General features: G+C 72.7%; 98 protein-coding genes (2 of these 98 only partly in view). 34 read left to right on the top strand and 64 right to left on the bottom strand.

Annotation, left to right across the window (positions count from 1 at the left end; genetic code table 11):
* Positions 1-545, top strand: the 3' portion of a protein-coding gene (locus OOJ98_RS18010) for a hypothetical protein (protein ID WP_267057010.1). 343 nt of this gene lie to the left of the window's left edge; only the last 545 of its 888 coding nucleotides appear in the window; its start codon lies off the left edge, out of view; its stop codon occupies positions 543-545.
* Positions 546-578: 33 nt separating this feature from the next.
* Positions 579-947, top strand: coding sequence for a VOC family protein (locus OOJ98_RS18005; RefSeq protein ID WP_267055912.1), 369 nt, complete (start codon positions 579-581; stop codon positions 945-947).
* Positions 948-954: 7 nt separating this feature from the next.
* Here the strand turns inward: OOJ98_RS18005 and OOJ98_RS18000 are convergent, their stop codons facing one another.
* Positions 955-2,370 carry a PLP-dependent aminotransferase family protein gene (locus OOJ98_RS18000; RefSeq protein ID WP_267055911.1) on the bottom strand — a complete coding sequence of 472 codons (1,416 nt, stop codon included), beginning with the start codon at positions 2,368-2,370 and terminating at the stop codon, positions 955-957.
* Positions 2,371-2,416: 46 nt separating this feature from the next.
* Here OOJ98_RS18000 and OOJ98_RS17995 point away from each other — a divergent pair, with 46 nt between their 5' ends.
* From OOJ98_RS17995 to OOJ98_RS17985, 3 genes are read left to right on the top strand one after another with little or no spacing between them, the layout of a single operon-like run.
* Entirely contained in the window at positions 2,417-2,914 is a 498-nt protein-coding gene (locus OOJ98_RS17995) for a carboxymuconolactone decarboxylase family protein (protein ID WP_267055910.1), read from the top strand.
* Positions 2,911-3,369 carry a carboxymuconolactone decarboxylase family protein gene (locus OOJ98_RS17990; RefSeq protein ID WP_267055909.1) on the top strand — a complete coding sequence of 153 codons (459 nt, stop codon included), beginning with the start codon at positions 2,911-2,913 and terminating at the stop codon, positions 3,367-3,369. The genes OOJ98_RS17995 and OOJ98_RS17990 overlap by 4 nt, the downstream gene beginning before the upstream one ends.
* On the top strand, positions 3,357-4,085 hold the full coding sequence (locus tag OOJ98_RS17985; RefSeq protein ID WP_267055908.1) for an isocitrate lyase/phosphoenolpyruvate mutase family protein: 729 nt from the start codon (positions 3,357-3,359) through the stop codon (positions 4,083-4,085). The genes OOJ98_RS17990 and OOJ98_RS17985 overlap by 13 nt, the downstream gene beginning before the upstream one ends.
* Positions 4,086-4,115: 30 nt before the next feature.
* Here OOJ98_RS17985 and OOJ98_RS17980 read toward each other — a convergent pair whose 3' ends face one another.
* Positions 4,116-4,622 (bottom strand): hypothetical protein, encoded by a 507-nt coding sequence (locus OOJ98_RS17980; RefSeq protein WP_267055907.1) that lies wholly within the window; start codon positions 4,620-4,622, stop codon positions 4,116-4,118.
* Positions 4,619-4,864: a helix-turn-helix transcriptional regulator gene (locus tag OOJ98_RS17975; protein ID WP_267055906.1), complete on the bottom strand. Its 246-nt coding sequence runs from the start codon at positions 4,862-4,864 to the stop codon at positions 4,619-4,621. Before OOJ98_RS17975 ends, OOJ98_RS17980 begins: the two co-directional genes overlap by 4 nt.
* A gap of 20 nt (positions 4,865-4,884) precedes the next feature.
* Here OOJ98_RS17975 and OOJ98_RS17970 point away from each other — a divergent pair, with 20 nt between their 5' ends.
* Positions 4,885-5,253: a hypothetical protein gene (locus OOJ98_RS17970; RefSeq protein WP_267055905.1), complete on the top strand. Its 369-nt coding sequence runs from the start codon at positions 4,885-4,887 to the stop codon at positions 5,251-5,253.
* Positions 5,254-5,336: 83 nt separating this feature from the next.
* Here OOJ98_RS17970 and OOJ98_RS17965 read toward each other — a convergent pair whose 3' ends face one another.
* The 4 genes from OOJ98_RS17965 to OOJ98_RS17950 form a co-directional block, all read right to left on the bottom strand.
* Positions 5,337-6,326: a malate dehydrogenase gene (locus OOJ98_RS17965; RefSeq protein WP_267055904.1), complete on the bottom strand. Its 990-nt coding sequence runs from the start codon at positions 6,324-6,326 to the stop codon at positions 5,337-5,339.
* Between the two features lie 185 nt (positions 6,327-6,511).
* A complete protein-coding gene (locus OOJ98_RS17960; protein ID WP_267055903.1) occupies positions 6,512-7,561 on the bottom strand; it encodes a DUF2690 domain-containing protein in 1,050 nt (349 codons plus the stop codon).
* Between the two features lie 154 nt (positions 7,562-7,715).
* Positions 7,716-8,201, bottom strand: coding sequence for a DUF3017 domain-containing protein (locus OOJ98_RS17955; protein ID WP_267055902.1), 486 nt, complete (start codon positions 8,199-8,201; stop codon positions 7,716-7,718).
* 19 nt (positions 8,202-8,220) lie between these two features.
* The gene (locus OOJ98_RS17950; RefSeq protein ID WP_267055901.1) at positions 8,221-9,078 is read right to left on the bottom strand and encodes a bifunctional methylenetetrahydrofolate dehydrogenase/methenyltetrahydrofolate cyclohydrolase; all 858 of its coding nucleotides are present in this window, start codon (positions 9,076-9,078) and stop codon (positions 8,221-8,223) included.
* Between the two features lie 206 nt (positions 9,079-9,284).
* Here OOJ98_RS17950 and OOJ98_RS17945 point away from each other — a divergent pair, with 206 nt between their 5' ends.
* Complete coding sequence (locus OOJ98_RS17945) at positions 9,285-10,025, top strand: RDD family protein (protein WP_267055900.1); 741 nt, start codon at positions 9,285-9,287, stop codon at positions 10,023-10,025.
* An 80-nt stretch (positions 10,026-10,105) separates the two neighbouring features.
* On the opposite strand, the gene purH is transcribed toward OOJ98_RS17945, so the two are convergent.
* Complete coding sequence (gene purH, locus OOJ98_RS17940; RefSeq protein ID WP_267055899.1) at positions 10,106-11,740, bottom strand: bifunctional phosphoribosylaminoimidazolecarboxamide formyltransferase/IMP cyclohydrolase; 1,635 nt, start codon at positions 11,738-11,740, stop codon at positions 10,106-10,108.
* Positions 11,667-12,308 (bottom strand): phosphoribosylglycinamide formyltransferase, encoded by a 642-nt coding sequence (gene purN / locus OOJ98_RS17935; protein ID WP_267057009.1) that lies wholly within the window; start codon positions 12,306-12,308, stop codon positions 11,667-11,669. Before purN ends, purH begins: the two co-directional genes overlap by 74 nt.
* Before the next feature lie 394 nt (positions 12,309-12,702).
* Here purN and OOJ98_RS17930 point away from each other — a divergent pair, with 394 nt between their 5' ends.
* Entirely contained in the window at positions 12,703-13,590 is an 888-nt protein-coding gene (locus OOJ98_RS17930) for a hypothetical protein (RefSeq protein WP_267055898.1), read from the top strand.
* 74 nt (positions 13,591-13,664) lie between these two features.
* Here OOJ98_RS17930 and OOJ98_RS17925 read toward each other — a convergent pair whose 3' ends face one another.
* The gene (locus OOJ98_RS17925) at positions 13,665-15,587 is read right to left on the bottom strand and encodes a DUF6350 family protein (RefSeq protein ID WP_267055897.1); all 1,923 of its coding nucleotides are present in this window, start codon (positions 15,585-15,587) and stop codon (positions 13,665-13,667) included.
* Positions 15,588-15,751: 164 nt separating this feature from the next.
* Between OOJ98_RS17925 and OOJ98_RS17920 the strand changes: the two genes are divergently transcribed.
* Positions 15,752-17,431 carry a sigma factor-like helix-turn-helix DNA-binding protein gene (locus tag OOJ98_RS17920; RefSeq protein ID WP_267055896.1) on the top strand — a complete coding sequence of 560 codons (1,680 nt, stop codon included), beginning with the start codon at positions 15,752-15,754 and terminating at the stop codon, positions 17,429-17,431.
* A 115-nt stretch (positions 17,432-17,546) separates the two neighbouring features.
* Here OOJ98_RS17920 and sucD read toward each other — a convergent pair whose 3' ends face one another.
* The 5 genes from sucD to OOJ98_RS17895 all read right to left on the bottom strand — a co-directional run bounded on the left by sucD (position 17,547) and on the right by OOJ98_RS17895 (position 24,821).
* Positions 17,547-18,431 carry a succinate--CoA ligase subunit alpha gene (sucD, locus tag OOJ98_RS17915; protein ID WP_267055895.1) on the bottom strand — a complete coding sequence of 295 codons (885 nt, stop codon included), beginning with the start codon at positions 18,429-18,431 and terminating at the stop codon, positions 17,547-17,549.
* Positions 18,432-18,453: 22 nt separating this feature from the next.
* Complete coding sequence (gene sucC / locus OOJ98_RS17910; protein WP_267055894.1) at positions 18,454-19,632, bottom strand: ADP-forming succinate--CoA ligase subunit beta; 1,179 nt, start codon at positions 19,630-19,632, stop codon at positions 18,454-18,456.
* A gap of 232 nt (positions 19,633-19,864) precedes the next feature.
* Complete coding sequence (locus tag OOJ98_RS17905) at positions 19,865-21,046, bottom strand: VWA domain-containing protein (RefSeq protein WP_267055893.1); 1,182 nt, start codon at positions 21,044-21,046, stop codon at positions 19,865-19,867.
* Entirely contained in the window at positions 21,043-23,595 is a 2,553-nt protein-coding gene (locus OOJ98_RS17900) for a DUF5682 family protein (RefSeq protein ID WP_267055892.1), read from the bottom strand. Before OOJ98_RS17900 ends, OOJ98_RS17905 begins: the two co-directional genes overlap by 4 nt.
* Entirely contained in the window at positions 23,592-24,821 is a 1,230-nt protein-coding gene (locus tag OOJ98_RS17895; RefSeq protein ID WP_267055891.1) for an AAA family ATPase, read from the bottom strand. The genes OOJ98_RS17900 and OOJ98_RS17895 overlap by 4 nt, the downstream gene beginning before the upstream one ends.
* 138 nt (positions 24,822-24,959) lie before the next feature.
* On the opposite strand from OOJ98_RS17895, the gene OOJ98_RS17890 reads away from it, so the two are divergent.
* Entirely contained in the window at positions 24,960-26,309 is a 1,350-nt protein-coding gene (locus tag OOJ98_RS17890; RefSeq protein ID WP_267055890.1) for an SWIM zinc finger family protein, read from the top strand.
* 65 nt (positions 26,310-26,374) lie between these two features.
* Positions 26,375-28,015 carry a DUF5691 domain-containing protein gene (locus tag OOJ98_RS17885; protein ID WP_267055889.1) on the top strand — a complete coding sequence of 547 codons (1,641 nt, stop codon included), beginning with the start codon at positions 26,375-26,377 and terminating at the stop codon, positions 28,013-28,015.
* Positions 28,016-28,246: 231 nt separating this feature from the next.
* On the opposite strand, the gene OOJ98_RS17880 is transcribed toward OOJ98_RS17885, so the two are convergent.
* Positions 28,247-28,660, bottom strand: a complete 414-nt coding sequence (locus tag OOJ98_RS17880) for a cobalamin B12-binding domain-containing protein (protein ID WP_267055888.1) — start codon at positions 28,658-28,660, stop codon at positions 28,247-28,249.
* A gap of 381 nt (positions 28,661-29,041) precedes the next feature.
* Here OOJ98_RS17880 and OOJ98_RS17875 point away from each other — a divergent pair, with 381 nt between their 5' ends.
* Entirely contained in the window at positions 29,042-29,878 is an 837-nt protein-coding gene (locus OOJ98_RS17875) for an alpha/beta fold hydrolase (RefSeq protein WP_267055887.1), read from the top strand.
* 300 nt (positions 29,879-30,178) lie between these two features.
* A complete protein-coding gene (locus tag OOJ98_RS17870; RefSeq protein ID WP_267055886.1) occupies positions 30,179-31,792 on the top strand; it encodes a M23 family metallopeptidase in 1,614 nt (537 codons plus the stop codon).
* A gap of 20 nt (positions 31,793-31,812) precedes the next feature.
* Here OOJ98_RS17870 and pcrA read toward each other — a convergent pair whose 3' ends face one another.
* Together pcrA and OOJ98_RS17860 are read right to left on the bottom strand one after the other, a co-directional pair.
* The gene (gene pcrA, locus OOJ98_RS17865; protein ID WP_267055885.1) at positions 31,813-34,269 is read right to left on the bottom strand and encodes a DNA helicase PcrA; all 2,457 of its coding nucleotides are present in this window, start codon (positions 34,267-34,269) and stop codon (positions 31,813-31,815) included.
* 128 nt (positions 34,270-34,397) lie between these two features.
* Positions 34,398-34,751, bottom strand: coding sequence for a hypothetical protein (locus OOJ98_RS17860; RefSeq protein WP_267055884.1), 354 nt, complete (start codon positions 34,749-34,751; stop codon positions 34,398-34,400).
* Positions 34,752-35,114: 363 nt separating this feature from the next.
* Between OOJ98_RS17860 and OOJ98_RS17855 the strand changes: the two genes are divergently transcribed.
* Positions 35,115-36,170, top strand: a complete 1,056-nt coding sequence (locus tag OOJ98_RS17855; RefSeq protein ID WP_267055883.1) for an NlpC/P60 family protein — start codon at positions 35,115-35,117, stop codon at positions 36,168-36,170.
* A gap of 54 nt (positions 36,171-36,224) precedes the next feature.
* Here the strand turns inward: OOJ98_RS17855 and OOJ98_RS17850 are convergent, their stop codons facing one another.
* The 4 genes from OOJ98_RS17850 to OOJ98_RS17835 all read right to left on the bottom strand — a co-directional run bounded on the left by OOJ98_RS17850 (position 36,225) and on the right by OOJ98_RS17835 (position 40,763).
* Positions 36,225-37,361, bottom strand: a complete 1,137-nt coding sequence (locus OOJ98_RS17850) for an esterase family protein (RefSeq protein WP_267055882.1) — start codon at positions 37,359-37,361, stop codon at positions 36,225-36,227.
* Positions 37,362-37,449: 88 nt separating this feature from the next.
* A complete protein-coding gene (locus OOJ98_RS17845) occupies positions 37,450-38,664 on the bottom strand; it encodes an esterase family protein (RefSeq protein ID WP_267057008.1) in 1,215 nt (404 codons plus the stop codon).
* Between the two features lie 138 nt (positions 38,665-38,802).
* Positions 38,803-39,483 carry a response regulator transcription factor gene (locus OOJ98_RS17840; protein ID WP_267055881.1) on the bottom strand — a complete coding sequence of 227 codons (681 nt, stop codon included), beginning with the start codon at positions 39,481-39,483 and terminating at the stop codon, positions 38,803-38,805.
* Entirely contained in the window at positions 39,480-40,763 is a 1,284-nt protein-coding gene (locus OOJ98_RS17835; protein ID WP_267055880.1) for a PspC domain-containing protein, read from the bottom strand. Before OOJ98_RS17835 ends, OOJ98_RS17840 begins: the two co-directional genes overlap by 4 nt.
* Positions 40,764-41,021: 258 nt before the next feature.
* Here OOJ98_RS17835 and OOJ98_RS17830 point away from each other — a divergent pair, with 258 nt between their 5' ends.
* Together OOJ98_RS17830 and OOJ98_RS17825 are read left to right on the top strand one after the other, a co-directional pair.
* On the top strand, positions 41,022-42,311 hold the full coding sequence (locus OOJ98_RS17830; RefSeq protein ID WP_267055879.1) for a PspC domain-containing protein: 1,290 nt from the start codon (positions 41,022-41,024) through the stop codon (positions 42,309-42,311).
* Positions 42,298-42,561 (top strand): hypothetical protein, encoded by a 264-nt coding sequence (locus tag OOJ98_RS17825; protein WP_267055878.1) that lies wholly within the window; start codon positions 42,298-42,300, stop codon positions 42,559-42,561. Before OOJ98_RS17830 ends, OOJ98_RS17825 begins: the two co-directional genes overlap by 14 nt.
* Here the strand turns inward: OOJ98_RS17825 and OOJ98_RS17820 are convergent.
* Both OOJ98_RS17820 and OOJ98_RS17815 read right to left on the bottom strand, forming a co-directional pair.
* Entirely contained in the window at positions 42,468-42,983 is a 516-nt protein-coding gene (locus tag OOJ98_RS17820; protein WP_267055877.1) for a DoxX family protein, read from the bottom strand. The genes OOJ98_RS17825 and OOJ98_RS17820 overlap by 94 nt on opposite strands.
* 97 nt (positions 42,984-43,080) lie before the next feature.
* On the bottom strand, positions 43,081-44,325 hold the full coding sequence (locus OOJ98_RS17815) for a hypothetical protein (protein WP_267055876.1): 1,245 nt from the start codon (positions 44,323-44,325) through the stop codon (positions 43,081-43,083).
* A 333-nt stretch (positions 44,326-44,658) separates the two neighbouring features.
* On the opposite strand from OOJ98_RS17815, the gene OOJ98_RS17810 reads away from it, so the two are divergent.
* Both OOJ98_RS17810 and OOJ98_RS17805 read left to right on the top strand, forming a co-directional pair.
* Complete coding sequence (locus OOJ98_RS17810; RefSeq protein ID WP_267055875.1) at positions 44,659-45,267, top strand: TerD family protein; 609 nt, start codon at positions 44,659-44,661, stop codon at positions 45,265-45,267.
* A gap of 55 nt (positions 45,268-45,322) precedes the next feature.
* A complete protein-coding gene (locus tag OOJ98_RS17805) occupies positions 45,323-45,709 on the top strand; it encodes a hypothetical protein (RefSeq protein ID WP_267055874.1) in 387 nt (128 codons plus the stop codon).
* Positions 45,710-45,791: 82 nt separating this feature from the next.
* Here the strand turns inward: OOJ98_RS17805 and guaA are convergent, their stop codons facing one another.
* Positions 45,792-47,381: a glutamine-hydrolyzing GMP synthase gene (gene guaA, locus OOJ98_RS17800; RefSeq protein ID WP_267055873.1), complete on the bottom strand. Its 1,590-nt coding sequence runs from the start codon at positions 47,379-47,381 to the stop codon at positions 45,792-45,794.
* Between the two features lie 321 nt (positions 47,382-47,702).
* On the opposite strand from guaA, the gene OOJ98_RS17795 reads away from it, so the two are divergent.
* The gene (locus tag OOJ98_RS17795) at positions 47,703-48,035 is read left to right on the top strand and encodes a chorismate mutase (protein ID WP_267055872.1); all 333 of its coding nucleotides are present in this window, start codon (positions 47,703-47,705) and stop codon (positions 48,033-48,035) included.
* Positions 48,036-48,365: 330 nt separating this feature from the next.
* Here OOJ98_RS17795 and OOJ98_RS17790 read toward each other — a convergent pair whose 3' ends face one another.
* The 9 genes from OOJ98_RS17790 to OOJ98_RS17750 all read right to left on the bottom strand — a co-directional run bounded on the left by OOJ98_RS17790 (position 48,366) and on the right by OOJ98_RS17750 (position 67,383).
* On the bottom strand, positions 48,366-49,559 hold the full coding sequence (locus tag OOJ98_RS17790; protein WP_267055871.1) for a hypothetical protein: 1,194 nt from the start codon (positions 49,557-49,559) through the stop codon (positions 48,366-48,368).
* Between the two features lie 315 nt (positions 49,560-49,874).
* On the bottom strand, positions 49,875-51,728 hold the full coding sequence (locus tag OOJ98_RS17785; protein ID WP_267055870.1) for a GMC family oxidoreductase: 1,854 nt from the start codon (positions 51,726-51,728) through the stop codon (positions 49,875-49,877).
* 62 nt (positions 51,729-51,790) lie between these two features.
* Entirely contained in the window at positions 51,791-53,419 is a 1,629-nt protein-coding gene (locus tag OOJ98_RS17780; protein WP_267055869.1) for a succinic semialdehyde dehydrogenase, read from the bottom strand.
* Between the two features lie 164 nt (positions 53,420-53,583).
* A complete protein-coding gene (locus tag OOJ98_RS17775) occupies positions 53,584-55,278 on the bottom strand; it encodes a serine/threonine-protein kinase (protein WP_267055868.1) in 1,695 nt (564 codons plus the stop codon).
* A gap of 101 nt (positions 55,279-55,379) precedes the next feature.
* The gene (locus OOJ98_RS17770) at positions 55,380-57,149 is read right to left on the bottom strand and encodes a serine/threonine-protein kinase (RefSeq protein ID WP_267055867.1); all 1,770 of its coding nucleotides are present in this window, start codon (positions 57,147-57,149) and stop codon (positions 55,380-55,382) included.
* 120 nt (positions 57,150-57,269) lie between these two features.
* Entirely contained in the window at positions 57,270-58,982 is a 1,713-nt protein-coding gene (locus tag OOJ98_RS17765; protein ID WP_267055866.1) for a serine/threonine-protein kinase, read from the bottom strand.
* Between the two features lie 202 nt (positions 58,983-59,184).
* Positions 59,185-62,019, bottom strand: a complete 2,835-nt coding sequence (locus tag OOJ98_RS17760) for a protein kinase (protein WP_267055865.1) — start codon at positions 62,017-62,019, stop codon at positions 59,185-59,187.
* 207 nt (positions 62,020-62,226) lie between these two features.
* Positions 62,227-64,104 (bottom strand): serine/threonine-protein kinase, encoded by a 1,878-nt coding sequence (locus tag OOJ98_RS17755; RefSeq protein WP_267057007.1) that lies wholly within the window; start codon positions 64,102-64,104, stop codon positions 62,227-62,229.
* 1,572 nt (positions 64,105-65,676) lie between these two features.
* Positions 65,677-67,383 (bottom strand): glycerol-3-phosphate dehydrogenase/oxidase, encoded by a 1,707-nt coding sequence (locus OOJ98_RS17750; protein ID WP_267055864.1) that lies wholly within the window; start codon positions 67,381-67,383, stop codon positions 65,677-65,679.
* 233 nt (positions 67,384-67,616) lie between these two features.
* On the opposite strand from OOJ98_RS17750, the gene OOJ98_RS17745 reads away from it, so the two are divergent.
* The gene (locus OOJ98_RS17745; RefSeq protein WP_267055863.1) at positions 67,617-68,861 is read left to right on the top strand and encodes a nucleotide sugar dehydrogenase; all 1,245 of its coding nucleotides are present in this window, start codon (positions 67,617-67,619) and stop codon (positions 68,859-68,861) included.
* A gap of 113 nt (positions 68,862-68,974) precedes the next feature.
* Complete coding sequence (locus OOJ98_RS17740; protein WP_267055862.1) at positions 68,975-69,493, top strand: hypothetical protein; 519 nt, start codon at positions 68,975-68,977, stop codon at positions 69,491-69,493.
* An 85-nt stretch (positions 69,494-69,578) separates the two neighbouring features.
* Here OOJ98_RS17740 and OOJ98_RS17735 read toward each other — a convergent pair whose 3' ends face one another.
* The 4 genes from OOJ98_RS17735 to OOJ98_RS17720 all read right to left on the bottom strand — a co-directional run bounded on the left by OOJ98_RS17735 (position 69,579) and on the right by OOJ98_RS17720 (position 73,940).
* Entirely contained in the window at positions 69,579-70,703 is a 1,125-nt protein-coding gene (locus OOJ98_RS17735; protein WP_267055861.1) for a GuaB3 family IMP dehydrogenase-related protein, read from the bottom strand.
* Positions 70,704-70,810: 107 nt separating this feature from the next.
* Positions 70,811-72,316, bottom strand: a complete 1,506-nt coding sequence (gene guaB, locus OOJ98_RS17730; RefSeq protein WP_267055860.1) for an IMP dehydrogenase — start codon at positions 72,314-72,316, stop codon at positions 70,811-70,813.
* Positions 72,317-72,489: 173 nt separating this feature from the next.
* A complete protein-coding gene (locus OOJ98_RS17725; protein ID WP_267055859.1) occupies positions 72,490-73,074 on the bottom strand; it encodes a sigma-70 family RNA polymerase sigma factor in 585 nt (194 codons plus the stop codon).
* A gap of 254 nt (positions 73,075-73,328) precedes the next feature.
* Positions 73,329-73,940, bottom strand: coding sequence for a response regulator transcription factor (locus OOJ98_RS17720; RefSeq protein WP_003948568.1), 612 nt, complete (start codon positions 73,938-73,940; stop codon positions 73,329-73,331).
* A 427-nt stretch (positions 73,941-74,367) separates the two neighbouring features.
* Between OOJ98_RS17720 and OOJ98_RS17715 the strand changes: the two genes are divergently transcribed.
* Positions 74,368-74,697: a WhiB family transcriptional regulator gene (locus tag OOJ98_RS17715; protein ID WP_267055858.1), complete on the top strand. Its 330-nt coding sequence runs from the start codon at positions 74,368-74,370 to the stop codon at positions 74,695-74,697.
* Positions 74,698-74,803: 106 nt separating this feature from the next.
* On the opposite strand, the gene OOJ98_RS17710 is transcribed toward OOJ98_RS17715, so the two are convergent.
* On the bottom strand, positions 74,804-75,697 hold the full coding sequence (locus OOJ98_RS17710) for a LysR family transcriptional regulator (protein ID WP_267055857.1): 894 nt from the start codon (positions 75,695-75,697) through the stop codon (positions 74,804-74,806).
* Between the two features lie 80 nt (positions 75,698-75,777).
* Here OOJ98_RS17710 and OOJ98_RS17705 point away from each other — a divergent pair, with 80 nt between their 5' ends.
* The gene (locus OOJ98_RS17705; protein ID WP_267055856.1) at positions 75,778-76,446 is read left to right on the top strand and encodes an MOSC domain-containing protein; all 669 of its coding nucleotides are present in this window, start codon (positions 75,778-75,780) and stop codon (positions 76,444-76,446) included.
* A gap of 267 nt (positions 76,447-76,713) precedes the next feature.
* Positions 76,714-77,487, top strand: coding sequence for an SDR family oxidoreductase (locus OOJ98_RS17700; RefSeq protein WP_267055855.1), 774 nt, complete (start codon positions 76,714-76,716; stop codon positions 77,485-77,487).
* A gap of 55 nt (positions 77,488-77,542) precedes the next feature.
* On the opposite strand, the gene OOJ98_RS17695 is transcribed toward OOJ98_RS17700, so the two are convergent.
* A complete protein-coding gene (locus OOJ98_RS17695; protein WP_267055854.1) occupies positions 77,543-79,405 on the bottom strand; it encodes a DUF2264 domain-containing protein in 1,863 nt (620 codons plus the stop codon).
* A 248-nt stretch (positions 79,406-79,653) separates the two neighbouring features.
* Between OOJ98_RS17695 and OOJ98_RS17690 the strand changes: the two genes are divergently transcribed.
* The 6 genes from OOJ98_RS17690 to OOJ98_RS17665 all read left to right on the top strand — a co-directional run bounded on the left by OOJ98_RS17690 (position 79,654) and on the right by OOJ98_RS17665 (position 86,387).
* Positions 79,654-80,838, top strand: a complete 1,185-nt coding sequence (locus OOJ98_RS17690; RefSeq protein WP_267055853.1) for a substrate-binding domain-containing protein — start codon at positions 79,654-79,656, stop codon at positions 80,836-80,838.
* A 287-nt stretch (positions 80,839-81,125) separates the two neighbouring features.
* Positions 81,126-82,454, top strand: coding sequence for an ABC transporter substrate-binding protein (locus tag OOJ98_RS17685; protein ID WP_267055852.1), 1,329 nt, complete (start codon positions 81,126-81,128; stop codon positions 82,452-82,454).
* A 343-nt stretch (positions 82,455-82,797) separates the two neighbouring features.
* Positions 82,798-83,658: a carbohydrate ABC transporter permease gene (locus OOJ98_RS17680; protein WP_267057006.1), complete on the top strand. Its 861-nt coding sequence runs from the start codon at positions 82,798-82,800 to the stop codon at positions 83,656-83,658.
* Positions 83,655-84,527: a carbohydrate ABC transporter permease gene (locus OOJ98_RS17675; protein WP_267055851.1), complete on the top strand. Its 873-nt coding sequence runs from the start codon at positions 83,655-83,657 to the stop codon at positions 84,525-84,527. Before OOJ98_RS17680 ends, OOJ98_RS17675 begins: the two co-directional genes overlap by 4 nt.
* A gap of 59 nt (positions 84,528-84,586) precedes the next feature.
* A complete protein-coding gene (locus OOJ98_RS17670; RefSeq protein ID WP_267055850.1) occupies positions 84,587-85,615 on the top strand; it encodes a hydroxyacid dehydrogenase in 1,029 nt (342 codons plus the stop codon).
* Positions 85,616-85,691: 76 nt separating this feature from the next.
* The gene (locus OOJ98_RS17665) at positions 85,692-86,387 is read left to right on the top strand and encodes an ester cyclase (protein ID WP_267055849.1); all 696 of its coding nucleotides are present in this window, start codon (positions 85,692-85,694) and stop codon (positions 86,385-86,387) included.
* 93 nt (positions 86,388-86,480) lie between these two features.
* Here OOJ98_RS17665 and groL read toward each other — a convergent pair whose 3' ends face one another.
* The 4 genes from groL to OOJ98_RS17645 all read right to left on the bottom strand — a co-directional run bounded on the left by groL (position 86,481) and on the right by OOJ98_RS17645 (position 90,721).
* A complete protein-coding gene (gene groL, locus OOJ98_RS17660; RefSeq protein ID WP_267055848.1) occupies positions 86,481-88,109 on the bottom strand; it encodes a chaperonin GroEL in 1,629 nt (542 codons plus the stop codon).
* 138 nt (positions 88,110-88,247) lie between these two features.
* Complete coding sequence (gene groES / locus OOJ98_RS17655; RefSeq protein WP_004955293.1) at positions 88,248-88,556, bottom strand: co-chaperone GroES; 309 nt, start codon at positions 88,554-88,556, stop codon at positions 88,248-88,250.
* Between the two features lie 331 nt (positions 88,557-88,887).
* Positions 88,888-89,808, bottom strand: coding sequence for a polysaccharide deacetylase family protein (locus OOJ98_RS17650; protein ID WP_267055847.1), 921 nt, complete (start codon positions 89,806-89,808; stop codon positions 88,888-88,890).
* Between the two features lie 19 nt (positions 89,809-89,827).
* Positions 89,828-90,721 carry a polysaccharide deacetylase family protein gene (locus OOJ98_RS17645; protein WP_267055846.1) on the bottom strand — a complete coding sequence of 298 codons (894 nt, stop codon included), beginning with the start codon at positions 90,719-90,721 and terminating at the stop codon, positions 89,828-89,830.
* Positions 90,722-90,833: 112 nt separating this feature from the next.
* Between OOJ98_RS17645 and OOJ98_RS17640 the strand changes: the two genes are divergently transcribed.
* Positions 90,834-92,015 carry a class I SAM-dependent methyltransferase gene (locus OOJ98_RS17640; protein ID WP_267055845.1) on the top strand — a complete coding sequence of 394 codons (1,182 nt, stop codon included), beginning with the start codon at positions 90,834-90,836 and terminating at the stop codon, positions 92,013-92,015.
* 411 nt (positions 92,016-92,426) lie between these two features.
* On the opposite strand, the gene OOJ98_RS17635 is transcribed toward OOJ98_RS17640, so the two are convergent.
* From OOJ98_RS17635 to tsaB, 10 genes are all read right to left on the bottom strand, one after another.
* Positions 92,427-92,792, bottom strand: coding sequence for a hypothetical protein (locus tag OOJ98_RS17635; protein ID WP_267055844.1), 366 nt, complete (start codon positions 92,790-92,792; stop codon positions 92,427-92,429).
* Positions 92,793-92,861: 69 nt separating this feature from the next.
* The gene (locus OOJ98_RS17630) at positions 92,862-93,482 is read right to left on the bottom strand and encodes a hypothetical protein (RefSeq protein WP_267055843.1); all 621 of its coding nucleotides are present in this window, start codon (positions 93,480-93,482) and stop codon (positions 92,862-92,864) included.
* Positions 93,483-93,562: 80 nt separating this feature from the next.
* The gene (locus tag OOJ98_RS17625) at positions 93,563-94,039 is read right to left on the bottom strand and encodes a VOC family protein (protein ID WP_267055842.1); all 477 of its coding nucleotides are present in this window, start codon (positions 94,037-94,039) and stop codon (positions 93,563-93,565) included.
* Positions 94,040-94,229: 190 nt separating this feature from the next.
* A complete protein-coding gene (locus OOJ98_RS17620) occupies positions 94,230-94,586 on the bottom strand; it encodes a YciI family protein (RefSeq protein WP_267055841.1) in 357 nt (118 codons plus the stop codon).
* Between the two features lie 153 nt (positions 94,587-94,739).
* The gene (gene helR, locus OOJ98_RS17615; protein ID WP_267055840.1) at positions 94,740-96,908 is read right to left on the bottom strand and encodes an RNA polymerase recycling motor ATPase HelR; all 2,169 of its coding nucleotides are present in this window, start codon (positions 96,906-96,908) and stop codon (positions 94,740-94,742) included.
* A gap of 210 nt (positions 96,909-97,118) precedes the next feature.
* The gene (locus OOJ98_RS17610) at positions 97,119-97,958 is read right to left on the bottom strand and encodes a polysaccharide deacetylase family protein (RefSeq protein WP_267055839.1); all 840 of its coding nucleotides are present in this window, start codon (positions 97,956-97,958) and stop codon (positions 97,119-97,121) included.
* A gap of 122 nt (positions 97,959-98,080) precedes the next feature.
* Positions 98,081-98,332 (bottom strand): hypothetical protein, encoded by a 252-nt coding sequence (locus tag OOJ98_RS17605; RefSeq protein ID WP_267055838.1) that lies wholly within the window; start codon positions 98,330-98,332, stop codon positions 98,081-98,083.
* Positions 98,329-99,444 carry a tRNA (adenosine(37)-N6)-threonylcarbamoyltransferase complex transferase subunit TsaD gene (gene tsaD, locus OOJ98_RS17600; RefSeq protein WP_267055837.1) on the bottom strand — a complete coding sequence of 372 codons (1,116 nt, stop codon included), beginning with the start codon at positions 99,442-99,444 and terminating at the stop codon, positions 98,329-98,331. Before tsaD ends, OOJ98_RS17605 begins: the two co-directional genes overlap by 4 nt.
* Positions 99,444-99,926 (bottom strand): ribosomal protein S18-alanine N-acetyltransferase, encoded by a 483-nt coding sequence (gene rimI, locus OOJ98_RS17595; protein ID WP_267057005.1) that lies wholly within the window; start codon positions 99,924-99,926, stop codon positions 99,444-99,446. Before rimI ends, tsaD begins: the two co-directional genes overlap by 1 nt.
* A gap of 20 nt (positions 99,927-99,946) precedes the next feature.
* Complete coding sequence (gene tsaB, locus OOJ98_RS17590) at positions 99,947-100,600, bottom strand: tRNA (adenosine(37)-N6)-threonylcarbamoyltransferase complex dimerization subunit type 1 TsaB (protein ID WP_267055836.1); 654 nt, start codon at positions 100,598-100,600, stop codon at positions 99,947-99,949.
* A gap of 91 nt (positions 100,601-100,691) precedes the next feature.
* Here tsaB and OOJ98_RS17585 point away from each other — a divergent pair, with 91 nt between their 5' ends.
* The gene (locus tag OOJ98_RS17585) at positions 100,692-101,288 is read left to right on the top strand and encodes a hypothetical protein (RefSeq protein ID WP_267055835.1); all 597 of its coding nucleotides are present in this window, start codon (positions 100,692-100,694) and stop codon (positions 101,286-101,288) included.
* A 69-nt stretch (positions 101,289-101,357) separates the two neighbouring features.
* Here OOJ98_RS17585 and OOJ98_RS17580 read toward each other — a convergent pair whose 3' ends face one another.
* The 8 genes from OOJ98_RS17580 to glmS all read right to left on the bottom strand — a co-directional run bounded on the left by OOJ98_RS17580 (position 101,358) and on the right by glmS (position 110,278).
* Complete coding sequence (locus tag OOJ98_RS17580; protein ID WP_267055834.1) at positions 101,358-101,534, bottom strand: hypothetical protein; 177 nt, start codon at positions 101,532-101,534, stop codon at positions 101,358-101,360.
* A gap of 152 nt (positions 101,535-101,686) precedes the next feature.
* Positions 101,687-102,196 (bottom strand): tRNA (adenosine(37)-N6)-threonylcarbamoyltransferase complex ATPase subunit type 1 TsaE, encoded by a 510-nt coding sequence (gene tsaE, locus OOJ98_RS17575; protein ID WP_267055833.1) that lies wholly within the window; start codon positions 102,194-102,196, stop codon positions 101,687-101,689.
* A complete protein-coding gene (locus OOJ98_RS17570) occupies positions 102,165-103,400 on the bottom strand; it encodes an alpha/beta fold hydrolase (protein WP_267055832.1) in 1,236 nt (411 codons plus the stop codon). Before OOJ98_RS17570 ends, tsaE begins: the two co-directional genes overlap by 32 nt.
* A gap of 31 nt (positions 103,401-103,431) precedes the next feature.
* Positions 103,432-104,580, bottom strand: a complete 1,149-nt coding sequence (alr, locus tag OOJ98_RS17565; protein WP_267057004.1) for an alanine racemase — start codon at positions 104,578-104,580, stop codon at positions 103,432-103,434.
* Between the two features lie 77 nt (positions 104,581-104,657).
* A complete protein-coding gene (locus OOJ98_RS17560) occupies positions 104,658-105,665 on the bottom strand; it encodes a L,D-transpeptidase family protein (RefSeq protein WP_267055831.1) in 1,008 nt (335 codons plus the stop codon).
* Between the two features lie 210 nt (positions 105,666-105,875).
* Positions 105,876-107,309, bottom strand: a complete 1,434-nt coding sequence (locus OOJ98_RS17555) for an NAD(P)H-hydrate dehydratase (protein WP_267055830.1) — start codon at positions 107,307-107,309, stop codon at positions 105,876-105,878.
* A 728-nt stretch (positions 107,310-108,037) separates the two neighbouring features.
* Entirely contained in the window at positions 108,038-108,406 is a 369-nt protein-coding gene (locus tag OOJ98_RS17550) for a holo-ACP synthase (protein WP_267055829.1), read from the bottom strand.
* A gap of 24 nt (positions 108,407-108,430) precedes the next feature.
* The gene (gene glmS, locus OOJ98_RS17545; protein WP_267055828.1) at positions 108,431-110,278 is read right to left on the bottom strand and encodes a glutamine--fructose-6-phosphate transaminase (isomerizing); all 1,848 of its coding nucleotides are present in this window, start codon (positions 110,276-110,278) and stop codon (positions 108,431-108,433) included.
* 137 nt (positions 110,279-110,415) lie between these two features.
* Here glmS and coaA point away from each other — a divergent pair, with 137 nt between their 5' ends.
* Together coaA and OOJ98_RS17535 are read left to right on the top strand one after the other, a co-directional pair.
* Positions 110,416-111,405, top strand: a complete 990-nt coding sequence (gene coaA, locus OOJ98_RS17540; protein WP_267055827.1) for a type I pantothenate kinase — start codon at positions 110,416-110,418, stop codon at positions 111,403-111,405.
* A 31-nt stretch (positions 111,406-111,436) separates the two neighbouring features.
* Entirely contained in the window at positions 111,437-112,372 is a 936-nt protein-coding gene (locus OOJ98_RS17535; RefSeq protein WP_267055826.1) for a DUF389 domain-containing protein, read from the top strand.
* Here the strand turns inward: OOJ98_RS17535 and glmM are convergent.
* Positions 112,369-113,727 carry a phosphoglucosamine mutase gene (glmM, locus tag OOJ98_RS17530; RefSeq protein WP_267055825.1) on the bottom strand — a complete coding sequence of 453 codons (1,359 nt, stop codon included), beginning with the start codon at positions 113,725-113,727 and terminating at the stop codon, positions 112,369-112,371. The two genes, OOJ98_RS17535 and glmM, sit on opposite strands and share 4 nt — an antisense overlap.
* A 121-nt stretch (positions 113,728-113,848) precedes the next feature.
* On the bottom strand, positions 113,849-113,911 hold the end of the coding sequence (gene rpsI, locus OOJ98_RS17525) for a 30S ribosomal protein S9 (RefSeq protein ID WP_161245589.1). The gene runs 456 nt beyond the window's last position; the window shows 63 of its 519 coding nt (coding positions 457-519); its start codon lies beyond the right edge, outside the window; the stop codon is at positions 113,849-113,851.

Raw genomic sequence — 113,911 nt, 5'->3', positions numbered from 1 at the left:
TCGCGATGCTCGCCCTGTCGTCCGGCGCCGAGGGCGACGAGGGCGGCCCGGACTCGCTGCGCTGGTGGCTGCTGGGGGTCGCGGCGGCGGTGCTCGCCGCGGGGGCGCTCGGCGGCCGGCTGCCGGGGCGGGCCCGCTCCCTGGTCCTCGGGCTGGGCGCGGGGTGCGGGTTCGGCGTGGTCGAGGTGGCGGTGCGCCTCATCGACGACCCCTTCGACCTGACCAACCCGGCGCTGTACGCGCTGCTGCTCGGCGGGGGCGCCGCGTTCCTGCTGCTCACGTCCGCCCTGTCGCACGGCTCGGTCACCACGGCCACGGCGGGCATGGTGCTCGGCGAGACCATCGGCCCGGCGGTGGTGGGCGTCGCCTGGCTCGGCGACCAGACCCGCGCGGGCCTCGGCTGGCTGACGATCGCGGGCTTCGCGGTGGCGGTGGCGGGCGCCCTCGCCCTGGCCCGCTTCGGCGAGGCCCCGGAGACGGAGCCGGGGGCGGCAGCGGGTCGCGAGGGGCAGGGTGCCCGCCACGGCGACGGTGCCGGCCCTTGATCGGATGCCCGGCCCTCGGGCAGGCTCGGGCCCATGGTCTCTGTGGTGCGGAACGTGTCGGTGGACTGTGCGGACGCCTATGAACTGGGCCGGTTCTGGAGCGAGGTGACGGGCTGCCCGCTGCACCCGGACGACCGGCCCGGGGACCCGGAGATCGACGTGATGCTCCCGGAAGGCCCCTGGCTCCACTTCCATGAGGTGCCCGAGCCGAAGACCGTCAAGAACCGGATCCACCTGTGCCTGCGCCCGGACGTCTCGCGCGAGGAGGAAGTCACGCGGCTCCTGCGTCTCGGCGCCACGCTCGTGGCCGACCGCCGGGAGCCGGACGGCACGGGCTGGGCGGTCCTCGCGGATCCGGAGGGCAACGAGTTCTGCGTCCTGCGCGGCGACTCCCCGACCTGAGGCCGTCCTACGGCAGCACCCGCATCAACGCGTCCAGCGCCCCCGTCCACTCGCTGTCCGACGGTGTGCCGTAGCCGATGACCAGGGCGTCCCGGCGGGGGCCCGGGGTGGACGGGTGGCGGTAGCGGGAGAGGCCCTCCAGGGCCAGGCCCTGCCAGGCGGCGCCCTGGACCACGGAGCGTTCGGTGCCGGGCGGGAGTTCGAGGAGGACGTGCAGGCCTGCTGCGACGCCGGAGACGTGGAGGTGGGGGGCCTGCTCGGCGAGGGCGGTCACCAACTGGTCGCGGCGGCGCCGGTAGTGCAGGCGCATGCCGCGTACATGGCGGTCGTACGCGCCGGAGGAGATGAACTCGGCGAGGGTGAGCTGGTCGAGGACGCCGCACGACCAGTCGGCCAGGCCCTTCCCCTCGACGACCTCGTCCACCAGGTGCTCGGGCAGCACCATCCAGCCCAGGCGGAGGCCGGGCGCGAGGGACTTGCTCGCGGTGCCCAGGTAGACGACGTGCTCGGGGTCGAGGCCCTGGAGCGCGCCGACCGGCTGGCGGTCGAAGCGGAACTCGCCGTCGTAGTCGTCCTCCAGGATCAGGCCGCCCCTGGCGCGCGCCCAGTCGACCGCCGCCGCCCGCCGGTCGGGCAGCAGCGGAAACCCGATGGGGAACTGGTGCGCGGGCGTCATCAGCACCGCCCCCGCACCACGCAGCTCCCCCAACTCCTCCGTGCGCGTGCCCTGTTCGTCCAGCGGCAGCGCCGGGGTGCGCAGTCCCGCCTCCGTCAGGAGCTTCCAGTGGAAGTCGAGTCCGTACGCCTCGACCGCCACCTCCCGCACCCGCCGCGCCCGCAGCGCCCGGCCCATCAGCGTGAGCCCGTGCACGAAGCCGGAGCAGATGACGATGCGGTCCGGCGAGGCGTACACGCCGCGCGCGCGGGCCAGGTAGTCGGCGAGGACCGTGCGCAGCTCGATACGGCCGCGCGGATCGCCGAGGCCGAACGCCTCGTGCGGGGCCGCGGTCAGGGCCCGGCGGGCCGCCCTGAGCCATTCGGCGCGCGGGAAGGAGGCCAGGTCGGGCGCGCCCGCCAGCAGGTTGTACGTGGGCTTGCGGCGGGTGGGCAGGCGGTGGGTGTGGCCGCGGTCCTGGCGGGCCTCGGCGCGCCGGGCCACCTGTGTGCCGGAGCCCTGGCGCGCGGTGAGCCAGCCCTCCGCCACCAGCTCGGCGTAGGCGTCGGCGACGGTGTTGCGGGCGATGCCCAGGTCGGCGGCGAGCGTGCGCGAGGACGGCAGCCGGGCGCCGGGCGCGAGCCGTCCGCCGCGGACGGCCTCGCGCAGGGCGCTCATGAGGCCGGCGCGCAGGCCGCCCGCGCCGCTCACGTCGATGTGCAGGTCGACGCCGAGTGTCTCCGGGGAAGTGGCCCAAGATTTCACCATGGAAATGGACCATACCCGTGTGCCACACGCGACGTACCTTCGTTCCATGACCACGAACGAGAACACGAACTACGCGCCCGAGCACACCCCCCGCCTCGCCTGGGCCAAGGCCGCGCCCGAGGTCTACAAGGCCATGATCAAGCTGAACGCCGCCGCCGAGCAGGGCCTGGACCCGACCATCGCCGAGCTGGTCAAGATCCGCGCCTCGCAGCTCAACCACTGCGCGCTCTGCCTGGACATGCACACCAAGGACGCGCTGGCCGCCGGCGAGTCGGTGGAGCGGATCATCCAGCTCAGCGCCTGGGAGGAGTCCCGGCACTTCTACACCGAGAAGGAGCTCGCGGCCCTGGAGCTGACCGAGGCGATCACCGTCCTGACCGACGGCTTCGTACCGGACGAGGCGTACGAGAAGGCCGCCAAGCAGTTCGACGAGGCCGAGCTGGCCCACCTCATCGCGGCGATCACCGTCATCAACGCCTGGAACCGCTTCGGCGTGACCACCCGCGGCGTCCCGGGCCACTACACCGCCGGGATGTACAAGTGAGCCTCGCGGCACGGGAGTTCCGGATCCCGAAGCAGGTGTACCTGAGCCTCGCGGGGCTCGGCGCCGCCGCCAAGCGGGGCCTGGGCGACCCGGTCCTCGCGGAGCTGGTGATGGTCCGGGCCTCGCAGCTCAACCACTGCGCGTTCTGCCTGGACATGCACCTGGCCGCCGCGCGCGAGGGCGGCGAGTCCGAGGAGCGGCTCGGCCTCCTCGCCGCATGGGAGGAGGCCGGTGAGGCCTTCACCGGGCGGGAGCGCGCCGCGCTCGCCCTCACCGAGGCGGTCACGGTCCTCACCGAGGGCTTCGTACCGGACGCGGTGTACGAGAGCGCCGCCGCGCACTTCACCGAGGCCCAACTCGCCCATCTCATCGCGGCGATCACCGTCATCAACAGCTGGAACCGGCTGATGGTGACCCGCCGCACAGCACCTGGAGAGACGGAATGGCACAGCTGAACCCCGCCGCCACCTTTCGCGCCCTGCACCAGGGACGCGCCGCCGGCGATCCGCTGATCCTGCCGGGCCCGTGGGACGCGGCCAGCGCCCGCGTCTTCGAGGAGGCCGGCTTCCCGGCCCTGGCCACGCCGAGCGCGGGGGTCTCGGCGTCGCTGGGGTACGAGGACGGGTCGGCCCCGGCGGACGAGATGTTCGCCGCGGTGGCCCGGATCGTCCGGTCGGTGTCGGTCCCGGTGTCGGCGGACATCGAGGGCGGTTACGGGCTCGCCGCCAAGGAGCTGGTGGACCGGCTCCTGGAGACCGGCGCGGTCGGCTGCAACCTGGAGGACACCGCCGACGGCGCCCTGAAGGACCCGGCCCGGCACGCCGACTACCTGGCCGAGGTACGGGCCGAGGCGGGCGACCGGATCTTCATCAACGCCCGCGTCGACACCTATCTGCGCGGCCGTCCCGAGCTGGACGAGACCATCGCCCGCGCCCGCGCCTATGTCGCGGCCGGCGCGGACGGCGTCTATCCGTTCGCGGCGCTGCCGGAGCACCTCCCGGAGATCGCCGCGGCCGTGCCGGTCCCGGTCAACATGGTGGCCCGGCCCGTCGACCCGACACCGCGCCGCCTGGGCGAACTGGGCGCGGGGCGCGTCACGTTCGGCCCCGGTCTCCACATCCGCGCGACACACGCGCTGCGGGACATCGCCCGCCAGGTGCGCGAGCTGTAACCACGCTCCCCCGCTGCTCGCCGTCCGGCGCTACTCGTCGTCCGGCTCGTCCCGGACGCGCAGGGCCGCCACCCACATCGGCATCAGCCAGTGCGTGACCAGGGCGCCGACGAGCACCGGGAGCGTCACGGGCGCCAGGTCCCGGCCGGCGTACCCGTACGCGCCGACGGCCACCGCGGTGGCGAGCAGGAGGGCGGTGGTGATGCGCTGGGCGCGGGCCAGGACCTCGCTGCGCTCCGCGCGCTGGCGCTCGTCGAGGGCGCGGCGGCGCAGTTCGAGCAGGCCGCGGGTCGAGGCGTTGATGGCGCCGGTGGCGACGCACCACGGCAGCACCAGGGCGAGCATCACCCAGACCGCGGCCGTCGAGGCGCCGGCGGCCGCGGCGAGCCAGGCCGTCACGGACGCGGCGGTCAGCGCGAGGTGCGCGCCGAACAGCACCCGCCTGCGGGCCGCGGTCGCGTACAGCGCGGCCGACTCGCGCCGGTTCATGGTCCGGTGCATCCACCGGTCGTAACGCGTCAGCGGCGCGTCGCTCACTGGTGCCTCCCGTAGGCCTCGTCGGTGAGCGGGCGGAACGGTGTCAGGGAGAACAGCGCCTCGACCGGGAGCCCGAAGTGCTCCGCGATCTTCAGCGCCAGGTCGAGGCTCGGGTTGTACTGGCCCCGCTCGATGTAGCCGACGGTCTGGTAGTGGACCCCCACCGCCTCGGCGAGGGCCTGCCGGGACACCTTCCGCTCGGCACGCACCATCGCCAGCCTGTTGTGCACCTGCTCACTCATGTATAAGAAGTACTACATTGATGCGCAGGAACACAACGAGCGGGGAGATCGTCATGGGGAGCTTTTTCGGCTCATTCGGCCGCAAGGAACTGTCGGTCCTGATCGTGCGCGACGCCGACGACATCGTGCGGGCGCTGCGGGAGGCACTGGCGGATGCCGGGGAGGCCGAGCGGCCCGGCCTGGAAGTGGCGCTGCGGGTGGCCGAGGAGGCGGCGGCCGTGCCGGAGCGGGAGCTGCGCGGGCGCTGGGTGCGCGAACAGCGGGCCGCGGTCGGCTACACGGGCCCTGACGACGAGTCGGTGCACGCGGTCAAGGCGCTGCGCACGGCCCAGCCGGAGCTGAGCCTGCTCGCCGCGGTCCAGCTGACCCGGGACGCGGTGCGCGCGTAGCGGCGCGGGGCGGGAACGGGCGAAGCCCCGGCAGTGGCTGCCGGGGCTTCGTCACGGATACGTCAACCGACGCGCGGGCGGGCTCAGATGAGGCCGAGCTCGCGGACCGCGTCGCGCTCCTCGGTGAGCTCCTTGACGGAGGCGTCGATGCGCTTGCGCGAGAACTCGTTGATGTCCAGGCCCTGGACGATCGAGTAGACGCCGTCCTTCACGGTGACCGGGAAGGAGGAGATGATGCCCTCGGGGACGCCGTAGGAGCCGTCGGAGGGAATGCCCATCGAGGTCCAGTCGCCCTCGGCGGTGCCGTTGACCCAGGTGTGCACGTGGTCGATGGCGGCGTTGGCGGCCGAGGCGGCCGAGGACGCGCCACGGGCCTCGATGATCGCCGCGCCGCGCTTGGCGACGGTCGGGATGAACTCGTCGGCCAGCCACTGCTCGTCGTTGACGACCTCGGCGGCGTTCTTGCCGGCGATCTCCGCGTGGAAGATGTCGGGGTACTGGGTGGCCGAGTGGTTGCCCCAGATGGTCAGGCGCTTGATGTCGGAGACCGTGGTGCCGGTCTTCTTCGCCAGCTGCGAGATCGCCCGGTTGTGGTCGAGGCGGGTCATCGCGGTGAAGCGCTCGGCCGGAACGTCCGGGGCCGAGGCCTGTGCGATGAGCGCGTTGGTGTTGGCCGGGTTGCCGACGACGAGGACCTTGATGTCGTCCGCGGCGTTGTCGTTGATGGCCTTGCCCTGCGGCTTGAAGATGCCGCCGTTGGCGGAGAGCAGGTCGCCGCGCTCCATGCCCTTGGTGCGCGGGCGGGCGCCGACGAGCAGGGCCACGTTGGCGCCGTCGAAGGCGACGTTGGCGTCGTCGGTGATGGTGATGCCGCGCAGCAGCGGGAAGGCGCAGTCGTCGAGCTCCATGGCGGTGCCCTCGGCAGCCTTCAGGGCCGGGGTGATCTCCAGGAGGCGCAGGTTGACCGGCACGTCCGGGCCGAGCAGGTGACCGGAGGCGATGCGGAAGAGCAGCGCGTAGCCGATCTGGCCGGCCGCGCCGGTCACGGTGACATTCACGGGAGTGCGGGTCATGGCGATCTCCGTTGGAAACAGCGGGTGGTGGGGGGTTGCCCCTCGGCTCCGGGCACCCCGTAAACGCCGGGAGCCTGACGAGCGACCGTCTGAATCTTGACGTGAAGAGATGTCCAGCGGTCAGGCTATCCGACCCGGGGGGTTCTACACCCCCGCCGCCCTGTGGGACGGCTCACGCTGATCGATCATCGGCCGGCGGCGGCCGTCGCGGCCTTCCCCGCGGCACAGCCGCTCCGGCCGTTCTTCAGCGTGGCGCACGCCTTGGCCGCGGCGGGCCCGTCGACGGCGATCATCTTCGTGTAGACGTCGCGGCGGGCCACGGCGACCACCGCTTCCTGCGCCGCGGCGGTGGAGGCGATCTCCACCCGGTCGCCGGGGGCGACGCCCCGGAGCCGGGCCCAGGCGGCCCCGCAGGTCGTGCTGTAGCGCACCTCGACGACGGCGGCCCCGATCGTGGCGCTGCTCACGGTGCGCACCAACCGGTCGGAGCAGTGCGTCAGTTCGGGGTCCTGGCCGGCGCACGAGGCGGCGACGCACGTCACGCCGGCGGGCGTCACGGCCACCGGGGCCGAGCGGCTCGGGGACGCCGACGGCGACGGCGACGGGCCCGCCGCCGCGGGCGCCTTGCCGCTCCTGCCGAGGTCGGTCAGGAGGACGGCCGACGTGATGACCAGGAGCGCGCCGACGACCCCGGCCAGGAACATGACGATCCGGCGGCGGCGCCCCGGCCCCGCGGGCGCCCGGCTCGGCGCGGGCCGGGCGGGGCCCCGCCCGGCGCCCCTCTGCTGCGGCGGCCGGTCGGCGGGCCCGGCGCCCGCGCCGCGCGGCGGCCGGTCGGCGAGCCCCGTGCCCGGCGTCCCGGCGCGCGCCCCGCGCGGCGGCTCCGGCGGTCCGGACGCGCCCGGCGCCGTGCCGCGCGCCCGGTCGGCCCGCATCGCCTCCACCGTGCGCTCGTGCCGCTGCTCCGAACGGCTCCAGGCCCGCTCGGCCAGCTCCCACATGGTCGCCAGATGGACGGGGTTCGTGCCGGTCACCTCGGCGAGCGCGACGACGGCCGCCCTGGGCGCGAGGAGGCGCCCGCCGAGGTACCGCTCCCACGACGTCCTGCCGTACCCGGTGCGATCGGCTATGGCCGCGACGCTGAGCCCGCTGCGGTCCACCAGCCTGCGGAGCTGGCTCGCGAACTCCCGTACCTGCGGGTCGAGTTCGTCCGGCAGCGCCTTCCAGCGAGGCATCGCTTCCCCCAGAGTCGTCGCATCCCCCGGCGCGCACGGCACGCACCGGTCCAGGATGGCAGCTCCGGGGGTGGTGCGCACCGGCGCGCGACATGGGGGCGGCCCGCACTCGCCCGGGGGGGTGAGTGCGGGCCGCCCGCCGCTCCGGCGGGGACTAGCGCACGGTGAAGTGGACCGCGTCCTCCAGGAACGGCACGTTCAGCCAGGGGCGCGGCTGGGCCATGAGCGCGAGCAGCACGATGGCCACGCCGAGCACCCCGTACGTGGAGATGTCGGTGAAGCGGGACCTGACGGCGAGCATGCCGACCGACGGCAGCGTCCAGCGCAGCGCCGCGCCCGTCATGAGGGCGGCGCCGATGATGACGAGCCCGATCCGGAACGCGCTGTCGAACGGCTCGACCGCCACCATCAGCAGCCCGAGCCCCACCGCGAGCAGCACGGAGAGCAGCGGCCACTGGCGGGCGGGCGCGGGTGCGTCGCCCGCCGCGGCCCGGCCGCCGCCCTCGGGACGCGCGGTGTCCCGGGTGACGGAGGGGGGCCGTCGCGAACCGCCCGCCCGTGCGGGCGCGCCGGGTTCGCCCTCCTCGGGCACGGAACGCTCCGCGTCTCCGGACGGCTCGTGACTCCTACCAGCACCCATGGGGTCAGGCCCTTTCGTGTCAGCCCGCCGCGGCGAGCTCGGCCGCTTCGACGACGTTGACGAGCAGTTGGGCGCGGGTCATCGGACCGACGCCGCCCGGGTTGGGCGAGAGCCAGCCCGCGACCTCGGCGACGCCGGGGTGCACATCGCCGACGATCTTCCCGGTCTCGTCGCGGCTGACGCCGACGTCGAGCACGGCCGCGCCCGGCTTCACGTCCTCGGGCTTGATGAGGTGCGGGACACCGGCCGCCGCGATGATGATGTCGGCCTGCTTCAGGTGCTTCGACAGGTCGCGGGTGCCGGTGTGGCACTGGGTGACCGTCGCGTTCTCGGAGCGGCGGGTCAGCAGCAGCGGCATGGAGCGGCCGATGGTGACGCCGCGTCCGACCACGACGACCTCGGCGCCGTTGATCTCCACGCCGTGCTTGCGGAGCAGCTGGATGATGCCGTACGGGGTGCAGGGCAGCGGGCCCGGCTCGTTGAGGACGAGACGGCCCAGGCTCATCGGGTGCAGCCCGTCCGCGTCCTTCGCCGGGTCCATGAGCTCCAGGACGCGGTTCTCGTCGATGCCCTTGGGCAGCGGCAACTGGACGATGTAGCCGGTGCACTCGGGGTTGTCGTTCAGCTCCCGCACCACCGCCTCGATCTCGTCCTGCGTCGCGGTCGCGGGCAGCTCGCGCTGGATGGAGGCGATGCCGACCTGGGCGCAGTCGCGGTGCTTGCCCGCGACGTACTTCTGGCTGCCGGGGTCCTCCCCGACGAGCACCGTCCCCAGACCGGGGGTGATGCCCCGCTCCTTCAGGGCCGCCACACGGACGGCCAGTTCGGACTTGATCGCTGCGGCGGTGGCCTTGCCATCGAGAATCTGGGCGGTCATGTTTCCCATTCTTTCAGGGCGACGCTTGATCGCCCAAGTTGCACTTGCACAACACATCCAGCGTTCGGCTGGACAAACTTATGTCTTATTTAGAACGATGATCCGCGCAGTGCCGCGGGCAGTGTCGGGGGGGGCATCCGCTCAGAACAGCAATTCCTCCGCTCGGGCCGCGTCGTCCCCGCACCACCCAACGGAGGAAATCCGCCATGAGCTTCGGCGACCCGAACAACCCCTACGGGCAGCAGCCCCAGCAGCCGCCGCAGGGTGGCCAGTACGGCCAGCCGCAGGGCCAGCCCGGCTACGGCTACCCGCAGGGCCAGCAGGCCCCGCAGGGAGTGCCGCAGCAGGGCTACGGTTACCCGCAGCAGCCGGGCCAGGCTCCCGGCTACGGCTACCCGCAGGCGCCGGGCACCCTCCAGGCCAACAACGGCTACATCAACGTGCCGGTGCTCGGCACCGTCGAGGTCGCCTCGATGGGCCGCCGCCTCTGCGCGCGTCTGATCGACGGTGCCGCGATCGGAATCATCGTCGGCATCATCATGGCCATCGGCCTCGCCGGCGCCGTGGGCGTCGCCAAGGACTGCGACCCGAACTCCAGCGACTACTCGTCCTGCGTGAACAACGCCAGTGCCGGGCTCATCACCGTGATGTTCACCTGGCTCGCCGTCGTCGCGGGCTTCACGCTGCTCTACGAGTGGCTGATGGTGTCCCTCGTCGGCGCGACCCTGGGCAAGCTCGCCCTGGGCCTGCGCGTCGTGAAGGAGAACACCGGCCAGAACCCGGGCCTGGGTGCGGGCTTCATCCGCTACATCATCCCGATCGTCGGCGCGTTCCTGTGCTACATCGGCGCCATCCTGGTCTACCTCTCGCCGTTCTTCGACAACTCCGGCAAGCTGCAGGGCTGGCACGACCGGGCCGCCGGCACGCTGGTCATCAAGAAGGCCTGACCTCCGCCGTACGGCCGCCGGGCCGCGCTCCTCGCAAGGGGAGCGCGGCCCTTCGCGTATCCGGGGCCGCGGGTTCCGGCTCAGTGGAAGAAGTGCCGCGTGCCCGTGAAGTACATCGTCACGCCCGCCTTCTTCGCCGCCTCGACGACCAGCTCGTCGCGGACCGAACCGCCGGGCTGGACCACGGCCTTGACCCCGGCGTCGGCCAGGATCTCGAAGCCGTCCGGGAACGGGAAGAACGCGTCGGACGCGGCGTACGAACCCCGCGCGCGCTCCTCGCCGGCCCGCTCCACCGCGAGCTTCGCGGAGTCGACCCGGTTGACCTGGCCCATGCCGACGCCGACCGACGCGCCGTCCTTGGCGAGCAGGATCGCGTTGGACTTGACGGCGCGGCAGGCGATCCACGCGAAGGCGAGTTCCTTCAACTCGGCCTCGCTCAGCGCCTCGCCGCTCGCCAGCGTCCAGTTCGCGGGGTCGTCGCCCTCGGCCTGGAAGACGTCGGTGTGCTGGAGCACCGCGCCGCCCGAGACCGCCTTGAGGTCGCCGGGCTGGTGCGGGGCGCCGTCCACCTTGAGCACCCGGATGTTCTTCTTGCGGGCGAGCACCTCGACCGCGCCGTCCTCGTAGCCCGGGGCCGCGATGACCTCGGTGAAGATCTCGGCGACCTGCTCGGCCATCGCCACCGTCACCGGCCGGTTGACGGCGATGACGCCGCCGAACGCCGAGAGCGGGTCGCACTCGTGGGCCTTGCGGTGCGCCGCGGCGAGGTCCGCGTCGACCGCGATGCCGCACGGGTTGGCGTGCTTGATGATCGCGACACAGGGCTCGTCGTGGTCGTAGGCGGCGCGGCGCGCGGCCTCGGTGTCCACGTAGTTGTTGAAGGACATCTCCTTGCCGTGCAGCTGCTCGGCGTTGGCGAGCCCGCCCGGCTGACCGTCGGTGTAGAGGGCCGCGGCCTGGTGCGGGTTCTCGCCGTAACGCAGCGCCGACTTGCGCTCCCAGGTCGCGCCGAGGAACTCGGGCAGCGGGGCGTCGCCCTCCTCGGGCGCGTACACGTTGGTCATCCAGGACGCGACGGCCACGTCGTACGCGGCGGTGTGCTGGAACGCTTCTGCGGCCAGCCGCTTGCGCGCGGTCAGGTCGAAGCCGCCGTTCTTGACGGCGTCCAGGACGGCCGCGTACCGCGCCGGGCTGGTGACGACGGCGACCGAGGGGTGGTTCTTGGCGGCGGCGCGCACCATCGAGGGGCCGCCGATGTCGATCTGCTCCACGCACTCGTCGGGGCTCGCGCCGGAGGCGACGGTCTCCTTGAACGGGTAGAGGTTCACGACGACGAGCTCAAAGGGGCGCACGCCCAGCTCGTCGAGCTGCGCCCGGTGCGCGTCCAGGCGCAGGTCGGCGAGGATGCCGGCGTGCACCTTGGGGTGCAGCGTCTTGACCCGCCCGTCGAGGCACTCGGGGAACCCGGTGAGCTCCTCGACCTTGGTGACGGGCACCCCTGCGGCGGCGATCTTCGCGGCGGTCGACCCGGTGGACACCAGCTCGACCCCGGCCGCGTGGAGCCCTTGCGCCAGCTCTTCGAGGCCCGTCTTGTCGTAGACGCTGACCAGCGCCCGCCGGATGGGCTTGACGGTGTCCGTGTTAACCGAGTTCACCGATCTGAACCTTTCGTCCCTCAATGCGGTAGCCGTTACGGGCCAGACGCCCCACGACATCGACGAGCAGCGTGCGCTCGACTTCCTTGATCCGCTCATGGAGAGCGGCTTCATCGTCCTCGTCCCGGATCTCGACCACGCCCTGGGCGATGATCGGACCGGTGTCGACGCCGTCGTCGACGAAGTGGACGGTGCACCCGGTCACCCGCGCGCCGTACGCGAGTGCGTCGCGTACGCCGTGGGCACCGGGAAAACTGGGCAGCAGCGCGGGGTGGGTGTTGACCACGCGCCCGCCGAACCGGGCGAGGAATTCCTTGCCCACGATCTTCATGAACCCGGCCGAGACGACCAGGTCCGGCGCGTACGCCCCGGTGGCGGCGGCCAGCGCCGCGTCCCACTCCGCACGCGATCCGTGGTCCTTGACCCGGCACACGAAGGTCGGGATGCCGGCCCGCTCGGCGCGCTCCAGGCCGGCGATGGCGTCCCGGTCGGCGCCGACGGCCACGATCTCGGCGCCGTACCCGGCCGGATCGGCCGCGATGGCATCCAGCAGGGCCTGCAGATTCGTACCGGATCCGGAGACCAGCACCACGAGCCGGGCGGGGCGGGTGGTGCTTCCGGGTGGGATTTCGTCAGGAGAGGCGGACGCGGAGGGGGGCGGGGAGGCCACGGCGGGGCTCTTTCTCGCGGTCGTACGTCTTTGTATGGTCGTACGAACGAATCGTGCCCCTCGATACGGGGAACTCTACGAAAGCGCCGACCGTCAGCAACGATACCGGCACACCGCACGGCCCCCACGGGACGGGGGCCGGACCGGCAGGTAGCGTCTGCGAGGACGCCGCGAGACGGGACCAGCCCCCTGGGGGGCGCGACCGGCCCTCCCGGGGGCGGGACCGGGAACAGGACCGGCCCCACCCACGTGTTCGACTTGACCGACGACGTACTTGTTTCACTTACATGCGAGATGCGACCCCTCCGGCCCGACCGGCCGGTCGGGGGTCCGAGGGGAAGACGTTCACCAGATGCCGGACCGACGCCACCATCTGTTCGCAGCCCGCCAGTCCTCCTCCCCCGGCTCCCCTCATTCGACGGACCCGGAGGACTCGGGACCGCAGGGCACGGGGAACGGCGCCGGAGCGGGCCCTTCCGACGACAACCCCTTCGCCCCGCCGCCCGAGGGCCGGCCCGACCAGCCCTGGCAGCCGCGCCATCCGGTGCACGGGGGTCAGGGGGGCCACGGCGGTCAGGGTGGCGAGGGCGGTTCCGGTCAGGGCTCCGGTCAAGGGCCCGGCCAGGGTTCGCCGTGGGGCAGCCAGTGGAGCGACCGGCAGCCCGGCCGCGCCCCGGGCGGGTTCGGGCAGCGGCCCGAGCGGCCGGAGGGCGGACCGGGCCAGAACCCTCCGCCCACGCCCGGCCTGCGCTGGGACCCCACCGACCCGGCCCAGCGCCGCGCCCGGTACGCGCTGCTCTCCGGCATGTGGGCCTTCTTCTTCGCCCTGTTCGACATGCCGGAGATCGCGCTGCTGCTCGGGGCGCTCGGCCTGTACTGGGCGATCAGCTCGCTGCGGGCGAAGCCGAAGGCTCCGCAGGATCCGTCGGCCGCGCCCGCCGGTGCCGGGGCCCAGCCCCTGCCGCACGCCCCGCCGCAGCCGACGGCTCAGACGGCGCCCCGGCCCGCGCCCCAGCAGGCGCCCCGGCCCGCTTCGGGCAGGCCGCAGGTGACGGCGGCGGTGACCGGCCTGGTCACGGCGGCGCTCGCGCTGATGGTGGTGGCGTCGAGCTTCACGATGCAGATCGTGTACCGCGACTACTACAGCTGCGTGGACGACGCCCTGACCAAGACGGGCCAGCTCTCCTGCAACGACCTCCTGCCGAAGAAGCTCGTTCCGCTGTTCGGCGTGAAGGAGTAGCCCGCGAGGCCGGTGGCGGAGTAGACGCCGGATCCGGCCTGCGGTCGCCCGGGATCCGCGCCTCGGGGCACCCGCTAGCCGGCGGGGGTGTCCGGGCCGGCCGGGTGGGGCGTCGGCCCTGGTCCCGGCCCTGGTCCCGACTCCGGCTCCGGGTCTCGCCGTGGTTCCGGCTCCGGTTCCGGCTCCGGCTCCGGGTCGCGCCATAGTTCCGGCTTTTTCGGCTCGGGCTGCGGCTCGGGCCCCCGCTCGGGCTCCGATGCCGATTCGGGGGTGGGGCCGAGATCCCGGTGGGGTTCCGGGGCGGGGCCCTGCCGCAGGTCCGGCTCGCCACCGGGCGGGGGAACCTCCGCCGCTCCGTCGGGACGCAGGGCCGGGGGGATGTCCACCGCGGCGGGGATGTCCGCCATCAGGCCGCCCGACGCCTCCTTGAGCGCGGCCCAGCGGGCCTCGCGCGCCCCGTCCTCGTGCCACAGCCCGGCCCCGCCGACCGGCAGGAACTCGTACGGCTCGAAGTCGCCGTCGTCGGCCACGGCCGGGCCATCGAACGGGTCGTATCCGCCGTACGCGCCGGGCGTCGGCACCGCGTCGGCGGTCTTCGCGCGCCCGGTCCGCCGCCACCTGAAGACCCCGGCGATCCGGGCCCGCGCGGAGGGCCGCCCGGTCGCCCCGGTGTCCTCCGGCGACCTCGTCGGCTCCGGGTCCGCCGCCGCGTCCGGGGCCGCCGCGCGCAGCCGCAGGCCCCGCAGGAGCACCGCGCACGGCGCGCCCACGACCGCGGTCCACAGCAGGGCCGCGCCCCCGGTGCGCCACCACACCGGGCCGAGCGCGGCGAGCGCTCCACTGCCCAGCGGCCCGCCCGCGAGGGCCGCGAGCACCGCCAGGGCGCAGCCGCACAGGGCCGCGCCGAGCAGGGCGATCCGCGCGGTCTGCCGACGCCCCCACCCCTCGGCGACGGCCGCGCGCGCGGTGAACCGGGCCAGGACGAGGCCCGCCGCGAGCGGCACCGCGGCAGCCGCCCAGTTCCACCAGGAGCCGTGCGCGCCCGCGGGTACGGCCGCGAGCAGCGGGAAGTGCGGCAGGGCGGGCGAGCCCGCCAGGCCGAGCGGGCTCGCCACCGCGCCCGCGCCCACGGCGAACCCCGGCCCGAGCCCGTACGCGGCTCCCCACACCGCCGCGTTCGGCACCAGGGCGAGGGCCAGCAGCAGGACCGCGAACCGCCCCGACCAGTCCTCGGCGAGCCGGAGGAACGCGTCCTCGGCCACCCCGATGTGCCAGGCAAGACCGGCCGCCGCGAGCAGCGCCCCGCCGCCGAACAGCGTGACCGCGGTGGCTCCGGCCGCGCGTGCCGCGGCGCTGGTACGGAAGTCCAGGAGGGCGGCGCGCAGCCGGGCCGGGACCCGGGCGGGCAGCGGCCCGAGCGGGCGGCCGTGCGCGGTCCAGACCCCGGCGGCGGTGGCGAGCACCACGGTGAGCGGCAGGTGCAGGGCGGCGCTGAGCGGGACGGCGGGGAGCGGTCCCGCGGCCGCGTACAGCACGGTGGCGCCCGCGACCACGAGGTAGCCGCAGCTGACGGCCGCGAGTACGAGCCACCCCGAGGGGAGCGGCGCGGGCTCCTCCGCTCCGTACGCCCCGTCCTCGTCCTGGCCGTCGTCGTCGGGCATCAGGGCGTCGCGCGCGGCGCGGTGGGCGAGCCAGCCGGGCAGGGCCATCAGGAGGAGCGGAACGACGCCGACCGGGGCGGGTGTTCCGGTCAGCGTTTCGGGTCTGACCAGCTGTGTTCCATGGGCGAGCAGCCAGAGCGAGGCCGCGGTGCGCAGGGCGCCGCCGGGCCCGCTGTCCGGGTACGGGGAGCTGATCCACAGCACCATCACGAGCACGGCAAGGGCGCCGAGCCCGAGCCCCGCCGCGATCGCGCCGCGCAGCAGGCAGGTGGCGAGCACGGAGGAGCGCGCCTGGACGGAAAGCAACGGCAGGCCGCGGTCGGTCACTTGGGTCACGCCGTCCATGCTCCCAACGACACGCGCTTTCTACGCGTAATAGGCGAATGCCCGATGTGTCGCCCAATATACGGTTATGTACTTTTCACCCGGGTCCTCTCGAGCCGCCTCGCCCCGGGTGCACGCGCCGACACGGCCTTCGCGGGGAGTCCTGGGAGCCCTTGATGACACAGAGCACGGCCGGTACCGATGACACCGACCCCATGTCCCCCCTGCCCACCCCCAAGGAGCGGCGCCGGCTGCGCGAGGCGAAGGCGCTCAGTGAAGCGCAGGTCGCGAAGGCCCTCGGCGTGACGCGGGCGACCGTCCGCTCCTGGGAGACCGGCCGCACCACACCGCGCGGACGCAGACTCGCCGGTTACGCGAAGCTGCTCACCGCCTACGAGGCAGAAACGTCACCGCAGCCGACGGGGGCGCCGGAGGCGGCCGGGACACCGGCCGGGGCGCTGGAGGCGACACCGCCGGCACCGGTGGCCCCAGTGGCCCCGGGCAGTGACGGCGCGGGCGGTGACGACCCGGCCGGTGACGGCGCGGGCGGTGGTGGGCCCAGGGCCGACCGTCACTCCACCGGCGCCCGTGCCCAGTCGGTGAACCCGGCCAAACCGCCGGCCAAACCGCACGCGGTGAACACCCGGCCCAAGCCGGCCGCCGACGGCGCCGCCCCCAGGTCCTCGCGGCCCGGGGGCAGGACCGCCAAGCCCTCCGTCTCGCCCCACCCGGCGCCCGCACCCGCCGGGCCCGCCTCCCCCTCCGCGGCCGTCACCGTGCCCGAACCCGCCAAGGAGGCGCTGAAGTCCACCGCGCTGACGGGTGCGGGTGCGACGGCCAAGGGCGGCGTCCGCACCCTCCCCGAGCGGCCGCCGGAGTCGGGCGGCGCGCCCGGCCCGGATGCGCCCGACGAAGCGCACGGCGGCGCCACGCCCAAGGCGCGCACCGCCCCCGCAGCGGCCGGAACCCCCGATTCCGCCGTGCCCGAGCCCGCTGCGCACGCCGACCCTTCGGGCGTGGACCAGCCGGGGCTCACCCCCGCCGAGGCGTTCGACGCGCTGTACGCGGCCACCGCGCCCGCGCTGGCCCAGCAGACGTATCTGCTCACCGGGCGCACCCGGCTCGCCCGGGAATCGGTGGCGCGCGCCTTCCACCTGGCCTGGGAGAACTGGCCCCAGGTCGCCACCGACCGGGACCCGGTGGGGTGGGTGCGGACGGCCGCGTACGAGTACGCGATGGCGCCCTGGCACCGCTTCCGGCGCACCCACAAACACCCCGACCAGCCGCCCGTCGAGCCCGAACGCCGGGCGCTGCTCGACGCGCTGCTCGCCCTGCCGCCCGCCTACCGCCGCACGGTGCTGCTCTACGACGGGCTCGGGCTCGACCTGCCGGAGACGGCGGCCGAGACGCAGGCCAGCACCCCGGCCGCCGCGAACCGGGTGCTGAACGCGCGCGCCGCCCTCGCCGAACGGGTGCCGGCGGCGGGCCGCGCCCCGTCCGCGCAGGCCCTCTCCTCGGTGCTGCGCGACCGCATCACCGATCTCGCGCAGGCCGGGCCCGCCGCCCTGACCGCGCTGCCGAAGGCGCGGACGGTACGGGTCGGGGGCGAGCGGCGCCGCCGCTTCTGGACCCGGGCCGCGATCGCCTTCACCACGCTGATCGTGGGCGCGACGGCCTTCACCGTGGTGACGGTCCCGCACTACCACGTGCGCCCGGTGCCGGTGGGCGAGCGGGTCGGGGGTGTGCCCGTCAACAGCGGTCCTCAGCGGCTGACCGGCGAGGACATCGAGCTGCGCGACAAGCTGCGCAGGGAACCGGCGCGGGGCCCGCACCGCCTGGTCCTCGACATCCGCTGACCCGGTCGTCCGTCCGCGGCCCCGCACGCACGAGGGCCCGCACCCCGGGGTGGGGTGCGGGCCCTTCATGCGTACGCGTGGAGCCGGGCTCCGCGCGGCGGTGCTCAGGCGGTGCTCAGCTGCCGAGGATGGCGCGCGCGAGCTTGGCGGTCTCGGTCGGCGTCTTGCCGACCTTGACGCCTGCGGCCTCCAGGGCCTCCTTCTTCGCCTGGGCGGTGCCGGAGGAGCCGGAGACGATGGCGCCGGCGTGGCCCATGGTCTTGCCCTCGGGCGCGGTGAAGCCCGCGACGTAGCCGACGACCGGCTTGGTGACGTTGGCCTTGATGTAGTCGGCCGCACGCTCCTCGGCGTCGCCGCCGATCTCGCCGATCATGACGATCAGGTCGGTCTCGGGGTCGGCCTCGAACGCGGCGAGCGCGTCGATGTGCGTGGTGCCGATGACCGGGTCGCCACCGATGCCGACGGCGGACGAGAAGCCGATGTCACGCAGCTCGTACATCATCTGGTAGGTCAGCGTGCCGGACTTCGACACCAAGCCGATACGGCCCGGCTTGGTGATGTCGCCCGGGATGATGCCGGCGTTGGACTGGCCCGGCGTGATCAGACCGGGGCAGTTCGGGCCGATGATGCGGGTCTTGTTGCCCTTGGAGTTCGCGTACGCCCAGAAGGCGGCGGAGTCGTGGACCGCGATGCCCTCGGTGATGACGACGGCGAGACCGATCTCGGCGTCGATGGCCTCGACGACGGCGGCCTTGGCGTGGGCCGGGGGCACGAAGAGGACGGAGACGTCGGCGCCCGTCTTCTCCATCGCTTCCTTGACGGAGCCGAAGACCGGGACGTCCGTGCCGTCGAAGTCGACGGACTGGCCGGCCTTGCGCGGGTTCACGCCACCGACGATGTTGGTGCCGTCGGCCAGCATGAGCTTGGTGTGCTTCATGCCCGTGGCGCCGGTCATGCCCTGGACGATGACCTTGCTGTCCTTGGTGAGGAAGATAGCCATGGTGGTGTCTTAACCTCTTCCCTTACTTCGCAGCCGCGAGCTCGGCGGCCTTGTCGGCCGCGCCGTCCATGGTGTCCACGCGCTGCACGAGCGGGTGGTTGGCGTCGCTGAGGATCTTGCGACCCAGCTCCGCGTTGTTGCCGTCGAGACGGACGACGAGCGGCTTGGTGACCTCTTCGCCCTTCTCGGCGAGCAGGGCCAGCGCCTGGATGATGCCGTTGGCGACCTCGTCGCAGGCGGTGATGCCGCCGAAGACGTTGACGAACACGGACTTGACGTCCGCGTCGCCGAGGATGATCTCCAGGCCGTTCGCCATCACCTGGGCGGACGCGCCGCCGCCGATGTCGAGGAAGTTGGCCGGCTTCACGCCGCCGTGGTTCTCACCGGCGTACGCGACGACGTCGAGGGTGCTCATGACGAGACCCGCGCCGTTGCCGATGATGCCGACCTCGCCGTCGAGCTTCACGTAGTTGAGGTTCTTGGCCTTGGCCGCCGCCTCGAGGGGGTTGGCCGCGGCCTTGTCCTCGAGCGCCTCGTGCTCCGGCTGACGGAACTCGGCGTTCTCGTCGAGCGACACCTTGCCGTCGAGGGCGAGGATGCGGCCGTCCTTGGTCTTCACCAGCGGGTTGACCTCGACGAGGAGCGCGTCCTCGGCGACGAAGGTCTTCCACAGGGTGACCATGGCCTCGGCGACGCCCTCGGCCACGTCGGCCGGGAACTTCGCCAGGGCCACGATCTCGCGGGCCTTCTCGATGTCGACGCCGTCGACGGCGTTGACCGGGACCTTCGCGAGGGCCTCGGGGGTCTTCTCCGCGACCTCCTCGATGTCCATGCCGCCCTGCACCGACGCCATGGCGAGGAAGGTGCGGTTGGTGCGGTCGAGGAGGTACGAGACGTAGTACTCCGCCTCGATCTCCGGAGACAGCTCGGCGATCATCACCTTGTGGACCGTGTGGCCCTTGATGTCCATGCCGAGGATGTCGGTGGCGCGGGCGACGGCCTCGTCCGCGTCGGCGGCCAGCTTCACGCCGCCGGCCTTGCCGCGGCCACCGACCTTCACCTGCGCCTTGACGACCGACTTGCCGCCGAGACGCTCAGTGGCCTCGCGCGCCGCCTCAGGCGTGTCGATCACTTCACCGGCCAGCACCGGTACACCGTGCTTGGCGAAGAGGTCCCTCGCCTGGTACTCGAACAGGTCCACGCGCGTCCGTCCCTTTTCAGTGGTATCGCGGTTGCGTTGTCTGCTGGGCGTGCCGCGAAGGGCAACGTGACGGCGCTGTCACTGAGGGAGGCGTACACGGTGTCCGAGTACGCGGCATGTCCGTCTCGCAGGTTATCTCCGCAGGCCCTGCCTCCCTAAATCGCAGATCACACCTGAGCGGTGATACCTGTCACAGATCACCTGCTCGGCGCGCGTCCGGGCGGGGCCGGCCTCACGCGTCGGGTATCGGCAGGGGGCGGCGCTCGATCGCCGCGGCCATCACGTCGGGGAAGAGGTCCGGGGTGCAGGCGAAGGCCGGGGCGCCGAGCGCGGCGAGCGCCGCGGCGTGCTCGCGGTCGTAGGCTGGGGCGCCCTCGTCGGACAGGGCGAGCAGGGCCACGAACTGCACCCCGGCGGCCTTCATCGCGGCGACCCGCTTCAGCATCTCGTCCCGTATCCCGCCCTCGTAGAGGTCGCTGATCAGTACGACGACGGTGTCGGCGGGGCGGGTGATCTGCGACTGGCAGTACGCGAGGGCCCGGTTGATGTCGGTGCCGCCGCCGAGCTGGGTGCCGAACAGGACGTCGACCGGGTCGTCGAGCTGGTCGGTGAGGTCGACGACGGCGGTGTCGAAGACCACCAGGCGCGTCGCGATCGAGCGCATCGAGGCGAGCACGGCCCCGAAGACGGAGGCGTACACGACGGACGCGGCCATCGACCCGGACTGGTCGATGCAGAGCACGACGTCCTTCTTCACGCCCCGCGCCGCCCGCCCGAATCCGACGAGCCGCTCGGGCACGACCGTGCCGTGCTCGGGCAGGTAGTTCTTCAGGTTGGCCCGGATCGTGCGGTCCCAGTCGATGTCGCGGTGGCGGGGCCTGCTGATCCTGGCGGTGCGGTCGAGGGCGCCGGTGAGGGTGGCCCTGGTGCGGGTGGCGAGCCGCTTCTCCAGATCGTCGACGACCTTGCGCACCACGGCGCGCGCGGTCTCCCGGGTGGTCTCGGGCATCGCCTTGTTGAGCGAGAGCAGGGTGCCCACGAGGTGGACGTCGGCCTCGACGGCCTCCAGCATCTCCGGTTCGAGGAGCAGCGCGGCGAGGCCGAGCCGCTCGATGGCGTCGCGCTGCATGACCTGCACGACGGAGCTCGGGAAGTACGTACGGATGTCGCCGAGCCAGCGCGCGACGGACGGCGCGGACGCCCCGAGCCCGGCGCCCCGGTCCTTGGCGGTGTTCCTGGCGCCGTTCTGGGCGCCGTTCCTGTTGCCGCCGTAGAGGGCGGTGAGCGCGCCGTCCATCGCGGCGTCCCGTCCGGTGAGGGCGTGGCCGGTGCCGTCGGCGCCCGGCTCGCCGCCGAGCACGAGCCGCCAGCGCCGCAGCCGCTCGTCGTCACTTGGTCGCATGCTGGTCGTCATCTGCCCACCCCCACAGGGTTGTTGGAGCCTTCCGTGCCGATGGAGTCCTCGGGGTCGCTGGAGTCTTCGGGGTCGCTGGAGCCATCGTGGTCGTCGGGTCCGTGAGGGCCGTCGGGTCCGGCAAGGGCGTCGGTTCCATTCCGCTCGTCGGGATCGGTGAGGGCGCCGGTTCGGTCGGGGGCGGTGGCCGCACAGGGCGCGGCCGGCGCGTGGGTCGCGTCGTGGCGGGCGGATCCGGGCGATCCGTCCCGGCCCAGGAGCAGGGACAGGAGGGGCAGGACCGCATCGGCGCGCGCGGTGTCGAGCCCCGCGCCGAATCCGGGGGCGGCCGCGTCACCGGGCGCGGTGCGCACCGCGGGGCCGCGCCGCGCCAGCTCCCCCAAGGTGCGCCGCACCCCGGCCTCGTAGGCGGCGAACGTGCGGCGCAGCAGCGGCAGTACGTCGGTGAACGCCTCCGGGGTCACGCTGGTGAGCCAGCCGTCGACCAGGGCGCGCAGCCGGTCGTCGTGGACCAGGAGCATGCCGCCGCCCGAGGCCCCGCCGACGAACCCCTCGATCCACGCGGCCGCGTCGGCCGGCGCCGTGCCCGGGGAGAGCGCGAGCCCCATGGAGCGGGCCGCTTCCTCGCTCTCGACGCGCCCGTCGTCGAGCAGCAGCCGCACCGCGCGGCCGCGGAGGACGCCGGGCACCGTGTCGCGCGCGGCGAGCCGGGCGAGCATCGCGGACCAGCGGTCGCGCAGGCCGCCCGCCCCGCCCCCGGCCGGGTCCGGGAGGAGGCAGATGGAGGCGTGGACGGCGTCGAGGTGCGTCCGCATCTCGGCCGCGCCGTCCGCGTCGAGGCCGGCGCAGGCGGGCGGCAGGCCCACGCAGATCCGGTCGGCGAGGCCCGCCGCGACGTCGGCGAGACCGGCGGCCGGGGTGCCGCGCACATCGCCGTAGCGCAGGGTGCGGGCGAGGGCCGGCAGGGCCTGTGCGAGGTGGGCGACGTCCGTGTCGAGCGCGGCCCGGTCGGCCAGGGCCCGCATCACCACCGGCAGCGCGTCCGGCAGTTCGGCCGCGAGGCAGCACTCGGCGAGCGTGGCGATGGCGCCGAGGGCGGTCGTGGCGACCGCGTCCGACGCCGCCCTTGCGGTGGCCGCGGCTTCCACGGTGGTGCCCCACACCCCGGCTTCGGCGACCCGCACCGACAGCTCGGGCTCCCAGCGCAGCCGCCAGTTCTCCCGGAAGGTGCCGGTGGAGCGGGCCTCGGTCCGCTCGCCCCAGCCGATGCCGAGCAGCCGCAGCCGGTGCAGCAGCCGGCTGCGCGCCGCGTCGGTCTCCTTGCGCAGGTCGAGCTCCAACTCCCGCTCCAGCGCCTCCGGTTTGAGCCGCAGGGTCCGCTGCGTCCGTACGAGGTCGCGCTGGAGCGGCACGGCCGGCGCGGCATCGGGCACCTCGCCGAGCACATCGCCCACGACGAGGCGGTCCTGGATCAGGGCGAGCGGCACGTCGGACCCCTCGCACATGACGGCCCGTACGGCGTCCGTGGTCTCGGCGAGGCCGGGCAGCGGGCGGCCGCGCAGCGCGGCGAGCGTGGCCGCGAGGCGGACGGCCTCGATGACATGGGCCGAGGAGACCTGGTGGTCCTCCGCGCGGAGCAGCCCCGCCACCTTGGTCATCCAGCGCTCCACCGGCCGGTCGGGGGCGCTGAACAGATGCCCGTACCACCCCGGCGAGTCGATGCCCGCGCCGTAGCCGCTGCGCCGGGCGAGCCTGCGGTGGGTCCACGGCACCCACGTCAGGTCGGCCTTGACCTTGGGCAGTCCCTTGAGCAGCGCGCGGTCGGCGGCGACGGTGAACTTCCCGGCGAGCGCCGGCATGTGCCACGCCCCGCAGACCACGGCGACCTCGCCCGGCCCGAACTCCTTTACCGCCGCGCGTAGTTGTTGCCGCATGTACGCCTCGCGGACCAGGTCGCGCGGGTGGCCGCCGTCGCCGTACGCCTCGCGCAGCGCGGCCATGGCTTCGCCGAGCGCGGCGAACGGCGCCCGCGGGTCCGCGGCGGCGCCCCGGTGCTCGACGACGTCCTCCCACCAGCGCTCCGGGTCGTCGTAGCCGGCGGCCTCGGCGAGCGCGCCGATCGGATCGAGCGGGTCGAGCGGCCGGCCGTCCTCGGGGGGCTCGGGCGCTTCCGGGTCCGCCGGGTCGGGCTCCATCGCGAGCGAGTGGGCGGCGGGCAGGTCGATGAGGCGGACCCGGGCGTCATTGGCCAGCGCCCAGCGGATCGCCACCCACTCCGGCGAGAACTCGGCCATCGGCCAGAACGCGGCCCGGCCCGGATCGTCGACGACATGGGCGAGCAGCGCGACCGGCGGGCGCATGGCCTCGTCGGCGGCGAGGGCCAGCAGGGCATCGCCCTCGGGCGGCCCCTCGACGAGGACGGCGCGCGGCCGTGCGCGCTCCAGCGCGGCGCGCACCGCCCGCGCGGAGCCGGGCCCGTGGTGACGCACCCCGAGCAGCAGCGGCCCTGCCGCGCGGGGCGGGGCGGCGCCGGGCGCGGACGCGGTCATACGGACACCTCACGGCAGGCGCGGTAGAAGTCCTTCCAGCCGTCCCGCTCGCGGACCACGGTCTCCAGGTACTCCTGCCAGATGACGCGGTCCGCCGCCGGATCGCGCACCACGGCGCCGAGGATGCCGGCGGCCACGTCGCCGGACCTGAGGACCCCGTCGCCGAAGTGGGCGGCGAGCGCGAGACCACCGGTCACGACGGAGATCGCCTCGGCCGTGGAGAGCGTCCCCGAAGGGGATTTGAGCTTGGTGCGGCCGTCGGTGGTCACGCCCTCGCGCAGCTCCCGGAAGACGGTGACGACCCGATGGATCTCCGCCATGCCGTCGGGTACGGCCGGCAGGTCGAGCGAGCGGCCCAGCTGGTCGACGCGGCGCGACACGATGTCCACCTCGGCCTCCGCGGTCGCGGGCAGCGGCAGCACCACCGTGTTGAAGCGGCGGCGCAGAGCGCTGGACAGTTCGTTGACGCCGCGGTCGCGGTCGTTGGCGGTGGCGATCAGGTTGAAGCCGCGCACCGCCTGCGTCTCCGCGCCCAACTCCGGGATCGGCAGCGTCTTTTCGGACAGGATCGTGATCAGTGAGTCCTGCACGTCCGCCGGGATGCGGGTCAGCTCCTCGACCCGTGCGGTCATGCCCTGCGCCATGGCCCGCATGACGGGGCTCGGCACCAGCGCGTCGCGGCTGGGGCCGTGGGCGAGCAGCTGGGCGTAGTTCCAGCCATAACGGATCGCCTCCTCCGGGGTGCCGGCGGTGCCCTGCACGAGCAGGGTCGAGTCGCCGCTGACGGCGGCCGCGAGATGCTCCGACACCCAGGTCTTGGCGGTGCCGGGCACGCCGAGCAGGAGCAGCGCGCGGTCGGTGGCGAGGGTGGTGACGGCCACCTCGACGATGCGCCGCGGGCCCACGTACTTGGGGGTGATCACGGTGCCGTCGGGCAGGGTGCCGCCGAGCAGATAGGTGGCGACGGCCCACGGCGAGAGCCGCCAACGGGCCGGGCGCGGGCGGTCGTCGGCCGCGGCGAGCGCCGCGAGTTCGCCCGCGAAGGCGTCCTCGGCGTGCGGACGCAGCGCCTCCTGCCCGGCGCCTTCCCCGGGCGCCGCGGAAGGCGCCGGGAGACGGGAATCGGCGCGCGGCGCGATATGGGCGTCGGTGGCGTCGGCGCGGGAATCGACGCGGGCGGGCTCGGTTGCGGATGCTGCCGCACACTCGTTTTCGGACACGGTCATGGCTCCCCCTCCAGATCGTTCGAGACGTTCGACCGGCTTGTGTCACCACCGTGCACCACGCCACTGACAATCAGCGTCGGACCGGCAATCGCCGCAGGTCAGGGCCAATTGTCAGTGGTCGCACGTACCTTCGGGGACATGACTCAGCAGGGGGTCCGCTGGACGGCGGAGCAGGTGCTCGCACTGGCGCCTGACGATGCGTCACGCAAGGCGGGAAGCAGGCTCGGCGCCGCCGGGCCGTGGTCACAGCACGGGTGCGACGGAGCGGGGGCGGTGTGGGGTCTGTGCAAGGGCAGCGGCAGCACGCCGTACCGGACGGTGGTCGACACCAGCGGCCCCGCGTACAAGTGCAGTTGCCCGAGCCGGAAGTTCCCGTGCAAGCACGCGCTGGGGCTGCTGCTGCTCCGGTCGGGCGACGGGTGGGCGGTGCCGGACGGGGCGCCGCCCGACTGGGCGGAGCAGTGGCTCGCGGGGCGCGCGGGGAGAACGGCGGACAAGCGCCTTGACGCGGCGGGCGCGGGCGGCGTCGCCGACCCGGAGGCGGCCCGCCGCCGGGCCGAGAAGCGGGCGGAGCGGATCACCTCCGGGGCCCTGGAGTTGGAGCAGCGCCTCGCGGATCTGCTGCGCGGCGGCCTCGCGACGGCGGAACGGCCCGGCTACGGCCTGTGGGAGGAGACGGCGGCCCGCATGGTCGACGCCCAGGCGCCCGGACTGGCGGCGCGGGTGAGGGAGTTGGGGGCGATACCGGGCTCGGGTCCGGGGTGGCCCACGCGGCTGCTGGAGGAGTGCGCGCTGCTGCATCTGCTCGACCGGGCCTGGCTGGGCCGCGCCGCGCTCCCCGAGCCCCTGGCCGCGACGGTACGTACCCGCGTCGGCGCGCCCACCGCTCCGCAGGGCCCCGCGATCCGCGACACCTGGCAGGTCCTCGCCCAGTACGACACGGCCGACGCGAAGCTCACCACCCGCCGGATCTGGCTGTACGGACGGGAGTCGGGCCGCTCGGCGCTGGTCCTGGACTTCGGCGCCGCGGGCCGGGCCCCGGCGCTCGCGCTGCCGGTCGGCCTGGCGATCGACGCCGACCTGACGCCGTACCCGGGCGCCGGCCAACTGCGGGCGGCCCTCGGCGAGCGGTACGCGGCCCCGGTCGCGGCCGGCGGACCGCCGCCGGGCGGCACGACGGCCGACGCGGTGGAGCGGTACGGGCGGGCGCTCCTGGACGACCCCTGGCTCGAAGCGAGCCCGGCGACGCTGGCCGAGGTGATACCGGTCCCGCCGGGCGAGGGCGGCGACACCTGGCAACTGGCCGACGCCAAGGGCGGGTTGGCGTTGCCGGTCATCGCGGCCGGCGCCGCCCACGCGGGCCTGTGGCGGCTCCTTGCGCTGTCCGGCGGCGCTCCGGTGACGGTCTTCGGCGAGTGCGGCCACCGGGGCTTCGCGCCGCTGGCGGCCTGGGCCGAGGGCGCGGGTGAGGAGGTGGCGCTGACATGACGGGACGGGCCGGCGGCCGGGCGGAACGCATGGAGCGCACGAGGCACGACGGAACGAGGGAGCCGATGACCAGCACCACCACGATCACCGAGGGCGACGCTGACCTGCGGGCGAGCGCCTGCTCCTGGGAGGAGCTGGTGACCACGGCGCTCCTCGGCACCGAGCGGCGCCCGGCGGCCGGCACCGCGGAGCGGCTTCTCGACACCGCGGCGGCCCTGACCGTACGGCGCAGGGCGGGGCTGGTTCCGGCGGCGGCGGGCGGGCGTCCGGGCGCGGCACCGCCGGACGGGCGCCCCGCGGTGCCGGCGGCGGCCCGGCGTCGCCTGGCGCTGCTCCTCGCCGACCGGTCCGCGCCCGCCCATGCCGGGGGCCGGCGCGGGACCGCGCCCGATCTCGGGGAGCTGCTTCCGCAGTGGCTGGCCATGGCGAACGAGCGGGGGCTGCGACCGCCCGCGGAGCTGATACCGGCGCTGCTCGACGCGGCTCGCGCCCGTACGGATCTGCGTCCCCAGGCCCTCGCCTTCGCGGGGCCGTACGGGCTGTGGCTGGCCCGGTTCAACTCCGAGTGGCGCTTCGCGCTGCGAGGCGCGGCCGGCGGTGCGGCGCTGCCCGGCCCCGGGGACACCGAAGCGGTGCGACTCCTGTGGGACGAGGGGCTGTTCGCGGAGCGGGTGGCGCTGCTCGGGGCGGTGCGGGCGCACGATCCCGAGGCGGGGCGGGCGCTGCTCGCCGGGACATGGACGACGGAGCGGGCCGAGGACCGGCTGATGTTCCTGGACTCGCTGCGCGGCGGCCTCTCACCGGCGGACGAGCCGTTCCTGGAGGCGGCGCTCGCCGACCGGAGCCGCACTGTGCGGGCGACGGCTGCGGAACTCCTCTCGGCGCTGCCCGGCTCGGCCCTCGCGGGACGGATGGCGCGGCGCGCGGCGTCGTGCGTGTCCCTGGACCGGACGGGCGGCGGGGCGGCGATATCGGTGGAGGCGCCGCACGAGTGCGACGCGGACATGCAACGGGACGGGATCGTCCCCCGGCCCCCGGCCGGGCGGGGCGAACGGTCTTGGTGGCTGGGCCAGTTGGTGGAGTGCGCGCCGCTCGGCGGTTGGCCGGGCCGCCTCGGAGGACGGACCGCGATCGAGATCGTGGCGCTGCCCGTGGCCGACGACTGGGGCGCGGAGCTGCACGCGGCGTGGTGCCGGGCGGCGGCGCGGCAGGGGAACGCGGAGTGGTCCCGGGCGCTGCTCGGCGCGCCGTCAGCGCCGCCCGGGGAGGGCGCGGGCACGGGCTCCCTCGCCGAGCGGGCCAAGCTCCTGTCCGTCCTGCCGCCCGACGAACGGGCGGACTGGGTGGCCCGGTTCATCTCCGCGCACGGGTTGTCGGAGGCGTTCCAGCTGCTCGGAGGATGTGTGGTCCCGTGGGCCGGGGCGCTGGGGCGGGCCGTGGTGGACGCCCTGGAGATCGCCCGGGACGCGGGCAGCTACCCGTGGAGCTTCAGCGGGGTCATGGGCCTGGCCGAGCGCTGCCTCGATCCTGCGGAGTCGCCCCGCCTGGAGGCGCTGACGGCTACGCCGCCGGAGGAGGAGGGGGCGTCGCCGGGGGCCGGGGGGTACTGGGCCGAGGCGTTCCAGCGCCTCGTCGCCACGTTGTCGCTGCGCGCGGCGATGCGCGACGAACTAGCCGCCCACCCGGGCAGTTCCCCGTGCCCCTGACTACTCGATGCCGGCCCGCATGCGCATCCCCAGCCCGTCCGGTGCCCCTCGGGGCCGAGCCCCGTGGACCCCGGTTTTCGGGTGCGGGCCGTGCTGGGTTGCTCGCGCAGTTCCCCGCGCCCCTCAGCTACTCGATGCCCGGCCCACCTCGGCATCCTCAGCCCGTCCGGTGCCCGGCGGCTGGCGCCCCTCGGGCGGAAGCAGGCGCCCCCGGAAGGGGCGGGGTGGGGGTCAGGCGTCGGTCGGCTGGCGGACGTTCGCGTTGACCCAGGTCACGATGGACCCCGTGGTCGCCCCGGGCGTGAAGATCTCCGCCACGCCGAGTTCCTTCAGCGGAGGAATGTCGGCCTCGGGAATGATCCCCCCGCCGAACACCTTGATGTCCTCCGCGTCCCGCTCCTTCAACAGCTCGATCACCTTCGCGAACAGCGTGTTGTGCGCCCCGGAGAGGATGGAGAGGCCGATCGCGTCGGCGTCCTCCTGGATCGCGGTGTCCACGATCTGCTCGGGCGTCTGGTGCAGCCCGGTGTAGATGACCTCCATGCCGGCGTCACGCAGCGCCCGCGCGATGACCTTGGCCCCGCGATCGTGACCGTCGAGCCCCGGCTTGGCCACCACCACGCGGATCGGACCAGTTACACCCATCACTGCCTCCACATGTCCCACCTGCGCACCCCGCGCCAAAGAGCCGGGGAAGTGAACGAACGTTATCCACAGCATCCCGCACCCCGCCGTTTCGCGGTGGGGAGGGAGGGGGAAATCACACGTGGGACACGTTCGTTTTGCACCGTACCCGCATGAGTCGGCCCTCGGCAGCCGCCGCAGAGCCCGCCCATCCGGTCGGGCGCGGCGCAAGGGGAGCCGCTACGAAGGCGCCGCACCACCGTGCTGCCAGCCGCGCAGCACGGTGGTCCGGCCCTCGCTCTTTCGGGGCCGGCCCCGGCGGCGGCCCTTCAGCGGCGGAGCCCCATGAGGGCATACGGGGGACGGAGTGGCCTTCCGTATGCCATTCGGGAGGTCGCCGCCGTGCCGGTCTTGTCGTTCTTACCCCTCGCCCTGCCGCCGTTCCTGCGCCGAGCGTGGCTGTCGGCGGCGCTGATCCGGGCCACCGCGCTCGATCTGGCCGTCCTCGCCGGGCACCTGCTCCTCTATCCGTCCGGCCTGACACCGGAGCGCCACCCCGTGACCGATCCCGCCGCCACACCGCAGCTGCCCACCTCCGGCCGGTCGCACCCGCCCGTGGTCCTGCTGCACGGCTTCATCGACAACCGGTCCGTCTTCGTCCTGCTCCGCCGGTCGCTGGCCCGGCACGGCTGGCGGCACCTCGAATCGCTCAACTACTCGCCGCTGACCGTCGACATCAGGGTCGCCGCAGAGCTGCTCGGCCGCCATGTCGAGGAGATCTGCTCCCGCACCGGCCACCCCGAGGTGGACATAGTGGGGCACAGCCTGGGCGGCCTGATAGCCCGCTACTACGTGCAGCGCCTGGGCGGCGACGCGAAGGTCCGTACGCTCGTCACCCTGGGCACCCCGCACTCCGGGACCCGCTCGGCACAGCTCGCGCACGCCCATCCGATCGTGCGGCAGATGTGCCCCGGTTCCGAGCTGATCGAGGAGCTGCGCGCCCCCGCGCCCGGCATCCGAACCCGCTTCGTGAGCTTCTGGAGCGACCTCGACACGCTGATGATCCCGGTGGCGACGGCGCGCCTCGACCACCCCGATCTGCTCGTCCAGAACGTCCAGGTGACCGGAATCGGCCACCTCGCCCTGCCGGTTCACCCGGCCGTAGCGGCGGGCGTACGGCAGGCGCTGACCGCCGGGGAGCCGGAATCGGCCGATCAGGACGCGTTCTCGGTCGCCTGAACCTGCCACTTCACCCGCCACGACCGCGCCCGGAACGCGCGGGCGCGCCCGCTCCCTATGGCCGGATGACACCCCCGTCGCACCGAACACACGTCGAACGTGCCTCGAACGCAGGGCCAAGGCTCTGCCCATAGTCCGCCGAAAGGCGGCCGATTGCCCGTTTCTCGCGGCTCCGGAACCCCCCGAAGATTGTCGGCGTCGCGTACCGCCGGGTACAGTCACGCCACTGCTGCCCCCGGGACCCCCACCCCAGTGGGGACCCCGGCCGCAGGTTCTGTTGCCGAGGCGAGAGAGAAGTTGGTGACTGACCAGCACGCCCACGCCGGGTTCGTCGGACACGACGGTTACCTCAGCGGCAGCAACGGCCCTGGCGGCAGCGGCCCCCACGTCCACAGCACCGGCAGTTTCGACGTCGATCCGCTCTTCGGCGCGATGCGGGACGCCACGCACAGCGCGACGCAGGGCGGGCAGCAAGCCCCGGCCGGCCCCACCGCGCAGAGCGGCTACGCGGCAGGCCACACGGGCCAGTTCGACACCGGCGCCTTCGCCTCCCCGTACGACAGCACCGGCCAGTGGACCGTTCCGGCCCAGGCGACGGCGTACGAACCGGACGGCGCGACCGGCACTCTCGACACCGGTTCCTTCCACACCGGTGCTTTCCACACGGGCGCCTTCGGCACCGGCACCTTCGACACCGGTGCTTTCCACACGGGCGCCCTGCACAACAGCGCCCCGCAGACCGGCGCGTTCCAGAGCGGTGCTCTCGACACCGGCCAGTTCGACACCGGCAGCTTCGACACGACGGGCCAGTGGGACGCCCGCGCCTGGACCCAGGCGCAGGACACCGGCCAGTACGACACCCGCGCCTTCGCCGCCGCGTACGACACCACCGGCCAGTGGGCCGTGCCCGGCACCCACGCCGACACCGGTACCTACGACGCGACCGCGTGGAACGCCGCCCCGGCCACCCCGGCCGCCCCGGTCACCCCGACGACCGAGCCCCAACTCCCGTACGAGACCGCCGAGTTCCCCCAGGTGGAGCTCGCGGAAGCGCTCGGCTCCGAGGCCCCTGACACGGTGGGCGAAACCCCCGGCGACGGGCACGACGGGAGCGCCGAGCTGCCCGACGTCGCCGTACCGGCCTCGCGGGCGGAGGCGCGGCGCGCCGCCGGGAGCCGTCGACGGCGTACTCCCGCCAAGCGGTCGGCGCTGCTGACCGTCGCGGTGCCGTCCGTGTGCGTGATGGGGGTCGCCGGTGTCGCGGTCGCCTCGGTGGGCGGGCTCGGCGGCGGCAAGGACGAGGGCGGCACCGCCGTGATGGCCGCGTCCGACCCCGCCTCGGTCAAGCCGGTCGCCGCCAACAAGAACCTCGACACCCAGCTCGCCAACCTCAGCGCCGACGCCAACAGCTTCGCCGACCGTGCCAGCAGGACGCAGGAACGTATCGACCTCAAGGCCCGCCAGGACCTGGAGAAGAAGAAAAAGGAGGACGCGGCCGCCGCCAAGGAGGCCGCTCGTCCCAAGTTCGTCCTGCCGGTGACGCAGAAGGGGCTCAGCGCGTACTACGGGCAGGCCGGCGTCAACTGGATGTCGGTGCACACCGGCATCGACTTCCCGGTCTCGATGGGCACCCCCGTGATGTCGGCGATCGACGGCACGGTCCGCACCCAGTGGAACAGCGCCTACGGCAACATGGCCATAGTGACCGGCGCCGACGGCACGGAGACCTGGTACTGCCATCTGTCCAGCACCAAGATCCGCTCGGGTCCGGTGAAGGCCGGCGAGGTCATCGCCTACTCGGGCAGCTCCGGCAACTCCACCGGGCCGCACCTCCACTTCGAGGTGCGACCGCACGGCGGCTCGTCGATAGACCCCCTGCCGTGGCTGCGCAGCCACGGCCTGGACCCGACGTAACGAAGGACGCGAACGCCCGGCTACAGCTTCTCGACCGGCGCGTACCGCAGCAGGAGCTTCTTCGGGCGTTCGTCGCCGAAGTCGATCGTGGCCTGTGCGTCCGAGCCGGATCCCGTCACCGTCATCACGGTGCCCAGGCCGAACTGGTCGTGGGTGACGCGGTCGCCGACCGACAGGGCGATCACCGGCTTGTCGCTGCCGCGCCGGGTCGCGAAGCCCGAGGGGCCCGACTTGGAGCGCGACGACGACAGCGAGCCGCCGATGCCGCCGCCGAGCGACTTGCCGGACATCGGGCCGGCGGGCGCGGCCATCGGCCCGGTCCGCTTCCACTCCAGGTGTGCGGCCGGGATCTCTTCGAGGAAGCGCGACGCCGGGTTGTACGAGGGCTGTCCCCAGGCGCTGCGCATCGAGGAGCGGGTGAGGTAGAGCCGCTCGCGGGCGCGGGTGATGCCGACGTAGGCGAGGCGGCGCTCCTCTTCGAGCTCCTTGGCCTGGCCGAGCGCCCGCATGTGCGGGAAGACGCCGTCCTCCATGCCGGTGAGGAACACGACGGGGAATTCGAGGCCCTTGGCGGTGTGGAGCGTCATCAGGGTGATGACCCCTGAGCCGTCCTCGTCCTCGTCGGGGATCTGATCGGAGTCGGCGACCAGGGCGACCTTCTCCAGGAACTCCGCGAGGGTCCCCGCGCCTTCCTCCTCGGCGCGCTCCTGCTCGAACTCCAGGGCCACGGCGGCCAGTTCCTGGAGGTTCTCGATGCGGGTCTCGTCCTGCGGGTCGGTCGAGGCCTGCAACTCCGCGAGGTAGCCGGTCCGTTCGAGCACCGCTTCGAGGACGACGGCGGGGCCCGCGCCCGAGTCGACGATCGTACGGAGCTCCTCCATCAGCGTGTTGAAGCGCTTGACGGCGTTGGCCGAGCGGGCCGCCATGCCGTACGCCTCGTCGACGCGGCGCAGCGCCTGCGGGAAGCTGATCTTCTCGCGCAGCGACAGGGCGTCGATCATGGCTTCGGCGCGGTCGCCGATGCCGCGCTTGGGCACGTTGAGGATGCGGCGCAGCGGGACGGTGTCCTCGGCGTTGGACAGGACGCGCAGATAGGCCAGGACGTCCCTGACCTCCTTGCGCTCGTAGAAGCGGACGCCGCCGACGACCTTGTAGGGCAGGCCGACCCTGATGAAGATCTCTTCGAAGACACGGGACTGCGCGTTGGTGCGGTAGAAGACCGCGACGTCACCCGCCTTGGCCTCGCCCTTGTCGGTGAGCCGGTCGATCTCGTCGGCGACGAACTGCGCCTCGTCGTGCTCGGTGTCGGCGACGTAACCGGCGATCTGGGAGCCGGGCCCGGCGTCGGTCCACAGGTTCTTGGGGCGGCGGCCCTCGTTGCGTTCGATCACCGCGTTGGCCGCGGACAGGATCGTCTGGGTGGAGCGGTAGTTCTGCTCCAGGAGGATCGTCGTCGCGTCCGGGTAGTCCTCCTCGAACTGGAGGATGTTGCGGATCGTCGCGCCGCGGAAGGCGTAGATCGACTGGTCGGCGTCGCCCACCACGCACAGCTCGCCCGGGGCCTGCGCCTCGCCGGAGGGGCCGACCAGTTCCCGGACGAGGGTGTACTGGGCGTGGTTGGTGTCCTGGTACTCGTCGACCAGGACGTGCCGGAAGCGCAGCCGGTAGTGCTCGGCCACGTCGGGGAAGGCCTGGAGCAGGTGGACCGTGGTCATGATGATGTCGTCGAAGTCGAGCGCGTTGGCCTCGCGCAGCCTCGCCTGGTAGAGCGTGTAGGCCTGCGCGAGCGTCTTCTCGAAGCCGTCCGCGGCCTGGCCCGCGAAGGTCTCCTCGTCGATCAGCTCGTTCTTCAGGTTGGACACCTTGGCGCTGAACGCCTTCGGCGGGAACTTCTTCGGGTCGAGGTCGAGGTCGCGGCAGACCAGGGCCATGAGGCGCTTGGAGTCGGCGGCGTCGTAGATCGAGAACGATGAGGTGAAGCCGAGCTTCTTCGACTCGCGGCGCAGGATGCGCACGCACGCGCTGTGGAAGGTCATGACCCACATGGCGTTGGCGCGCGGGCCGACCAGCTGCTCGACGCGCTCCTTCATCTCGCCGGCGGCCTTGTTGGTGAAGGTGATCGCGAGGATCTGGCCGGGGTGCACGCCGCGGGTCGCCAGGAGGTGGGCGATGCGGTGGGTGAGCACCCGGGTCTTGCCTGAACCGGCGCCGGCGACGATGAGCAGGGGCGAGCCGGCGTGCGCCACGGCGGCGCGCTGCTGTTCGTTCAGCCCCTCCAGAAGGGCCGCCGCGTCGAGCGCGGGGCGCGGGGCGCCGCCGCGGTAGTACGCGTCGCGGTCCACGGGTGCGTCGAACCGGCCCCCGAACAGGTCGTCCGGCACCGCTTCGGGCGCGTGCGACTCCTCGGGCGGCGGCGGGTGCTCCTCCTGCGAGGGCTGGAGGTCCGCCAGGAAGCTGTCGTCAAAGAGGCTGCTCATCGTCTCCCGAGTCTAGGCCGCCCCTCTGACACCGCGTCCCCGCCTTCGAGAACCCGGCGGGAACCGGGGCGGGAACTCGGCGGGAACCCGGCGGGAACCGGGGCTCGGCGCCGGAGCAGCGCGGCGGCTCAGTGCCAGAGCAGCGCGATGAAGATGTTCACCACGGTGAGGGCGCCGACCGCGCCGAAGAGGCCCTTCGCGATCTTCTCGTCGTCGCGCTTCACGTAGACCAGGCCGAGGATGACGATCAGGACGGCGAGCTTCACGCCGATCTTGAGGGTGTTCACGCTCTCGTCGTTGGCCTGGCTGAGACCGACCAGGGCGACGCCGGTGACCAGCATGGTCAGGGCGCCGTGCAGCATCCCGGGGACGAAGCGGGCGGTGCCCGCGCTCATCGCCTTCATCTGCGTGAGGAATCCGCCGAGCAGCGCGGCGATGCCGATGATGTGCAGGCCGACGACGACATTGATGAGTACGTCCATGGCCCGGAGCCTAATTCCCGCTTATCAGGCTCCTTGCGGCGGGTGGGGCCCAACCGGCACTTCGGTCACAGCAGGCGCACAGACCGGGGACCAATGCCCCGGCTCCGGTCGGATCCTGTCATCGAGTCGCCGGAAGACGGCACTTCCCGTCATGACCTGGCTGGGCCGTGTCGCCCAGGTTTAGCGTCCTCCCCCAGGTGGCCGACTCCCCACCGCCGTCGCATCGCTGGACGGTCGTCGGTCATCCCGCCGAAAGGTCCGGCGGCGGGCCGCTCCCCCTGTGCGGTCCGTCGTCGGAACGGCTCCCCTCCCGGGGTGCCGCAGCCCGGAAGCACTGCCGTACGGAAGGACGTGAAGGCCCTCGTGGCTGCGCACCGAAAGCCCAAGCAGCATCCGCTCACCGGTCCCGCCGCCCGCACCGCCGCGACGCTCGCTCTGGCGTCGGCGGCCACCGCGACCCTCTTCGAGGGGTCCGGGCACGCGGATCCGAAGCTCACACCCGCGCAGGTGAAGGCCAAGGTCGACCAGCTGTACCACGAAGCGGAGGCCGCGACGGAGGCGTACGACGGGACGAAGGAGAAGGCGGACGAGGCCGAGCGCTCACTGAACGCGCTGCGGGACGAGGCCGCGCGCAAGACCGCGCAGCTCAACACCGCGCGCACCGCGCTCGGCTCCCTCGCGGCCGCGCAGTACCGCAGCGGAACCGTCGCCCCCGAGCTCCAGCTCTTCCTGTCGTCCGACCCGACGCGCTACCTGGACGACGCCGCGCTCGCCCAGCACGCCGGGGACCGGACCGCGATCGCCGTCGCCGGGGTGCGCAAGCAGCTCTCGGAGCTCGACCGGCTGCACTCCACGGCCGACACCAAGCTCACCGAGCTGCGCGGCCGGCAGTCGACGCTGCGGAAGCAGAAGAGCGACATCCAGTCGAAGATCACCTCGGCGGAGGCGCTGCTCGCCCAGCTCAGCCGGCCCGAGCGGGCGGCGTACGAGCAGGGCGACGGGGCGGCCGCCGACACCCGGGCCAGCCGGTCGTCCGACACCCCGCGCGGGCCGGTCGTGGCCGCGCCCAGTTCACGCGCCGCGGCCGCCGTCGCCTTCGCGTACGGCGCGCTCGGCAAGCCGTACGTCTGGGGCGCGACGGGCCCCTCGTCCTTCGACTGCTCGGGGCTGACCCAGGCCGCCTGGCGCTCGGCCGGGGTGCAGCTGCCGCGGACCACGTACACCCAGATCAACGCGGGGACCCCGGTGCCGCGTTCCCAGCTCGCCCCGGGCGACCTGGTCTTCTTCTACTCCGGGATCAGCCACGTCGGGCTCTACATCGGCGGCGGCAACATGATCCACGCGCCGCATCCGGGGGCTCCGGTGCGGGTCGCGCCGATCGACGAGATGCCGTTCGCGGGGGCCGTGCGGCCCGCCTGAGCCGGGCACGGCAGCACCCCGGACCCGCGACGGCGCCCATGTACTGACGGTGTGTCAGACCCCGCGGCCCACGGCCGGCTTGGCGCCCGCGCCCATCTCCTTGGTGAGCCAGCGGAAGACGTCCGGGACCTGTGCCTTCCACACCGAACTCGCGTGGCCTCCGCCGTTGAGCTTGACCACGTTCACCGTGGTGGGCGCCTTGGCGGCCTTCTTCAGGGCGAGCCCGTCGCTGTAGCCGTCGTTCTGCTCCCCGGAGGCGAACAGCGAGACGTGCGGCGGCTTCGGCGCGTGCTTGAGGATCCACAGCGGGTTGGACTCCGTGCGCAGCTTGGGGTCCTTCGCGGTGATCGAGTCCTTCTCGGCGGCCGGGTCGTTGTAGCCGGACAGGGTGACGCCGGCGCGGTAACGGTCGGGGTGCTCGATGGCGAGCTTGGCGGCGCAGTGGGCGCCCGCGGAGTATCCGGCGACGGCCCAGCCGTCCGCGCCGGGGGTCGCGCGGAAGTTGTCGGTGATCATCTTGCGGACGTCCACGCTGAGCCAGGTGTCGGCGTTGACGACGCCCGGCACATTGGCGCAGCCGGTGTCCTTGCCGCTCAGGAGCGTGGTGCGCGGCGACACGAGGATGAAGGGCGCGACCTCGCCCCGCTCCATCAGCGGCGTGAGCTGCTCCTGCGACTTCAGGGTGCCGAACCAGGCGCCTATCGAGCCGGGGTAGCCGGGGAGCAGCTCGACGACGGGGAAGGTCTTGCCCTGGTAGGCGGGGTCGTCGTACTGCGGCGGCAGCCACACCGCCACCTCGCCCTCGACGCCCGAGACCTGCCCCTTGAGCATGGTCTTCATGACGCCCTTGCCGACCTTGCTGGTGTACGGCACGAACTTCTGCTTCACCTTGGGCTCGGTGGCCGTGTTCATGCCGCCGGTGCCGTCGGGTCCGAGGTCGGGCGCGGCGTTGACGTGGTCGCCGCCGCCGAGCAGGTCGTCCCAGGTGTCGTAGAGGCCGTTGGCGTTGTTGACGAGCAGGAAGACCACGAGGATCGCGGTGACCTGCGCGAAGCCGAGCATGAGGAGCCGCGAGACCCAGCGGACGAGCGCCGGGCCGCCGACCCTGGTCCACAGGAGGAGGGGCAGCAGCAGGGCGGCCGCGGCCGCGATGATCGCGGTCACGAAGAAGGGGGTTCCGGTCAGGCTCATCACGCCCCCGAAGAGGGACGGCCACGGACACCAGTTGCCCCCTTTGCCAGCGTTTTACTCAAAGGTGACGCCTCGTGCCCTTTACTTCTCAGCCCGTGTGCCCTGTGGCCGCGCCCCGGAGCCCGGTGGTCCGGGGCTCGGCCTTCCCGGGCCCGGTGTTCCGCAGCTCCGTGGCCGGGGGCTTGACGGTCTGGACCCCGCTCACCTGGCCGGAAAGCCAGCGGAACACCCGCGGCACCAGCGGCTTCCACACCACGTTCAGATGGCCGCCGCCCGTTCTGCGCACCCACACCTGGGTGGGCGCCTTGGCGGCGGCGCGCAGCGCCAGCCCGTCCTCGTAGCCGTCGCCCGGCTGGCCGGTGAGGTAGAGGGAGGTGCGCGGCGGGTGCTTGGCGTGGGTGAGCATCCACAGCGGATCGGTCTCGCGCCGCAGCACGGGATCGCTCGCCGTGATCGAGTCGGACTCGGCGGCCGGGTCGTTGTAGCCGGAGAGCGCGATGGCCGCGCGGTAGCGGTCGGGGTGTTCGACGGCGAGCTTGGCCGAGCAGTGCGCGCCGGCCGATATCCCGGCGACGGCCCAGCCGTCGGGGCCGGTGAGGGCGCGGAAGGTGTCGGTGACCATCTTGCGGACGTCCACGCTGAGCCAGGTGTCGGCGTTGACGATGCCCGGCACGTTGGCGCACCCGGTGTCCTGTCCCCCGGCGAGCAGCGCGGTGCGCGGCGCGACCAGGATGAACGGCTTGACCTCACCGCCCGTCATCAGCGGCGCGAGCTGCTCGGTGACGTCGAGGTTGGTGAACCAGTCCCGGGCCGAGCCGGGGTGGCCGGGCAGCAGCTCGACCACGGGGAAGTCCTTGTTCCGGTACGCCGGCTCGTCGTACTGCGGTGGCAGCCACACATACACCTCGCCCTCCGCCCCGGAGACCCGGCCGGTCAGCTGGGTGACCCGGACGCCGGTGCCCAGGTCGGGATCGGCCGCCGGCGTGAAGGCCTGCCTGATGCGCGGCTCCTCGCCGATGCGGCGCCCGCCGGTGCCGTCGGCACCGAGGTTGGGGGCCGCGGCGACATGGCTGTCGGTGCCGAGCAGATCGCCCCAGGTGTCGTAGAGACCGTTGGCGTTGTTGACGGCGACGAACACCACGAGGACCGCCGTGGCCTGCGCGACGACCACCATGAAGAGCCGCACGGCGCCGCGCACGACGGCCGGCCCGCCGACCCGGTGCCACAGGAACAGCGGCACCAGCACGGCGAGCGCGGCCACCACGATCGTGGTGACGAAGAAGGGCGTCCCGGTCAGGCTCATCACGTCCGGCAAGAGTGACATGAGCGCGCCCGGGTTGCCGGTTTTGCCATGGTTTTACGCGGGTGAAACCACACGCGGGTGGACCGTACGGATGCCTCCGAGCGCGGAACCAGCGGCGCGGAACCAGGAGCCCGGAACTCAGACCAGCCGTCGTGCCGTCGCCCACCGGGTCAGCTCGTGGCGGTTGGAGAGCTGGAGCTTGCGCAGCACCGCCGAGACGTGCGACTCGACCGTCTTGACGGAGATGAAGAGCTGCTTGGCGATCTCCTTGTAGGCGTAGCCCCGGGCGATCAGGCGCAGCACCTCGCGCTCGCGCTGGGTGAGGCGGTCCATGTCCTCGTCCGCCGGCGGCGCGTCCGTGGAGGCGAACGCGTCGAGGACGAAGCCCGCGAGGCGCGGCGAGAACACCGCGTCGCCGTCCTGCACCCGGAAGATCGAGTCGATGAGGTCGGCGCCGGTGATGGTCTTGGTGACGTAGCCGCGAGCGCCGCCACGGATCACCCCGATCACGTCCTCCGCCGCGTCCGAGACGGACAGCGCCAGGAAGCGCACCGGGTTCTCGGGATCGGCCATCATCGCCGCCGAGCGGCGCAGCACCTCGACGCCGCCGCCACCGGGCAGATGGACGTCGAGCAGCACCACCTCGGGGCGGGTCGCGGTGATGACCGTGACCGCCTGGTCGACGTCGGCGGCCTCGCCGACCACCTCGACGCCCGTGGTCTCGGTCCGGCCGATCTCCGCCTGGACTCCGGTGCGGAACATCCGGTGGTCGTCGACGAGGACCACCCTGACCTGACGGCCTGTCGTTTCCTCGGTCATCCCTGTGCCCTCTCCATCTCCAGCTCGACCTCCGTGCCCCCGCCGGGCACCGAACGCAGCCTCGCCGTACCGCCGTTGCGCTGCATCCGGCCGATGATTGATTCTCGTACGCCCATCCGGTCACCGGGCACCGCGTCCAGGTCGAATCCGGGTCCCCGGTCGCGTACCGAGACGAAGACCGTGCGACCCTCGACCTCCGCGTACACCTGGACGGCGCCGCCCTCGCCACCGTACTTGGCCGCGTTGACCATTGCCTCGCGTGCGGCCTGCATCTGTGCGGACAGGCCGTCGTCCAGCGGGCAGTCGCCGACGACGACCACCTCGATGGGGACTCCGTGCTTGTCCTCGACCTCGGCCGCCGCCTTCTTCACGGCCTCGGCCAGCGTCCGGGGCTCCTCCTCCTTGTCCTTTCCCGTGCCTTCCGGCTTGTAGAGCCAGGCCCGCAACTCCCGCTCCTGGGCCCGCGCCAGGCGCCGGACCTCTCCGACGTTCTCCGCGTTGCGCTGGATCAGGGTCAGGGTGTGCAGCACCGAGTCGTGGACATGGGCGGCGACTTCGGCCCGCTCCTGGGCGCGGATGCGCATCAGGCGCTCCTCGGACAGGTCCTGCGTCATGCGCACCAGGTAGGGCCCGGCGAGCAGCGCGATGCCCGCGAGGACGGCTATCGCCGCGGTCAGGACGTTGCCGAGCTGCGCGGCCGAGCCGTTGACCACCACGAATCCGGTCAGGCCGGTGCCGACCAGGGCGACCCCGGCCAGGCCCCGCGCCACCGGGAGCCAGCGGCTGCGGCGGGCGCCCTCGGTCCAGCGGGCCCGGCGCGTGTTGTCGGCCTGGCGCCACACCAGGATGACGCCGACGCCGATGAGGAGGCTGGGCAGGACGTACGGATTGGCCCAGCCGCCCACGTCCACCTTGGAGGCGAAGATCGCGGCGCCGAAGACCAGCGCGATCAACGCGACGACCTGCCCCTTGTCGGGCTTGCGCAGCCGGCGCCGGCCGTCCGCGCTCATCTCGAACGCGGAGCGCTGCCCCGTCGTCGTACCGCCGAGGCCGAGCGGCACCACGAACCAGAACGCCGCGTAGAGCAGCGCCCCCAGGCCGTTGACCGACAGCAGCCCCAGGAAGACGATCCGCACCCACACCACCGGAAGGCCGAGGTGTCCGGCGAGCCCGCGCGCGACGCCGCCGAGCATCCGCCCCTCGGCGGAGCGGTACAGCTTGCGGACCGGCGCCTCGTCGGCCTCGGGCGGCGACGACAGGCGGGGGGTGGCGACTGGCATACCCCGATCGTCACACGGCCGCGGCCCCCGGAGCATCAGGGTTGGCCCCCAGGCTTCCCTGAGGCCGGCCCCCGCACGAGAGGGGGGCCACCTCCCCTCCCCGGGGGAGCACCCGGACCTTCCGCGGAGGAGCCCGGGGCCCCCGCACGGGGGAGCCTCGGGGATCGAAATCAGGGAGAGGCCAGGGTCGGGGCGGGTGCCGTGTGCCGCATGGGCCCGTCACCATGTACGTATGAGCACGCCGACCGAGGTGTCCGTATGAGCACACCGACCGAGACGCCCCTCGCGCCGACCGACCCGGCCCCCGGGCCCCCGCAGCTGCGCCGCAGCGGCCGCAACAAGGTCATCGGCGGGGTCTGTGGCGGGCTCGGCCGGTACTGCGACCTCGACCCGGTGATCTTCCGCATCGCGCTCGGTGTGCTCGCGGCCACCGGCGGCCTCGGGCTGGTCCTGTACGGCTTCGCCTGGCTGCTCCTGCCGCTCGACGGCGAGGAGGAGAACGAGGCCAGGCGCCTGCTCACCGGCCGCGTCGAGGGCGCGGCGCTCGTCGCCGTCCTGATGGCCCTGGCCGGCTGCGGGATCTTTTTGACGATGCTGAAGAACGGCCCGGTGATGACGTTCGCCGTGCTGCTCGTCCTGCTCACCGCGGGGGCGGGCGTCTGGTCGCAACGCCGCGCGGCGACCCCGGCGGACACCCCGCTCGACCCGGCCGCGGCCCAGGCCGTGGCGGACGCGCCGCCCGAGACGAAGGCGCCGCCCACGCCGTCCCCGCCGTCCTGGTGGCGGGACCCGATCATCAAGGACGGCACCACGGGCCCGGTCGCCACGGGCTACCTGTGGGGCCCCGCCGACGCGTGCGAGGTCCCGGCCGCCAAGCCCGGCAGAGCCGCGAAGGCGGCGGTGCGCGCCGACCGGGGGCCGCGTCCCATCGGCGGTCCCGTCCTCCTCGCGGCGCTGCTCGCCTTCGGCGCGGGCCTCGGTGCCCGCTGGGGCCACCAGCCGCTCGGCACCGGCCTGCAGATCGGGTTCGCTGCCGCGCTCGCCGTGTTCGGGCTCGGCCTGCTGCTCAGTTCGGTCGTCGGCCGCACGGGCTTCGGCACCCTTTTCCTCGCGGTGCTCACGGCGGCCCTGCTGGCCGGCTCCGCCGCGCTCCCCAAGACCATCGACACGCACTGGCGACGGACGGGCTGGACGCCGGCCGCGATCGGCGAGGTGCGGCCCGAGTACCGGCTCGGCACGGGCGTCGCCACCCTCGACCTCAGCCGGATCACCGTGCCGGCGGGACAGACCCTCACGACCCGCGCGGAGGTCGGCGCAGGCCGCGCCAGGGTCGTCGTACCGAAGGACGTGACCGTGAAGGTGAGCTTCGACCTCGGCGTCGCCGACATCCGGCTGCCCGGCGAGAAACCGGACGACCTGAGGATCTCGGCGGACGACAAGGGCACGACCACGCTGGCGCCGCCGGCCGGCACCACCCCGTCCGGCACCCTGGAGCTGCGTCTCGCGGTCGCCGTCGGCCAGGCGGAGGTCGACCGTGCCGCGTCATGAGTTCCGCCCCGGCCGGGTCGTCGCCGGGCTCGCCCTGATCGCCACCGCCGTGCTGTTCGCCGGGGACGCGGCGGGCCGCTGGAACACCCCGTCGCCGGTCGCGGTCCCGCTGATCTGCGGCGGCCTCGGGATCGCGTCCCTGGTGAGCTGGGTCGACTACGGGTTCCGGCGGCGCCGCCTGGCCAGGAAGGCGTCGGCGGAGAGCAGGGGCGTCCCGGCCAGCACCAGCGGCAGCCACGCCATCAAGTAGGCCAGGTCGTTGCCGTAGTAGTACGGGGTCGTCTGCCAGCTCACCGTCAGCCACAGGGAGAGCGAGATGAGGGCCCCGCCCAGCGCGGCGATCCGCCCGAACAGGCCGAGCAGGGTGCCGATGCCGACGGCCAGCTCGCCCAGCGCGATGGCGTACCCGAAACCGACGGGGCTCTTGAGGGCGAGGTCCACGAGGGCGGGGATCGCGGCGCTGTCCCGCACCCCGTGCATCAGTTCGCCGATGGAGCCGGTCCCGCTCGCGTGCAGGAACGAGCTGTCCGTGAGCTTGTCGAGGCCGGCGTAGATGAACGTCACCCCGAGGAAGACGCGCAGCGGCACCAGTGCGTACGTCCGGGCCGTGGCCCGCCATCCCCGGGCCCGGCCCGCCCCGGCCCGCTCTCCGGTCGCATATCCATGAGACATGGCTGATCCCGCCTCCATCCGATTCACCTGTCACCAGACGATACGGACGGGGGGAACGCGTGTCTCAATCCCCCACCGGCAGCCGCTCCGCGTCGCGCTAGTCGGCGACCTCCACCAGCACCCCGTTGGTCTCCACCCCGGCGGCCGTCACGACCCGCACCTCCACCCGCCCCGCCTCGACGTCCACCGGAACCGGCACCGTCAGCACCGTGTCCGTCGGGTTGGCGAAGCCGCCCGGGACGGGGATCAGCGGGACGTGGACATGGACGGCGCCGATGCGCACCACCATCCGCGCGAGCCGGTCGGGGGTGCCGGCGCCGGGCGGCACGAAGCCGACACCCCGGATCTCGATGTCGTCGCCGGTCCTGATGGGTGCGTCCAGATCGCCGGCCTCCCGGGCCCGTACGACGGACAGGACCACCGGACGGCCGCCCTCCGCGTACTTCGCCGAGAGGTACGTCGCCGCCGACACCACGACGAGCACCGCCAGGCCCCAGGGCAGGTCGGGGAGTTGTTCGGGGCGGCGCGCCAGGCGTACGGCCGTGAAGAGGAGCGCGGCCAGGCTCGCCGCCACGTACTGGACGTCCGCGAAACTGCCCCGGCCCGCGTCGTCGGCCAGGAGGTCGGCGCCGCGCGGGCGGTCGGCCCGCACCTTCTGGAGGCGCTGTCCGAGGATGCGTACGGTCACGACCCTGCGGACCAGCACCGCGATCGACGAGGTGAGGAAGACGACGGTCAGCAGGCCGCCGCACCGGGCGAGTTCGAGGCCGTGCAGGACCCGCTCGCGTTCGGCGGCGTCCGACGCGGCGGCCAGGCGCAGGGCGAGGACCAGGGTCGTGAAGAGCGCGAAGAGGATCCAGGCCGTGGCGACCGCGCGTGAGGTCGACAGGCGGTTGTCCTCGCCGAGCACCGGGGCGAGCAAGCCGCCGCCCGAGCGGTGCAGGTACGCCGTGGTGGTGAGGAGGACCGCGACGGCGAGCGCGGCCAGGAGCCCGGCGGTGCGGGCCGCCGTCCAGCCCGCTCCGACGGCGGTGGACGCCTCGGCGAGGGCCAGGGCGACCACCGCGCCCCACACCACGGCGAGCGTCCCCCGCCACACCCGCTCCGGCCAGCTGCGGCCGGCTTCCCTGCCGCGCTCGGCCACCGCCCTTGCGGACTGGGTCAGTTCGTCCGAGACCCACTGCCGGGACGCTCCCGCGGAGTGGGCGAGGGCGGCCGGCAGGCCCTGGCCCGCGGCGAGCCCGTCCCGCTTGGCGAGGAACTCCGCCACCGCGCGCCGGTGCCCGTCCCGCGCGCCGTGCGCGCAGTCACCGCCGCATTGCCGAGCCTCCTGGACCGCCACCGGGACTCCGCCTTCCGTCAAACCCCTTGAACCGTGGAGGGAATTGTCGCGCACGAATCGCCCCCGGAGGCGGGTGCGGCCCGGCCCTGGGGGTGATTGACGCACCATCAAATTGACGTACTACGACACGAGTTCGGGAGCCGGGCGGGGCCTCCGACGTGCTCGACCGCCCTCGGAACCGCCTCCCCCATGTGAGGCGTGTGTGAAGGAAGGGACGGATGACGCCTCATGACGGTGCGACACCGAGCCCGCCTTTTTAACCCATCCGGATGATTGAATAGCGACATCACGTCACGTGACTTGACAAATCAGACACTGGAAAGGCTTCACATCATGACTACTCCGCCCACCCCCAGCGTCCTCACTCTGACCAAGGACCACGGCGCCGCCGACCTCGACGGTGTGACGAAGATGGGCATCGGCGCCTCCTGGGACACCACGTCCGGCGGGAGCGGCGCCCTGCTCGGCGCCCTGCGCAAGGCGCGCGGCACCGACCTGGACGTGTTCGCCATCCTCCTGAACGGCAACGACCCGGTGCGCTACGCCGGCCTGGACGTGACCGACCCCCTCCAGAACGGCGCCGTGACGTCCACCGGCGACAACCAGACCGGGCGCGGCGACGGCGACGACGAGCTGATCGAGGTCACCTTCGACCGGGTGCCGGCGCAGGTCACCAGCATCGTGTTCATCTGCGCCGCCTACAAGAAGGGCAGCGACTTCAAGAAGGCCGCCAACGTGTCCTTCAAGGTCTACGACAGCACCGGCGGCTCCACCCAGCAGGTCGCCGACATATGGCCCTCGCTCCTGGGCTCCGGCAACGCCATCGCCGTCGCGAAGGCCTACCGCGTGGGCGCGTCCTGGAAGCTGGAGGTCATCAACACCCGCGGCACGGTCAAGCAGGGCGATCAGGAGAGCCTGCTGCGCTTCGCGGTCAACAAGTAGGACCCCGCACGGATCTTCTCGTCGCCGCCCGCTCGTGCCATCGTGATCTGACTGGATGTCAGACAGCGGACTGGGCGAGTGGGAGGTCACTGACGTGGCGCAGGACTGGACGGCGGTCTATCTGGCACACCGCGAGACGTACGCCGCGTTCTTGACCGCGACGGACATGGAGGCCCGGGTGTCGTGGCACCGCTGGCGCGGCGAGTACGAGGACGGGCAGCAGGCGCTCGCCGCGACCGATGCCGCCTTCTCGACGACACAGGCCGCCTTCAACATGATCGATCTGGAGGCCGTGGGCGCGGCCGCGGAGGCCGCGGCGCTCGTGGCGGCGATCCGGGCCATGCACGAGGCCGACGAGGAGCCGCCCGGCGTCTGGGAGGACTTCACCCGGCTCCGTACGGAGTTCATCGCGGCGGCGCGGGAGCACCTCAAGGCGCACTGAGCGGGCCCGGCACGACGACGGCGCCGCCCCGGGTGAGGGGCGACGCCGTCGGCCGTGCGGTGGAGCTACTCCCGGTACCGGGTCACTCCCACTCGATGGTGCCCGGCGGCTTGCTCGTCACGTCGAGGACGACGCGGTTGACGTCGGCGACCTCGTTGGTGATGCGGGTGGAGATCTTCGCGAGCACGTCGTACGGCATCCGCGTCCAGTCCGCCGTCATGGCGTCCTCGGAGGAGACCGGGCGCAGCACGATCGGGTGGCCGTAGGTCCGGCCGTCGCCCTGGACGCCCACCGAGCGCACATCGGCGAGCAGCACGACCGGGCACTGCCAGATCTCGCGGTCGAGGCCGGCCGCGGTCAGCTCCTCGCGGGCGATCGCGTCGGCCTCGCGCAGCAGGTCGAGGCGGTCCTTGGTGACCTCGCCGACGATGCGGATACCGAGGCCGGGGCCGGGGAACGGCTGGCGCTGGACGATCTCGTCCGGCAGGCCGAGCTCCTGGCCGACCATGCGGACCTCGTCCTTGAACAGCTTGCGCAGCGGCTCGACGAGCTCGAACTCGATGTCGTCGGGCAGGCCGCCCACGTTGTGGTGCGACTTGATGTTCGCCGTGCCGGTGCCGCCGCCGGACTCGACGACGTCCGGGTAGAGGGTGCCCTGCACGAGGAAGGCGACCTCGGGGCCGTCCTCCTGGAGGATCTCCAGCTGGGCCTGCTCGAAGACGCGGATGAACTCACGGCCGATGATCTTGCGCTTCTCCTCGGGGTCGGAGACCCCGGCCAGCGCGTTCAGGAAGCGTTCCTGCGCGTCGACGACCTTCAGGTTGGCGCCGGTCGCGGCCACGAAGTCCTTCTCGACCTGCTCGGTCTCGCCCTTGCGCATCAGACCGTGGTCGACGTACACGCAGGTGAGCTGGGAGCCGATGGCCTTCTGCACGAGGGCGGCGGCGACCGCGGAGTCCACCCCGCCGGACAGCCCGCAGATGGCGCGCTTGGTGCCGACCTGCTCGCGGATGAGGGCGACCTGCTCCTCGACGACGTTGTGCGTCGTCCACGTCGGCTCGATGCCGGCGCCGCGGTAGAGGAAGTGCTCCAGGATCTGCTGGCCGTGCGTGGAGTGCAGCACCTCGGGGTGGTACTGGACGCCGTACAGCTTCTTCTCGTCGTTCTCGAAGGCGGCGACGGGAACGACGTCGGTGGAGGCCGTCACCGCGAAGCCCTCGGGCGCCGCCGAGCAGGCGTCGCCGTGCGACATCCACACCGACTGCTCGGCCGGGGTGCCCTCGAAGAGCGTGGAGCCCTGCTTGGAGACGGTCAGCGGGGTGCGGCCGTACTCGCGGGCGCCGTTGTCGTCGACCGTGCCGCCGAGCGTGGTCGCCATCAGCTGGAAGCCGTAGCACATGCCGAAGACCGGCACCCCGGCCTCGAAGATCGCGCGGTCCAGGCGCGGGGCGCCCTCGGCGTAGACGGAGGACGGGCCGCCGGAGAGGATGATCGCCTTGGGGTTCTTGGCCAGCATCTCGGCCACGGGCATGCTGCTCGGGACGATCTCGCTGTAGACCCGGGCCTCGCGGACGCGGCGGGCGATGAGCTGGGCGTACTGCGCGCCGAAGTCGACGACCAGGACGACGTCCGGGTTGTTGTCGGGCGCGGCTGCGGAGGGTGCTGCTGGCACGGGTGGCGGCCTTCCGGCGGTGGGAGGGGGTCGGTATTTGTCGATTCTACCGGGGCGGGCGGTGGCCCTTTCGTCTCACCATCCGAACCGGGATTGGCCCGCCTTGGTGGCGCCGGTCCATACTGTGCCCATGCGCGAGCACCAGACCTTCGTCTTTACCTATGGCACCCGGCCCGCCGGGCGCCATGGGAACGTCGGTTGTGCTGCTTGAGCATCTGACAAGCGACTTCCCCTGAGCGCCCCGGGCCGACAAGGCCCGGGGCGCTCAGTGTTTTCCGGTCCTTGCCGATCCGGGGCGCCCCATCCCTTCGAGGAGCCCCCATGACCCTCTCCGCCACCACCGCGACCGTCGCCGCCCCGCACCCCGCGGACCGGGCCGTCGCCGAACGGACCGGCGCCCGCACCGACGAGGCCGCCGCGGTGATCACCGGAGCGCGCGAACGCATCGACGCGCTCGACGACCGCATCATCGGCCTGATCCAGGAACGCATGGCCGTCTCGTCCGTCATCCAGGAGTCCCGCATCGCCTCCGGCGGGCGCCGGGTCAACCTCAACCGCGAGATGGAGGTCCTGGCCCACTTCAGCGACGCCCTGGGCAGGCCCGGCACCGCCCTCGCGATGACGGTGCTGGAGCTGTGCCGGGGCCGTATCTGAGTTCGGGCGCTCCTCACCCGTACGGCGCCGTGACCGTCCCCGGCCCGGCTTCGTTGGTGGGGTGTCCGTGCCAGCCAGGGGCGGGCCCGAAGAAAACCACGCGTGGCTCCGCTGGGGCGTGTGACGTATCTGCAAGTACGTCGTGGGACCTCGCCCCAGTGTGCGTGACCGGACGGCAGGGGACAGCAGCCCGGTCACACCCAAGAGCGGTCGGTTCCGGGGACGCCCGGAACCGGCCGCATCCGGTCGGCCGACCGTCCCGGTCGCGGACCCGTCTCCAGCTCTTTTCCTCGACACACCTTTCACCGCACCCGGCCGGGCCGTACCGGCTCAGGTGCGGCTGACGACTCCGCACCCTTCCTGGCGCTTCGCGTCCAGCGGCTTGCTGCGGTCGTACGGGTCGACGGCCGGACCGCTCGGCGCGGGGCCCGTGTCGGGCTCACTGTGGAACTGCGGATGCGCGTAGCCGTCGTAGAGATCGCAGGCCGAGTTGGCGATGTCCACGTCGTACTTGGTGACCCAGAGCCTGCCGTTGGCGGACGCCCGTGCGTCCTCGCCGGCGATCTCGACGTCCAGGATCCGGCGCACGATCGTACGTTCCACCTCCTTCGAGCCCGGCGCGAATTCCACCAGCGGGTAGACGAAGGTGTAGTCGGCGTGGACGGTGACTCCCCCGCCGGACCTGGCGCCGAACGTCATGCGCCCGCGGGTCTTGACCACGTCCCCCACGAGCCTGACCTTCGTCGGGTCGAAGCGGGTGAAGAAGTTCAGCGGGTCGTGGTCCTCGTCCGGCTTGGTGAGCGCGGTGTCGAGGAAACCGAGGAAGTGCTTCTGCGCCGGGTCCATGAGGGCGAACGCCGCCTCCGGACGGCCGCCGCGCAGGGTGGCCGGATTCAGGTCGGCGTCGATGAGCAGGGCCCGGGTGTCGGCGAGGGCGGCGGCCACCCGCTTCTTCGGGACTCCGCCGAGCGCGGTGGCCTCGGGCGCCTCGATTCCGGCGGCGCCGTCCGCGTACTGGGCAGCGGGGGAGCCGCGGAACGGCTCCTTCAGCGTCGGCACGTCCGGGTCCGAGGACGGCGGGGCGCCGGTGGGGGCCCCGGTCTCCGCCGGGAGCGGGGACGCGGCGGTGTCACCGGAGCCGTCCTCGCCGGTCAGCACGGACAGGGCGCGGGCGGGGTTGAGCGCGACCAGCAGGAGGCCGGCGCACAGGACGATGCCGAGCAGGGCCCAGCCGCGGCGCTTGCGCGCGGCCCGCCCGTTCATCTCCTGCCAGGCCGGCCCGGTGCGCCATCCCTCCGGCTCGGCCGGGCGCCGCTTGTCCTTGCGGCCGCGGCCCTTCGCCTCGGCGGCGTCCCGCTCCTTGCGCAGCCGGTCCGTCACGAGCCGGGCGCGGGCCGAGGGCTCCTTGGGAGCGGCGGACGTCTTGATGTCCAGCTCGCTGTCGCGGACGAACCGCTCCCACACCTCGTCCGACACCGCGTCGTCACCCGACGACCCTCCCGGGGGCGGCTGCTTCTCACTCACGTGGTCCTCTTGACATGTCCTGGGCGGCACGGGCGGCCGCGGCAGCCGTTCGACATGCGGAACCGGGCGATGGTTGCCCTCACCCGGAAGTGGCGTGGATCACATAAGGATTTCGTGAAGGTGGACAACCATTCACGTCCGTCACAGGTCATGCAGTCGGAACCAACAGCCTCGCCCGTTTTCTGTTCACGCCTGCGGGGCTCCACCAGGTCTCCGCGCATGAGAGAGGCGCTGCACTCGGAGGGGGGTGCAGCGCCTCTCGCCGCGTCCGGACCGGGGCGAGCCCGGCCCGCCGTGCGGTCGCGACCGCGGTCGCTACGGCTTCGGCTTCGGGGCCTCCGCCGTCTCCTGCGCCGTCTTCGCCCGCGCCTGCTTCTTCGGCGGCACCTGCGGCAGGCCGAGGAACGGCAGCTTCAGCGCGCCGAACGCCTCCGCCGGAACCGCCGGCGTCCTGGGCTCGACCGGAGCGAGCCGGACATAGGCGGCGCCCTGCGCCGGACGGAGGTCCTCCTCGCCCTTGTTCGGCCACAGCGACATCGCCCGCTCGGCCTGCGCGGTGATCGTCAGGGACGGGTTCACCCCGAGGTTGGCCGAGACGGCCGCGCCGTCGACCACCGAGATCCCCGGGTGCCCGTACAGCCGGTGGTACGGGTCGATCACGCCGGTCTCGGCCGAGTCGCCGATCGGGCAGCCGCCGAGGAAGTGCGCGGTGAGCGGGGTGCCCATCAGTTCACCGACGTTGGACCCCGCGAAGCCGTTGATCTCCGCCGCGATCGCTGCGGCTCCCTGGGTGGCCGCCTTGATCTGCTTGGGGTTGGGCGCGCCGTGCCCCTGCTCCGCGGTCAGCAGGCCCTTGCCCACACCGTCCCGCTTGAGGTGCGTGGTGAGCGAATTGTCGAGTGACTGCATGACCAAGCCGATGATCGTTCGCTCGGACCAGTGGTGATTGCTGATCGAACGGGCGAGGAGCAGGGGGTGCTTGGCCGCGTTGCCGAGCCAGTTGCGGACCCGGTTGACGCCGTACGGCACCTGGAGGATCGACATGCTGCCCATCGCGTTCGAGCCCTTGCCGTAGCGGACGGGCTCGATGTGGGTGTTCTCGTCCGGATGGATCGAGGAGGTGATGGCGACGCCCCGGGTGAAGTCGACCCTGGGCGCGCCGTGCTGCTTGCGGTAGCGGCGGCCGGTGGTCTGCGCGCCGACGAGCGCCTCGGAGTTGGTACGGGTCAGCTCACCCAACCGCTTCGATATGTAAGGGAGTTGACCGCCGGCCTTCATCCGGTGCAGCAGGGTCTGGGTGCCGTAGGTGCCTGCCGCGACGACCACGTGGCGGGCGGTGAACAGGCGGCCCGCGGCTCCCTTGCGGTCGGTGGGCAGCGTCGCCACGGCGTGGCCGCCGCGCGAGTCGCCGGTCACCGAGACGACCGTCGTCATGGGGTGGACGACCGCGCCCGCCCTCTCGGCGAGGTACAGGTAGTTCTCGTTGAGGGTGTTCTTCGCGCCGTGCCGGCACCCCGTCATGCACTCGCCGCACTCGGTGCACGCCTTGCGGGAGGGGCCCGCGCCGCCGAAGTACGGGTCGTCGACGGCCGCACCGGGGCGGGCCTTCGCCGTGCCGTCGCCGTCCTGGCCGTCGCCGAAGAAGACCCCGACGGGCGCCATGTGGAAGGTGTCGCCGACCCCCATGCGCTGGGCCGCGGCCTTGAGGTGGACGTCGGAGGGGGTCATCGTCGGGTTGAGGCGCACCCCGAGCATGCGCCGCGCCTGGTCGTAGTAGGGCGCGAGCTCGTCCTGCCAGTCGGTGATGTCCTTCCACTGCGGGTCGTCGAAGAACTGCCGCGGCGGCACGTAGAGGGTGTTGGCGTAGTTGAGCGAGCCGCCGCCCACGCCGGCGCCGGCGAGGACCATCACATTGCCCAGGAGATGGACGCGCTGGATGCCGTACAGGCCGAGCCTGGGCGCCCACAGGTAGTTCTTGATGTCCCAGGAGTTCTTCGGCAGGGTCGCCGCGGTGAAGCGGCGGCCCGCTTCGAGCACACCGACCCGGTACCCCTTCTCGGTCAGCCGCAGCGCCGTCACCGAGCCGCCGAAGCCCGAGCCGACCACGACGACGTCGTAGTCGTACCGGCCGTCCTCGTCCGGATTCTGCGCTGGGGGTACCTGGGACATGGCTCTCCTCGTGCACGGGGGCGGACTGGTCTTCGGCGGGAGCGGAATCCGGAAGGGACGGCCTAGCGCAGACGCAGCGCCTTCATCGCCTTGAGACTGCGGGTCATGAAGGCCGCGTACTTCTCGTCGTCCATGCCGAAGGAGGGGGCGAGCGGCATGAGGCGCTGCTGGGCCACGGTCTGCGCCTCGGTGTACTTGAGGATGCCCTCGGAGCCGTGCCGGCGGCCGAGCCCGGAGTCCTTCATGCCGCCCATCGGCGACTGGACGCTGCCGTAGGCGGGGGCGTACCCCTCGTTGATGTTGACCGTGCCGGTGCTCAGCTTCGCCGCCACGTCGTGGCCGCGGCGCGAATCCTTGGTCCACACCGAGGAGTTGAGGCCGTACGGCGTGCCGTTGGCCTGCTCGATCACCTCGTCCTCGTCGGTGAAGCGGTAGATGGAGACGACCGGCCCGAAGGTCTCCTCGGTGCACACCGCCATGGGGGCCTCGACGCCGTCCAGGATGGTGGGCTCGTAGAAGAGGGGGCCGATGTCGGGGCGGGCCACGCCGCCGGCGACGAGCCTGGCGCCCTTGGCGACTGCCTCGTCGACGTGCCGGGTGACGGTCTCCAGCTGGCGCTCGCCGACCAGCGAGCCCATGTCCGCTCCGTACGCCAGCGATCGGCCGAGCCGCATCGCCTTCGTCCGTGCGGCGAACCGGTCGAGGAAGGCGTCGGCGATCGACGCGTGCACGTACAGTCGTTCGATCGAGATGCAGAGCTGGCCCGCGGAGGAGAAGCACGCGCGGACCGCGCCCGCGGCCGCCTTCTCCACGTCGGCGTCGCGCAGCACGAGCATCGCGTTCTTGCCGCCCAACTCCAGTGATACGCCCACCAGTCGGGCCGCGGCGCCCTGGGCGACCTCGCGGCCGGTGCGGGTCGAGCCGGTGAAGGAGACGTAGTCGGCGTGCTTGACGACCTCGGGGCCGACGACGGGGCCGTCGCCGATGACGACCTGGAAGACCTCGGCGGGCAGGCCCGCCTCGACGAGCAGGTCGCGCGCCCACAGGGCGGTGAGCGCGGTCTCGGCGTCGGGCTTCATCACGACGGCGTTGCCGGAGACGAACGCGGGCAGCGCGTCGCCCACCGACAGCTCCAGCGGGTAGTTCCAGGGCGCGATCTGCCCGACGACCCCGCGCGGCCGGCGCAGCTCGGTGACCTTGGTCAGGGTGGGCACGACGCCCGTGTGCCGCTTGGGCTTCAGGTAGGCGGGGGCCTTGCGCCCGTAGTGGCGGGCGGCGACCGCGACCGCCTGGACCTCCTCGTGCGCGTGCAGCCGCGCCTTGCCCGTCTCCAGCTGGATCAGGTCGAGCACCTCGGCCTGGCGGGCGAGCACCAGATCGTGGAAGCGGAGCAGTACGGCGGCCCGGACGCGCACCGGCGTCGCGGCCCAGGCGTGCTGCGCCGCGCGGGCGCGCGCGAACGCCTCGGCGACGTCCTCGGGGGTGGACTCGGGCAGGTCGGCGAGCTTCTCCCCGTTGAACGGCGTGTGGTTGGCGGTCCGCCCCGAGCCGACCACGCCCCGGGTGAGCTGGGCGACGAGCTGCGCCGTGACCACGTCGGCGGCGGTGCGCGCGCCCGCCGGGGCCGGGGCCACCGGGTTGGTTCCGGCGGGCGTGCGGGTGGTCGTGGGCGAGGCCTGCGAGTCCGTCATGGGGGGAGCGTATGCCGGGACGGGCACTTTCGGTACCCGTCGGTAACAGGTTTTCGGACCTCTTCGATCATGCCAGCGATCACTGGCCGCATAAGTGCTGATCAGCGACTTATGGCGGGTGGTGACGGATCAGGGCGGATCCGGAACGATGAGGACCGCCTCGGTCACAGGCCGTGGATCTTCAGCCCCTTCTCGACCTCGGCGAAGAGCGCCGCGCCGTCCTCGGACGCCTTGCCCGCCGCCGGCATCGAGACGCGCAGCCGCCAGTAGCCCGTTCCCGCGCCCGGCACGAGCAGCTCGTGGTAGCGGTAGCGGACCGGGTGGGTGGCCGACGACGAGATCGGGGTGTACTCCGTGACCAGGTCGTACGCCCTCCTGCCCTGGTGCTCGACGGTCGTGGTGGTCACCTTGGCGTCCTTGAACTCGACGCCGTTCCTGCCGCCCTTTTCGTAGTACGCCTTCCAGGCCTCGGGGTCGGCGGGCAGCGTGGGGTCGCCGCTCTTGTCGGTGGCCGGGTCGAGCCGGTCGGCGTAGATCGTGAAGACGGCGCTCGGATCGTCGTACGTGACGCTGTCGCCGTCGCTGCCCTGGGTGCGGGCGTAGTCGTCGGGGACGGTCATGTCGGCGTGCAGCACCTCGTTCTCGGGCCGGACCTGCCACCCGGCGGGCAGCCCTCCGCCACCGCCGAAGGGGTTCGCGAGCAGCAGCACGAGCACGGCCGCCGCGGCCACGAAGCCGCCGCCGAGCCCGTACCGCGCACGGCGGCTCCCGGCGAGGACCGGCGGCACCCAGCGGCTCGCGCCGGACGGCGTCCCGCCCGCGGCGGACCGGCCGTCCCCTCCCCCGGGCCCTTGGGCCGTCGAGGACGCGGCCCGCGCGGGGGCGGCGACGGCCTCCAGCGCGGCCCTGACCTCCGCCGACGACGGCCTGGCCGCGGGGTCCTTGCGCAGCAGCTGCATGACGAGGGTGCCGAACGCGCCGGAGCCGCGAGCCGGCATCTGCGGCTCGGCGGAGAGCACGGCCTGGAGCGTGGCCGGGGCGTTGCTGCGCCGGTAGGGCGACATGCCCTCGACCGCCGCGTACAGCACGACGCCGAGCGACCACAGGTCGGACTCGGGGCCCGGCCGCCGGCCCAGCACGCGTTCCGGCGCGATGAATTCGGGCGAGCCGATCAGCGCGCCGGTCTCGGTCAGGCCCTGCTCGCCCTCGACCTGGGCGATCCCGAAGTCGGTGAGCACGACCCGGTCCCCGCGCCCGAGCAGCACATTGGCCGGCTTGACGTCGCGGTGCAGGACGCCGGCCTCGTGTGCCGCGGCGAGCACGGCGATACCGATCCTGGCCGCCTCGCGGACATCGAGCGTGCCCTCCTGGAGCCGGTCGGCGAGCGACGGGCCGCGGACGAGCTCCATCACGATCCACGGCCTGCCGTCCTCCATGACGACGTCGTGCACGGTGACCACGGACGGATGCTCGATGCGGGCCGCGGCGCGGGCCTCGCGCCGCATGCGCAGATGGACGGTGGCCCGGTCGCCCTCCCCCAAGTGGTCCGGCACGCGGGGCTCCTTGACCGCCACGTCCCGCTCGACGACCTCGTCGCGGGCCCGCCAGACCGTGCCCATCCCGCCGTGCCCGAGCCGTGCGACGAGCCGGTACCGGCCGCCCAGCAGCCGGCCGGCGCCGTCCTCGACGGGCCCCCGCCCTGTCGGCTCGTGGGCCGCCTCGTGCGGCTGCGCCGGCGCGTACGGCACCGGGCGGTGCGGCGCCGGGTCGTGCGGCTGCTGCCGCGGCACCGGAGCGGGCTCCGGGGGCCGCAGGGCGTAGCTGGTGGGCTCGTCCGCCCGCCCTCCGTCGTTCGTCATGCTCACATCCTGACGAACGGCCCGGCCCGGTGCCACGCCGGGCCCGGTGCGGATGCAGACCCGTGACAGAAGCCCCGAACCCAGGCCGCGAGAAGGGGGGTTCAGAACTCGGGCACGAAGGAGTCGAGCGCGGTGTCGAAGGTGCGCTTGGCCTCGTCGAGCCGGCCGACCGGCGCGGACACCCACACGTCGTACATCCGCCCCGGGACGTCCCAGGAGATGTCGTACGTGTGCCGGGGGCCCTCGGCCTTGGTGAAGCCGTTCCAGGTGAACTCCCACAGCGCCGCGTCGTGTCCGTGGTGCGTGGTCGCGGTGACCTTGCCGTCCCGGTACCCGGGGTTGGTGACCGGCCCGTTGGCGGCCGACTGCCGCATGACGCCGAGCGGCCCCCCGGCCACGGTGTGCTGGGTCCTGATCCCCACCTTGAGGGCGCCGTCCGGTGAGGTGTAGAAGACGCGCTGCGCGTCGGTGGAGCGTACGTAGCCGTCGGGCAGCGCGATGCCGAAGCCGTCCGAGTCGCGCACGAAGCGGAACCCGTCGGGAAGCGGCGGCACGGCGGCCTGCTCCGGGGCCGGCGGAGGAGGCGGGGGCGGGCGCCGCGGCGCCTCGCTGCGCGGCGGGCCCGCACCGGCGTCGGGCGTGCCGGCGACGACGCTCGGCGAGGTTCCCGGCGCCGCGTCGCGGTCCGTTCCCAGACCGTCGAGCGCGAACACCGCGACGGCCGCGCCCGCGCCGGTCAGCACGAGCACGAGGGCGGCCCCCGCGAGGAGGCTCCGTTTGCGCCACGGCCGGGCGACGGACGTGGTCGAGTCGACGGGAGTGTCGGCCGGCTCGGCGGCGTACCGCCCGGGGACGGGCGCGGGAGCGGAGGCGGATGCGGCGGACGAGGGCGCGGGCGACGGCGACGAGGAGGCCGTCGGGGGCGCGGCGGTCCCCGGCGGGTCCTTGGTGACGGCCGCCGTCGCGGGTCCGACGCGGTCGGCCGGTGTGGGGCGGCGTGGGGGTGTGCTGCCCGTCGCGACGAAGGCGCGCAGCAGCGATTCCGCCTCCGCCGCGCCCAGGCGGTGTGCCGGGTCCCGCTCCAGGAGGCCCTGGACGACGGGCAGCAGCGGGCGCGCTGCGGCGGGCGGCCGGATCTCGTCGATGACGACGGCGTGCAGGACCCCGCCCAACGAGTCGCGGTGGAAGGGGGATTCGCCGCTGAGCGCGGCGCAGAGCAGCGCGCCGAGCGACCACAGGTCCGACTCGGGCCCGGCCCCCGCGCCCTGCATCCGCTCCGGCGCGGTGTACTCGGGCGAGCCGACGAACGCGCCCTCCTCGCTGATCGTCGAGGTGCCGGGCACCTGGGCGATGCCGAAGTCGGTGAGCACGACCCGGCCGCCGTCCTCCTCGATGAGGACGTTGGCGGGCTTGAGGTCGCGGTGGAGCACGCCCCGGGCGTGGGCCGTGGCCAGCGCGCCGAGGAGCGCCACCCCGATCCGCGCGGCCTCGTCCGCCCCGACGGGCCCCTTGGCGGCGAGCACGTCGGCGAGCGAGCCGCCGTCGACGAGCTCCATCACGATGTACGAACGCCGGGCCCCGGCCGCGTCGTCCGGCGCGCCGTCCTCGACGACGTCGTGCACGACGATGACATGCGGGTGTTTGATCTGGGCCACCGCACGGGCCTCGCGCAGCGCCGCGGTGGCCGGGGCGCCGCCCTCGGGGTGGAGCTCCTTGACGGCGACCTGGCGGCCGAGCAGTTCGTCGTGCGCCCGCCAGACCGTGCCCATCCCGCCGCGGCCGAGCCGTCTCCCGAGGCGGTAACGCCCCGCGATCAGGCGGGAGTCGGGCCGGTCACGGGGTTCTCGCGGATGCTGCTCTGCTGTGGGCATGGGGTTCCCCCTCGATCTCCCCGCACGCGTGAAGGCCCATCATGCCGCACCCCGGCGGCCTCCGACGGCGTTCGCCGCACGTGGCGGGAAGCCCCGTCCGCTGCCCGTCGGGCCGCCCCGTCAGCTGCCCGTCGACGCCGAGGGCTGCCAGCCCTGGAGCACCGTGTCGAACTGCTGGCGCGTGGTCGCCCAGTCCTCGTCGGGGCCCGACATGTAGAGGGCGTACTCGGGCTTGCCGCCGTCTCCGTAATACATCTGGTCGATGGCGTGCCGCTTGCCGGGGAAGTCCTGCTTCTCCGTGTAGGTGAACTCCCAGAGGGACGACTTCACCTGGTCGCGGTAGTTGTTGCTGTGGAGCGTGATCCGCCGGTACTGCGGCAGCCGGTCCCGGAGCGACTTCTCCATGTTGAGCATGTGCATGTACGGGTTCTCGAAGTCCGGCACCTTGTCGACGCTGATCCGGATGCGGTGCTTGCCGTTGTCCGGTGTGTAGTCGATCTCGGCGCCGTCCATCTGGCGCTTCCAGCCCTTGGGCACGAGCAGGCTGAAGCCGGCTTTGTCCTTGACGCGCTGCCAGCCGGCGGGCACGGACTGGTCGCCGCCGCTCGGCGACCGGCCGGCCTCCGGAGAGGAGGACGCGGCGGGGCCGGACGGCCCTGCGGCGTTGCCGGTGCCCGAACTGTCCCTGCCCTCCTGGTACTTCAGATAGGCGAACCCGGTGCCCACGCCGACCAGGGCGGCCAGCGCGACCACCAGCGCGACGGTCCGCCAGCGCCGCCTGCGCGGCGCCGGTGCCTGCGGCGGTGCGGGCGCCATCGCCGCCGCCCGGGGCTGCGGCGGTGCGGGCGCGGGCCGCTCGGCGGCGGGCTGCGGGCGCGAGGCGGAGTTGACCACGGTGGGCCCGGTCTGTGCGCCCGCCGCCGAGCGCAGCTCCGCGGCGGAGAGCGGGCCGGTCGGCACATGGGCCTGCGCGGCCAGGGAGTCGCGTCCCTCCATCGCGTCGAGGAACATCCGCTCGGCCTGCTCGACCGAGGGCCGCTCCTCCGGCGTCTTGCGCAGCAGCGCGACGATGACGGGCCCCAGCGCTCCCGCGCGGTCCGGCGTCGGGGGCTCCTCCTCCACCACGGCCTGCATGGTGGAGATCGGCGAGTCCCTGCGGAACGGCGAGACGCCCTGCACCGCCGCGTACAGGGTGGCGCCGAGCGACCACAGGTCGGAGGCGGGCCCCGGGTGGGCGCCCTGGACCCGCTCGGGCGCCAGATAGTCGATGGAGCCGACGAGTTCACCGGTCTTGGTGATGGTGACGTCGCCCTCGATGGCGGCGATGCCGAAGTCGGTGAGCAGGACCCGGCCGTCCCGGGCGAGCAGCACGTTGCCGGGCTTCACGTCGCGGTGCAGGACGCCGGCCGTATGCGCGGCGCGCAGCGCGCCGAGGACGTGCAGCCCGATCCGGGCGGCCTCGCGCGCCTCGATGCGGTTGCCGTCGGCCTCCTTGACGGCGTCGGCGAGCGAGGGCCCGTCGACGTACTGCATGACGATCCAGGGCCGGTTGTCGTGGTCGAGGACGTCATGGACGGTGACCACGCCGGGGTGGGTGATGCGGGCCGCGGCCCGCGCCTCCTTCTGCGTACGGGCGTGCAGTACCGCCCGGTCGGCCTCGGCGACGTACAGGGCGGCGGTCAGTTCCTTGACGGCGACGGTGCGGTGCAGCACCTCGTCGTGGGCACGCCAGACCTTGCCCATGCCGCCGCGGCCTATCGCGTCACCGAGCCGATAGCGCCCGGCCAGCAACAGCCCCGCTCCGGAGCCGCTCGTGCTGTGAGTGTTTTCCACGTCCCCCGCCCGCCCAGACCTTTCCTACGGAGCCAGATTACGGAGCGGAATCCGGCCAGGGAACCTCGGGGCACCCAACCGTGACCCCGCGAACCGCCCTTACCGCGATGACCTGGTCTTTCACCCGAGCAACGCAATCCGCACACACGGTGAAACCCGTGTCCGCGGGGCGATTTCGGAGAGTGCGGAGCGTGACCGGGCGTCAGCGGGTGGCCCGGTAGGCGCCGGTGGCCTGCCCGAAGATCTCTGTCACCTTGTCACGCTGGGACTCGGGGCCGATCACCTGAACCACGTGATATCGGCCATTGACAATCAGGGCGAGATTGCGGACGTACACCTGCCGTCCGCTGCTGTCGCGCCAGGTGAACTGCCCTTCGGCCATGGACTGCTGCCCCACGTCGATGCGGCGCAGGCCCGTCGAGGTGGACCAGCTGGAGTCCCGGAACGGCTGGAGTTCGCGCTCCTTGTCCGCCTGGTAGGCCAGCGGATCGGAGCCGTCCGCCCGGACGGTGTCCCGGCCCGGGACGACGATCAGCGTGAAGTCGCCCCCGACATACCGGACTTGCCCGGCATCGTTCATCGGCTGACGCTGCCAGCCGCTGTCCACGCCGACCTGGAACCCCTCGGGGTCCTTGCGCACGACGTAGCCGGCGGCCGGCGGGGAACTCGTGCCGCCGGGGCCGGTGGTCTGTGTCTGCTGGGACGGGGGCGTGCCGCTGGGCGTCGGCGCGGGAGGGCTCTGGCCCGAAGTGCCGGGGCTCTGCTGCCCGGCACTGCCGGCCGGAGGGGCGCTGCCCGTGTCCTGCCCGGAGCCGGAACGGGGCATGAACAGCACCGCGTACGCGATCGCGCCGGCCAGCAGCAGGAGGACGAGGACGAGCAGCAGCCGGCCGAGCGATCTCGGTTTTCCGCTCGGCGGCGCGGCCTGCCGGTGCCGGTGCCGGCCGTGCTCGGCGGGGGCCGCGACGGGGGCAGCGGCGGAGGCAGCGGCGGATTTCCTTCTGCGCCGCACCAGTTCGCCCCGGCGGCGCACGATGGGGAGCTTCTTGTCGTCCGGCACGATCACCGGGGCGATCCGGGTGCCGGCCTCGGGCTCGGGCGCCGACCGCACCAGCGAGCGCAGCCAGCCGCGCAGCTCCTCGAACTCCGGGCGTTCGGTGGGGTCCTGACGCAGCAGCGACTCCACGACGGGCCGCAGCGGCCCGCACTCCTCGGCGAACGCGGGCGGTTCACCGCACACCATCTGTACGAGGTCGGCCGCGCTCTCCTCGGGGTACGGGGCGTGCCCCTGGACCGCGCGGAACAGCAGGGCGCCGAGGGCCCACAGGTCGGTGGCCGGGCCGATCGGCGGGGCGAGGCGCCAGTTCTCGTGTATGGGCCCGGCCTGCTCGGGCGCCCACCGCTCGGTGACCGCGCCCACGACGGCCATCCGGGTGTGCCGGGCCCGCTCGGCGGCGAGCCGGTTGGCGGGGCCGCGGTAGGGCGCGTCGGGGGCGGGGTGCCGGTCGGGGGTGGAGCGGGGCTGAGGCGCGGCCGTGCGCTGGGAGGCGGGAGCGGACGCCGGGGGGCCCGGGTGCGGTACGCGCTGGGAGTCGGCGCGGAAGGCGTCGGCGCGGAACCCGGGCGGCAGCGCGGGCGTCCTGGGCGCGGGGGCGCGGGGCGGCTCGAAGCCTTCGGCGCGGGCGGACCGGGCGGATCCGGTGGAGCCGGTGGCGTTGACGGATGCGTCGGCCCCGTTGTGGGGGCGTGCGGCTTCGGAGGCGTGCGGGTCGCCGTCGGGGTCCTGGTACGGACGCTCGGCGTCGGAATTCGGGGCCCCGGCCGGGCGCCCCGCCGGGCGGGGCACCCAGCGGCCCGTCACGGGGTCGTACTGGCGCCGGGTGCGGCCGGAGTCCGGCCCCTCGTCGTCGGCGTACGGACTGGCGCCGCCGCTGGGCACCCGCACCCCGCGCACGGGGTCGTACATGCCCGGACCGGCACCGGTCGCACCCTCGTCCGACCGGCCCGGATCGCCCTGACCGGGCAGGAGGGGCCGGTCATTCGGGTCGGGCTCCGGGCCGGCCGGCCGCTGGTCGGGCAGGACGGCGTCCGCGCCGGCCCGCGCTGCCGCCCTCGCGCCCGCGCGGTACGCGGCGATCACCCCGGCCCGTCCGGCGGCCCCGGGCGGGGCGGGGCGCGCGGCGGACTCCGGGGTGGCTCCGGGAGCGGGCTCCAGGGCCGAAGTGCCCTGCGGGACGGCCTCGTTGGCCTCGGGCGCGTCCACGGGCCGCGGCGCGCCGCCGAAGCCGTCGTCGTCCGCGGCGAGCGGCACGGGCGCGTACCCGCAGAGCGCTTCCTGTGCGGCGCCCACCGCGAGGCCGGTCAGGACGACCCGTCCGTCGTCGCATATCAAGACGGTACGAGCCGTGATGTTGCGGTGGGTCCAGCCGTGCGCGTGCAGCACCCGCAGCGCGGTCAGCACGTCGGAGGCGACCTCCGCGGCACGAAAGGGGTTCATCGGACGGTCCGCGAGGAGCGCGGACAGGGGCCGTGCGGCGATCAGTTCGCTGACGATCCACAGCGAGCCGTCCTGCGCGAAGACGTCGAAGACCTGGTCGAGGCGGGGGTGGTCGGGGATCTGCGCGGCCGCCTGGGCCGCCTCGACGGCGCGCCGCACGGCGGGGTCGGCCGGCCTGCGGGTGGTGCGCCCGTACCCCGGCGCCCCGCCGTATCCGCTCTCGCTGCCGGGGCCGCCGCCATACGCCCCGGTACTGCCGTACGCCCCGGTGTCGCCGTAGGCCGCGCCGTTGCCGGAGGCGCCGCCGCCGTATTCGCCGACGTCGCCACCGCCGCGCATATAGGCGTCGGGGGTTCCGTACGCGTCGTCGCCTTCGAGCACTTCCGCGTCGACGACCTCGGGCAACGGGATCTGGCGGACGAGGACTTGCTGCCCGCTGTAGGTGTCAAAGGCGCGCGTCTCGACCAGGTCGTAACTGTCGTCGAGGGGCAGCGGCAGCCGATAGCGGTCGGCAAGCACCCGACCCGCATAGTCGTCCACGACGCCTCCCCACAGCGCGCTGTTCCCCCGGATCACGGCGCTCACACCCGCCGCAACCCGTCAATTCCGGTCGTTTACCGGCCCATTGCGGCTGCGTACCGTCCGCGAGCTCTCACGATACGTGGCCCCGGCGCGTCACGTCCGGGGGATACCCCGTTTCCCCGGGCCGCGCGGCCATGGCCCCGGCACCGGGCCGGGTCCGCCGGCTCAGGCGGGCTGGAAGGTGGCGAAGAGCGCGGCCAGCGTCGCCTGCGTCTCCGGCTTCGACCAGTCCTCGTCCTTGGCCGAGAACATGATGCCGTAGCCCCGGCTCGTGCTGACCACGAAGCCGCGGTCCACCGAGTGGTACCTGGTGCCGCTGTCGTCGTAGGTGAACTCCCAGTCGGCCGCGGGCCATCCCCGGTAGTTCACCGCGGATATCTTCACCCGCTTGTAGTTCGGCCTCGTCATGGACGACTCCTGGCTCATCCAGTCGGCCACCGGGTTCGACTTCGGGGTGTCGGTCCAGCCGATCAGCAGGCGCTGCCCGTTGGGGCCGGTGAAGCGGGCGCCCGCGTCGTCGGTCGACTTGTACGACCACCCCGCGGGCAGCCCTATGGAGAAGCCCTGGTCCGACTTGTACGGCGTGGTGGCCACGGAGCCGGCGCCGCCCTTGCCGCCGTCACCACTGCCCGCGGTGGCGCCGGTACCGGTTCCGTCGCCCGTGCCCGTGGCGTCGCCGGTGCCCTTGCCGTCGCCCTGTCCGGCGGTGGCGGCCTGGCCGCTCGACGAGCCCTGGCCCGACGGGGTGCTCCCGCCGGACGACTGCCCGCCCCCGCCCTTCTTGCTGCTCGCGGGCGAGCCCCCGGCCGCGGGTCCGCTGGAGGCGGCGGCCTTGTCGCTCTTGGGCTTGCCCGACGTGTCGTCTCCCCCGCCGAGCGAGAGGGCGAGCACCGTGCCGAGGATGGCGAGCGCCGCGACCACCGCGATGATGATCAGGGTGCGGCGCGGCACGACGTCGGTGAGCGAGGCGCGCGGCGGCGGGACCGGGCCGGACGGCGAACCGGGCCTCGACCGCGGCGCGGGCACCGCCTTGGCGCGCACGTCGCGCGCCTCCCGGGCGCCCTGGGCCTTCTCCTTGGCCGACGCCTTGGCCTCGGCCGCCGCGTTCCGTACGGACTTGAGCGCGCCGCGCATCCGCTCGGCCGCCGCGTCGGTCTTCGGCTCACGCGGCAGCGGGGGCAGCGGAACCACCCGCGTCGCCTCGGACGACACCGGCTCGGGCACGATCTCCTCGTGCTCGGGCGCGTTGAACACCTCGGTCAGCAGTTTGCGCGCGGCCGCGTTGTCCAGTCGCTGCGCCGGGTCCTTGGCGAGCAGCCCGTAGATGACCTGCTCAAGCAGGGGCCCGGCGTTCTTGGGCGGGTCGACCGGCTCGGTCATCACGGCGGTGAGCGTCGCGATCGCCGAGCCCTTGTCGTACGGAGGCACGCCTTCCACGCTCGCGTACAGCAGCCCGCCGAGCGACCAGAGGTCGGCGGCCGGGCCCGGCTTGTGGCCGCGGGCCCGCTCCGGCGAGATGTACGAGGGCGCGCCGACGAGCATGCCGGTGGAGGTGATGGAGGGGTCGCCCTCCACCTGGGCGATGCCGAAGTCGGTCAGGACGACCCGGCCGTCCTCGGCGATCAGCACGTTGGACGGCTTCACGTCGCGGTGCAGGATGCCCTCACGGTGCGCGGAGCGCAGCACGTCGAGGATGGCGAGACCCACCTCGGCGGCCCGGCGGGGCGTCAGGGTGCCGTCCTCGCGCACCGCTTCGGCGAGCGACTTGCCCTCGACGAGCTCCATGACGATCCAGGGCCGGTCGTCCTCGTCCACCACGTCGTAGACGGTGACGGCGGCGGTGTTGCGGATCCGGGCGATCGCCTTGGCCTCGCGCAGGGTGCGCGTGATGAGCCGGCGCTTCTCGTCCTCGTCGATGCTGGAGGGGAAGCGGAGCTCCTTGACGGCGACGGTCCGACCGAGCGTCTCGTCGACGGCCCGCCAGACCGTGCCCATCCCGCCCCGCCCGAGCACACCACCGAGCCGGTACCGCCCGGCGAGCAGCCGCCCTTCCCCACCGCTGTCGGCCCCGGCCGCGGCGCCGGACGCCCCGCCCTTGGCAAGCCCCGCGCCGGACTTGGCACCGGGACCCTCCTGGGCAGCGGGCTTCCGATCGGCCGGCACGGAGGCCGACTTCACGGCGTCGGGCCTGGCATCGCTCGCCCCAGAGGCCGACTTCAGCGCGTCAGACTCGGGGGCGGGCTTGGCCTTGGAGAGTTGGGGGCTCGTCTTGACTCCGGACTTGGCACCGGAGGTGGCGCCGGTGGCTCGGGAGGCGGGCTTGGCGTCTTGCGGCTGGGGGGACAGCTTGGCGTCTTCCGGCTTGGCGTCCTGCGACTGGGGGGACGGCTTGGCGGCTTCCGGCTTGGCGTCCTGCGGCTGGGCGGACGGCTCGGTGTCCTGCGCCTTCTCGGCCTGCGTGCCGGACAACGTGCCGGACGACGTGTCAGCCGCCCTGCCGGCCGTGGTGCTCGTCGACTTCGCGGTGCCCTCCGTCTGCGGCGACTTGGTCTTCGCTCCGGCGGCGCATGCGGCAGACCCCGTCGCACCTTCCGCGTCCGTACCGGACTTGGCGACCGATGTCCTCGGGTCCGGCCGGCCCTTGGCGGCGGCCGTGCCCCGCCCGGTGTCCGGCGGCCCGGCCTCGCCCGGCGTCGCCGCGGAGGTCCGGTCCGGCTCGGCGGCACGCGAAGCCGAGCCCCGGCCGGGCTCGTCCGCCCGGTCGCCCGCGGCCGCGGCGTCCGCCGCATCCGCCGGGCGCCGCCCGGACTTCGTGCCCGCCTCGCCCGAGGCGGATTCTGCGGGCGTCGACGACGCCCCCGGCTCCTGTCGCTCGTCCCGCTGGGGTTCCCGCGACTGCTCCGCCTCCGACATGCGTCCCCTCTGCGATTCCTGATCTTCGCCCGCGCCGGCCTCGGCCCGCGGCCCGCCGCGACCTGCCTCGTGGGAGGCGGCCCGGCGCACCGCTCCGACCTGCTTGCCCGGCCGGGTGCCCGACCCGCCCGGAGCCGTACGCGAACCCGGCGTCCGCGCGAGGCCCGTAACCCGCCCTGGCAGAGCCCCCATTGTCCCTCACGCCGGGACCGGTGATGGTCCCGGGTCCGTCGGCCGCCAAGTTGACGGCGGAGTGGAGGAAGCCCAGCGTGCCGAGGCTTCCGGGCCCGTTCGTCCCAGCGATGACCACACCACTGTGCGTCATCGACACGGCGTCAAAACCCGGCAAAGCGGGCCCCTTCCGTGCCCGTTCACCGCTCGGACACGACCGGCCACCGACGGCGGGATCGCGCCGCTCGGCACCGCACCGCACCCGCCGGCACCTCCACCCGCTCGGACTCTCCGCGCGGGCGGCATGCACCAAGACGTTCGTGGCCACCGTAGTGCCGCGACGGGCCGCTGAGTACAGAGCCGGAGCACGAAGCCGCGTACGAACGCCGCGTACGGACCGGGACGCGCCGACCCGCCGGCCCCACTCCTGCACCTGCCGCACCAGCAGCCTCGTCAACTACACGGCAGGGGGCACCGCTCCGGTTCCGCACGGCCCGGCGGGACCGGCCCCGCCGGCTACGCCCCCACGTCTCAGACCGGGGCGATGTCGGGCGCCCCGAGCCTGGCCGCGTCCGCCGTCAGGTCGTCGGGCTGGCGCTGCGACTCCCGCTCGGCCTCCACCCGCTTCTCGTAGTGCTCCACCTCCTTCTCGATCTGCTTGGTGTCCCAGCCGAGGACCGGCGCCATCAACTCCGCGCACTCCCGGGCCGAGCGGGTCCCGCGGTCGAAGGTCTCGATGGAGATCCGGGTGCGCCGGGTCAGCACGTCGTCCAGGTGGCGCGCGCCCTCGTGCGAGGCCGCGTACACGATCTCGGCGCGCAGGTAGTCGTCCGCCGCGGCGAGCGGCTCGCCCAGCGCGGGGTCGGCGGTGATCAGCTCCAGGAGGTCCTCCGCCATCGAGCCGTACCGGTTCAACAGGTGCTCCACGCGCACCACATGCAGCCCGGTCCTGGCCGCGATCCTCGCCCTAGCGTTCCACAGCGCCTTGTAGCCCTCGGCGCCGAGCAGCGGAACGTCCTCGGTGACGCAGGCCGCCACCCGCTGGTCGAGCGCGTGCACCGCCTCGTCGACGGCGTCCTTCGCCATCACCCGGTACGTCGTGTACTTTCCGCCGGCCACCACGACGAGGCCGGGCACCGGGTGCGCGACGGTGTGTTCGCGCGAGAGCTTGCTCGTGGCGTCCGACTCGCCGGCGAGCAGCGGCCGCAGGCCGGCGTACACGCCTTGGACGTCGTCCCGGGTCAGGGGCACCGCGAGCACGGAGTTGACGTGTTCGAGCAGGTAGTCGATGTCCGCGCTGGACGCGGCCGGGTGCGCCTTGTCGAGGTCCCAGTCGGTGTCGGTGGTGCCGACGATCCAGTGCCGGCCCCAGGGGATGACGAAGAGCACGGACTTCTCGGTCCGCAGGATCAGGCCGGTATTCGAGTGGATCCGGTCCTTGGGCACCACCAGGTGGATGCCCTTCGAGGCCCGTACATGGAACTGCCCCCTCTCCCCGATCAGCGCCTGGGTGTCGTCGGTCCACACCCCTGTCGCGTTGACGACCTGCTTGGCGCGGATCTCGTACTCCCCGCCCGCCTCTCCATCCTGCACCCGGGCACCGACCACGCGTTCGCCCTCGCGCAGGAAGCCCACCACCCGGGCCCGGTTGGCGACCTGCGCACCGTACGAGGACGCGGTGCGCACCAGGGTGGTCACATAGCGGGCGTCGTCCATCTGCGCGTCGTAGTACTGCAACGCTCCGACCAGCGCGTCCTTCTTCAACGCGGGGGCCACGCGCAGGGCGTGGCGGCGGCTCAGGTGACGGTGTGTCGGCAGGCCCCTGCCGTGGCCCGACGACAGGGACATCGCGTCGTAGAGCGCGACGCCGGATCCCGCGTACAGCCGCTCCCAGCCCTTGTGCTGGAGCGGGTAGAGGAACGGGACGGGCTTCACGAGGTGCGGCGCGAGCCGTTCGAGCAGCAGGCCCCGCTCCTTGAGCGCTTCGCGCACGAGGGCGAAGTCGAGCATTTCCAGATAGCGCAGCCCGCCGTGGATCAGCTTGCTGGAGCGGCTGGACGTGCCCGACGCCCAGTCCCGCGCCTCGACGAGGCCGGTGGCCAGGCCGCGGGTCGCCGCGTCGAGTGCCGTGCCGGCGCCGACCACCCCCGCGCCCACGACCAGCACGTCGAGCTCGCCCTCCGTCATGGCGGCGAGCGCATGTGCGCGCTGCTCGGGTCCCAGTGTCGCTGTCCTCACGGCATGCCTCCGGTTGGTCGGGGTGGTCCCGCAGACCGGGTGGTCTGGCTCACACACTCGATTCTGGACGGGACCACCGACATCGGCCACCGCCTGTGGACAACACTCGCTCCCCCACACCCTCCCAATGCCGCAAATCAGTCATATTTCCTCTTAGTCTGACATTCCGCACGCCCATTCTGTCCACAGGGCTTGCGCTCCATGTCCCCTCCGGCTAAGGGAAGGACGGTCACATGCCCGCAGACCTCGCCGTCATCGGACTCGGCCACCTGGGCCTGCCCCTCGCCCAAGCCGCCGTCGCCGCCGGCATCCAGACCGTCGGCCACGACACCGATCCACGAGCCGTCGCCGAACTCGCCGCGGGGCGCACTCCTGTCGACGGCTCGCTCACCCCGGCCGATCTGCGCCGCATGTCCGCGGGAGGCTTCCGCACCACGACCGACCCCGCCGAGCTGGGCCGGGTCCGTACCGCCGTCATCTGCGCCCCCACCTCCCTGGGTGCCGACCGCACCCTCGACCTGGGCGCGGTGGCCGACGCCGCACGGGCACTCGCCGGCCGGCTGCGGCCGCACACCACCGTCATCCTGGAGTCGGCCGGATACCCCGGAACCACCGAGGAATTCCTCCGCCCGCTCCTTGAAGAGGGATCCGGTCTGCGGGCCGGGCGCGACTTCCACCTCGCCTGCTCGCCGAGCCGCATCGACCCCGGCAACCGCACCCACAGCTTCGCCGCGACACCCAAGGTCATCGGCGGGCTGACCCCGGCCTGCACGGAATCGGCCGCCGCGTTCTACGGCCGCCTCACCGACAAGGTGGTGCGCGCCCGGGGGCTTCGCGAGGCCGAGATGTCCAAGCTGCTCGAAACCAACTTCCGGCACGTCAACATCGCCCTGGTCAACGAGATGGCCGTGCTCTGCCACGACATGGGCGTCGACCTCTGGGACGTCATCCGCTGCTCGGAGACCAAGCCGTTCGGCTTCCAGGCCTTCCGGCCGGGCCCCGGCGTCGGCGGCCACGGCATCCCGCTCGATCCGGCCCCGCTGCCCTACGCGGGCCTGCGCATGGTCGGCCTGGCGCGCGAGATCAACGCGCACATGCCCAGCTACGTCATCCAGCGCTCGACCACGCTCCTCAACGAGCACGGCAAGTCGGCACGCGGGGCCCGCGTCCTGCTCCTCGGCGTCACCTACAAGCCGGACTTCGCCGACGAGGAGGGCTCACCCGCCCAGGAGATCGCCGGACGCCTGATGGATCTGGGCGCGCAGATCACGTACCACGACCCGCTCGTGCCGACCTGGCGCGTGCGCGACCAGCCGGTGCCGCGCGCCGATTCGCTCTACGAGGCCGCCGCCCACGCCGATCTGACGGTGCTTCTCCAGCACCACCGCACCTACGACCTCCAGGGCCTCGCGGTCAAGGCACAGCTCCTCCTGGACACCCGGGGCGCGACCCCTGCGGGGGCGGCGCACCGGCTCTGATTCCAGCCTTTATTTATCCCCTACGCGAACGCGGATCGGCCTGTTACTCTTCGGGGCCGCTCAATCGCACAACCGTGCGCTTGTCCATGTTTGTTTCCAGGGGGAACGCGAAGATGAGCCAGTCCTTTCCGCCACCGCACCAGCCTCAGCAGCCGGGCCCGCTCGACCAGGCCCAGCCGCCGCAGGCCGGCGGTTTCGGTTACCCCATGGCGCCGCCGGCCGCTCCGGTGCGCAACAACTTCGCGCTCGGCCTGATCACCGCGATCGTCGCCGCCGTCGTCACGGCGGGCATCTACGGCGCGATCATCGGCGCCACCAAGCACGAGATCGGCTACGCGGCCGTGGCGGTCGGCTTCATCGTGGGCTTCGCGACCGGCAAGGCGGGCGGCCGCAACCCCGCGCTGCCCGTCCTCGGTGCCGTGCTCTCCCTGGTCGCCGTCTACTTCGGCCAGCTCCTCGGCGAGGCGATCATCGCCGCCAAGGAGCTGCCGGTGACCGTGTCGGAGCTGTTCTTCCAGCACTTCGGCCTCCTGAACGAGGCATGGAAGGCCGACGCCGACCCGATGACCTTCCTCTTCTTCCTGATCGCGGCCGTCGCCGCCTTCTCGGGCGCCAAGAGGGCCTCCGCCTGATCGGAACGCACGCCATACGGAAGGGCCCGGATCGATTGATCGATCCGGGCCCTTCCGTATGTGTGAAACGTCAGCGGTGCAGACGTCAGCGCTTGTGCTGCGCGTCCGCGACCGTGACCTCGACCCGCTGGAACTCCTTGAGCTCGCTGTAGCCGGTCGTCGCCATCGAGCGGCGCAGCGCGCCGAACAGGTTCATCGAACCGTCCGGGGTATGCGAGGGACCGGTGAGGATCTCCTCCGTGGTGCCCACGATGCCCAGGTCGACGAGCTTGCCGCGCGGCACGTCCTCGTGGACGGCCTCCATGCCCCAGTGGTGACCGCGGCCCGGCGCGTCGGTGGCGCGGGCCAGCGGGGAGCCCATCATCACCGCGTCGGCGCCGCAGGCGACGGCCTTCGGGATGTCGCCGGACCAGCCCACGCCGCCGTCCGCGATGACGTGGACGTAACGGCCGCCGGACTCGTCCATGTAGTCGCGGCGGGCCGCGGCGACATCGGCGACGGCGGTGGCCATCGGGACCTGGATGCCCAGGACGTTGCGGGTGGTGTGCGCGGCGCCGCCGCCGAAGCCCACCAGGACGCCGGCCGCACCGGTGCGCATCAGGTGCAGCGCCGCCGTGTACGTGGCGCAGCCGCCGACGATGACCGGAACGTCCAGCTCGTAGATGAACTGCTTCAGGTTGAGCGGCTCGGCCGCGCCCGAGACGTGCTCGGCCGAGACGGTGGTGCCGCGGATGACGAAGATGTCGACCCCCGCGTCCACGACCGCCTTGGAGAACTGGGCGGTGCGCTGCGGGGAGAGCGCGGCGGCGGTGACGACACCGGAGTCGCGCACCTCCTTGATGCGCTGCCCGATCAGCTCTTCCTTGATGGGCGCCGCGTAGATCTCCTGGAGGCGGCGGCTCGCGGTCGCCTCGTCGAGATCGGCGATCTCGTCGAGCAGCGGCTGCGGGTCCTCGTACCGGGTCCACAGACCCTCGAGGTTGAGCACGCCGAGGCCGCCCAGCTCGCCGATGCGGATCGCCGTCTGCGGCGAGACCACGGAGTCCATGGGGGCGGCCAGGAAGGGCAGCTCGAAACGGTAGGCGTCGATCTGCCAGGCGATCGAGACCTCCTTCGGGTCCCGGGTGCGCCGGCTCGGGACGATGGCGATGTCGTCGAACGCGTACGCCCTGCGGCCGCGCTTGCCGCGCCCGATCTCGATCTCAGTCACGTTGTGTGGGCCTTTCCCTCTACGTCTGCATGCTCCAGTATCCCCGACACACGGACGAGGGGCGGCCCCGGGAACTCCGGGACCGCCCCTCGGGCGCTCTGCGGGCGTCAGCGCTTGTTGTAGTTGGGCGCCTCGACCGTCATCTGGATGTCGTGCGGGTGGCTCTCCTTGAGGCCCGCCGAGGTGATCCGGACGAACCTGCCGTTGGCCTGGAGCTCGGGAACGGTACGCCCGCCGACGTAGAACATCGACTGGCGCAGACCGCCGACGAGCTGGTGGACGACGGCGGAGAGCGGGCCGCGGTAGGGCACCTGGCCCTCGATGCCCTCGGGGATCAGCTTGTCGTCGGTGGAGACGGTCTCCTGGAAGTACCGGTCCTTGGAGAACGAACGCTGGTCGCCGCGGGTCTGCATCGCGCCGAGCGAGCCCATGCCGCGGTACGACTTGAACTGCTTGCCGTTGATGAAGAGCAGCTCGCCCGGGGACTCCTCGCAGCCGGCGAGCAGCGAGCCGAGCATCACGGTGTCGGCGCCCGCGACCAGGGCCTTGGCGATGTCGCCGGAGTACTGGAGGCCGCCGTCGCCGATGACCGGGACGCCCGCGGCCTTGGCGGCGAGCGAGGCCTCGTAGATCGCGGTGACCTGCGGGACGCCGATGCCGGCGACGACGCGGGTGGTGCAGATGGAGCCGGGGCCGACGCCGACCTTGATGCCGTCGACGCCCGAGTCGATGAGCGCCTGGGCGCCGTCACGGGTGGCGATGTTGCCGCCGATGAGGTCGACGCCCGAGGAGTTCGACTTGATCTTGGCGACCATGTCGCCGACCAGGCGGGAGTGGCCGTGCGCGGTGTCGACGACGATGAAGTCGACACCCGCGGCGATCAGCGCCTGGGCGCGCTCGTAGGCGTCACCCGCGACACCGACGGCCGCGCCGACGAGCAGCCGGCCGTCCTCGTCCTTCGCCGCGTTGGGGTACTTCTCGGCCTTGACGAAGTCCTTGACGGTGATGAGGCCCTTGAGGATGCCCGCGTCGTCGACGAGCGGCAGCTTCTCGATCTTGTGGCGGCGCAACAGCTCCATGGCGTCGACGCCGGAGATGCCGACCTTGCCGGTGACGAGCGGCATCGGCGTCATGACCTCGCGCACCTGGCGGCTGCGGTCCGACTCGAAGGCCATGTCGCGGTTGGTGACGATGCCGAGCAGCTTGCCCGCCGCGTCGGTCACCGGGACACCGCTGATACGGAACTTGGCGCACAGCTCGTCCGCCTCGCGCAGCGTGGCGTCCGGGTGCACCGTGATCGGGTCGGTGACCATGCCGGACTCGGAGCGCTTCACCAGGTCGACCTGATTGGCCTGGTCCTCGATGGAGAGGTTGCGGTGCAGCACGCCGGCGCCGCCCTGACGGGCCATGGCGATGGCCATGCGCGCCTCGGTGACCTTGTCCATCGCCGCCGAGAGCAGCGGGACGTTCACCTTGACGTTCTTCGAGAGATACGAGGAGGTGTCGATCTGCTCCGGCGCCATGTCGGACGCGCCCGGCAGGAGCAGCACGTCGTCGTATGTCAGCCCGAGCGTCGCGAACTTCTCGGGCACTCCGTCGACGTTTGCAGTCATGACACCTTCCCCAATGGCCTTGATCGGTGCGGATGTCCATGCTAACGGGCTGTGCGGGTGTCTCATTCCACGAGCAAGATCATCACGATTCTTTGTACGTTCGCACGTGGATCCCGGGGGTTGGCGGGCGCACCCCGCGCCCATGGTTCGCCCCCGGCCGGCACCGCCCGCTGCTACTGCTCGGCCAGGGCGCGCAGGCGGCTCAGGGCGCGGTGCTGGGCGACGCGGACGGCGCCGGGCGACATGCCCAGCATCTGCCCGGTCTCCTCGGCGGTGAGGCCCACGGCGACCCGCAGCACCAACAGCTCCCGCTGGTTCTCCGGAAGGTTGGCGAGGAGCTTCTTGGCCCAGGCCGCGTCGCTGCTGAGCAGGGCGCGCTCCTCCGGGCCCAACGAGTCGTCGGGCCGCTCCGGCATCTCGTCGGAGGGCACGGCGGTCGAACCGGGGTGGCGCATCGCGGCGCGCTGGAGGTCGGCGACCTTGTGCGAGGCGATGGCGAAGACGAACGCTTCGAAGGGGCGCCCGGTGTCGCGGTAGCGCGGCAGCGCCATCAGGACGGCCACGCAGACTTCCTGGGCGAGGTCCTCCACGAAGTGGCGAGCATCACCCGGCAGCCGGTTCAGCCGCGTACGGCAGTAGCGCAGCGCGAGCGGGTGGACATGGGCGAGCAGATCGTGCGTGGCCTGCTCGTCGCCGTCGACAGCACGGTGCACGAGGGCACCGATGACCCCTTGCGCCGTAGCCTCGTCGTCGCGCATCGGTCCATGGTGCCCCGGGGGTGTCCCGTCCGTGGCACCGCGTCCGTAGTTGTGCACTGAAGCGTTATGAGCGGGTGCGCCGGAACCCATCCCCTGCACCCCCCTCCCGCTCGACCGACCTGTCCCCGAGGAACTCCACACCTACAAGGATGCGGCATCGCGGCGGAAGCAACACCTACTGCTGCCGTTCGCGGGGCGACCGGGCCCGTCCGCGGGGTGGCGGACGGGGCTCCGACCGGCTGTCGCACCTGCCGTCAGCGCACCAGGCCCCAGCGGAAACCGAGCGCGACGGCGTGCGCGCGGTCCGAGGCGCCGAGCTTCTTGAACAGACGCCGGGCGTGCGTCTTGACCGTGTCCTCCGAGAGGAACAGCTCACGGCCGATCTCGGCGTTGGAGCGGCCGTGGCTCATGCCTTCGAGCACCTGGATCTCCCGCGCGGTGAGCGTGGGCGCCGCGCCCATCTCGGCCGACCGCAGTCTGCGCGGGGCGAGCCGCCAGGTCGGGTCGGCGAGCGCCTGGGTGACGGTCGCGCGCAGTTCGGCGCGCGAGGCGTCCTTGTGCAGGTAGCCGCGGGCACCGGCGGCGACCGCGAGCGCGACCCCGTCGAGGTCCTCGGCGACCGTGAGCATGATGATCCGGGCGCCCGGATCTGCGGACAGCAGCCGACGGACGGTCTCCACGCCGCCCAGACCGGGCATGCGTACGTCCATCAGAATCAGGTCCGAGCGGTCGGCACCCCAGCGGCGGAGGACTTCCTCGCCGTTGGCCGCCGTCGTCACACGCTCGACGCCGGGCACGGTCGCAACCGCGCGGCGGAGCGCCTCGCGGGCAAGCGGGGAGTCGTCGCAGACGAGGACTGATGTCATGGCCGCCCTCCGCAGCTGATGCGCGTCACCTTGAGCCTCCAGGCTGGGTACATGTGTCACCTGAGCGATTGACGCTCTCGGACACCTGCCCGAGCGCTTGTTCTTTCAATCGCCTCCGCACTCTCAACGACGGTCACTCGAAAGAGTTACGGCTTCGGCGGGCACGTTCGGCACTCTACGTGAGGAAGCGTGCACACAGGAGAGTCTGGCGCGCCGTCCGCCCACCTTTTGGCGCTATGCCCCATTTAGCGGCTTTTCTTCCCTTTTGCTGGTGTCTGTGGCTAGATTCCCAATGAGTCATATTTACATCTACTTACACAAGAGATGTACCTTCGTCGGTACGTACGTTTCGGATGAGCCCCCGTGCGCACCCGTCCCGTACCGGCCCGCCCATCCGCGTCAGCACGGTTTCAAGGGGACAAGAGCAATGGCAGATTTCTCCCGCCTTCCCGGACCCAACGCCGATCTGTGGGACTGGCAGCTACTCGCCGCCTGCCGTGGGGTCGACAGCTCGCTCTTCTTCCACCCCGAGGGGGAGCGCGGCGCGGCGCGGAGTGCGCGCGAGAGTTCGGCGAAAGAGGTGTGCATGCGCTGCCCGGTGCGGGCGCAGTGCGCGGCCCACGCCCTCGCGGTGCGCGAGCCCTACGGGGTCTGGGGAGGGCTCACCGAGGACGAGCGCGAAGAACTCATGGGCCGGGCGCGCAACCGCCTGGTGTCGGCCGCCGCACCCATGACGGGCAGCATGGAGGCGCCTTGACGGCGGCGGAGCGGACCGGATCAGAAGAAACGTTCCTGCGCCGTTTGGCCCAGCACCGGCCGCACAGCGACGGCTCCGGGCCGCCGCGTTGTGAGGCACGCGGCGCCTAGTCGCGCGCCGCGGCCTTGGTGAGCTGGTCCAGGGTGGCCGCGACGGCCGGGACCTGGGCGAGGTCGGGCAGCGTGAGCGCGACGATCTCCCGCTCGACGGCGGGCTCGACGGTGACCGTACGCGCGCCCTTGGGCCGTACGGACTCGATGGCCAGCTCCGGCATCACCGCGACGCCCAGCCCGGCGCCCACGAGCCCGATCACCGCCGGGTAGTCGTCGGTCGCGAAGTCGATCCTCGGAGTGAAGCCTGACTCCTCGCAGACCTCCACCAGTTGACGCCGGCAGCGCGGACAGCCCGCGATCCAGGACTCGTCCGCCAGGTCCCTGATCGCGACGGCGCCGGCGTCGGCCAGCGGGTGCCCCTGCGGCACGAGGCCGACCAGCCGGTCGACGAGCAGCGGGCGCACCACCAGGTCGTCCCACTCGGTGGCGTTCGAGCCGTAGCGGAAGGCCAGCGCGATGTCGCAGTCGCCTTCGCGCAGCATCTCCACGGAGCGCGGCGGCTCGGCCTCGACGAGGGAGACCCGGGTGCCCGGGTGGGCGGCGCGCAGCGCGGCGAGCGCGGTCGGTACCAGCGTGGAGGAGCCGCTCGGGAAGGAGACCAGGCGCACCCGGCCGGCCCGCAGCCCCGCGATGGCGGCGACCTCCTCCTCCGCCGCGGTCAGGCCGGCCAGGATGCCGGACGCGTGCCGGACCAGGACCTCGCCGGCCTGGGTCAGGCGCATCTCGCGGCCGGTGCGGATCAGGAGCGGGGTCCCTGCGGAGGATTCGAGCGCCTTCATCTGCTGACTGACGGCGGGCTGGGTGCAGCCCAGCTCGCGGGCGGCCGCCGAGAAGGAGCCGGTGGCGGCGACGGCGCGCAGGACGCGGAGATGACGGGCCTCGATCATTCTTCGAGCATAAGCGAATCTTGGGGACGGCGAGAAAAAATGGAATGCGGCTTTGAGTTCGACTCGGCTAGCGTTCCCCCATGGAGCTTCTCTCTGTGAACGTGGGCCGCGCGAAGGCCGTCGACTACACCGACAACGAGGGCGGCCTCACAGGCGTGGACAAGCGCCCGGTGCACACCGCCGTCCGGGTGTTCGCGCCCGGCCCGCGCGGTGTGGGCGCCAGCGGCGTGGAGGGCGACGACGTCTGCGACCTGCGCTTCCACGGCGGCGACCACCAGGCCGTCTACGCCTATGCCCGTGAGGACCTGGACGCCTGGGAGAAGGAACTCGGCCGCGCCCTGCCCAACGGATCGTTCGGCGAGAACCTCACCATGTACGGCGTCGACGTCAACGACGCCCGGATCGGCGAGCGCTGGCGGATAGGGCGGTCCGCGGTCCTGGAGGTCGCCTCGGGACGCATCCCCTGCCGTACGTTCGCGAGCTGGCTGGACCAGAAGGGATGGGTGCGGCGCTTCACGCAGGCGGCCGTGCCTGGCGCGTACTTCCGGGTGATCGAGCCGGGCGAGATCCAGGCGGGCGACTCGGTCGAGGTGATCGAACGACCGGATCACGAAGTTTCGGTCGCGTTCTGGTTCCGTGCGTTCACGACGGAGCGGACGCTGATGCCGCGCGTCCTCGCGGCGGGCGACGCGCTGGAGCCCGAGGCACACGAGATGGTGCGGACGTATCTGACGAAGCACGGTTCCTAGCGGGGCCCGCGGCGGGCGGCGGTTCGGTGACGTTCAGACCGTTGTGGGCGGTTCGGTGGTGTCCGTGAAGGTTCACGGCGGTTCGGGGCCGCTGAGGCGTCGTCGAACCGGTGAACGCTCGTGAAGAAGTGCCGGAGAGACCGGTGGAGGCCGGTGAAGGGCGACGAAGAACCGCCGTCATTGCGGCAGTTCATGGCGGTCGGCACCGGTTCGGCGGCGGGGCGGGGCCGGTCATCGGGCGCCGGGCGGGGGCATTAACGTGCGCCTATGACGACTGCACTGATTACGGGAGCGACGGCCGGCATCGGTGCCGCGTTCGCGCGGCGCCTCGCGGCCGATGGACACGATCTGGTGCTGGTGGCCCGGGACGGCAAGCGGCTCAGCGAGCAGGCCACCGAGCTGCACGACCGGCACGGCATCGAGGCCGAGGTGCTGAGCGCCGACCTGTCGACGGAGGACGGGATCGCCGCGGTGGAGGCCCGTCTCTCGCTGCCCCGGCGGCCGGTCGACCTCCTGGTCAACAACGCCGGGTTCGGCAACAAGGGCCGCTATCTCGAAGTGTCCATGGCGGACGAGCTGACCATGGTGAAGGTGCACATCGAGGCGGTGCTGCGGCTGACCTCGGCGGCGACCGTCGCCATGCGCGAGCGCGGTCGCGGCGGTGTCGTCAACGTGGCCTCGGTCGCGGCCTTCGTACCGCGCGGCACCTATGGCGCGTCCAAGGCGTGGGTCGTGCAGTTCACCCAGGGCGCGGCCCGTGACCTCGCCGGGTCCGGAGTACGGCTCATGGCGCTGTGCCCCGGGTTCGTGAGGACCGAGTTCCACGAGCGGGCCGGGATGGGCACCGACAACATCCCGGGCTGGATGTGGCTGGACGCCGACAAGCTGGTGGCGGCCGCCCTCACCGACCTCGCGCGCGGCAAGACGCTCTCGATCCCCGACCCGCGCTACAAGGCGCTCATGGGCGCGGTGAAGCTGGCGCCGCGCGGCCTGCTCGGCGGGATCAGCTCGAAGACGGGCCGCAAGTACGGCCCCCAGTAACGGCGTACGGCTCCCAGCAGCGCATGCGGTCCCGTGCACCCATGACCGCGGACCCCTACCCCACCTCCCCCACGTGGACCGTCGGGGAGGTGGGGTCGAGCACCAGGCGCCGGGTGGTACCGCCCCGCCAGCTCACGCGGATGGTGTGGCCGGCGACCACGATGTCGGCGAGGGAGTGGACCGGGGCCAGCTCCGGTTCGGCGGTGAGCGAGGCGAGCGCGACGAACAGGGCCGGTGCCGTTCCGGTCTCGCCGTGCAGCGCCAGCACTTGCGAGTCCGGGCCGAACAGGGTTGATCCAGCGGCCAGTTGGCAGGCCTCCCCCGCATAGCCGTGCACGGGGTGGAGCTGGGCGGTGCGGCCGGGAGCGACGGCCCAGCCGGTCTGCCGGACGGGGGTGCCGGGGGCGGCGCCGGTCACCAGGTGGACGCGGACCTCGGCCCGGCCGTGCGCCAGGGTGACCGAGACGATCCGCACCCCCGGCGGCCCGGGTCGCGGCTCGGAAAGCGATGCGGCCCAGCCCGGTCCGTTGCCCAGCGAGACGGCGGGCCCCCGAGTGGTGGACGCGCCCTGGGAGAGCAGTCCGAAGTGGTTGTCGGGCACACCGTCCGAGGTGGGGCCGGTCCGGGTCGAGTAGGCGAAGCGGGCATAGCAGGGGTCCTCGTCCTTGCCGCCGTCCACATGGTTGTTGGTGCCGTGGTTGTGGAGGCGGACCAGGCCGTCCGCCGCGGTCGACTGGATCAGCAGACCGGGCGGGCCGAGGGTGCGGGTGGCGTCGGCGGTCTCGGCGGGCAGCGGCTCCTCGACCGCCGTCCAGGCCGGGTGCTCGGGCGGAAGCAGCAGCCCGAGATAGCCCTTGGCCGCCCAGTACGGGGAGGCCGGGCCCGAGTAGTTCTGGATCACCGGCGGGTACGGGCCGTGCCAGCCCAGGGTGAGCAGCCCTGCGGCGTCGGTGGCTCCCGCACCGGCCGGCCGGTCGAGGAAGTACTTCAGGGTGCCGGAGGCCAGGCGGCGGGTGGCGCCGGGGGTGAGCGGGGTGTGGCCGGTGAGCGTGCCGAGCCAGGGCGCGGCCGCGGCGGCGAACCGGTAGGTGAGCGAGCGCCCGTACGGCATCGGCGCGCCGTCGGCACCGAACAGGCGGCTGTGGGCGTCGAGTTGCGCGCGCAGCCGGGGACCGTAGCGGGCCAGGAGTTCCTGGTCGCCGGCGAGATGGGCGTGCAGAACGGGATAGAAGTGGAGGGCCCAGGCGTTGTAGTGGTCGAAGGAGCGGTTCGGGCCGTCGCTGTACCAGCCGTCGCCGAGGTACCACTGGTCGATGCGTTCCAGGGCGCGCTCGATGGTGGCCGCGGCCCGGTCGGTCTCGATGCCGGCGTCCTGCAGGAAGCCGGCGACGGTGAGGCCGAACAGCCACCAGTTGTTGTCGACCGGGGACGGCCCGAGGACGGGCAGCAGCCAGTCGACGACGCGCCGGCGTACGCGGTCGTCGAGCGTGTCCCACAGCCAGGGGCGGGTGAGCCGGAGTCCCAGGGCGACGGAGGCCGCCTCGACGACGGCCTGCCGGACATGGGTGGGCGCCGGCCAGGCGTCGGGAGACGCCGTGTCCAACGCGCCGCTCGCAAGCGGATGTCGTGTGCCCGCGGCCAGGCCCTCGGCATACCGCTCCAGATGGCCGTGCGGATCGTCGCCCCTGGCCCCGGCCACCCGGAAGGCGGCAAGGAGCCAGGTGCGGGCATAGCCTTCCAGTCCGTCCGAGCGCGGCCCCGACCAACTGGGCCGCGCACCGGGCAGATTGATCAGGCCCCCGCCGGGCGAGGCGTGGGCCCGTACGGCCAGCAGGAGCCGGTCCGCCGACCGCTCCCAGTGCTCGCGGGTCCAGCCGGTGTAGGGGCTGAGCTCACGGTTCTCGGGCGCGACGAACATGGTGCGGTGCTCCTCGGAGGCGGGGGTGCGGGAGGGCCGGGCTGGATGTGGGGCGGCGGCGTCTGCGTCGTCGGGACCTGCGCGCCAGGTCCACGGTCGGGAGCCTGCGCGAAATATCTGGGAACTTAGAACCCGGTTTGATCGAACGTCAATGGGTCAGACCGAATGATCGAAACTCCTGTCGTTCGATCACGCCGTACTAGGGTCATGGCCCACCGGGGCCACCACACCGCGAAGGGGATGCCGCCGTGCGTGAAAGCGCTGCTGAACGTCATGACCGACTGCTGGAACTGGTGCGCCGGCACGGCACGGCCCGGGTCTCCGATCTCGCGGCCCGGCTGGGCGTCTCACCGGTGACCGTGCGGCGTGACGTGGAGTTCCTGGCCACCGAGGGCCGCCTCGACCGGGCGCACGGCTCCGTCTCCTGGCCGGACGCGGGGAACACCGCCTCGGCGGCCGGCCTGCCCGCGGGAACCCCGCGCCAGGACCGCGGCCCCGGCGCCACCGCCCCCGCCGGCTCGCGCGAGCTCGTCATCGGCATGCTCGCACCCAACGCCACGTACTACTTCGCCGAGGTCATCCGGGGTGCGCACGAGGCGGCGGCGGCCGCCGGGGCCCGGCTCGTCCTGCGGATCTCGGACTACCGGCCGCAGGAGGACGCGGGCCGGGCGGCCGGGCTGCTCGCCGCCGGGGCCGACGGCCTGCTGATCGCGCCGGGTTGGAAGGAGCCGGACGACCCGGTCGAGCACGGCGCCTGGATCGCCGGGCTCCCGGTGCCGACGGTGCTCCTGGAGCGGCGCGGGGTGCCGGGCAGCGAACTCGACGATCTTGACCGGGTCTGCTCCGACCACGGCCACGGCGTGCTCGTCGCGGTGCGCCACCTGCTCGGGCTCGGCCATCCGACACCCCTGCTCGTGGCGCGGTCCGACAGCCCCACCGCGATCGCGGTACGGGCCGGATACCGGCACGCGCTCGACGCGCTGGGCCTCAAGTCGCCGCTCCCCGTGATCGATTCGGTCTCGGCGGAGGCGGATCCGAGCGGGTTCGAGGGGGCGGTGCGGGCGGTGCGTACCGCGGTCGCGGAGGGCAGCGCCACGGCGGCGCTCGTCCACAACGACGTGGATGCCATCCGGCTCGTGCAGCGCCTGGCCGAACTGGGCGTACGGGTCCCGGACGACTTGGCGCTCGTGGCGTACGACGACGAGGTGGCGGCCCTCGCGGACACCCCGCTGACCGCGGTCGCCCCGCCCAAGCACGAGGTCGGACGGTACGCGGCCGAGCTGCTGATCGAGCGGCTGCGCGGCACGGCGGCGCACGGCCCCGGCGGCGAGGCGGCCCCTCGGCGCCATGTCGACCTGCTGCCGAGGCTGCGCGTGCGGGCCTCGTGCGGAGCGCCCTCCGAACCCCTGCGGAGTGCGGCGAGCGCACCGTGAGCCCACACGAGCGGCTCCACGGAAGGCCCCGCGAGCCGACCGCCCCGTGCTCGGGCCCGAGAGATGGTCGAGCGAACCCGGCCCGCCCGTGGGCGAACCCGCCCCGCCACTAGGCGAACCCAGGGCAACCCGCTGGGCCACCCCCTGAGCGTTCAATCTCAGCCCGCGAACATTCACTCACTCTCTGATCTTTTTTCGATCAATCGAACTTTCGCTCTTGACTTCGGTCAGAACTGGGCCAAGGATCGCGGCCATCGCCTCGTCCCCTCACGTTCAGGAGCCGTTCCGTGAGCCGCAGTTGGACCAGATCGACCTCCGCCCTCGTCGGCACCGCCACCGCTCTCGCCGTGCTCACGGCCTGCGGCGGCGGGGACAGCAAGACGAGCGACGCGGGCAAGGGCACCGCCGACAAGCCCGTCACCATCACGTTCTGGGCCTGGCAGAAGGGCACCAAGGACGTGGTGGACGCCTTCAACGCGTCCCACAAGAACATCCACGTGAAGTTCGAGGAGATCCCCTCCGGCAACGCCGGCGGCTACGCGAAGATCTCCAACGCCGTGAAGGCGGGCAACGCGCCCGACCTCGTCACCGTCGAGTACCCGATGCTCCCCGAGTTCGTGAGCCAGGGCTCGTTCCAGGACATCAGCAAGTACGTCACCGACGACGTGAAGAAGCAGTTCCTGCCGCAGGCGATCCAGCAGACGACGCTCGGCGGCAAGAACTGGGCGATCCCCTTCGACGCGGCACCGCAGGCGTACTTCTACCGCAAGGACTTCTTCGAGAAGAACAAGATCGAAGTCCCCAGGACCTGGGCCGAGTTCAAGGAGGCCGCACAGAAGGCCAAGGCCGCCGACCCCAAGGCCCGCATCGGCACGTTCTTCCCCGACGACCCGACCACGTTCGAGGCGATGGCCTGGCAGGCCGGCGCCCAGTGGTTCAAGGCCGACGGCGACACCTGGAAGCTCAACACCGCCGACGCCGCCACCAACAAGGTCGCCGCCTACTGGCAGGGCCTGCTCGACGACAAGCTGGTGCAGAACGCGGTCTCCTTCAGCCCCGAGTGGACGGCGTCGCTCAAGGACGGCTCCACCGTCGGCTATCTCGGCGCCTCGTGGGGCGCGGGCGTGCTCAGCGGAACAGTGCCGGACCAGAGCGGCAAGTGGGCCGTGGCCCCCGTCCCCACCTGGGACGGCAAGCCCGCCAGCGGCATGCTCGGCGGCTCCACCTGGGCGGTGACCAAGGGCAGCACCAAGACCGAGGCCGCCCTCGAATTCGCCCAGTGGATGTCGACCACCGAGGCGGGCATCGACGCACGCATCAAGTCCGGTACGTCGAGCGCCTTCCCGGCCGACATCGCGCTGCGCCCGGCCGCGAAGAAGGCGTTCGACGCGAAGTTCTACACCGGCCAGGACGTGTACCAGCTCTTCGACGCCGCGGGCGGCTCGATCAACGCCAACTGGGGCTGGGGCCCGAGCATGGGCACCACCAACACCACGCTCAAGGATCAGCTCGGCAAGGTCGCCGGCGGTTCCGTCACGATCACCGACGCGATCAAGGCCGCGCACGACGCGACCGTGACCGAGCTGAAGAAGCGCGGGCTGAAGGTCGAGGGCTGACCGGATGAGGACGAAGCGGCGCGCCGGCCCGCCCGGTTCCGGTACGGCCGGCACCCCGGCCGCCCCGGGCCCGGCCGGCGAGCAGGGCGACCGCCCGACCCCGGCGGACGACGACGCAACGACACCCGTACGCACCGGGGCACCCGGCTCCGCGCAGGCCGACACCCCGGCCGCACCGGAGCCGGCCGGCGAGCAAGGCACCCCCGGCCGTCAAGGCGTCCCAGGCGGTCAAGGCGCATCCGGCCGCCCCGGGCTCGGCCCAGCCCGCCGTTCCGCCCGCCCCGCCTCCCGTCTCCGCAAGGGGCCCCGCGGCGCACGCAGCCGCACCAACGCCGCCGCCGGCGTGCTGCTCAGCCCGTTCTTCGTCCTGTTCACCGCCGTGACGGTGGTGCCGATCGGGTACGCGATCTGGCTGAGCCTGTTCACCGAGAAGCAGTCGGGGCTCGGGTTCGGCGGCGCCACGACCGTGTTCAGCGGGCTCGACAACTACACGGCGGCGCTGGGCGACCGTGCCTTCCGCGAGGGCTTCTGGGTGCTCGCCGGCTACTGCGTGGTCTACATCCCGCTGATGGTCGGCGGCGCCCTCGCGCTCGCGCTGCTGCTCGACTCGACGCTGGCCCGCGCCCGCCGTTTCTTCCAGCTCGCCCTGTTCCTGCCGCACGCGGTGCCCGGCATCATCGCCGCGCTGGTCTGGGTCTACCTCTACACCCCGGGCCTCAGCCCGGTCGTGAAGGCGATGAACTCCGGCGGCATCGGCTTCGACTTCTTCTCCTCCGGCGGCACGCTCCCCTCCGTCGTCAACATCGCCCTGTGGGAATGGCTCGGCTACAACATGGTCATCTTCTACGCGGCGCTCCAGGCCATCGACCGCTCCGTCCTGGAGGCGGCCAGGATGGACGGCGCGGGCGAGTGGCGCACCGCGTTCGGCATCAAACTGCCGCTGATCCGGAGCTCGTTGGTGATGGTGGCGCTCTTCACCGTCATCGGCTCGCTCCAGCTCTTCACCGAGCCGCTCATCCTCAACCAGGGCGGCAGCTCCACGGTCACCTCCACCTGGACGCCCAACATGTACGCCTACACCGCCGCGTTCAGCCGTAACGACTACGGGCTCGCCGCCGCCTCCGCCGTGCTCCTCGCGCTCGCCGCGGCCCTGCTCTCCTTCGTCGTCACCCGCCTCACCAACCGGAAGGGGGCCACGGCGTGACCTCCTCCACCGCCACGGGACCCCGGCGGCCGTCGAGCCGCTGGCTGTCCAGGACCGCGGTCAACGGCGCGCTCCTGCTGTCCGTCCTCTACACGCTCTTCCCCCTGGTGTGGCTGGTCACGGCCGCCACCAAGGACACCGGCAGCCTGCTGTCCGGCGAGGCCTTCTCCTTCAAGGGCTTCGACCTGGGCCACAACCTGTCGCAGCTCGCGGCGTACAACGACGGCGTCTACTTCCGCTGGTACCTCAACTCCCTGCTCTACGCGGGCGCGGGCGCGGCCATCTGCGCGCTGGTCTCCGTCGCCGCCGGGTACGCCTTCGACAAGTACGCCTTCCGCGGCAAGGAGAAGCTGTTCGGTGTCGTGCTGCTCGGCGTGCTCGTGCCGACCACGGCGCTCGCCCTGCCCATGTACCTGCTGGCGAGCAAGGTCGGCCTGGTCAACACGTACTGGTCGGTTCTGATACCCGTTCTGGTCAATCCGTTCGGGGTGTATCTGTCCCGCGTGTTCAGCGCGAGCTACATCCCCGGCGAGGCGCTGGAGGCCGCCCGTATCGACGGCGCCGGCGAGCTGCGCACCTTCTGGTCGATCGGTCTGCGCATGGTGATGCCGGGCTTCGTGACCGTCTTCCTCTTCCAGTTCACCGCGATCTGGAACAACTTCTTCCTCCCCCTGGTCATGCTCAGCGACCAGAAGCTCTTCCCGCTGAGCCTCGGTCTGTACGCCTGGAACAGCAACACCCATGCCGAGCCGAGCTACTACCCTCTCGTCGTCACCGGCTCCCTCCTCGCCGTCATCCCCCTGATCGTCGCCTTCGTCTCCCTCCAGCGGCACTGGAAGGCCGGACTCACCGCCGGCAGCCTCAAATGACCGGCCCGGAGACCCCGTTACCCCCCGGCCAGCGCCTCGTGAGGAGCCCGAGTCCCACCATGCACCACACCACTGACAACCGGCCCGCCCTGCTGCTCGCGATGGGCCCCGGCATCGCCGGCCACCTTCTCGCCGACCGCCACCGCACCCGGCTCGCCGCCCTCACCCGTACCGACCCGCACCTCGTCGCGCACGACCTGGCGGCGCCCACGGCGGCGGTCGCGAAGGCCCTCGCCGATGCCGAGGTCCTGCTCACCTGCTGGGGCGCTCCCCCGCTCACCGCGGACGTCCTGGACGCGGCCCCGCGCCTGCGCGCGGTCGTCCACGCGGCGGGCTCCGTCAAGCACCACATCACCGACGCCTGCTGGGAGCGCGGCATCGCGGTGACCTCGGCCGCCGCGGCCAACGCCCTGCCGGTCGCCGAGTACACGCTCGCCGCGATCCTCTTCGCGGGCAAGGAGGTGCTGCGCTCCGCCCAGCGCTACGCCGAGCTGCGCACCGCGCCCGCGTGGCTGAGCAGGACCGAGCACACCGGCAACTACCGGCGCACCGTCGGCCTGGTAGGCGCGTCACGCATCGGGCGGCGCGTGATCGAGCTCCTGCGCCCGTTCGACTTCGAGGTCCTTCTGTACGACCCGTACATCGACGGAACCGAAGCGGCGTCCCTAGGCGTTGAACAGGTGTCCCTGGACGCGCTGTGCGCCCGCAGCAGCGTCGTCTCCGTCCACGCGCCCCAGCTTCCCGAGACCCACCACATGATCGACGCGCGCCGGCTCGCCCTGATGCCGACGGGCGCCACGCTGATCAACACCGCCCGCGGCTCCCTGGTGGACGAGCCGGCCCTGCTCGCCGAGCTCCTCTCGGGCCGTCTGCACGCGGTCCTGGACGTGACGGAGCCCGAACTGCCGCCCCGCGAAAGCCCGTTGTACGACCTGCCCAACGTGCTGCTCACCCCGCACATCGCCGGCTCCCTCGGCAACGAGCTGTACCGCATGGCGGATCAGGCCCTGGACGAGGTGGAGCGCTTCGCGGCCGGCCTGCCGTTCGCGGACCCGGTGCACCCGGCGGCCCTGCACCACTCGGCGTGACTCACGGCCACCCCGCCAAAGGGGCGATATATCACTAAACTGGTGATATCGCCCCCATAGTCATCCGGGAGGAGTCATGACGTTCACGCAGGTGATCGACTTCAGGACCGAGCACTTCGGTGACCTGGACCGGCTCATGGACCGTTGGATCGATCAGACCAAGGGCAGACGGACCGCCTCCCACAGCCTCATCGGCAAGGACCGCGCCGACCGGAACCACTTCGTCGAGATCATCGAGTTTCCGTCGTACGAGGAGGCGATGGCCAACTCCAAGCTCCCGGAGACCGACCGGATCTTCGCGGAGATGGTCGCGCTGTGCGACGGCGCGCCCACCTTCACGGACCTGGATGTGGTGCGCAACGACCAGTTGAACGCGTCAACCGCCCGCCGCTTCTTCCACGAGATCGCCTCGGGCGGCAACCTCGACGCCATCGGTGAGGTGTTCGCCGACGACTACGCCGACCACGATCCGCTCAAGGACGAGGACACGGTCGTCGGCTCCGACGGGATCCGCTCCGACGTCGCCGGGTGGAGGGCGGCCTTCGACTTCACCTTCGAGCTCGACCGGCAGATCTGCGAGGGCGACGACGTGGTGACGCTGTGGACCCTGCGGGGCACCCACACCGGCGAGTTCATGGGGTTCGCGGCCACCGGCAGACCGTTCAGCGTGACCGGCACGACGATCTTCCGGTTCAAGAACGACCTGATCCAGGAAGGCTGGTGGCACTGGAACGCCATGACGCTGATGAAGCAGCTGGGCCTCTCGGGCTGAACGGCCGGCCACCGCGACGGAGAAGGCCCCCGCCCCGCCGGAACGGCGGGAGCGGGGGCCTTCGCGCGTGGTGCGGGCCCGACGTCCAGGACGTCAGTGGGAGTGGCCGTGACCGTGGCCGTGACCGGCCTCGGGCTCCTCCTCGGCCGGCTTCTCGACGACCAGGGTCTCGGTCGTGAGCAGCAGGGAGGCGATGGAGGCGGCGTTCTCCAGGGCGGAGCGGGTGACCTTGACCGGGTCGATGACGCCGGCCTTGACCAGGTCGCCGTACTCGCCGGTCGCGGCGTTGAAGCCGAAGCCCTTGTCGAGCTCGCTCACCTTGGAGGTGATGACGTAGCCCTCGAGGCCGGCGTTCTCGGCGATCCAGCGCAGCGGCTCGACGACGGCGCGGCGGACGACGGAGACGCCGGTGGCCTCGTCGCCGGTCTTGTCGAGGTTGCCCTCGAGGACCTTGGCGGCGTGCACCAGAGCGGAGCCACCACCGGAGACGATGCCCTCCTCGACCGCGGCGCGGGTCGCGGAGATGGCGTCCTCCAGACGGTGCTTGCGCTCCTTGAGCTCGACCTCGGTGGCGGCACCGACCTTGATCACGCAGACGCCGCCGGCGAGCTTCGCGAGGCGCTCCTGGAGCTTCTCGCGGTCCCAGTCGGAGTCCGTGGCCTCGATCTCGGCCTTGATCTGGTTGACACGGCCCTCGACGTCGCCGCTGTTGCCACCGCCGTCGACGATCGTGGTGTCGTCCTTGGTGATGGTGACGCGGCGCGCGGTGCCGAGCACCTCGAGACCGGCCTGGTCGAGCTTGAGGCCGACCTCTTCGGCGATGACGGTCGCACCGGTGAGGGTGGCGATGTCCTGGAGCATGGCCTTGCGGCGGTCGCCGAAGCCCGGGGCCTTGACGGCCACGGCGTTGAACGTGCCGCGGATCTTGTTGACCACCAGGGTGGAGAGCGCCTCGCCCTCGACGTCCTCGGCGATGATCAGGAGCGGCTTGGAGGCGCCGCCCTGGATGACCTTCTCCAGGAGCGGGAGCAGGTCCTGGATCGAGGAGATCTTGCCCTGGTTGATCAGGATGTACGGGTCGTCGAGGACGGCCTCCATACGCTCCTGGTCGGTGACCATGTAGTGCGAGAGGTAGCCCTTGTCGAAGGCCATGCCCTCGGTGAACTCCAGCTCCACACCGAAGGTGTTGGACTCCTCGACGGTGATGACACCGTCCTTGCCGACCTTGTCCATGGCCTCGGCGATGAGCTCGCCGATCTGCTTGTCCTGGGCGGACAGCGCGGCGACGGCGGCGATGTCGGTCTTGTCCTCGATCGGACGGGCGGTCGCGAGGAGCTCCTCGGACACGGCCTTGACCGCGGCGTCGATGCCCTTCTTCAGGGCGGCCGGGGACGCGCCGGCGGCGACGTTGCGCAGACCCTCGCGGACCAGCGCCTGGGCCAGCACGGTCGCGGTGGTGGTGCCGTCACCCGCGATGTCGTTGGTCTTGGTCGCCACCTCCTTGACGAGCTGGGCGCCGAGGTTCTCGTACGGGTCGTCGAGCTCGACCTCGCGGGCGATGGTGACACCGTCGTTGGTGATGGTCGGGGCGCCGAACTTCTTGTCGATGACGACGTTGCGGCCCTTGGGGCCGATCGTCACCTTCACCGTGTCGGCAAGCTTGTTGACGCCGCGCTCAAGGGCGCGACGGGCGTCCTCGTCGAACTTCAGGATCTTCGCCATGGGAGCGGTTCAGCCCTCTCGAAAACTCGGGTTAATGACACTGCGCCCCTCGCCGCCCGGCAATCAGCGGGGTGACCAGGGGCGCAGCTCTCAAAGCATTCGCTTCGAAGAAGTACTTCGATGAATTACTTCGGTGAATTACTTCTCGATGATCGCGAGCACGTCGCGAGCCGAGAGGACGAGGTACTCGTCGCCGTTGTACTTCACCTCGGTGCCGCCGTACTTGCTGTACAGAACGACGTCGCCGACCTTGACGTCGAGCGGCAGGCGCTCGCCGTTCTCGAAGCGGCCCGGACCCACAGCGAGGACGGCGCCCTCCTGGGGCTTCTCCTTCGCGGTGTCCGGAATGACCAGGCCGGAGGCCGTGGTCTGCTCGGCGTCGAGCGGCTGGACCACAATGCGGTCCTCAAGCGGCTTGATGGCAACCTTGGAGCTGGCGGTCGTCACGATCCGGTCTCCCCCTTCGGAGATCTCACGGGGTTAACTGTTTGGGGTGGCGACCAGGTGGATCCGTCGTCGCGGGTGCCGGACCTGCCCGTCGCTGTGTTGGCACTCTCCGGTGGGGAGTGCCAGAAGCGAGACTAGGACGGCGGTTAGCACTCGGTCAAGCGGAGTGCCAATCTCGCGCCTGCGCGGCGGACCGCTCCGGGGACGCCGGGCCGTCGGCGCCGCGCCCGCACCACGGGCCGCGGGGCTCAACTGGCCTCCCTGTCCTAGGAGTTGACCCGCGAGGGCGGACGGCGCCGGCCGACAGCGGGGCGACCCGCGCGGCGACCGCTCACAGATAGTCCTCCAGGCGGCCCACGGTGAAGCCGCGGGCGCGGATGTGTTCGAGCACCTGCGCGGTCATGCGGGCCGTGCTCGCACCGGGCCCCGGCAGCCGGGTCCGCACGATGTCCCCGGGGCGCAGCATCCGGGCACCCTCGGCGTAGCGCAGTCCGTCGGCCGTCATCGTGACGCGGGCCAGCACCAGCGCGCGCACCCCGCACTCCTTGGCGGCGCGTACGGTGCGCGCGTCGTAGGAGCCGTACGGCGGCCGGAACAGCCGCGGGCGGGTCCCGTACCGGGCGGCGAGCCGGTCCTGCTGACCGCAGATCTCGGCCCGCTGGCGGGCGTAGCCCAACGTCCGCAGATCGGGGTGGCCGAGCGTGTGGCTGTAGATCCCGGCACCCAGGGCACGCAGGGCGTCGACGCGGGCGCGGGCGGCGAGGGCGGCAGCCGTCGTGCCGGCGTCGGAGGCCGAAGCGGCGGCGGCACCCTGATCGGCATGCGCGCCGGTGCCGGAACCGGCGTCGGCGCGGGCCTCGTCGCCGGCGAGGAAGAGGGCGACGGGCAGCCGGAGGTCACGGACCATGCGGGGGAAGGCGGGGTCCGTGAGCGGCCCGTCGTCGTAGGTCAGGAAGACCACCTTGGCCCGCACGGGTACCCGGTCGACGACGAACGGCACCCCGGGCCCGCCCCGGCCCTCCGTCGGCCGGGGTGCGGGCCCGAGCGGGGCGGCGAGGCCCCAACGCCGGGCGGCGGCCATGCGCGCGTCGGAACCGGGGGGCGGCACGGTGTGCCGGGCGGCCTTGCGCCCGAGCCGTTTGAAGGGGGCGACGGGCGCGGTCGGCTCCGAGCAGCCGGCCAGCGGCCCGAGCAGCGCGCAGGCCGCGAGCAGTCCGGCCAGGGCGGCCCGGAACCGGCGCGCCCGCCTCACCTCGGCTCCCCGGACCGGCTCACACGTAGTCCTCCAGACGGGCCACGGCGTACCCCTTGTCCGTGATCACCTTCATGACCTGGCGGACCATGTCGGGCATGGTCCCGTTCCAGTCAGCGCGCCCACGGAAGTGGGTCAGGATGATGTCGCCGGGGTGCAGGTCCTGGTCCCACTCGCGCCACTCCATGTGGTCGGTGAAGGCCTCCTCCGCCCACAGGGGCGCGGCCTGGATCCCGCACGACTGGGCGGCCTTGAGGGTGTCCTCGTTGTAGTTCCCGTACGGCGGCCGGAACAGCCGGGGACGCTTGCCGGCCCACTGGCCGATCTTGTCCTGCTGGTCGCAGATCTCGTGCCGCTGCTCGTCGTAGGAGAGCGCCGGCATGTACCGGTGGTTCAGGGTGTGGTTGTTGAGCGTGACCCCGAGGCCCTGCATCTTCTTGAAGTACTCGTGGTTGTCCTTCACGAGGTAGTCGCTGAGGAACGCGCTGTAGGGGATGCGCAGTTCCTGCATCATCTTCAGGAAGGTCGGGTCCTTCTCGGCGCCGTCGTCGATCGTCAGGAAGACGATCTTGTCCTTGGTGGGGACGGTGGTGAAGACGGGCGGCAGCGAGTCGCCGCCGTCGGTCTCGAACCCCGGCCGGTTCTTGATCTTCGGCTTGACGGCGGGCGCGGCCGGCGCGAGCAGCGGGGCCTTGGCCAGCCCCCACTTCTTGACGGCGGCGAGCCGGGCGGTCTCGGCCTGCTTGAGCTGCTCGGCCTGGCTGACGGGCCGCTGCTTGGCGGCCTGCGGCCCCGGCCGGCCCGCGCCCGCTTCCTCGGAGGAGCAGGCGGAGGCGAGCAGGGCGGCGGCGAGGGTCAGAACGGCGCAGGCGGCCTTGGTTCTGATTTTTCCCTTTTGTCGTACTAGTTGCATGGCGTCGGATCCTGTCAGGCGCGGGCCCCGCCGCCCGTACGACACCGCGATCACGGGCCCACCATCGCCCGCCTGGCCCACAGCGGGGCCGCCGCTGGACGACAATGACGGGGTGAACGACCTCGACACCTTCGCCCTGCTGCTGGCCGACGAGGGCCGCGCCCTGCTCGCATCCCTGCGGGAGTACGACCCCTCCCAGGAACTCGCGGTCGCCACCCGGCTGCGCCGCGACCACGACGCTGCGCTGGTGTCGGCGGCGCTGGGGCAGGCGCGGCTGCGGCAGCGGGCGGTGGCGAAGTTCGGCGCGCAGGACGCACACCGGATGTTCTTCACGCCCAACGGTGTCGAACAGTCGACGCGCACCTCGGTCGCCACCCACCGCGCGCGGGCCTTCGCCTCGCGGGGGGTACGCAGCGTCGCCGACCTGTGCTGCGGCATCGGCGGAGACGCGCTCGCGCTGGCGCGGGCCGGGATCTCGGTCCTCGCGGTCGACCGCGACCCGCTGACGGCGGCGGTGGCCCGCGCCAACGCGGCGGCGCTGGGCCTCGCGGAGCTGATCGAGGTGCGCTGCGCGGACGTGACCGAGATCGACACGGCGCCGTACGACGCGGTCTTCGTCGATCCCGCCCGGCGCGGGGGGCGGGGCCGCATCTTCGACCCCGAGGCGTACTCGCCCCCGCTCTCCTGGGCGACCTCGGCGGCCCTCGCCGCGCCCTTCGCGGCGCTGAAGATCGCGCCCGGCATCCCGCACGAGGCGATCCCGCCGCAGGCCGAGGCGGAGTGGATCTCGGACGGGGGCGATGTGAAGGAGGCGGTGCTGTGGTTCGGCACGGGCGTGACGCCGGGCGCGGTCCGCGCGACCCTGCTGCCCGCGTCCGCCTCGCTGTGGACGGCCGCGCCGCTCGCCGCGCCGCCGGTGGGGCCGGTGGGGCGCTATCTGTACGAGCCGGACGGTGCGGTCATCCGCGCGCATCTGGTCGCCGAGGTCGTCGAGCGGTGCGGGGGGCGGCTGATCGACGAGACGATCGCGTACGTGACGAGTGACGAGCGGTACGCGTCGCCGTACACCTCGGCGTACGAGATCACCGATCAACTCCCGTTCAACCTAAAGAAGTTGAAGGCGTTGCTGCGGGAGCGGGAGGTGGGGGTGCTGACGGTGAAGAAGCGGGGGTCGGCGGTGGAGCCGGAGGAGATCCGGCGCCGGGTGCGGCCGAAGGGGCCGAACGCGGCGACGGTCTTCCTCACCCGGGTAGCCGGCGCCCCCACCATGCTCGTAGGCCACCCGGCCCCCTGACCCGGTCGACGCCGGGTGCCCTACAGGGGGCGCGAGGCTGCAGCCTTTGCGCGGCTCCGCCGCGGCGGGCGCGGGCTGCGACTCCGGGTGCCCTACAGGGGCGCGGGGAACTGCGCGAGACGCGGGCACGGTCCGCACCCGAAAGCGGGGTTGCTGGGGCTCCGCCCCAGACCCCGAGATGACCCCACCCCACCCCTTCCCGAAACCCTCCGGGGGCAGGAAAGGGGCCGAGGTACAGACCCCTGGGGCTCCGCCCCAGACCCCGTTCGCGCCCGAAAGGCGCTCGTCCTCAAACGCCGGACCGGCTGAGGATGCCGCTAGCACGCACCCTGCCAAGGGGGAGGGATGCCGACGCCGGGCACCCTGCCAAGGGCAGCCCACCCAGGGGCGCGGGGAACTGCGCGGGTGGGGTCAGGCCAGGTCCGTGAGGTCTTCCGCGTAGATCTGCGCGAGAGGCTGAGGCCCCACGTACTGCTGACAGTTGCACCGCCCCGACTCGAACCGCAGCGGCTTCTTGTTCTCGTCCCAGGCGACCGGAACCTCAACCCGCTCATGACACTTCCCACCCTTGTCATGCTTGGCCAAGTGGTGCGTGCACCCGCACACCGGCTCCGGCGGCTTGTGCGCGGCCTCCACGGCGAGCCGTTCCTGCTTGGCCGCCTCCAGCCGCTCCATCTTCCGCTCGTGCCGCGTCCTCAGCGCCGTCCGGGCGTTGTCGATCGCCCAGCCGAAGCCGCCCATCCAGAAAACGATCAGGATCCACCAGTACCAGGCCATGACGACCGTCCTTCCCCCGGGGCCGTGCCCCCGCATGACGCGGCGACACCCCAGGATAGGACGCGGGGTTCAGCGCGGCCCCGCCGCCGCCAGGGAACGCTGCACCCAGCGCCGGTACGCCGCCGCCTTCGCCACGCCCGCGAGCCCGGTGAGCCAGCAGATCAGGCCCAGCCCCATGCCGTACACGACGAGGGCGTACGTGTCGTGGCCCGGCGCCGCGGTCGCCGGCAGCACCAGGCACACGGCCAGGCCCGCCGCGCACAGCAGCACCGAGGGCACCAGCCACGCCAGGCTGAGGCCCGGCCTGGCCAGGTTGCGGTCGAGCACCGGGTCGTGGTCCAACTCGGCCCACTGGTGCAGGAGTTCGCGTATCCGGCGGTCCTTGCGCAGCCCGAACCCCACGGCGAGGCCCGCGGGAATCATCACCCCCACGCCGAGCAGCAGCAGAAGCACGCCCACGATCGCGGTGAGGACGTCGGTGAGCGAGGTGAGCGCCGCGCCGACCAGCGACCAGCCCAGCGCGAAGAGCGCCGCCCACAGCCAGAGCAGCCCGAGCCGCCCCGCCCCCAAGTACCCCTTGGCCAGCGCCTCCAGAGCCTGGGCGCGGTCGGCGAGCAGCGCGTTGCGGTCGCGCCAGGCACGTATCTCGGCCGGTGGCGGAGAGGGAGGGAGCGGCGAACTCGACGACATGCGCCAGAGGTTATCGGGGCCGCCCCCGCGCCCGGTGCCCGACCTGGGTCATGTTCACAACACTCGACCGAAACCCTTCGCTACGCGTCCCGCATCGCCTGGAGGTCGAGCTTCTTCATGTCCATGACCGCGGCCATGACCCGGTCGGACTTCTCCGCGCCGGAGGCGAGCAGCTCGGGCAGTTCGGCGGGGACGATCTGCCAGGACAGGCCGTACTTGTCCTTCAGCCACCCGCAGGGCCCCTCCTCGCCGCCCTCGCTCAGCCGCGTCCAGAACCGGTCGATCTCCTCCTGGTCCTCGCAGGCCACCGCGAGCGAGAGCGCCTCGGTGAAGGTGAACTGCGGGCCGCCGTTGAGGGCGGTGAAGTGCTGGCCGGCGAGGAAGAATTCGACGGTCATCACCGAGCCGGTCTCGCCCCGCCCCGAGGCGGCGTAGTGGGTGATCCCCACGATGCGCGAGTCGCCGCCGAAGATGGCGATGTAGTGGTTGGCCGCCTCCTCCGCCTGGCTGTCGAACCAGAGGAAGGGGGTGATCTTCTGGGTGATCTTCGCGGTCATCGTCGGCCTCCTAGCCGTCGCCGGTCCCGTGGTGGGCGGCTTCAACGGGGTAGACCGGACCCGCGCGCGGAACTCATCGCGGTTCGGCCGGGAACCACCGCCCCTTGCCGTGGACCGGCCGTACCAGCAGATCACCGCGGCCACCGGGCGGCAACATCTGGCTCCGTGCCGCCGGGTGGCCCGCCGTGCCCTAGCCCTCCGCGATCTCGCGCACCTCGGAGGTGACGTCCCACTCCTTCTCGTGGACCTGGAGGAAGCGCTTGGCCCACTCCAGCGCCTCCGCCTTGTTCTTGGCCTGGATGATCGCGTAGCCCCCCACGACTTCCTTCGTCTCGGTGAACGGGCCGTCGGTGACGGTCAGCTCGCCGCCGTTCCAGCGGATCCGGGTGCCCTCGGCGGTCGGGGTGAGCCCGGCGGTGTCCAGGAGGACCCCGGCCTTGGTCATCTCCTCGATCAGGTCGCCCATCCGCTGCATGAGCTCGGGGCTGGGGCCGCCCTCGGGGGCGTTGTTCTCGTCGATGCGGACCATCGTCAGGTAGCGCGGCATGGCCGGTCTCCGTTCTGTGCGCGACTGCGTACGGGGTGCGGGGTGCGGGGAGGGTTTTCCCCGCCTCTCACTCCTACGTCGAACGGAGCCCGGCCGGATCGACACCACCCCGGAAGAATCTCGTGGATTCCCGCGGAGCCGGGAACCGGGTGGTCAGGACGACAGGACGACGAGCCGCTGGGTCGCCCTGGTCATCGCGACGTAGCGGTCCACGGCGCCCTCGATGCCGGTGCCGAAATCCTCCGGGTCGACAAGGACCACCAGGTCGAATTCGAGGCCCTTGGACAGCTCCGGGCTCAGCGAACGCACCCGGGGCGTGGCACGGAACCCGGGGTGCCCGATGACGCAGGCGGTCCCGTCCGCGTGCGCGGCGAGCCAGCCCTCCAGGACCGCGTCCAGCTCCCCGACCGACCCGTACGTCACCGGGACGCCGCCGCTGCGCACGGAGGTCGGCACATTGGCGTCGGGCAGCGCGGCCCGGATGACCGGCTCGGCCGCCGCCATCACCTCTTCCGGGGTGCGGTAGTTGATGCCGAGCGAGGCCACCTCGGCCCGGTCGAGCCCGATCCGTTCCAGACGCTCCGGCCACGACTCGGTGAACCCGTGCCTGGCCTGCGCGCGGTCCCCGACGATGGTGAAGCTGCGCGAGGGGCAGCGCAGCAGCAGCATCTGCCACTCCGCGTCGGTGAGCTCCTGCGCCTCGTCCACGACGACGTGCGCGAACGGCCCGGCGAGCAGGTCCGGCTCGGCGGTGGGCAGGGCGCTCTCGTCGATCAGGGTGTCCTGGAGGTCCTTGCCGCGCAGCATCCGCAGCGCGCCCTCGCTCTCGTCGCCCCCGGACTGAAAATCGGAGGCCGAGAGGATCTCGTCGATGACCCCGGACATCCGCTCCCGCTCGGCGGCGACCACCGCTTCGTGGCGCCGCCTGCGGCGCTCGGCCTCGGGGTCGCCGAGCCGCTGCCGGGCGGCGTCCAGGAGCGGCAGATCGGACACGGTCCAGGCCTGCGCGTCGGTGCGCCGCAGCCGGCGTACGTCGTCGGGCCCGAGCCAGGGCGCGCACATCCGCAGGTAGGCGGGGACGGACCACAGGTCGCCGACGACATCGGCGGCCTCCAGGAGCGGCCAGGCACTGCCGAGCGTCTCGGCGAGCTCCGGGTCCTGGAGCAGCGCCTTGCGGAACTCCGCGGGGGTGACGTCGTCGCCGTCGTACTGGTCGAGCAGGATCGTGACGAGGGCCTCCCTGACCAGTTCGCGCCCCTCGTTGTGCGGGGTGCCGGGGCCGGGCGCCGCGAAGGCCTCGGCCCAGTCGTCGGCGGTGAGCCGGAGGTCGGCCCAGGGGGTGCTCACGGTCATGGCCGAGGCGGGCGGCTCCTCGTAGAAGGCGACGGCCTTCTCGACGGCCCGCACCATGGCGGCGGAGGCCTTGAGGCGGGCCGTCTCCGGGTCGCCCTCCTCCTGGGCGTCGGCCCCCTCGGCGACCAGGTCGCGCAGGATGCACGTCTGTACGCCCTCCTCACCGAGGCTCGGCAGCACGTCGGAGACGTAGTCCAGGTAGGGGCGGTGCGGGCCGACGAACAGGACGCCGCCGCGCCGGTGGCCCAGGCGCGGGTCGGAGTAGAGCAGGTAGGCCGAGCGGTGCAGGGCGACGACGGTCTTGCCGGTGCCGGGGCCGCCGTCGACGACGAGCGCGCCGCGCGATCCCGCGCGGATGATGGCGTCCTGGTCGGCCTGGATGGTGGAGAGCACGTCGCGCATCCGCGCGGAGCGGTTGGTGCCGAGGCTCGCGATGAACGCGGACTGGTCGTCGAGGGCGGCGTGCCCTTCGAGCCCGTCGGTGCCGAACACCTCGTCCCAGTAGTCGCTGATCCGCCCGCGCGTCCAGCGGTAGCGGCGGCGGCTGGCCAGGCCCATCGGGCCGGCGTGGGTCGCCGCGAAGAACGGCTCGGCGGCCGGGGAGCGCCAGTCGACCAGGAGGCGGCGGCCCTCGCTGTCGGTGAGGCCGAGCCGGCCGATGTAGAGGGGCTCGGTGTCGTCGGCGGCGACGATGCGCCCCAGGCACAGGTCGAGGCCGAAGCGGCGCAGGGTGCGCAGCCGGCCGGTGAGCTGGTGGACCTCGATGTCGCGGTCCATGGCGGCCCGGCCGATGCCGCCGGGTGCGCGGCGCAGTTCGTCGAGGCGGCCGGAGAGTTCGGTGATCGTCTGGTCGAGGGTGCGGGCGATGGCGGCGAAGTGCCGCTCGTCGCCCCCGATCAGCGCCGGATCGGCCTTGGCCGCGAGACGGCCGGGAAGGTCGAACGCGCTGGAGGATTCAGAAACCGACAACTGCCCACGCACTTCGTGAAACTCCCATGTCCGCAGGTACTGGCCCGAGGCCAGTGATTCTGCGGCACGACGGGGGCCTTGCCGCAAGCCCCCCAGTGCGCTATATCTTGATAGTGGCGAGGAGAGCACGTGCTCCTTGCCTTTTGTTTTTCCCGCTCCGCGTGCGCCCCGCGTGAGCATTCCGGCCGAGGATCCCGGCCGCGCCGCCGTTTAGACGTAGTCCTCCAGGCGGGCCACCGTGAAGCCCTGTTCCTGTATGTGGCGCAGCATGTTGGCGGTCATCTGCGTCATGGACGTGCCCTTGAGTTCCTTGGGGCCGCGGAAGTGCGCCAGGATGATGTCGCCGGGGTGCAGCTTCTTGTCGCCGCGCTGGTACTGCATGTTGGTGATCTGCATCGTCTCGCGCCAGAGCACCATCGCCCGGATGTCACAGGCCTTGGCGGCCGCACGGGTGTTCTCGTTCCAATTGCCGTACGGGGGCCGGAAGAGGCCGGGCGCCTTGCCGTACTCCTTGCCCAGTTTCTTCTCCTGGGTGCATATCTCGTTCTTCTGCGCGGCCTCGCCGAGGGTGCGCAGATTGGGGTGCGAAAGCGTGTGGTTCTCTATGGAATTGCCGAGCCCCTGGAGCGGTTTGAAGTAGCCGTAGTCGGAGCGGATGATGTCGTCGGTCAGGAACATCGTGAAGGGGACCTTCAAGTCCCGCATCATCTCGACGAACTTGGGGTCCTTCTCGGCCCCGTCGTCGAACGTCACGAAGACGATCTTTTCCTTGGTGGGAATGTCGCTCACCACCGGCACCTCGCCCGGCTTCGCCTTCACCGGCTTCTCGGCCGGCGGCGCGGGCGGCGCCGCGAAGGGCTTGAGCCCCCACTTGCGGTACGCGGCCCCGGTGGCGGCCGCGTCGTCGCCCGGGGAGGCCGCCGGGGGCGTACCGCCGTTCTTGCCGCCCGGGGTCGCGGTGGACGCGGCGCTGCCGCCGCCCCCGCCCGACGAGCAGCCCGCGACCATCAGAAGACCGAAGAGAGCCGCACCGACAGCCTTCTTGCGCACGACAACCCCGCCCCATCACTGACCATGTCCGTCATCAACCTACGCACAGGTTGATGACATAAATGGTCGCAGGGTTGCCTCAATCGATCGAACCACGACAGCCGTGGCGGCCGCGACTCCGGTCAGCCAACCGATTCGAAGCGCCAGCGGTGCACCGGCCTGGCCACCAACCCGCCCGCCGGATCGGGGAGTTCGGGCAGCTCGGCGTCGTACGGCGCGTCCCACCACGTGATGACGAGGACCCGGTCGCCGGGCGCGCGCAGCACCTCGCGGCGCGACGGCGAACCGGCGGCGGGCTGTTCCCGCACCCAGGCGAGCAGGTCGGCGCCCCGGCCCTCGACCGCACGGGCCTCCCACATCAGCGCGACCGTCATGAGTACAGGTTCTTCTTGCTGACCTCGTGCACATGGTCGTGGTCGTGCCCGGGGGCATGCGCGTGCGCCTCGCCCGGTACATGCGGCTCGGTCACCGGAAGCGAGGAGTCCGCCGAGAGCTCCAGGTCGGAGCAGGGCCGGTTCCTCGCCACCATCTCGGCGCCGAGCGCGGCGACCATCGCGCCGTTGTCGGTGCACAGGCCGGGCCGCGGCACCCGCAGCCGGATGCCGGCCCGCTCGCAGCGCTCCTGGGCGAGCGCGCGCAGCCGGGAGTTGGCGGCCACGCCGCCGCCGATCATCAGGTGGTCGACGCCCTCGTCCTTGCAGGCCCGTACGGCCTTGCGGGTCAGCACGTCCACCACCGCCTCCTGGAAGGACGCGGCCACATCGCGCACCGGCACCTCCTCGCCCGCCGTGCGCTTGGCCTCGATCCAGCGGGCCACCGCCGTCTTCAGGCCGGAGAAGGAGAAGTCGTAGAGCGGGTCGCGGGAGCCGGTCAGGCCGCGCGGGAACGCGATCGCCTTCGGGTCGCCCTCGCGCGCGAGCCGGTCGATGACCGGGCCGCCGGGGAAGCCGAGGTCGAGCACCCGGGCGATCTTGTCGAAGGCCTCGCCCGCGGCGTCGTCGATGGTGGCCCCGAGCGGCCGGACATCGGCGGTGATGTCGGGGGCGAGCAGCAGCGAGGAGTGGCCGCCGGAGACGAGCAGCGCCATCGTCGGCTCGGGCAGCGGCCCGTGCTCCAGCTGGTCGACGCAGATGTGCGAGGCGAGGTGGTTGACCCCGTACAGCGGCTTGTTCAGGGCGTACGCGTACGCCTTGGCGGCCGAGACTCCGACGAGCAGCGCGCCGGCGAGCCCGGGGCCCGCGGTGACCGCGATGCCGTCGAGGTCGCGCGCGGAGATACCGGCGGTCTTCAGGGCGCGCTCGATGGTGGGGACCATCGCTTCGAGGTGGGCCCGCGAGGCGATCTCGGGGACCACGCCGCCGAACCTGGCGTGCGTGTCCACGCTGGAGGCCACGGCATCGGCGAGCAGCGTCGTCCCGCGGACGATACCGACGCCGGTCTCGTCGCAGGAGGTCTCGATGCCCAGTACGAGCGGTTCGTCAGCCATCAGTCAGTCTCTTCTGTTCCTTGGACATATTCCTGGACGGTCAGTCGCATCACGAGCGCGTCGACGTTGCCCGGCTGGTAGTAGCCGCGCCGGAAGCCGATGGGCTCGAAGCCGAAGCGCTCGTACAGCTTCTGGGCCCGGGTGTTGTCCACGCGCACTTCGAGCAGGACCTCGTCGCACTCGAAGGCGGTGGCGTGCTTGAGGAGGTCGGTCAGGAGACGGGCGCCGAGCCCGGTGCCCCACTGGTCGCGGGCGGCGGCGATGGTCTGGACGTCGCCGAGGTCACCGGCGGCGGCGAGCCCCGCGTACCCCACCAGCCGCGCCTCTCCGCCGTCGAAGGTCTCGGCGACCACGTAACGGCGGGTGGCGCCGGGCCCGCGCGCGTGGGCGAGCTCGGACCAGAACATCCCCTCGGACCAGGCGTCCTCGGGGAAGAGTTCGTGTTCGAGGTCGAGCACGGGCGCAATGTCCCACCAGCGCATCTCGCGCAGCGACGGAGGGGTCACTGGGGGGTGACCACCTTGTAGTTCTTGGGCACCTGCGCGTCCGGCCTGCGCAGGTACAGCGGCGTCGGCGGCAGGAAGGGCGAGCCCGCGGCGAGCTTCTCGGCGGCGAGCGAGGCCAGGGCGCCCGCCGACTGGTGCTCGGGGCCGAGCGCGGCGGGGAACGCCTCCGGGTAGAGCACCGCGCCCTGGCCGACGACGGGCAGACCGCTCAGCTCGCCGGCGATGTCGGCGGGCCGGTCGACACCGGGGTCGCCGGCGCGGGTGCGGAAGTCGTCGTAGCGGGCCCAGTAGACCTCCTTGCGGCGGGCGTCCGTGGCGACCACGAACGGCTCCTCGATCCCGGAGGCGTAAGCGAGCCCGTCGAGGCTGCACAGCCCGTGGACGGGCACGCCGAGCACCGAACCGAAGGTCGCGGCGGTGACCAGGCCGACGCGCAGCCCGGTGTAGGGGCCGGGGCCGACCCCGACGACCAGGTCCGTCACGGCGGCGAGGTCAAGACCGGCCTCGGCGAGCACCCGGTCGACGGCGGGCAGCAGCAGCTCCCCGTGCCGGCGGGCGTCGATCTGGCGGGCCTCGGCGACGACGGACGTGCCGTCGTGCAGGGCGACGGTGACGGCGGGGGTGGCGGTATCAACGGCGAGCAAGAGCACGCGAACAGCCTACGACCAAGGCGGCGGGGGCACGGCGTCCCGCCCGAGCCGTCACCTGCTGCTACCGTCAGCCGCAGGTATGACCGTAGACATGCACGTACGTACGAAAGGGGAAGCCCAGGTGGCAAGGAGCAGCACGGGATTCGTGGCCGGGCTCACCGCGGCCGCTCTCGCGGTGGTCGGCTTCCTCGCCTACCAGGCTTCGGCGAGCGCGCCTCCCGCCGCCGACCTGGCGGCTCCGAGCAGCGCGTCGGCCTCGGCCAAGCCGTCGAACGTGCCGCCCGCCGGCTCCCCCGCGAGCAAGCCCGACCTCTCGGTGCCGGCCAACTCGGGCACGGGCGTACGCGTCGTGTATTCGCTGAGCGCGAAGCGGGTGTGGCTGGCGGGCGTCGCGAAGACGCCGAGGACCTTCGCGGTCGTCCCCTCGGCGGTCAGCCCGAAGCCGGGCACCTACATCGTGACCTCGCGCACCGGGCACACCACGGGCTCGGACGGGGTGGCCATCGAGCACGTCGTGGTCTTCACCACCGCCAAGAACGTGGTGGTGGGCTTCAGTGCCGCCGTCAACGACTCGATGTCGAGCCCGAAGACGGAGAAGAAGACCGGCGGGATCCGCATGCAGCGGGCCGACGGCGACGCGATGTGGGCGTTCGCGACGCACAACTCCAAGGTCGTCGTCGTCCCGTAGCGGGCGCTGCCGTCACCCCCTGAGGGGCCACCGCCCCGGGGCGCGCCCGCGCGACGCCACTCGATAGGACTACGCCGCGTCCTGGCGGACCTCACCCTCGTCGGCGACCGGAGCGCTCTCGCGCGGCGGGGTCGACACGGCGCTCGCCGCGGCGCACGAGGCGAGCAGATCGTGTATCGACACCCCGGGCGGCACCGGGACGCCCCGCGGGGCCTGCGGCTTCGCTTCGCGTTCCGGCACGGTCATGGCGGCCTCCTGAGGCTGCGGAAGAAGGCGCGGTTAGGTAGACCTAACCAGGTCTCTTCCTCCATGTGACCACGCCCGGTACGACCGGCGCAACATTTTGCCGACGTCTTGTCGGAACGTACGGCGCCCTCAAGCCGCGCCCCACCGCCGCCTCAGAGGTTCTCGAGCCCGGCGCCCGCCCAGCGCGCTCCGATTCCGGTGACGGTCACCGTCCTGCGGTCGTCGTCGCTCTCGCCCACGGCGCGGTCGATGAGCACCTGGAGCCGGTTGTCGGAGAGCTCCTCGACCTTGCCCTCGCCCCATTCGACGACCACCACGGACTCGGGCAGCTCCACGTCGAGGTCGAGGTCCTCCATCTCGTCGAGGCCTCCGCCGAGGCGGTACGCGTCCACGTGCACCAGGGCGGGGCCGCCGGTCAGGGAGGGGTGGACCCGGGCGATGACGAAGGTGGGCGAGGTCACGGCGCCCCGCACGCCGAGGCCCTCGCCGAGGCCGCGGGTCAGGGTCGTCTTGCCGGCGCCGAGCTCCCCGGTGAGCATCACGAGGTCGCCGGGGCGGAGCAGTTTGGCGATGCGGCGCCCCAACTCCTGCATTTCGGAAGGGGAGTCGAGGGTCAGGCGGGTGCCGGCGTCAGCGGCCGGGCTGCTGTGCGGTGCTTCCATACGTCCCAACGTTAGCGGCCCCCGGCACCGCACCGACCCGGGCGAGCAGGTCCGCGAGGCGGTCGGTGACGGTCTCGGGGTGCTCCAGCATCACCAGGTGCCCGCCGTCCGGCACGATGACCAGCTCGGCGTCGGGCAGCAGATCCGCGATGGCCTCGCTGTGCGAGCTGGGCGTGACCAGGTCGCGGTCGCCCGCGAGGACCAGGACGGGGACCTCCGCGAAGATCGCGAGCGCCGCCGTCTTGTCGTGGTCGGAGAAGGCCGGGTAGAACTCCGCGACCACGTCGATCGGGGTGCTCTCGATCATCCGCTCGGCGAACCGGGCGATCGCCGGGTCGACGTCCTTCGAGGAGAACGAGTAGCGCTTGATCATGCCCGCGAACAGGTCGGCCGTGGCCCGCCGGCCCCGCTCCACCAGCTCGGCCTGCGAGCCCAGCGCCTTGAGGACGCCCGGCAGCACCCGCCGCACCGCGTTGACCCCGGCGACCGGGAGCCCGTAGTTGACCTCGCCGAGCCTGCCCGACGACGTACCGACGAAGGCGACGCCCACGACGCGGTCGCGGATCAGCTCGGGGTACTGGTCGGCGAGGGCCATGATCGTCATGCCGCCCATGGAGTGGCCGACCAGGACGAGCGGGCCCTCGGGCGCCGCCGCGTCGATGACGGCCTTCAGGTCACGGCCGAGCTGGTCGATGTCGATGGGCACGCCGTCGCGCTGGGCCTTGCCGCGGTCCGAGCGGCCGTGGCTGCGCTGGTCCCAGTGGACCGTGCGCAGCACCCCGCGCAGCGCGGCCCGCTGGAAGTGCCAGGAGTCCTGGTTGAGGCAGTAGCCGTGCGAGAACACCACGGTGACCGGGGCCGGGACCTTGCGTCCGAAGAGCCGGCGCTTGCGCGGACCGTGGGCGCCCGCGTCCGGCTCGGCCTCGTCGCTCTCGTAGTACAGGACCGTTCCGTCGTCGCCGACCGCCCGGCCCGGCGCGCCCCGCAGCGACCCGTAGGGACCCGTCGCGTCGAGGGCGAGCCGCGCCTTCCTGCGCATGCCGCGCCCGACCGTGAGCCGCTCTATGGCCACGCCGGCCGCCGCGCCCGCGGCGACCACGCCTATCGCGGCGCCCGCGATCGAGGCGAGGCGCCAGTTGCCCACCGCCGACTGTGCGTCCTGGACCGCGGACACGACGGCGTCCCCCGTGCTGGTCTCGCTCACCGTGCCGCTCCGCTCCTGCTCGTAGCCGCTCTTACGCTTCCTCGCCGGCCGACGCGTGGACGTAGACGCGGGGAACCCGCGCGCCGATGCGCGTCACGATCTCGTAGGCGATGGTGTCCGCCGCCCGCGCCCAGTCCTCCGCCGTCGGCTCTCCCCCGTCGCCCGGACCGAACAGCACCGCCCGCGCGCCCGCCTCGACCGTGTCCCCCTCAAGGTCGACCACGAACTGGTCCATGGCAATGCGGCCCGCCGCGGTCCGCACCTTTCCGCCCACCAGGACCGGGCCCCGCCCGGACGCGTGCCGCGGAATGCCGTCGGCGTAACCGAGCGGGACGAGACCGAGGGTGGTCTCGCTCCTGGTGACGTACTGATGCCCGTAACTGACGCCGTGACCCGCCGGAACGTGCTTGGACAGCGCCACCGACGCGGAGAGCGTCATGACCGGACGCAGCCCGAGTTCCCGCGCGGTGCCCAGCTCGGGCGCGGGCGAGACGCCGTACATGGCGATGCCGGTGCGGACGAGGTCGAAGTGGGACTCGGGGAGGGTGAGGGTGGCCGGCGAGTTGGCGATGTGCCGCACCTCGGGGGTGATGCCCGCCTTCTCCGCGTACGCCGTCATCTCCTGGAACACCGAGAGCTGGGCCGCGATCGAGGGGTGGCCCGGCTCGTCGGCGCAGGCGAAGTGCGACCAGAGGCCGGTGACCCTCACCCCGGGGGCGGCGAGCGCCGCGTGCACCAGTTCCGGCCAGTCGGCGGGCTGGCAGCCGTTGCGGCCGAGGCCGGTGTCGGCCTTGAGCTGGACCCTGGCCGTGCGCCCGGCGGCGCGGGCCGCCTCGATGACCTCGCGCAGCGCCCACATCCCGCTCACCGAGACGTCGATGTCCGCCTCGACCGCCTCGCGCCAGGGGCCGCCGGGCGTCCACAGCCAGCACATCATCCGGCCCTCGACGCCGGCCGCGCGCAGGGCGAGCGCCTCGTCGGGGGTGGCGGTGCCGATCCAGGCGGCGCCCGCCTCCTGCGCGGCCCGCGCGCACGGCAGCGCGCCGTGCCCGTAGGCGTCCGCCTTCACCACGGCCATGAGCTGCGCGCCCGGTGAACAGGCGCGCAGCGTCCGGACGTTGGCACGCAGCGCGCCCAGGTCGATCTCGGCGCGGGCGCGCTCGGCGGGGTATTGAGTCATCGCGGTCATCGCGCCAAGTCTCTCAGAGCGTACGAGGACCCGGATTGTGCCGCGGGACACATCCGCCCCGGTGCCGCTCAGGTGCCCTCGCGGTGCCCCCACACATAGACGCCGTCGCCGGTGCGCAGGGCGTTCCAGAGGCTGCGCGCGTCGGCGAGGGTGAGGTTGACGCAGCCCTGGCTGCCGACGGTGGTGTACACGCTGTGGTAGATCGCGTGGAAGGCCTGGCCGCCGTCGAAGAACTGGGCGTAGGGCATGGACTGGTGGTAGATGGTCGACCAGTGGTTCTTGTGCCGCCAGTAGACCTTGTGCCAGCCGGCCCGGGTGGGCAGCGAGGCCCGTCCGCTGCGGATCGGCACCGGACCGTACGTCACCTTCTTGCCGGTCTGTACCCACATCAGCTGCCGGTTGAGGTCGACGCAGGCCACCCGCGTCTTCTTCACGGGGCACTTGTGGGCGGCGTTGGGGTTCTTGCGCGCGGACAGGAACTGCATCCGCGACCAGGTGACCGGGCCCGCGAAGCCGATGGTGGGTGAGATGCCCTGCGCCTGCTGGAACTTGCGGATCGCGGCGCAGTCCGCGGGCGACTGCCGCCCGTCGGCCTTCAGCCCGAGCCACTGCTCGACCTGGCGCTGGTGCGGCCCGGTCCTGGTGGTGCAGCTGCCCGGCTTGGCGGCGACCTCGCTGCGCGGTACGTATTCGACGAGGCGGTACGCGCCGGCCGGCGCCTCGGCGGGCTCGGCCCGGTCCTCGTCGGCGCCCGGCTGGTAGACGAGCGGCGGCAGCACCTGGTCCGGCGTATCGACCGGCTCCGCCTGGGCCTCGGCGATGCCGGGCACGAGGGCCTCGCTGGGCTCGGGGGCGGAGTTGCCGGGCGCGGGGGGCGCGGGTTCGCCGGGGACGGCGGTGCTGGCGCCCGGGGTGGTGCCGGGGGCGACGGTGCCGGGTGCGACGGGTCTGAGGCTCGGCGGGGGTGGGGGGTCGCCGGGGGCGGGGGCGGCGGCTCCCAGGGTGAGTGCGGCGGCGAGGGCAAGGCCACAGGTGCCCCATTTGTAGCGATTGCTACGTGAATGTCCTGGTGTCATTCCCCCAGCGAACCCCCCGCCCCCGGCGTGTCGCGGAAGCCGCGCGGTGCGTGTCACCCCGGGGGTGGGTTCACCGCCGCCCCGGTTCGCTCTTCGGGTGCGGACCGCGGGGACCGGGCGCGCAGTTCCCCGCGCCCCCCGGGCGGCACTGGTGCCGTCCGGCGTTTGAGGGCGGGCGGCCTTCGGGCCGGGGCGGGACCTCGGGGCGGGTCAGGCGGCTGGGGGGCGGGTGATGTCACGCCAGGCCGACGGGAGGGCCTCGGCCACCGCGTACGCCGTCGTGGGCGCGCCCTGGGCCGCCCGCCGCCCGGCAAGACCGTGCAAGTAGGCCGCGGCCGACGCCGCGTCCCGCGCACCGCACCCCGCCGCGAGCAACGACCCCGCGAGCCCCGACAGCACATCGCCGCTGCCCGCCGTCGCCAGCCAGGGCGTGCCGGTCGCGTTGGCCCGTACCGCCGCTCCGCCCGCCTCCGCGACCAGCGTGGTCGACCCCTTCAGGAGCACCGTCGCCCCGAACCGTTCGGCCAGCTCCCGCACCGACGCCAGCCGTTCGGCCTCCACCCGCTCGCGCGCCACCCCGAGCAGCGCGGCCGCCTCGCCCGCGTGCGGGGTGAGCAGGGTCTCCGCCGAGCGGGCCCGTACCGTACGGGGGTCGAGCCCGCGCAGCCCGTCCGCGTCCACGAGGACCGGCACGTCCGACGCGAGCACCTCGTCCACGCCCGGCCCGTCGCCGAGCCCGGGGCCGACCACCCACGCCTGCACCCGTCCGGCCTTGGCGGGCGGGCCGTCCGAGACCAGGGTCTCGGGGAACCGCGCCAGCACGGCGTCCCCGCCGGGACCGACGTACCGCACCGCCCCCGCGCCGCCCCGCAGCGCGCCGGCCACCGCGAGCACGGCCGCGCCCGGGTAGCGGGCCGACCCGGCGACGACCCCCACCACACCCCTGCGGTACTTGTCGCTCTCACCGGCCGGAGTGGGCAACAGGTCGGCCACATCGGCGTGTTGGAGCGCCTCGACCTCCGGCACGGACGGCAGGCCGAGCCCGATGGGGACCAGCCGCACCGCCCCCGCGTACTCCCGCGCGGGGTCGATGAGCAGGCCCGGCTTGTACGCCCCGAACGTGACGGTCGCATCCGCCCGCAGCGCCTCGCCCGTCACCTCGCCGGTGTCGGCGTCCACGCCGCTGGGCAGGTCGACGGCGACGACCAGCGCGTTGGATCCCCGGGCGGCGCGGGCCACGGGGACCGCGTCGGGACGCAGCCCGCCGTGCCCGCCGATGCCGGTGATGCCGTCGAGTACGAGGTCGGCGGTGGCCAGCACCTCGAACGGGTCGTCGGCGACGCGGCCGCCGGCCCGCTTCAGCGCGGCGAGGCCCCCGGGGTGGGCGCGGTCGGGGCTGAGCAGTACGGCGTGGACGGCGGCGCCCCGGCGGGCGAGGCGGGACCCGGCGTACAGCGTGTCGCCGCCGTTGTCGCCGCTGCCGACGAGCAGCACGATCCTCGCCGCGTACACCCGGCCGAGCATGTCGGCGCAGGCTGCGGCGAGGCCGGCGGCGGCTCGTTGCATGAGGGTGCCTTCGGGAAGGCGGTGCATGAGCTCGGCTTCGGCGGCGCGGACGGATTCCACACGATAAGCAGTACGCATGCCGCCCACCCTTCCCCATTCCGCCCCACCCCCAACCTCCCCGCCTCGGCGCCGGGTGCCTCACGGGGGCGCGGCCGGTCGACTCCGGGTGCCCTACGTCTTTAGGGGCGCGGGGCTGTGCCGTTTGCGCGGCTCCGCCGCGGTGGGCACGGGTGCGGGCTGCGACTCCGGGTGCCCTACGTCTTTCGGGGCGCGGGGCTGTGCCGTTTGCGCGGCTCCGCCGCGGCGGGCGCGGGCCGCGGGCGTGACTCCGGGTGCCCTACGTCTTTAGGGGCGCGGGGAACTGCGCGGGTGCCCCAGCACGGTCCGCAGACGAAAACCGGGGTTGATGGGGGATGCCCCACCCCACCCCACCCCTACCCGAAACCCTCCGGGGGTGAGATGAGGGGCTGAGGTCCAGGCCCCTGGGGCTCCGCCCCAGACCCCGTTCGCGCCCGAAAGGCGCTCGTCCTCAAACGCCGGACAGGCTGAGGATGCCGTAATTGGGCGCCCTGCCAAGGGAGAGGGATGCCGAGACCAGGCACCCCGCCAAGGGTGAGGGATGCCAATGCCGGGCGCCCTGCCAAGGACAACCCGCCCAGGGGCGCGGGGATGCCAATGCCAGGCACCCTGCCAAAGGCAGCCCACCCAGGGGCGCGGGGAACTGCGCGGGCGGTGTGTCGGCGTGGCCCGCGCTGGAGGCGGACGCGGCATGCCGGACGCGAGCGCACCCCGCGCACAACGCGACCTCACCCCTCCGCGATCACCACCGCAGACGCCACCCCCGCATCGTGGCTCAGCGAAACATGCCACTGCCGAACCCCCAGCTCGGCCGCCCGCGCGGCCACGGACCCGCGGACGCGGAGCCGGGGCCGGCCGCTCTCCTCGACGTACACCTCCGCGTCCGTCCACAGCAGCCCCGCCGGCGCGCCCAGCGCCTTCGCGAGGGCCTCCTTCGCGGCGAAGCGGGCCGCCAGTGAGGCGACGCCGCGCCGCTCACCGCCGGGCAGCAGCAACTCCCGCTCCACGAAGAGCCGTTCGAGCATCGCGGGCGTCCGCTCGATGGACGCCCCGAACCGTTCGATCTCGGCCACGTCGATGCCGACCCCGATGATCACTTGACCCCTCCCTGATGCATTGGCTCACTCCACCGTGACGGACTTCGCCAGGTTCCGCGGCTGGTCCACCTCGTTGCCGCGCGCCGTCGCGAGCTCGCAGGCGAAGACCTGGAGCGGCACGGTCGCCACCAGCGGCTGGAGCAGTGTGGGCGTCGCCGGGATGCGGATGAGGTGGTCGGCGTAGGGGACGACCGCCTGGTCGCCCTCCTCCGCGATCACGATGGTCCGCGCCCCGCGCGCCCGGATCTCCTGGATGTTGGAGACGATCTTGTCGTGCAGCACCGAGCGGCCGCGCGGCGAGGGCACCACCACGACCACCGGCAGGTCCTGCTCGATCAGCGCGATCGGGCCGTGCTTCAGCTCCCCCGCCGCGAACCCCTCCGCGTGCATGTACGCCAGCTCCTTGAGCTTGAGCGCGCCTTCGAGGGCGACCGGGTAGCCCACGTGCCGGCCGAGGAAGAGCACCGTGTTCTTGTGGGCGAGCGAGCGCGCCAACTCCCGTACGGGCTCCATCGTTTCGAGGACCCGGTCGACCTCCGTGGCGATCTCGGCGAGGTCGCGCACGACGTCCCCGATCTCGTCGCCCCACTTGGTGCCGCGCACCTGGCCGAGGTAGAGCGCCACGAGGTAGCAGGCCACCAGCTGGGTGAGGAAGGCCTTGGTGGAGGCCACCGCCACCTCGGGGCCCGCGTGGGTGTAGAGGACCGCGTCCGATTCGCGCGGGATCGTCGAGCCGTTGGTGTTGCAGATCGCGAGCACCTTCGCGCCCTGCTCGCGAGCGTGCCGCAGCGCCATCAGGGTGTCCATGGTCTCGCCGGACTGCGAGATGGCGATGACCAGGGTGCGCTGGTCGAGAATGGGGTCGCGGTAGCGGAACTCGCTGGCCAGCTCCGTCTCGCAGGGGATCCGCGTCCAGTGCTCGATGGCCAGCTTCGCGATCATGCCCGCGTGGTACGCCGTTCCGCACGCCACGACGACGACCTTGTCGATCTCGCGCAGCACCGCGTGCGGGATGCGCAGCTCGTCCAGGGTGAGCGAGCCCGCCCCGTCGATCCGGCCGAGCAGCGTGTCGGCGACCGCCTTGGGCTGCTCGGCGATCTCCTTGAGCATGAAGTAGTCGTAGCCGCCCTTCTCGGCGGCCGACGCGTCCCAGTCGACGTGGTAGGCCCGGGTCTCGGCGGGCGCGCCGTCGAAGTCGGTGACGGTGACGCCGTCCCGGCGCAGCTCGACGACCTGGTCCTGGCCCAGCTCGATCGCGGAGCGGGTGTGCGCGATGAACGCGGCGACGTCGGAGGCGAGGAAGGCCTCGCCCTCGCCGATGCCGACCACGAGCGGCGAGTTGCGCCGCGCGCCCACCACCACGTCCGGCTCGTCGGCGTGGACCGCGACCAGCGTGAAGGCGCCTTCGAGGCGCCGGCACACCTGCCGCATGGCCTCCGCGAGGTCCTGCGCCGAGGAGTAGCCCTCGGCCAGGAGGTGCGCGACGACCTCGGTGTCCGTCTCGGACTCCAGCTGGTGGCCGCGCTCGGCGAGCTCGGCGCGCAGCGCGGCGAAGTTCTCGATGATCCCGTTGTGCACGACCGCGACCCGCCCGGCGTTGTCCAGGTGCGGATGCGCGTTGGCGTCCGTAGGGCCGCCGTGCGTGGCCCACCGGGTGTGCCCGATGCCGGTGGCCCCGGCGGGCAGCGGCGCCTCCAGGAGCGCCTTCTCCAGATTGATCAGCTTGCCGGCCTTCTTCGCCGCGGCGAGCCCGCCGTCGGAGAGCACCGCGACGCCCGCCGAGTCGTATCCGCGGTATTCGAGCCGCTTCAGCCCCGCGAGCACGACGTCAAGCGCCGACTGCCCGCCCACATAACCCACGATTCCGCACATGGCGGCAGCCTACGACCGTGACCCCCCATTTCGGCCTCACCCGGGGGCGGGCGCGACCGTTCGTCCGCCTTTCGCGGCTTACGGCAAGTGACCCACCCCACCCCCCACGCACGTCATACAGCCGCAACAATGGAGTCGTGATCACTTCGCCGCCACGGAGCGCCCACCGCAAGCCGGAGGCGACTCCCTATGTGGACCTGACACGCGCAGAGTGGAGCGCACTGCGCGACAAGACGCCGCTGCCGCTCACCGCCGACGAGGTCGAGCGCCTGCGCGGGCTCGGCGACGTCATCGACCTCGATGAAGTGCGCGACATCTATCTGCCGCTGTCCCGGCTGCTCAACCTGTACGTGGAGGCGACCGCGCATCTGCGCGGCACCCTCAACACGTTCCTGGGCGACGCCGGCAACGGGCACGGCACCCAGCACGGCACCCCGTTCGTCATAGGCGTCGCCGGCTCGGTGGCGGTCGGCAAGTCGACGGTGGCCAGGCTGCTCCAGGCGCTGCTCGCCCGCTGGCCCGAGCACCCGCGGGTCGAGCTGGTCACCACCGACGGCTTCCTGTACCCGATGGCGGAGCTGGAGCGGCGCGGCCTGATGTCGCGCAAGGGGTTCCCCGAGTCGTACGACCGCCGGGCGCTGACCCGGTTCGTCGCGGACATCAAGGCGGGCAAGGACGAGGTCACCGCGCCCGTCTACTCGCACCTGATCTACGACATCGTGCCGGACGAGCGGCTCGTGGTGCGCCGCCCCGACATCCTCATCGTGGAGGGCCTCAACGTCCTCCAGCCCGCCCTGCCCGGCCAGGACGGCCGCACCCGGGTGGGCCTCGCGGACTACTTCGACTTCAGTGTGTACGTCGACGCCCGCACCGAGGACATCGAGACCTGGTACCTCAACCGGTTCCGCAAGCTGCGCGAGACGGCGTTCCAGAACCCGTTCTCGTACTTCCGCAAGTACACGCAGGTCTCCGAGGAGGAGGCCCTGGACTACGCCCGCACGACCTGGCGGACCATCAACCGGCCCAACCTGGTGGAGAACGTGGCCCCCACGCGCGGCCGGGCCACGCTCGTCGTGCGCAAGGGGCCGGACCACAAGATCCAGAAGATCTCGCTCCGCAAGCTCTGAGAACGCGCAAGCCCCGACCCGGCGAGGAACCGTGCTGCACCTACGACTGATCGTGCCGGCCGACCGCACCGAGGCGGTGGTGCGCACCGTGGAGTCGACGGTCGGCACCGCCCACCTGGTGGTGCTGTCCGGCGCGGCCCGCGACCCGGCGGGCGACCTCGTGCTGTGCGACGTCGCGCGCGAGGCCGGCGACGGCCTCATCGCCGAGCTGCGCGCGCTCGGCCTGGACCGGGACGGCTCGATCGCCGTCGACCACATCGAGCTGTCCCTGTCGCGGCGGGCCGACGAGGCCGAGACGGCGGCACCGGGCGAGGGCGCCGACGCCGTGCTGTGGGAGTCCCTGACGGACGCGACGCACGAGGAGTCGACGCTCTCGGTGACCTACGTGGCGTTCCTGGCCATCGCCACCATGCTCGCCGCGTGCGGAGTGATGCTGGACAACGCGATCCTCATCGTGGGCGCCATGGCGGTGGGGCCGGAGTTCGGCCCGCTGGCCGGGATCTGTACCGCGCTGGTCCGCCGAGCCCCGCGCCTGGTGGGACGCTCACTGCTCGCGCTGGTGGTGGGCTTCGCCTCGGCGATGCTGCTCACGGCCGGGTTCGGCTGGCTGATGGAACTGTTCGGGCTCTTCGACAAGTCGATGATCGAGGCGGCCCGGCCGAACACCGCGTTCATCTTCCAGCCCGACTGGATGTCGTTCGTCGTCGCGTTCCTCGCGGGCATCGCCGGCACGCTCTCCCTGACCTCCGCCAAGTCCGGCGCGCTGATCGGGGTGGCCATCTCGGTGACGACCGTGCCCGCCGCGGCCAACGCGGCGATGGCCTTCAGCTACCAGGACTACGGACAGACCTGGGGCTCCAGCTGGCAGCTGCTCGCCAACCTCGGCGGCATCGTGCTGGCCGGGACACTCACGCTGCTCGCCCAGAAGTTCTTCTGGGCGAGCAGGCGCAAGCGTCGACTGCCTTAGCCCAGCGTCGACTTGACCACGTCGGCGAGGCGGCCCGCGACCGAGCGGGCGTGCTCGATGTCGGCGGCCTCGACCATCACGCGGACCAGCGGCTCGGTGCCGGAGGGGCGCAGCAGCACCCGCCCCGTGGCGCCCAGCTCGCGCTCGGCCTCGTTGACCGCGACGCCCAGCTCGGCGCAGGTGGCGACGCGGGACTTGTCGACGTCGGGGACGTTGACCAGGACCTGCGGCAGCCGCGTCATGACCCCGGCGAGGTCGCCGAGGGTGCGGCGGGTCGCGGCGACGCGGGCGGCCAGCATCAGACCGGTCAGCGTGCCGTCACCGGTGGTCGCGTGGTCCAGGATGATCACGTGGCCGGACTGCTCGCCGCCGAGCGCGTACCCGTGCTCCTTCATCGACTCCAGGACGTAGCGGTCGCCGACGCCGGTCTGGACGAGCTGGATGCCCTCGCCCTCCATGGCCAGCTTGAAGCCCAGGTTGGACATCACGGTGCCGACGACGGTGTTGCCGCGCAGCGTGCCCGCCTCGCGCATGGCGAGCGCGAGCACCGCGAGGATCTGGTCGCCGTCGACCTCGTTGCCGTCGGCGTCCACGGCCAGGCAGCGGTCGGCGTCGCCGTCGTGCGCGATGCCGAGGTCGGCGCCGTGCTCCACGACGGCCGCCTTGAGGAGGCCGAGGTGGGTGGAGCCGCAGCCGTCGTTGATGTTGAGCCCGTCCGGCTCCGCACCGATCGTGACGACCTCGGCGCCGGCCCGCGCGAACGCCTCCGGAGAGACCCGGGCGGCCGCGCCGTGCGCCTCGTCCAGGACGACCTTCAGGCCGTCGAGGCGGTTGGGCAGCACCCCGATCAGATGGGCGACGTACCGGTCGAAGCCCTCGCTGTAGGACCGGATGCGGCCCACACCGGCGCCGGTCGGCCGCTCCCACGGGGCACCCGTGCGGTGCTGCTCGTAGATCGACTCGATGCGGTCCTCCAGCTCGTCGGCGAGCTTGTGGCCGCCGCGCGCGAAGAACTTGACACCGTTGTCCGGCATGGCGTTGTGGCTGGCGGAGAGCATCACGCCGAGGTCGGCGCCGAGCACGCCGGTGAGGTACGCCACCGCGGGGGTGGGCAGCACACCGACCCGCAGGACGTCCACGCCCGCGCTCGCGAGGCCCGCGACGACCGCGGCCTCCAGGAACTCTCCCGACGCCCGGGGGTCACGCCCGACCACGGCGGTCGGCCGATGTCCCTCGAAGGTCCCCGCCTCGGCGAGTACATGTGCCGCCGCGACCGAAAGCCCGAGCGCGAGCTCGGCCGTCAGATCCGAGTTGGCGACACCGCGCACGCCGTCCGTGCCGAAGAGTCGTCCCACGTCTGTCCTCCGAAAACCTGAAAGTGCGGGGTAGATAACTGCGGGGGGTAGATAGACGAACGCCCCGGCAGCACGGAGAGTGCTGCCGGGGCGAACGAGAGCCGTAGTGGCAGGCGCGGATTTAGCGCTTGCTGTACTGCGGAGCCTTGCGGGCCTTCTTGAGACCGGCCTTCTTGCGCTCGAC

This window comes from Streptomyces sp. NBC_00083 (assembly GCF_026343295.1).
In the GTDB taxonomy this organism is placed as follows: domain Bacteria; phylum Actinomycetota; class Actinomycetes; order Streptomycetales; family Streptomycetaceae; genus Streptomyces.
The sequence above is the reverse complement of the archived record's forward strand: the minus strand, read 5'-3'. Positions and strand labels throughout refer to the sequence as shown.

What these genes read in the sequence shown, in the direction of transcription:
- OOJ98_RS18005 (WP_267055912.1), top strand. Translation starts at nt 579, where the DNA reads ATGGTCTCTGTGGTGCGGAACGTGTCGGTGGACTGTGCGGACGCCTAT.
- OOJ98_RS18000 (WP_267055911.1), bottom strand. Translation starts at nt 2,370, where the DNA reads ATGGTGAAATCTTGGGCCACTTCCCCGGAGACACTCGGCGTCGACCTG.
- OOJ98_RS17995 (WP_267055910.1), top strand. Translation starts at nt 2,417, where the DNA reads ATGACCACGAACGAGAACACGAACTACGCGCCCGAGCACACCCCCCGC.
- OOJ98_RS17985 (WP_267055908.1), top strand. Translation starts at nt 3,357, where the DNA reads ATGGCACAGCTGAACCCCGCCGCCACCTTTCGCGCCCTGCACCAGGGA.
- OOJ98_RS17975 (WP_267055906.1), bottom strand. Translation starts at nt 4,864, where the DNA reads ATGAGTGAGCAGGTGCACAACAGGCTGGCGATGGTGCGTGCCGAGCGG.
- OOJ98_RS17970 (WP_267055905.1), top strand. Translation starts at nt 4,885, where the DNA reads ATGCGCAGGAACACAACGAGCGGGGAGATCGTCATGGGGAGCTTTTTC.
- OOJ98_RS17965 (WP_267055904.1), bottom strand. Translation starts at nt 6,326, where the DNA reads ATGACCCGCACTCCCGTGAATGTCACCGTGACCGGCGCGGCCGGCCAG.
- OOJ98_RS17960 (WP_267055903.1), bottom strand. Translation starts at nt 7,561, where the DNA reads ATGCCTCGCTGGAAGGCGCTGCCGGACGAACTCGACCCGCAGGTACGG.
- OOJ98_RS17955 (WP_267055902.1), bottom strand. Translation starts at nt 8,201, where the DNA reads ATGGGTGCTGGTAGGAGTCACGAGCCGTCCGGAGACGCGGAGCGTTCC.
- OOJ98_RS17950 (WP_267055901.1), bottom strand. Translation starts at nt 9,078, where the DNA reads ATGACCGCCCAGATTCTCGATGGCAAGGCCACCGCCGCAGCGATCAAG.
- OOJ98_RS17945 (WP_267055900.1), top strand. Translation starts at nt 9,285, where the DNA reads ATGAGCTTCGGCGACCCGAACAACCCCTACGGGCAGCAGCCCCAGCAG.
- purH (WP_267055899.1), bottom strand. Translation starts at nt 11,740, where the DNA reads ATGTCGTGGGGCGTCTGGCCCGTAACGGCTACCGCATTGAGGGACGAA.
- OOJ98_RS17930 (WP_267055898.1), top strand. Translation starts at nt 12,703, where the DNA reads ATGCCGGACCGACGCCACCATCTGTTCGCAGCCCGCCAGTCCTCCTCC.
- OOJ98_RS17920 (WP_267055896.1), top strand. Translation starts at nt 15,752, where the DNA reads ATGACACAGAGCACGGCCGGTACCGATGACACCGACCCCATGTCCCCC.
- sucD (WP_267055895.1), bottom strand. Translation starts at nt 18,431, where the DNA reads ATGGCTATCTTCCTCACCAAGGACAGCAAGGTCATCGTCCAGGGCATG.
- OOJ98_RS17905 (WP_267055893.1), bottom strand. Translation starts at nt 21,046, where the DNA reads ATGACGACCAGCATGCGACCAAGTGACGACGAGCGGCTGCGGCGCTGG.
- OOJ98_RS17900 (WP_267055892.1), bottom strand. Translation starts at nt 23,595, where the DNA reads ATGACCGCGTCCGCGCCCGGCGCCGCCCCGCCCCGCGCGGCAGGGCCG.
- OOJ98_RS17895 (WP_267055891.1), bottom strand. Translation starts at nt 24,821, where the DNA reads ATGACCGTGTCCGAAAACGAGTGTGCGGCAGCATCCGCAACCGAGCCC.
- OOJ98_RS17890 (WP_267055890.1), top strand. Translation starts at nt 24,960, where the DNA reads ATGACTCAGCAGGGGGTCCGCTGGACGGCGGAGCAGGTGCTCGCACTG.
- OOJ98_RS17885 (WP_267055889.1), top strand. Translation starts at nt 26,375, where the DNA reads ATGACCAGCACCACCACGATCACCGAGGGCGACGCTGACCTGCGGGCG.
- OOJ98_RS17880 (WP_267055888.1), bottom strand. Translation starts at nt 28,660, where the DNA reads ATGGGTGTAACTGGTCCGATCCGCGTGGTGGTGGCCAAGCCGGGGCTC.
- pcrA (WP_267055885.1), bottom strand. Translation starts at nt 34,269, where the DNA reads ATGAGCAGCCTCTTTGACGACAGCTTCCTGGCGGACCTCCAGCCCTCG.
- OOJ98_RS17860 (WP_267055884.1), bottom strand. Translation starts at nt 34,751, where the DNA reads ATGGACGTACTCATCAATGTCGTCGTCGGCCTGCACATCATCGGCATC.
- OOJ98_RS17850 (WP_267055882.1), bottom strand. Translation starts at nt 37,361, where the DNA reads ATGAGCCTGACCGGAACCCCCTTCTTCGTGACCGCGATCATCGCGGCC.
- OOJ98_RS17845 (WP_267057008.1), bottom strand. Translation starts at nt 38,664, where the DNA reads ATGAGCCTGACCGGGACGCCCTTCTTCGTCACCACGATCGTGGTGGCC.
- OOJ98_RS17840 (WP_267055881.1), bottom strand. Translation starts at nt 39,483, where the DNA reads ATGACCGAGGAAACGACAGGCCGTCAGGTCAGGGTGGTCCTCGTCGAC.
- OOJ98_RS17835 (WP_267055880.1), bottom strand. Translation starts at nt 40,763, where the DNA reads ATGCCAGTCGCCACCCCCCGCCTGTCGTCGCCGCCCGAGGCCGACGAG.
- OOJ98_RS17830 (WP_267055879.1), top strand. Translation starts at nt 41,022, where the DNA reads ATGAGCACACCGACCGAGACGCCCCTCGCGCCGACCGACCCGGCCCCC.
- OOJ98_RS17820 (WP_267055877.1), bottom strand. Translation starts at nt 42,983, where the DNA reads ATGTCTCATGGATATGCGACCGGAGAGCGGGCCGGGGCGGGCCGGGCC.
- OOJ98_RS17810 (WP_267055875.1), top strand. Translation starts at nt 44,659, where the DNA reads ATGACTACTCCGCCCACCCCCAGCGTCCTCACTCTGACCAAGGACCAC.
- OOJ98_RS17805 (WP_267055874.1), top strand. Translation starts at nt 45,323, where the DNA reads ATGTCAGACAGCGGACTGGGCGAGTGGGAGGTCACTGACGTGGCGCAG.
- OOJ98_RS17795 (WP_267055872.1), top strand. Translation starts at nt 47,703, where the DNA reads ATGACCCTCTCCGCCACCACCGCGACCGTCGCCGCCCCGCACCCCGCG.
- OOJ98_RS17785 (WP_267055870.1), bottom strand. Translation starts at nt 51,728, where the DNA reads ATGTCCCAGGTACCCCCAGCGCAGAATCCGGACGAGGACGGCCGGTAC.
- OOJ98_RS17780 (WP_267055869.1), bottom strand. Translation starts at nt 53,419, where the DNA reads ATGACGGACTCGCAGGCCTCGCCCACGACCACCCGCACGCCCGCCGGA.
- OOJ98_RS17775 (WP_267055868.1), bottom strand. Translation starts at nt 55,278, where the DNA reads ATGACGAACGACGGAGGGCGGGCGGACGAGCCCACCAGCTACGCCCTG.
- OOJ98_RS17770 (WP_267055867.1), bottom strand. Translation starts at nt 57,149, where the DNA reads ATGCCCACAGCAGAGCAGCATCCGCGAGAACCCCGTGACCGGCCCGAC.
- OOJ98_RS17745 (WP_267055863.1), top strand. Translation starts at nt 67,617, where the DNA reads ATGCCCGCAGACCTCGCCGTCATCGGACTCGGCCACCTGGGCCTGCCC.
- OOJ98_RS17740 (WP_267055862.1), top strand. Translation starts at nt 68,975, where the DNA reads ATGAGCCAGTCCTTTCCGCCACCGCACCAGCCTCAGCAGCCGGGCCCG.
- guaB (WP_267055860.1), bottom strand. Translation starts at nt 72,316, where the DNA reads ATGACTGCAAACGTCGACGGAGTGCCCGAGAAGTTCGCGACGCTCGGG.
- OOJ98_RS17725 (WP_267055859.1), bottom strand. Translation starts at nt 73,074, where the DNA reads ATGCGCGACGACGAGGCTACGGCGCAAGGGGTCATCGGTGCCCTCGTG.
- OOJ98_RS17720 (WP_003948568.1), bottom strand. Translation starts at nt 73,940, where the DNA reads ATGACATCAGTCCTCGTCTGCGACGACTCCCCGCTTGCCCGCGAGGCG.
- OOJ98_RS17715 (WP_267055858.1), top strand. Translation starts at nt 74,368, where the DNA reads ATGGCAGATTTCTCCCGCCTTCCCGGACCCAACGCCGATCTGTGGGAC.
- OOJ98_RS17710 (WP_267055857.1), bottom strand. Translation starts at nt 75,697, where the DNA reads ATGATCGAGGCCCGTCATCTCCGCGTCCTGCGCGCCGTCGCCGCCACC.
- OOJ98_RS17705 (WP_267055856.1), top strand. Translation starts at nt 75,778, where the DNA reads ATGGAGCTTCTCTCTGTGAACGTGGGCCGCGCGAAGGCCGTCGACTAC.
- OOJ98_RS17700 (WP_267055855.1), top strand. Translation starts at nt 76,714, where the DNA reads ATGACGACTGCACTGATTACGGGAGCGACGGCCGGCATCGGTGCCGCG.
- OOJ98_RS17695 (WP_267055854.1), bottom strand. Translation starts at nt 79,405, where the DNA reads ATGTTCGTCGCGCCCGAGAACCGTGAGCTCAGCCCCTACACCGGCTGG.
- OOJ98_RS17670 (WP_267055850.1), top strand. Translation starts at nt 84,587, where the DNA reads ATGCACCACACCACTGACAACCGGCCCGCCCTGCTGCTCGCGATGGGC.
- OOJ98_RS17665 (WP_267055849.1), top strand. Translation starts at nt 85,692, where the DNA reads ATGACGTTCACGCAGGTGATCGACTTCAGGACCGAGCACTTCGGTGAC.
- groL (WP_267055848.1), bottom strand. Translation starts at nt 88,109, where the DNA reads ATGGCGAAGATCCTGAAGTTCGACGAGGACGCCCGTCGCGCCCTTGAG.
- OOJ98_RS17645 (WP_267055846.1), bottom strand. Translation starts at nt 90,721, where the DNA reads ATGCAACTAGTACGACAAAAGGGAAAAATCAGAACCAAGGCCGCCTGC.
- OOJ98_RS17635 (WP_267055844.1), bottom strand. Translation starts at nt 92,792, where the DNA reads ATGGCCTGGTACTGGTGGATCCTGATCGTTTTCTGGATGGGCGGCTTC.
- OOJ98_RS17630 (WP_267055843.1), bottom strand. Translation starts at nt 93,482, where the DNA reads ATGTCGTCGAGTTCGCCGCTCCCTCCCTCTCCGCCACCGGCCGAGATA.
- OOJ98_RS17625 (WP_267055842.1), bottom strand. Translation starts at nt 94,039, where the DNA reads ATGACCGCGAAGATCACCCAGAAGATCACCCCCTTCCTCTGGTTCGAC.
- OOJ98_RS17620 (WP_267055841.1), bottom strand. Translation starts at nt 94,586, where the DNA reads ATGCCGCGCTACCTGACGATGGTCCGCATCGACGAGAACAACGCCCCC.
- OOJ98_RS17605 (WP_267055838.1), bottom strand. Translation starts at nt 98,332, where the DNA reads ATGACGGTCGCGCTGATGTGGGAGGCCCGTGCGGTCGAGGGCCGGGGC.
- tsaD (WP_267055837.1), bottom strand. Translation starts at nt 99,444, where the DNA reads ATGGCTGACGAACCGCTCGTACTGGGCATCGAGACCTCCTGCGACGAG.
- rimI (WP_267057005.1), bottom strand. Translation starts at nt 99,926, where the DNA reads ATGCGCTGGTGGGACATTGCGCCCGTGCTCGACCTCGAACACGAACTC.
- OOJ98_RS17585 (WP_267055835.1), top strand. Translation starts at nt 100,692, where the DNA reads ATGCACGTACGTACGAAAGGGGAAGCCCAGGTGGCAAGGAGCAGCACG.
- OOJ98_RS17580 (WP_267055834.1), bottom strand. Translation starts at nt 101,534, where the DNA reads ATGACCGTGCCGGAACGCGAAGCGAAGCCGCAGGCCCCGCGGGGCGTC.
- tsaE (WP_267055833.1), bottom strand. Translation starts at nt 102,196, where the DNA reads ATGGAAGCACCGCACAGCAGCCCGGCCGCTGACGCCGGCACCCGCCTG.
- alr (WP_267057004.1), bottom strand. Translation starts at nt 104,580, where the DNA reads ATGACTCAATACCCCGCCGAGCGCGCCCGCGCCGAGATCGACCTGGGC.
- OOJ98_RS17560 (WP_267055831.1), bottom strand. Translation starts at nt 105,665, where the DNA reads ATGACACCAGGACATTCACGTAGCAATCGCTACAAATGGGGCACCTGT.
- OOJ98_RS17555 (WP_267055830.1), bottom strand. Translation starts at nt 107,309, where the DNA reads ATGCGTACTGCTTATCGTGTGGAATCCGTCCGCGCCGCCGAAGCCGAG.
- glmS (WP_267055828.1), bottom strand. Translation starts at nt 110,278, where the DNA reads ATGTGCGGAATCGTGGGTTATGTGGGCGGGCAGTCGGCGCTTGACGTC.